The sequence below is a fragment of the Escherichia sp. WS1118 genome (genome assembly GCF_046487695.1).
Classification (GTDB): domain Bacteria; phylum Pseudomonadota; class Gammaproteobacteria; order Enterobacterales; family Enterobacteriaceae; genus Escherichia; species Escherichia coli.
In genome coordinates, this window is sequence record NZ_JBJQIZ010000004.1 from 224,543 (window position 1) to 339,885 (window position 115,343).

At 50.1% G+C, this 115,343-nt stretch carries 111 protein-coding genes, 2 tRNA genes, 1 other RNA gene, 4 pseudogenes and 1 other annotated feature (2 of these 119 running past the window's edge); of the genes and pseudogenes, 64 read left to right on the top strand and 54 right to left on the bottom strand.

Annotated features, from left to right (window positions below; genetic code table 11):
- From dauA to lolB, 4 genes are all read right to left on the bottom strand, one after another.
- Window positions 1-1,070, bottom strand: the 5' portion of a protein-coding gene (gene dauA / locus ACJHYO_RS09410) for a C4-dicarboxylic acid transporter DauA (RefSeq protein WP_001033350.1). Its footprint begins 610 nt before the window's first position; only the first 1,070 of its 1,680 coding nucleotides appear in the window; it begins with the start codon at window positions 1,068-1,070; the stop codon falls past the left edge of the window.
- A gap of 124 nt (window positions 1,071-1,194) precedes the next feature.
- Complete coding sequence (prs, locus tag ACJHYO_RS09415) at window positions 1,195-2,142, bottom strand: ribose-phosphate diphosphokinase (protein WP_001298109.1); 948 nt, start codon at window positions 2,140-2,142, stop codon at window positions 1,195-1,197.
- 150 nt (window positions 2,143-2,292) lie between these two features.
- A complete protein-coding gene (gene ispE / locus ACJHYO_RS09420; protein WP_021580702.1) occupies window positions 2,293-3,144 on the bottom strand; it encodes a 4-(cytidine 5'-diphospho)-2-C-methyl-D-erythritol kinase in 852 nt (283 codons plus the stop codon).
- Window positions 3,144-3,767, bottom strand: a complete 624-nt coding sequence (gene lolB / locus ACJHYO_RS09425; protein WP_085455485.1) for a lipoprotein insertase outer membrane protein LolB — start codon at window positions 3,765-3,767, stop codon at window positions 3,144-3,146. Before lolB ends, ispE begins: the two co-directional genes overlap by 1 nt.
- A gap of 213 nt (window positions 3,768-3,980) precedes the next feature.
- On the opposite strand from lolB, the gene hemA reads away from it, so the two are divergent.
- Genes hemA through kdsA form a run of 6 tightly spaced genes read left to right on the top strand, consistent with a single transcriptional unit; the run spans window position 3,981 to window position 9,285 of the window.
- Entirely contained in the window at window positions 3,981-5,237 is a 1,257-nt protein-coding gene (gene hemA / locus ACJHYO_RS09430) for a glutamyl-tRNA reductase (RefSeq protein WP_001682829.1), read from the top strand.
- 40 nt (window positions 5,238-5,277) lie between these two features.
- Window positions 5,278-6,360 (top strand): peptide chain release factor 1, encoded by a 1,083-nt coding sequence (gene prfA, locus ACJHYO_RS09435; protein WP_000804726.1) that lies wholly within the window; start codon window positions 5,278-5,280, stop codon window positions 6,358-6,360.
- Window positions 6,360-7,193 carry a peptide chain release factor N(5)-glutamine methyltransferase gene (prmC, locus tag ACJHYO_RS09440; protein ID WP_000456474.1) on the top strand — a complete coding sequence of 278 codons (834 nt, stop codon included), beginning with the start codon at window positions 6,360-6,362 and terminating at the stop codon, window positions 7,191-7,193. The genes prfA and prmC overlap by 1 nt, the downstream gene beginning before the upstream one ends.
- Complete coding sequence (gene sirB2 / locus ACJHYO_RS09445) at window positions 7,190-7,582, top strand: invasion regulator SirB2 (RefSeq protein WP_000200375.1); 393 nt, start codon at window positions 7,190-7,192, stop codon at window positions 7,580-7,582. Before prmC ends, sirB2 begins: the two co-directional genes overlap by 4 nt.
- A gap of 3 nt (window positions 7,583-7,585) precedes the next feature.
- Window positions 7,586-8,395, top strand: coding sequence for an invasion regulator SirB1 (gene sirB1, locus ACJHYO_RS09450; RefSeq protein ID WP_001764444.1), 810 nt, complete (start codon window positions 7,586-7,588; stop codon window positions 8,393-8,395).
- A gap of 35 nt (window positions 8,396-8,430) precedes the next feature.
- Window positions 8,431-9,285, top strand: coding sequence for a 3-deoxy-8-phosphooctulonate synthase (gene kdsA, locus ACJHYO_RS09455; protein ID WP_000811058.1), 855 nt, complete (start codon window positions 8,431-8,433; stop codon window positions 9,283-9,285).
- Between the two features lie 149 nt (window positions 9,286-9,434).
- Here kdsA and ACJHYO_RS09460 read toward each other — a convergent pair whose 3' ends face one another.
- Complete coding sequence (locus ACJHYO_RS09460) at window positions 9,435-9,542, bottom strand: type I toxin-antitoxin system toxin Ldr family protein (protein WP_016265910.1); 108 nt, start codon at window positions 9,540-9,542, stop codon at window positions 9,435-9,437.
- 409 nt (window positions 9,543-9,951) lie between these two features.
- A complete protein-coding gene (gene chaA, locus ACJHYO_RS09465) occupies window positions 9,952-11,052 on the bottom strand; it encodes a sodium-potassium/proton antiporter ChaA (protein WP_000063608.1) in 1,101 nt (366 codons plus the stop codon).
- A 269-nt stretch (window positions 11,053-11,321) separates the two neighbouring features.
- On the opposite strand from chaA, the gene chaB reads away from it, so the two are divergent.
- Window positions 11,322-11,552, top strand: a complete 231-nt coding sequence (gene chaB / locus ACJHYO_RS09470; protein ID WP_001146444.1) for a putative cation transport regulator ChaB — start codon at window positions 11,322-11,324, stop codon at window positions 11,550-11,552.
- A 157-nt stretch (window positions 11,553-11,709) separates the two neighbouring features.
- Window positions 11,710-12,405, top strand: a complete 696-nt coding sequence (chaC, locus tag ACJHYO_RS09475) for a glutathione-specific gamma-glutamylcyclotransferase (RefSeq protein WP_001295621.1) — start codon at window positions 11,710-11,712, stop codon at window positions 12,403-12,405.
- Window positions 12,406-12,448: 43 nt separating this feature from the next.
- Here the strand turns inward: chaC and ychN are convergent, their stop codons facing one another.
- Complete coding sequence (ychN, locus tag ACJHYO_RS09480; RefSeq protein ID WP_001169659.1) at window positions 12,449-12,802, bottom strand: DsrE/F sulfur relay family protein YchN; 354 nt, start codon at window positions 12,800-12,802, stop codon at window positions 12,449-12,451.
- A gap of 184 nt (window positions 12,803-12,986) precedes the next feature.
- Between ychN and ychO the strand changes: the two genes are divergently transcribed.
- On the top strand, window positions 12,987-14,381 hold the full coding sequence (gene ychO / locus ACJHYO_RS09485; RefSeq protein ID WP_000086188.1) for an inverse autotransporter invasin YchO: 1,395 nt from the start codon (window positions 12,987-12,989) through the stop codon (window positions 14,379-14,381).
- Here ychO and narL read toward each other — a convergent pair whose 3' ends face one another.
- Both narL and narX read right to left on the bottom strand, forming a co-directional pair.
- On the bottom strand, window positions 14,382-15,032 hold the full coding sequence (narL, locus tag ACJHYO_RS09490) for a two-component system response regulator NarL (RefSeq protein WP_000070491.1): 651 nt from the start codon (window positions 15,030-15,032) through the stop codon (window positions 14,382-14,384).
- Window positions 15,025-16,821, bottom strand: coding sequence for a nitrate/nitrite two-component system sensor histidine kinase NarX (narX, locus tag ACJHYO_RS09495; RefSeq protein WP_000918037.1), 1,797 nt, complete (start codon window positions 16,819-16,821; stop codon window positions 15,025-15,027). Before narX ends, narL begins: the two co-directional genes overlap by 8 nt.
- A 338-nt stretch (window positions 16,822-17,159) precedes the next feature.
- Here narX and narK point away from each other — a divergent pair, with 338 nt between their 5' ends.
- From narK to narI, 5 genes are all read left to right on the top strand, one after another.
- Window positions 17,160-18,551, top strand: a complete 1,392-nt coding sequence (narK, locus tag ACJHYO_RS09500) for a nitrate transporter NarK (protein ID WP_024222886.1) — start codon at window positions 17,160-17,162, stop codon at window positions 18,549-18,551.
- 392 nt (window positions 18,552-18,943) lie between these two features.
- Complete coding sequence (locus tag ACJHYO_RS09505) at window positions 18,944-22,687, top strand: nitrate reductase subunit alpha (RefSeq protein WP_085455323.1); 3,744 nt, start codon at window positions 18,944-18,946, stop codon at window positions 22,685-22,687.
- Entirely contained in the window at window positions 22,684-24,222 is a 1,539-nt protein-coding gene (narH, locus tag ACJHYO_RS09510; RefSeq protein WP_000702647.1) for a nitrate reductase subunit beta, read from the top strand. Before ACJHYO_RS09505 ends, narH begins: the two co-directional genes overlap by 4 nt.
- Window positions 24,219-24,929 (top strand): nitrate reductase molybdenum cofactor assembly chaperone, encoded by a 711-nt coding sequence (gene narJ / locus ACJHYO_RS09515; RefSeq protein ID WP_000571684.1) that lies wholly within the window; start codon window positions 24,219-24,221, stop codon window positions 24,927-24,929. The genes narH and narJ overlap by 4 nt, the downstream gene beginning before the upstream one ends.
- Window positions 24,929-25,606 (top strand): respiratory nitrate reductase subunit gamma, encoded by a 678-nt coding sequence (gene narI, locus ACJHYO_RS09520; protein WP_001160110.1) that lies wholly within the window; start codon window positions 24,929-24,931, stop codon window positions 25,604-25,606. Before narJ ends, narI begins: the two co-directional genes overlap by 1 nt.
- A 52-nt stretch (window positions 25,607-25,658) precedes the next feature.
- Here the strand turns inward: narI and ACJHYO_RS09525 are convergent, their stop codons facing one another.
- From ACJHYO_RS09525 to ACJHYO_RS09550, 6 genes are all read right to left on the bottom strand, one after another.
- Window positions 25,659-26,858 carry an IS4 family transposase gene (locus ACJHYO_RS09525; protein WP_016232995.1) on the bottom strand — a complete coding sequence of 400 codons (1,200 nt, stop codon included), beginning with the start codon at window positions 26,856-26,858 and terminating at the stop codon, window positions 25,659-25,661.
- A 251-nt stretch (window positions 26,859-27,109) separates the two neighbouring features.
- Window positions 27,110-27,241: non-coding RNA, RtT sRNA (locus tag ACJHYO_RS09530), on the bottom strand.
- Between the two features lie 46 nt (window positions 27,242-27,287).
- Window positions 27,288-27,372 (bottom strand) — tRNA-Tyr (locus ACJHYO_RS09535).
- Window positions 27,373-27,405: 33 nt separating this feature from the next.
- Window positions 27,406-27,490, bottom strand: a tRNA-Tyr gene (locus tag ACJHYO_RS09540).
- Between the two features lie 159 nt (window positions 27,491-27,649).
- Window positions 27,650-28,492, bottom strand: a complete 843-nt coding sequence (purU, locus tag ACJHYO_RS09545) for a formyltetrahydrofolate deformylase (protein WP_000555849.1) — start codon at window positions 28,490-28,492, stop codon at window positions 27,650-27,652.
- Window positions 28,493-28,541: 49 nt separating this feature from the next.
- Complete coding sequence (locus ACJHYO_RS09550) at window positions 28,542-29,000, bottom strand: YchJ family protein (protein WP_001362934.1); 459 nt, start codon at window positions 28,998-29,000, stop codon at window positions 28,542-28,544.
- 112 nt (window positions 29,001-29,112) lie between these two features.
- On the opposite strand from ACJHYO_RS09550, the gene rssA reads away from it, so the two are divergent.
- From rssA to galU, 3 genes are all read left to right on the top strand, one after another.
- Window positions 29,113-30,018 (top strand): patatin-like phospholipase RssA, encoded by a 906-nt coding sequence (rssA, locus tag ACJHYO_RS09555; protein WP_001226476.1) that lies wholly within the window; start codon window positions 29,113-29,115, stop codon window positions 30,016-30,018.
- Window positions 30,019-30,109: 91 nt separating this feature from the next.
- Window positions 30,110-31,123, top strand: coding sequence for a two-component system response regulator RssB (gene rssB / locus ACJHYO_RS09560; protein WP_000193451.1), 1,014 nt, complete (start codon window positions 30,110-30,112; stop codon window positions 31,121-31,123).
- 201 nt (window positions 31,124-31,324) lie between these two features.
- Window positions 31,325-32,233 (top strand): UTP--glucose-1-phosphate uridylyltransferase GalU, encoded by a 909-nt coding sequence (gene galU, locus ACJHYO_RS09565; protein ID WP_000718995.1) that lies wholly within the window; start codon window positions 31,325-31,327, stop codon window positions 32,231-32,233.
- 143 nt (window positions 32,234-32,376) lie between these two features.
- On the opposite strand, the gene hns is transcribed toward galU, so the two are convergent.
- Window positions 32,377-32,790 carry a histone-like nucleoid-structuring protein H-NS gene (hns, locus tag ACJHYO_RS09570; RefSeq protein WP_001287378.1) on the bottom strand — a complete coding sequence of 138 codons (414 nt, stop codon included), beginning with the start codon at window positions 32,788-32,790 and terminating at the stop codon, window positions 32,377-32,379.
- Between the two features lie 603 nt (window positions 32,791-33,393).
- Here hns and tdk point away from each other — a divergent pair.
- Window positions 33,394-34,011 (top strand): thymidine kinase, encoded by a 618-nt coding sequence (tdk, locus tag ACJHYO_RS09575; protein WP_001764447.1) that lies wholly within the window; start codon window positions 33,394-33,396, stop codon window positions 34,009-34,011.
- A 284-nt stretch (window positions 34,012-34,295) separates the two neighbouring features.
- Here tdk and ACJHYO_RS09580 read toward each other — a convergent pair.
- Both ACJHYO_RS09580 and adhE read right to left on the bottom strand, forming a co-directional pair.
- A pseudogene (locus tag ACJHYO_RS09580) lies at window positions 34,296-35,343 on the bottom strand (IS4 family transposase).
- Window positions 35,344-35,468: 125 nt separating this feature from the next.
- Window positions 35,469-38,144, bottom strand: coding sequence for a bifunctional acetaldehyde-CoA/alcohol dehydrogenase (gene adhE / locus ACJHYO_RS09585; RefSeq protein WP_000301660.1), 2,676 nt, complete (start codon window positions 38,142-38,144; stop codon window positions 35,469-35,471).
- A 392-nt stretch (window positions 38,145-38,536) separates the two neighbouring features.
- On the opposite strand from adhE, the gene ychE (ACJHYO_RS09590) reads away from it, so the two are divergent.
- From ychE (ACJHYO_RS09590) to oppF, 7 genes are all read left to right on the top strand, one after another.
- Complete coding sequence (gene ychE, locus ACJHYO_RS09590) at window positions 38,537-38,590, top strand: hypothetical protein (RefSeq protein ID WP_212735952.1); 54 nt, start codon at window positions 38,537-38,539, stop codon at window positions 38,588-38,590.
- A 30-nt stretch (window positions 38,591-38,620) separates the two neighbouring features.
- Window positions 38,621-39,268, top strand: coding sequence for an NAAT family transporter YchE (ychE, locus tag ACJHYO_RS09595; protein WP_000616773.1), 648 nt, complete (start codon window positions 38,621-38,623; stop codon window positions 39,266-39,268).
- A 737-nt stretch (window positions 39,269-40,005) separates the two neighbouring features.
- A complete protein-coding gene (oppA, locus tag ACJHYO_RS09600) occupies window positions 40,006-41,637 on the top strand; it encodes an oligopeptide ABC transporter substrate-binding protein OppA (protein WP_001297114.1) in 1,632 nt (543 codons plus the stop codon).
- Between the two features lie 85 nt (window positions 41,638-41,722).
- A complete protein-coding gene (gene oppB / locus ACJHYO_RS09605) occupies window positions 41,723-42,643 on the top strand; it encodes an oligopeptide ABC transporter permease OppB (protein ID WP_000911112.1) in 921 nt (306 codons plus the stop codon).
- 14 nt (window positions 42,644-42,657) lie between these two features.
- A complete protein-coding gene (gene oppC, locus ACJHYO_RS09610) occupies window positions 42,658-43,566 on the top strand; it encodes an oligopeptide ABC transporter permease OppC (protein WP_000979665.1) in 909 nt (302 codons plus the stop codon).
- Window positions 43,567-43,577: 11 nt separating this feature from the next.
- Window positions 43,578-44,591: a murein tripeptide/oligopeptide ABC transporter ATP-binding protein OppD gene (gene oppD, locus ACJHYO_RS09615; RefSeq protein ID WP_000110954.1), complete on the top strand. Its 1,014-nt coding sequence runs from the start codon at window positions 43,578-43,580 to the stop codon at window positions 44,589-44,591.
- On the top strand, window positions 44,588-45,592 hold the full coding sequence (gene oppF, locus ACJHYO_RS09620; protein ID WP_000994905.1) for a murein tripeptide/oligopeptide ABC transporter ATP-binding protein OppF: 1,005 nt from the start codon (window positions 44,588-44,590) through the stop codon (window positions 45,590-45,592). The genes oppD and oppF overlap by 4 nt, the downstream gene beginning before the upstream one ends.
- A gap of 52 nt (window positions 45,593-45,644) precedes the next feature.
- On the opposite strand, the gene ACJHYO_RS09625 is transcribed toward oppF, so the two are convergent.
- Together ACJHYO_RS09625 and cls are read right to left on the bottom strand one after the other, a co-directional pair.
- Window positions 45,645-45,974: an HI1450 family dsDNA-mimic protein gene (locus ACJHYO_RS09625; RefSeq protein ID WP_000366959.1), complete on the bottom strand. Its 330-nt coding sequence runs from the start codon at window positions 45,972-45,974 to the stop codon at window positions 45,645-45,647.
- Window positions 45,975-46,008: 34 nt separating this feature from the next.
- Window positions 46,009-47,469 (bottom strand): cardiolipin synthase, encoded by a 1,461-nt coding sequence (cls, locus tag ACJHYO_RS09630; RefSeq protein ID WP_000214516.1) that lies wholly within the window; start codon window positions 47,467-47,469, stop codon window positions 46,009-46,011.
- A gap of 142 nt (window positions 47,470-47,611) precedes the next feature.
- Here cls and ACJHYO_RS09635 point away from each other — a divergent pair, with 142 nt between their 5' ends.
- Complete coding sequence (locus ACJHYO_RS09635) at window positions 47,612-47,785, top strand: YciY family protein (RefSeq protein ID WP_001309467.1); 174 nt, start codon at window positions 47,612-47,614, stop codon at window positions 47,783-47,785.
- 54 nt (window positions 47,786-47,839) lie between these two features.
- Here the strand turns inward: ACJHYO_RS09635 and kch are convergent, their stop codons facing one another.
- Entirely contained in the window at window positions 47,840-49,093 is a 1,254-nt protein-coding gene (gene kch / locus ACJHYO_RS09640) for a voltage-gated potassium channel protein (RefSeq protein ID WP_001313775.1), read from the bottom strand.
- A 299-nt stretch (window positions 49,094-49,392) separates the two neighbouring features.
- Window positions 49,393-49,689 carry a YciI family protein gene (locus ACJHYO_RS09645; RefSeq protein WP_000967595.1) on the bottom strand — a complete coding sequence of 99 codons (297 nt, stop codon included), beginning with the start codon at window positions 49,687-49,689 and terminating at the stop codon, window positions 49,393-49,395.
- Between the two features lie 223 nt (window positions 49,690-49,912).
- On the opposite strand from ACJHYO_RS09645, the gene tonB reads away from it, so the two are divergent.
- Window positions 49,913-50,629 (top strand): TonB system transport protein TonB, encoded by a 717-nt coding sequence (gene tonB, locus ACJHYO_RS09650; RefSeq protein WP_033556094.1) that lies wholly within the window; start codon window positions 49,913-49,915, stop codon window positions 50,627-50,629.
- Between the two features lie 39 nt (window positions 50,630-50,668).
- Here tonB and yciA read toward each other — a convergent pair whose 3' ends face one another.
- The 4 genes and pseudogenes from yciA to ACJHYO_RS09670 all read right to left on the bottom strand — a co-directional run.
- Window positions 50,669-51,067, bottom strand: a complete 399-nt coding sequence (gene yciA, locus ACJHYO_RS09655; RefSeq protein WP_000108160.1) for an acyl-CoA thioester hydrolase YciA — start codon at window positions 51,065-51,067, stop codon at window positions 50,669-50,671.
- A gap of 105 nt (window positions 51,068-51,172) precedes the next feature.
- A complete protein-coding gene (locus ACJHYO_RS09660; RefSeq protein WP_000808672.1) occupies window positions 51,173-51,712 on the bottom strand; it encodes a septation protein A in 540 nt (179 codons plus the stop codon).
- Between the two features lie 29 nt (window positions 51,713-51,741).
- A complete protein-coding gene (locus ACJHYO_RS09665; protein WP_000028546.1) occupies window positions 51,742-52,485 on the bottom strand; it encodes a YciC family protein in 744 nt (247 codons plus the stop codon).
- Window positions 52,486-52,512: 27 nt separating this feature from the next.
- Window positions 52,513-52,602: pseudogene (locus ACJHYO_RS09670) on the bottom strand (YkgJ family cysteine cluster protein); the annotation flags it as partial.
- A 238-nt stretch (window positions 52,603-52,840) separates the two neighbouring features.
- Here ACJHYO_RS09670 and ompW point away from each other — a divergent pair.
- Complete coding sequence (ompW, locus tag ACJHYO_RS09675; protein WP_001298116.1) at window positions 52,841-53,479, top strand: outer membrane protein OmpW; 639 nt, start codon at window positions 52,841-52,843, stop codon at window positions 53,477-53,479.
- Window positions 53,480-53,537: 58 nt separating this feature from the next.
- Here ompW and ACJHYO_RS09680 read toward each other — a convergent pair whose 3' ends face one another.
- The 9 genes from ACJHYO_RS09680 to trpL form a co-directional block, all read right to left on the bottom strand.
- Window positions 53,538-54,044 carry a ferritin-like domain-containing protein gene (locus ACJHYO_RS09680; RefSeq protein WP_001079492.1) on the bottom strand — a complete coding sequence of 169 codons (507 nt, stop codon included), beginning with the start codon at window positions 54,042-54,044 and terminating at the stop codon, window positions 53,538-53,540.
- Between the two features lie 45 nt (window positions 54,045-54,089).
- Window positions 54,090-54,590 carry a ferritin-like domain-containing protein gene (locus ACJHYO_RS09685; protein WP_001591957.1) on the bottom strand — a complete coding sequence of 167 codons (501 nt, stop codon included), beginning with the start codon at window positions 54,588-54,590 and terminating at the stop codon, window positions 54,090-54,092.
- 85 nt (window positions 54,591-54,675) lie between these two features.
- Complete coding sequence (locus ACJHYO_RS09690; protein WP_050014665.1) at window positions 54,676-54,855, bottom strand: general stress protein; 180 nt, start codon at window positions 54,853-54,855, stop codon at window positions 54,676-54,678.
- A 380-nt stretch (window positions 54,856-55,235) separates the two neighbouring features.
- The gene (gene trpA, locus ACJHYO_RS09695) at window positions 55,236-56,042 is read right to left on the bottom strand and encodes a tryptophan synthase subunit alpha (protein ID WP_085446469.1); all 807 of its coding nucleotides are present in this window, start codon (window positions 56,040-56,042) and stop codon (window positions 55,236-55,238) included.
- Window positions 56,042-57,235 (bottom strand): tryptophan synthase subunit beta, encoded by a 1,194-nt coding sequence (gene trpB, locus ACJHYO_RS09700; protein ID WP_000209513.1) that lies wholly within the window; start codon window positions 57,233-57,235, stop codon window positions 56,042-56,044. The genes trpA and trpB overlap by 1 nt, the downstream gene beginning before the upstream one ends.
- An 11-nt stretch (window positions 57,236-57,246) precedes the next feature.
- Complete coding sequence (gene trpCF, locus ACJHYO_RS09705) at window positions 57,247-58,605, bottom strand: bifunctional indole-3-glycerol-phosphate synthase TrpC/phosphoribosylanthranilate isomerase TrpF (RefSeq protein WP_085446471.1); 1,359 nt, start codon at window positions 58,603-58,605, stop codon at window positions 57,247-57,249.
- 3 nt (window positions 58,606-58,608) lie between these two features.
- Window positions 58,609-60,204, bottom strand: a complete 1,596-nt coding sequence (gene trpD / locus ACJHYO_RS09710; RefSeq protein WP_085446473.1) for a bifunctional anthranilate synthase glutamate amidotransferase component TrpG/anthranilate phosphoribosyltransferase TrpD — start codon at window positions 60,202-60,204, stop codon at window positions 58,609-58,611.
- Window positions 60,204-61,766: an anthranilate synthase component I gene (gene trpE, locus ACJHYO_RS09715; RefSeq protein WP_085455324.1), complete on the bottom strand. Its 1,563-nt coding sequence runs from the start codon at window positions 61,764-61,766 to the stop codon at window positions 60,204-60,206. The genes trpD and trpE overlap by 1 nt, the downstream gene beginning before the upstream one ends.
- 21 nt (window positions 61,767-61,787) lie before the next feature.
- Window positions 61,788-61,881 (bottom strand) — a sequence feature (Trp leader region).
- Window positions 61,858-61,902 (bottom strand): trp operon leader peptide, encoded by a 45-nt coding sequence (gene trpL, locus ACJHYO_RS09720; RefSeq protein WP_001700591.1) that lies wholly within the window; start codon window positions 61,900-61,902, stop codon window positions 61,858-61,860. Its footprint overlaps the feature before it by 24 nt.
- 137 nt (window positions 61,903-62,039) lie before the next feature.
- Between trpL and rnm the strand changes: the two genes are divergently transcribed.
- The 4 genes from rnm (at window position 62,040) to rluB (ending at window position 66,549) form a co-directional block, all read left to right on the top strand.
- A complete protein-coding gene (gene rnm / locus ACJHYO_RS09725; RefSeq protein WP_001285667.1) occupies window positions 62,040-62,921 on the top strand; it encodes an RNase RNM in 882 nt (293 codons plus the stop codon).
- Window positions 62,918-63,538, top strand: a complete 621-nt coding sequence (locus tag ACJHYO_RS09730) for an L-threonylcarbamoyladenylate synthase (protein WP_001295575.1) — start codon at window positions 62,918-62,920, stop codon at window positions 63,536-63,538. Before rnm ends, ACJHYO_RS09730 begins: the two co-directional genes overlap by 4 nt.
- A 27-nt stretch (window positions 63,539-63,565) precedes the next feature.
- Entirely contained in the window at window positions 63,566-65,461 is a 1,896-nt protein-coding gene (locus ACJHYO_RS09735) for a DUF2207 domain-containing protein (protein ID WP_085446475.1), read from the top strand.
- A gap of 212 nt (window positions 65,462-65,673) precedes the next feature.
- Complete coding sequence (gene rluB, locus ACJHYO_RS09740) at window positions 65,674-66,549, top strand: 23S rRNA pseudouridine(2605) synthase RluB (protein ID WP_410232454.1); 876 nt, start codon at window positions 65,674-65,676, stop codon at window positions 66,547-66,549.
- 39 nt (window positions 66,550-66,588) lie between these two features.
- Here the strand turns inward: rluB and cobO are convergent, their stop codons facing one another.
- Both cobO and ACJHYO_RS09750 read right to left on the bottom strand, forming a co-directional pair.
- Window positions 66,589-67,179: a cob(I)yrinic acid a,c-diamide adenosyltransferase gene (cobO, locus tag ACJHYO_RS09745; RefSeq protein ID WP_001278894.1), complete on the bottom strand. Its 591-nt coding sequence runs from the start codon at window positions 67,177-67,179 to the stop codon at window positions 66,589-66,591.
- On the bottom strand, window positions 67,176-67,934 hold the full coding sequence (locus tag ACJHYO_RS09750) for a YciK family oxidoreductase (RefSeq protein ID WP_085446477.1): 759 nt from the start codon (window positions 67,932-67,934) through the stop codon (window positions 67,176-67,178). Before ACJHYO_RS09750 ends, cobO begins: the two co-directional genes overlap by 4 nt.
- Window positions 67,935-68,153: 219 nt before the next feature.
- Between ACJHYO_RS09750 and sohB the strand changes: the two genes are divergently transcribed.
- Window positions 68,154-69,203: a protease SohB gene (gene sohB / locus ACJHYO_RS09755; RefSeq protein WP_000422059.1), complete on the top strand. Its 1,050-nt coding sequence runs from the start codon at window positions 68,154-68,156 to the stop codon at window positions 69,201-69,203.
- Between the two features lie 35 nt (window positions 69,204-69,238).
- Here the strand turns inward: sohB and ACJHYO_RS09760 are convergent, their stop codons facing one another.
- Window positions 69,239-69,490 carry a YciN family protein gene (locus ACJHYO_RS09760; RefSeq protein WP_001031530.1) on the bottom strand — a complete coding sequence of 84 codons (252 nt, stop codon included), beginning with the start codon at window positions 69,488-69,490 and terminating at the stop codon, window positions 69,239-69,241.
- Between the two features lie 379 nt (window positions 69,491-69,869).
- On the opposite strand from ACJHYO_RS09760, the gene topA reads away from it, so the two are divergent.
- From topA to acnA, 6 genes are all read left to right on the top strand, one after another.
- Complete coding sequence (topA, locus tag ACJHYO_RS09765; RefSeq protein ID WP_001304419.1) at window positions 69,870-72,467, top strand: type I DNA topoisomerase; 2,598 nt, start codon at window positions 69,870-69,872, stop codon at window positions 72,465-72,467.
- A gap of 209 nt (window positions 72,468-72,676) precedes the next feature.
- Window positions 72,677-73,651, top strand: a complete 975-nt coding sequence (gene cysB / locus ACJHYO_RS09770; protein WP_000776253.1) for an HTH-type transcriptional regulator CysB — start codon at window positions 72,677-72,679, stop codon at window positions 73,649-73,651.
- Window positions 73,652-73,969: 318 nt separating this feature from the next.
- The gene (locus ACJHYO_RS09775; protein ID WP_001815854.1) at window positions 73,970-74,110 is read left to right on the top strand and encodes a YmiA family putative membrane protein; all 141 of its coding nucleotides are present in this window, start codon (window positions 73,970-73,972) and stop codon (window positions 74,108-74,110) included.
- 2 nt (window positions 74,111-74,112) lie between these two features.
- Window positions 74,113-74,280: a protein YciX gene (yciX, locus tag ACJHYO_RS09780; protein ID WP_001296035.1), complete on the top strand. Its 168-nt coding sequence runs from the start codon at window positions 74,113-74,115 to the stop codon at window positions 74,278-74,280.
- 113 nt (window positions 74,281-74,393) lie between these two features.
- Window positions 74,394-74,489 (top strand): small membrane protein YmiC, encoded by a 96-nt coding sequence (ymiC, locus tag ACJHYO_RS09785; RefSeq protein WP_001310756.1) that lies wholly within the window; start codon window positions 74,394-74,396, stop codon window positions 74,487-74,489.
- 149 nt (window positions 74,490-74,638) lie between these two features.
- Window positions 74,639-77,314 carry an aconitate hydratase AcnA gene (acnA, locus tag ACJHYO_RS09790; protein WP_085446479.1) on the top strand — a complete coding sequence of 892 codons (2,676 nt, stop codon included), beginning with the start codon at window positions 74,639-74,641 and terminating at the stop codon, window positions 77,312-77,314.
- 63 nt (window positions 77,315-77,377) lie between these two features.
- Here acnA and ribA read toward each other — a convergent pair whose 3' ends face one another.
- The gene (gene ribA / locus ACJHYO_RS09795; RefSeq protein ID WP_001176294.1) at window positions 77,378-77,968 is read right to left on the bottom strand and encodes a GTP cyclohydrolase II; all 591 of its coding nucleotides are present in this window, start codon (window positions 77,966-77,968) and stop codon (window positions 77,378-77,380) included.
- Between the two features lie 169 nt (window positions 77,969-78,137).
- Here ribA and pgpB point away from each other — a divergent pair, with 169 nt between their 5' ends.
- From pgpB to yciH, 5 genes are all read left to right on the top strand, one after another.
- The gene (gene pgpB / locus ACJHYO_RS09800; RefSeq protein ID WP_410232456.1) at window positions 78,138-78,902 is read left to right on the top strand and encodes a phosphatidylglycerophosphatase B; all 765 of its coding nucleotides are present in this window, start codon (window positions 78,138-78,140) and stop codon (window positions 78,900-78,902) included.
- A 148-nt stretch (window positions 78,903-79,050) separates the two neighbouring features.
- On the top strand, window positions 79,051-79,359 hold the full coding sequence (lapA, locus tag ACJHYO_RS09805; protein WP_000876285.1) for a lipopolysaccharide assembly protein LapA: 309 nt from the start codon (window positions 79,051-79,053) through the stop codon (window positions 79,357-79,359).
- 6 nt (window positions 79,360-79,365) lie between these two features.
- Window positions 79,366-80,535 carry a lipopolysaccharide assembly protein LapB gene (gene lapB, locus ACJHYO_RS09810; protein ID WP_001682842.1) on the top strand — a complete coding sequence of 390 codons (1,170 nt, stop codon included), beginning with the start codon at window positions 79,366-79,368 and terminating at the stop codon, window positions 80,533-80,535.
- Window positions 80,536-80,725: 190 nt separating this feature from the next.
- Complete coding sequence (pyrF, locus tag ACJHYO_RS09815) at window positions 80,726-81,463, top strand: orotidine-5'-phosphate decarboxylase (RefSeq protein WP_001357400.1); 738 nt, start codon at window positions 80,726-80,728, stop codon at window positions 81,461-81,463.
- Window positions 81,463-81,789, top strand: a complete 327-nt coding sequence (yciH, locus tag ACJHYO_RS09820) for a stress response translation initiation inhibitor YciH (protein WP_001295580.1) — start codon at window positions 81,463-81,465, stop codon at window positions 81,787-81,789. Before pyrF ends, yciH begins: the two co-directional genes overlap by 1 nt.
- Before the next feature lie 125 nt (window positions 81,790-81,914).
- Here yciH and osmB read toward each other — a convergent pair whose 3' ends face one another.
- The 3 genes from osmB to yciZ form a co-directional block, all read right to left on the bottom strand.
- Window positions 81,915-82,133, bottom strand: coding sequence for an osmotically-inducible lipoprotein OsmB (gene osmB, locus ACJHYO_RS09825; protein ID WP_000498253.1), 219 nt, complete (start codon window positions 82,131-82,133; stop codon window positions 81,915-81,917).
- A gap of 268 nt (window positions 82,134-82,401) precedes the next feature.
- Window positions 82,402-83,151 carry a DNA-binding transcriptional regulator YciT gene (locus ACJHYO_RS09830; RefSeq protein ID WP_001088623.1) on the bottom strand — a complete coding sequence of 250 codons (750 nt, stop codon included), beginning with the start codon at window positions 83,149-83,151 and terminating at the stop codon, window positions 82,402-82,404.
- Window positions 83,152-83,240: 89 nt separating this feature from the next.
- A complete protein-coding gene (gene yciZ, locus ACJHYO_RS09835; protein WP_001288368.1) occupies window positions 83,241-83,414 on the bottom strand; it encodes a protein YciZ in 174 nt (57 codons plus the stop codon).
- 37 nt (window positions 83,415-83,451) lie between these two features.
- Here yciZ and ymiD point away from each other — a divergent pair, with 37 nt between their 5' ends.
- A complete protein-coding gene (ymiD, locus tag ACJHYO_RS09840) occupies window positions 83,452-83,580 on the top strand; it encodes a protein YmiD (RefSeq protein ID WP_023148853.1) in 129 nt (42 codons plus the stop codon).
- Here the strand turns inward: ymiD and pdeR are convergent.
- A complete protein-coding gene (pdeR, locus tag ACJHYO_RS09845) occupies window positions 83,562-85,547 on the bottom strand; it encodes a cyclic di-GMP phosphodiesterase (protein ID WP_000859917.1) in 1,986 nt (661 codons plus the stop codon). The two genes, ymiD and pdeR, sit on opposite strands and share 19 nt — an antisense overlap.
- A gap of 53 nt (window positions 85,548-85,600) precedes the next feature.
- Here pdeR and ACJHYO_RS09850 point away from each other — a divergent pair.
- Window positions 85,601-85,704, top strand: a pseudogene (locus ACJHYO_RS09850) (hypothetical protein).
- 76 nt (window positions 85,705-85,780) lie between these two features.
- Here the strand turns inward: ACJHYO_RS09850 and rnb are convergent.
- The 3 genes from rnb to fabI form a co-directional block, all read right to left on the bottom strand.
- The gene (rnb, locus tag ACJHYO_RS09855; protein ID WP_000485012.1) at window positions 85,781-87,715 is read right to left on the bottom strand and encodes an exoribonuclease II; all 1,935 of its coding nucleotides are present in this window, start codon (window positions 87,713-87,715) and stop codon (window positions 85,781-85,783) included.
- A 67-nt stretch (window positions 87,716-87,782) separates the two neighbouring features.
- Complete coding sequence (locus tag ACJHYO_RS09860) at window positions 87,783-88,910, bottom strand: carboxymuconolactone decarboxylase family protein (RefSeq protein WP_001764454.1); 1,128 nt, start codon at window positions 88,908-88,910, stop codon at window positions 87,783-87,785.
- Between the two features lie 144 nt (window positions 88,911-89,054).
- On the bottom strand, window positions 89,055-89,843 hold the full coding sequence (gene fabI / locus ACJHYO_RS09865; protein WP_000506492.1) for an enoyl-ACP reductase FabI: 789 nt from the start codon (window positions 89,841-89,843) through the stop codon (window positions 89,055-89,057).
- Between the two features lie 477 nt (window positions 89,844-90,320).
- Between fabI and ACJHYO_RS09870 the strand changes: the two genes are divergently transcribed.
- From ACJHYO_RS09870 to ACJHYO_RS09890, 5 genes are all read left to right on the top strand, one after another.
- Window positions 90,321-90,887, top strand: a complete 567-nt coding sequence (locus ACJHYO_RS09870; protein ID WP_000202113.1) for a TetR/AcrR family transcriptional regulator — start codon at window positions 90,321-90,323, stop codon at window positions 90,885-90,887.
- Between the two features lie 148 nt (window positions 90,888-91,035).
- Window positions 91,036-92,157, top strand: a complete 1,122-nt coding sequence (locus ACJHYO_RS09875) for an efflux RND transporter periplasmic adaptor subunit (protein ID WP_085455325.1) — start codon at window positions 91,036-91,038, stop codon at window positions 92,155-92,157.
- Entirely contained in the window at window positions 92,157-95,264 is a 3,108-nt protein-coding gene (locus ACJHYO_RS09880) for an efflux RND transporter permease subunit (protein ID WP_000492807.1), read from the top strand. The genes ACJHYO_RS09875 and ACJHYO_RS09880 overlap by 1 nt, the downstream gene beginning before the upstream one ends.
- Window positions 95,265-95,267: 3 nt before the next feature.
- Window positions 95,268-96,641 (top strand): efflux transporter outer membrane subunit, encoded by a 1,374-nt coding sequence (locus ACJHYO_RS09885; protein WP_000946226.1) that lies wholly within the window; start codon window positions 95,268-95,270, stop codon window positions 96,639-96,641.
- A gap of 8 nt (window positions 96,642-96,649) precedes the next feature.
- Window positions 96,650-97,813 (top strand): multidrug effflux MFS transporter, encoded by a 1,164-nt coding sequence (locus tag ACJHYO_RS09890; RefSeq protein ID WP_000135017.1) that lies wholly within the window; start codon window positions 96,650-96,652, stop codon window positions 97,811-97,813.
- Between the two features lie 47 nt (window positions 97,814-97,860).
- Here ACJHYO_RS09890 and sapF read toward each other — a convergent pair whose 3' ends face one another.
- From sapF to pspF, 8 genes and pseudogenes are all read right to left on the bottom strand, one after another.
- Window positions 97,861-98,667: a peptide ABC transporter ATP-binding protein SapF gene (sapF, locus tag ACJHYO_RS09895; RefSeq protein WP_000573407.1), complete on the bottom strand. Its 807-nt coding sequence runs from the start codon at window positions 98,665-98,667 to the stop codon at window positions 97,861-97,863.
- A 1-nt stretch (window position 98,668) separates the two neighbouring features.
- The gene (sapD, locus tag ACJHYO_RS09900) at window positions 98,669-99,661 is read right to left on the bottom strand and encodes a peptide ABC transporter ATP-binding protein SapD (RefSeq protein ID WP_001128858.1); all 993 of its coding nucleotides are present in this window, start codon (window positions 99,659-99,661) and stop codon (window positions 98,669-98,671) included.
- Window positions 99,661-100,551 carry a peptide ABC transporter permease SapC gene (gene sapC, locus ACJHYO_RS09905; RefSeq protein WP_001146163.1) on the bottom strand — a complete coding sequence of 297 codons (891 nt, stop codon included), beginning with the start codon at window positions 100,549-100,551 and terminating at the stop codon, window positions 99,661-99,663. The genes sapD and sapC overlap by 1 nt, the downstream gene beginning before the upstream one ends.
- Window positions 100,538-101,503, bottom strand: a complete 966-nt coding sequence (gene sapB / locus ACJHYO_RS09910) for a putrescine export ABC transporter permease SapB (RefSeq protein ID WP_000583271.1) — start codon at window positions 101,501-101,503, stop codon at window positions 100,538-100,540. Before sapB ends, sapC begins: the two co-directional genes overlap by 14 nt.
- The gene (gene sapA, locus ACJHYO_RS09915) at window positions 101,500-103,143 is read right to left on the bottom strand and encodes an ABC transporter substrate-binding protein SapA (RefSeq protein WP_001250202.1); all 1,644 of its coding nucleotides are present in this window, start codon (window positions 103,141-103,143) and stop codon (window positions 101,500-101,502) included. Before sapA ends, sapB begins: the two co-directional genes overlap by 4 nt.
- Window positions 103,144-103,455: 312 nt before the next feature.
- Window positions 103,456-103,701, bottom strand: a complete 246-nt coding sequence (locus tag ACJHYO_RS09920; RefSeq protein ID WP_001015099.1) for a YmjA family protein — start codon at window positions 103,699-103,701, stop codon at window positions 103,456-103,458.
- Between the two features lie 133 nt (window positions 103,702-103,834).
- Window positions 103,835-103,942, bottom strand: a pseudogene (locus ACJHYO_RS09925) (hypothetical protein); the annotation flags it as partial.
- Between the two features lie 185 nt (window positions 103,943-104,127).
- Window positions 104,128-105,105, bottom strand: coding sequence for a phage shock protein operon transcriptional activator (gene pspF, locus ACJHYO_RS09930; RefSeq protein WP_001357394.1), 978 nt, complete (start codon window positions 105,103-105,105; stop codon window positions 104,128-104,130).
- A 166-nt stretch (window positions 105,106-105,271) separates the two neighbouring features.
- Here pspF and pspA point away from each other — a divergent pair, with 166 nt between their 5' ends.
- From pspA to ycjT, 13 genes are all read left to right on the top strand, one after another.
- Window positions 105,272-105,940 carry a phage shock protein PspA gene (gene pspA / locus ACJHYO_RS09935; protein WP_000511017.1) on the top strand — a complete coding sequence of 223 codons (669 nt, stop codon included), beginning with the start codon at window positions 105,272-105,274 and terminating at the stop codon, window positions 105,938-105,940.
- A gap of 53 nt (window positions 105,941-105,993) precedes the next feature.
- Window positions 105,994-106,218, top strand: coding sequence for an envelope stress response membrane protein PspB (gene pspB / locus ACJHYO_RS09940; protein ID WP_001274960.1), 225 nt, complete (start codon window positions 105,994-105,996; stop codon window positions 106,216-106,218).
- Window positions 106,218-106,577 carry an envelope stress response membrane protein PspC gene (gene pspC / locus ACJHYO_RS09945; RefSeq protein WP_000907387.1) on the top strand — a complete coding sequence of 120 codons (360 nt, stop codon included), beginning with the start codon at window positions 106,218-106,220 and terminating at the stop codon, window positions 106,575-106,577. The genes pspB and pspC overlap by 1 nt, the downstream gene beginning before the upstream one ends.
- A gap of 8 nt (window positions 106,578-106,585) precedes the next feature.
- A complete protein-coding gene (gene pspD / locus ACJHYO_RS09950) occupies window positions 106,586-106,807 on the top strand; it encodes a phage shock protein PspD (RefSeq protein ID WP_001295585.1) in 222 nt (73 codons plus the stop codon).
- Between the two features lie 74 nt (window positions 106,808-106,881).
- On the top strand, window positions 106,882-107,196 hold the full coding sequence (pspE, locus tag ACJHYO_RS09955) for a thiosulfate sulfurtransferase PspE (RefSeq protein WP_000473128.1): 315 nt from the start codon (window positions 106,882-106,884) through the stop codon (window positions 107,194-107,196).
- 209 nt (window positions 107,197-107,405) lie between these two features.
- Window positions 107,406-109,085 (top strand): glucosylglycerate phosphorylase, encoded by a 1,680-nt coding sequence (gene ycjM / locus ACJHYO_RS09960; protein ID WP_001351258.1) that lies wholly within the window; start codon window positions 107,406-107,408, stop codon window positions 109,083-109,085.
- A 13-nt stretch (window positions 109,086-109,098) separates the two neighbouring features.
- Window positions 109,099-110,391, top strand: a complete 1,293-nt coding sequence (locus ACJHYO_RS09965) for an ABC transporter substrate-binding protein (RefSeq protein WP_000597481.1) — start codon at window positions 109,099-109,101, stop codon at window positions 110,389-110,391.
- 20 nt (window positions 110,392-110,411) lie between these two features.
- Window positions 110,412-111,293, top strand: coding sequence for a carbohydrate ABC transporter permease (locus tag ACJHYO_RS09970; protein WP_001080777.1), 882 nt, complete (start codon window positions 110,412-110,414; stop codon window positions 111,291-111,293).
- Window positions 111,280-112,122 carry a carbohydrate ABC transporter permease gene (locus ACJHYO_RS09975; RefSeq protein ID WP_000224674.1) on the top strand — a complete coding sequence of 281 codons (843 nt, stop codon included), beginning with the start codon at window positions 111,280-111,282 and terminating at the stop codon, window positions 112,120-112,122. The genes ACJHYO_RS09970 and ACJHYO_RS09975 overlap by 14 nt, the downstream gene beginning before the upstream one ends.
- A gap of 30 nt (window positions 112,123-112,152) precedes the next feature.
- Complete coding sequence (locus ACJHYO_RS09980) at window positions 112,153-113,205, top strand: zinc-dependent alcohol dehydrogenase (protein ID WP_000737366.1); 1,053 nt, start codon at window positions 112,153-112,155, stop codon at window positions 113,203-113,205.
- A gap of 18 nt (window positions 113,206-113,223) precedes the next feature.
- Window positions 113,224-114,012, top strand: a complete 789-nt coding sequence (locus ACJHYO_RS09985; RefSeq protein ID WP_001313788.1) for a sugar phosphate isomerase/epimerase family protein — start codon at window positions 113,224-113,226, stop codon at window positions 114,010-114,012.
- 9 nt (window positions 114,013-114,021) lie between these two features.
- Entirely contained in the window at window positions 114,022-115,077 is a 1,056-nt protein-coding gene (locus tag ACJHYO_RS09990; RefSeq protein WP_000833579.1) for a Gfo/Idh/MocA family protein, read from the top strand.
- Window positions 115,074-115,343 carry the 5' end (the start) of a kojibiose phosphorylase gene (ycjT, locus tag ACJHYO_RS09995; protein ID WP_085455326.1) on the top strand. The gene runs 1,998 nt beyond the window's last position, so 270 of the gene's 2,268 nt are visible here — the first part of the coding sequence; its start codon is at window positions 115,074-115,076; the stop codon falls past the right edge of the window. Before ACJHYO_RS09990 ends, ycjT begins: the two co-directional genes overlap by 4 nt.

Here is a 115,343-nt window from a genome sequence, read left to right on the forward strand (position 1 = left end):
GAGTGGATCACCGCCGAGATAGGGGAAGTTGCCCCGGCACGGACGTTAGCGGCAGAACGCGCGATGGCAGCTGTAGCGGTAATACCACCAAAGAACGGAGCGATAATATTCCCCAATCCCTGTCCAACCAGTTCGCTGTTCGCCTTGTGTTTTGTCCCGGTCATACCATCCAGCACCACGGCGCAGAGCAGAGATTCGATTGCGCCGAGCATTGCCATTGAGAATGCCGCAGGCAGCAGTGTGCGAATAGAATCCCAGGTTAGCGTGAATTCTGAATTAGGCAGATCCCACGGCAGCACCAGTTGCGGCAGCAGTTGCGGAATACCGTTACCCTGAGAACCATCGGCCAGGACGTAGTGGAATTGCGAACCGATGGTAGCAACATGTCCGCCGAGCAGGTTAACAATCCCCATCACCGCGCAACCAGCCAGCAAGGCCGGAAGGTGGCCGGGTAAACGTATGCCCAGACGCGGCCAGAAAACCAGAATGCCAAGCGTCACAATGCCAATGGCTGCATCACCCACATTAATGGTCGGCAGCGCCATAAATAATGCGCCGACTTTTTGTAGATAATGTTCCGGGACATGGGCCATTTGCAGACCGAGAAAATCTTTAATCTGCATGGTACCGATGGTGATCCCGATACCCGAGGTGAAACCTAAGGTGACGGAAACCGGAATATACTCAATCAGGCGACCAAAGCGTGCCAGCCCCATCAGAATCAAAAAGATTCCCGACAGCAAGGTCGCAACCAGCAGTCCTGCCAGTCCAAACTGTTGCGAAACGGGATAGAGAATTACCACAAATGCCGCAGTCGGACCGGAAACGCTAAAGCGTGACCCCCCCGTCAGAGCAATGACAATCCCCGCAACAGCTGCGGTATATAAACCGTACTGGGGGGCCACACCACTACCAATAGCCAACGCCATCGCCAGCGGGATAGCAATAATCCCGACGGTTATCCCGGCAATCAGGTCACGGGTAAACCGTGCGGCAGTATATTTTTCTTTCCAGCAAGCGTCGATCAGAGCGCGGAAAGGCATCACATGTGAGGAAAATATTTTGTTCACAATAATGTTTCATCCGTGAGCGCATCATCTGTCAACTAAATGGCAGGTGAAGGAGGCATAGGTCATACAAATGGATATTACAGACAAAAAAACCCGCCGCAGCGGGTCTTTGAGCCGGGTTCGATTAGTGTTCGAACATGGCAGAGATCGATTCTTCGTTGCTGATACGACGAATCGCTTCGGCCAGCATACCTGACAGGGTCAGAGTACGCACGTTCGGCAGTGATTTGATTTCATCGCTCAGCGGAATGGTATCGCAGACAACGACTTCATCAATTACAGAGTTACGCAGGTTGTTCGCCGCGTTGCCAGAGAAGATCGGGTGAGTCGCGTACGCAAATACACGTTTAGCACCACGTTCTTTCAGAGCTTCAGCAGCTTTACACAGCGTACCGCCAGTGTCGATCATATCATCGACCAGTACGCAGTCACGACCTGCAACGTCACCGATGATATGCATCACCTGGGAAACGTTCGCACGCGGACGACGTTTGTCGATGATTGCCATATCGGTATCGTTCAGCAGCTTAGCGATAGCGCGGGCACGCACAACGCCGCCGATGTCCGGAGAAACCACAATTGGGTTATCCAGATTCAGCTGCAGCATGTCTTCCAGCAGGATCGGGCTACCAAATACGTTATCAACCGGAACGTCGAAGAAACCCTGAATCTGTTCAGCGTGCAGATCCACTGTCAGCACACGGTCAACACCGACGCTGGAGAGGAAGTCTGCAACCACTTTCGCAGTGATTGGTACACGAGCGGAACGGACGCGACGGTCCTGGCGCGCATAGCCAAAGTAGGGGATAACAGCGGTGATACGACCTGCGGAAGCACGACGCAGGGCATCAACCATAACGACTAATTCCATCAGGTTGTCGTTAGTAGGGGCACAAGTGGACTGGATGATGAAAATATCACCACCGCGTACATTTTCATTAATTTGTACACTGACTTCGCCGTCGCTAAAGCGACCTACAGCGGCGTCGCCGAGTGAAGTGTACAGGCGGTTGGCAATACGTTGTGCTAGTTCCGGGGTGGCGTTACCAGCAAAAAGCTTCATATCAGGCACGAGAAGAACCTCAGGCATGCGTCCATTGGTGGAAAGAATCTGCCGAAAACTGTGCGGGCCAGGCATGATTCTTTCCAGGCGGTGTATTAAAGAGCGCGATGCAACGTCTGGAACAAGGTGACGTTGTCACCGAAACTCAGCTTGCCCGGCTTAAAGCATGGCACTGTGCAATGGGGAAAGATTAACGCCTTTCGCCACAAAGCCATTGAGCCATTCCGGGGCTTGCTCTAGCACCTGGCGGGCTTCAGACTCTGTATCAAATTCAGCAAAGACACAGGCCCCTGTCCCAGTCAGGCGCGACGGGGCGTATTCTAACAGCCAGGAAAGCACCGCATCAACCTCGCGAAAACGTTTTCTTGCGATAACCTCGCAATCATTGCTGAATTCACATTTTAGCAACGTTTCTATTGACCTTTTTGGCGTATTGCGCGGGAGTTCAGGATCTTTAAAAATCACCGGTGTCGGAATACTTACACCAGGGTGCGCCACCAGATACCACTTCTCTGGCGGATCCACCGGCGTTAGTATTTCACCAACGCCTTCGGCAAACGCGGCATGACCACGAACAAAGACAGGAACATCTGCGCCCAGCGTCAGCCCCATTTCCGCCAGCTCATCCATGCTTAGTCCGCATTGCCAGAGATGATTTAACGCCACCAGAACCGTCGCGGCATTGGATGAACCACCGCCGAGACCGCCGCCCATCGGCAAACGCTTGTCAATGCTGATATTCGCACCGCTTCCCGTCGAAAGACGCCCGCTGTCTGCCGCAGTTTTCATCAACAACCGCGCTGCGCGAACGATCAGGTTATCTTCATGTTCCACGCCTTCAACGGGCGTTAACAGACGAATATCCCCATCGTCACGAAGCTCAATGCTGATGATGTCGCCGTAATCAAGAAACTGAAACAGCGTTTGCAGCGTGTGGTAACCATCCGCACGCTGACCGGTAATGTATAAAAACAGATTAAGTTTTGCCGGAGAGGGCCACTGTGTCCGCATTATTTCACTATCCAGTTATCCATTTTTAACTTGATGCGTTGACCACCGTCGGTGAGTTCCATATTGGCTGGCATCGCAGGTTGAGTTTTTGTGTCATAACCACCGTAAACAACTTTCCAGTTTTTGCCATTCTGGCTGTAGGTGATTTCACTCAGGCGGTACTGGTCGTCAAGTTTGTAGTCAGTCGCATCACCCGGTAAACCTAAAATCCACTGGCGCAAGCTGTTGAGCGGAATTGGCATTCCGGTCAATTTGCCAATCATCTCTTCGGCGTCATCGGCGGTATAACGCTGACCTTTATTGTCGACTAACTGCACGTTACCCGGTTGAGCATTCAGCTCCAGTTCCGTGCTGCCCAATGGGTTAGTCAGCAGCAGACGGTAGCCATCCTGGCCAGTTTGCTGCCAGAAGAAACGGGCGTACACTTTTTGTTGGTCAGAAATATAAGCGAACGCGCCGCGAGTTTGATACTGATTAAGATTGCGCACGTCTTGCTGATGCTGACGCCATTGTGGCGAATCCGGGCTTTTGCCTGGGCCTTTGGGTGTGGTAACAGAACAGGCAGTGAGCACGAGGGCTGCTAGCGGTAGCAGGCGGATAAAGCGAAAATCGGGCAGGGGCATAATAATGACAAGTCCTTGAGATACGTTGCAGTTATAACCCTTAATGCTAGCGTTACCGTTAGCCATCGTCTATGTTCACGTTGTCTTAATTGCCAGAATCTAACGGCTTTCGGCAATTACTCCAAAAGGGGGCGCTCTCTTTTATTGATCTTACGCATCCTGTATGATGCAAGCAGACTAACCCTATCAACGTTGGTATTATTTCCCGCAGACATGACCCTTTTAGCACTCGGTATCAACCATAAAACGGCACCTGTATCGCTGCGAGAACGTGTATCGTTTTCGCCGGATAAGCTCGATCAGGCGCTTGACAGTCTGCTCGCGCAGCCGATGGTGCAGGGCGGTGTGGTGCTGTCGACGTGTAACCGCACAGAACTTTATCTCAGCGTTGAAGAACGGGATGACCTGCAAGAGGCGCTCATTCGCTGGTTGTGTGATTACCATAATCTCAACGAAGACGATCTGCGTAATAGCCTCTACTGGCATCAGGATAACGATGCGGTCAGTCATTTAATGCGCGTTGCCAGTGGGCTTGATTCTCTCGTCCTTGGCGAGCCGCAGATCTTCGGTCAGGTGAAAAAAGCGTTTGCCGATTCGCAAAAAGGTCATATGAAGGCCAGCGAACTGGAACGCATGTTTCAGAAATCTTTCTCTGTGGCGAAACGCGTTCGCACTGAAACAGATATCGGTGCCAGTGCTGTGTCTGTCGCTTTTGCGGCTTGTACGCTGGCGCGGCAGATCTTTGAATCGCTCTCTACGGTGACGGTACTGCTGGTTGGCGCGGGCGAAACCATCGAGCTGGTGGCGCGTCATCTGCGCGAACACAAAGTACAGAAGATGATTATCGCCAATCGCACTCGCGAACGTGCCCAAATTCTGGCAGATGAGGTTGGCGCGGAAGTGATTGCCCTGAGCGATATCGACGAACGTCTGCGCGAAGCCGATATCATCATCAGTTCCACCGCCAGCCCGTTGCCGATTATCGGTAAAGGCATGGTGGAGCGCGCATTAAAAAGCCGTCGCAATCAACCAATGCTGCTGGTGGATATTGCCGTTCCGCGCGATGTTGAGCCGGAAGTTGGTAAACTGGCGAATGCTTATCTTTATAGCGTTGACGATCTGCAAAGCATTATTTCGCACAACCTGGCGCAACGTAAAGCCGCCGCAGTTGAGGCGGAAACTATCGTTGCTCAGGAAACTAGCGAATTTATGGCGTGGCTACGCGCACAAAGCGCCAGCGAAACCATTCGCGATTATCGCAGCCAGGCTGAACAAGTTCGCGATGAGTTAACCGCCAAAGCATTAGCCGCTCTTGAGCAGGGCGGCGACGCGCAAGCCATAATGCAAGATCTGGCATGGAAACTGACTAACCGCCTGATCCATGCGCCAACGAAATCACTTCAACAGGCCGCCCGTGACGGGGATAACGAACGCCTGAATATTCTGCGCGACAGCCTCGGGCTGGAGTAGCAGTACATCATTTTCTTTTTTACAGGGTGCATTTACGCCTATGAAGCCTTCTATCGTTGCCAAACTGGAAGCCCTGCATGAACGCCATGAAGAAGTTCAGGCACTGCTGGGTGATGCGCAAACCATCGCTGACCAGGAACGTTTTCGCGCATTATCTCGTGAATATGCGCAGTTAAGTGATGTTTCGCGCTGTTTTACCGACTGGCAACAGGTTCAGGAAGATATCGAAACCGCACAGATGATGCTCGACGATCCTGAAATGCGTGAGATGGCGCAGGATGAACTGCGCGAAGCTAAAGAAAAAAGCGAGCAACTGGAACAGCAATTACAGGTTCTGTTACTACCAAAAGATCCTGATGACGAACGTAACGCCTTCCTCGAAGTCCGTGCCGGAACCGGCGGCGACGAAGCGGCGCTGTTCGCTGGCGATCTGTTCCGTATGTACAGCCGTTACGCCGAAGCCCGCCGCTGGCGTGTAGAAATCATGAGCGCCAGCGAGGGTGAACATGGTGGTTATAAAGAGATCATCGCCAAAATTAGCGGTGACGGTGTATATGGTCGTTTGAAATTCGAATCTGGCGGTCATCGCGTGCAGCGTGTTCCTGCTACGGAATCGCAGGGTCGTATTCATACTTCTGCCTGTACCGTTGCGGTAATGCCAGAACTGCCTGACGCAGAACTGCCGGACATCAACCCAGCAGATTTACGCATAGATACTTTCCGCTCGTCAGGGGCGGGTGGTCAGCACGTTAACACCACCGATTCGGCAATTCGTATTACTCACTTGCCGACCGGGATTGTTGTTGAATGTCAGGACGAACGTTCACAACATAAAAACAAAGCTAAAGCACTTTCTGTACTCGGTGCTCGCATCCACGCTGCTGAAATGGCAAAACGGCAACAGGCCGAAGCGTCTACCCGTCGTAACCTGCTGGGGAGTGGCGATCGCAGCGACCGTAACCGTACTTACAACTTCCCACAGGGGCGCGTTACCGATCACCGCATCAACCTGACGCTCTACCGCCTGGATGAAGTGATGGAAGGTAAGCTGGATATGCTGATTGAACCGATTATCCAGGAACATCAGGCCGACCAACTGGCGGCGTTGTCCGAGCAGGAATAATGGAATATCAACACTGGTTACGTGAAGCAATAAGCCAACTTCAGGCGAGCGAAAGCCCGCGGCGTGATGCTGAAATCCTGCTGGAGCATGTTACCGGCAGAGGGCGTACTTTTATTCTCGCCTTTGGTGAAACGCAGCTGACTGACGAACAATGTCAGCAACTTGATGCGCTACTGACGCGTCGTCGCGATGGTGAACCCATTGCTCATTTAACCGGGGTGCGAGAATTCTGGTCGTTGCCGTTATTTGTTTCGCCAGCGACCTTAATTCCGCGCCCGGATACGGAGTGTCTGGTGGAGCAGGCACTGGCGCGGTTGCCTGAACAACCTTGCCGTATTCTCGATCTCGGGACGGGTACCGGGGCGATTGCGCTGGCGCTGGCCAGCGAGCGTCCGGACTGCGAAATTACCGCTGTAGATCGTATGCCAGATGCTGTCTCTCTGGCGCAACGTAATGCCCAGCATCTGGCTATCAAAAATATCCACATTCTGCAAAGCGACTGGTTTAGCGCGCTAGCCGGGCAGCAGTTTGCGATGATTGTCAGCAATCCGCCGTATATTGACGAGCAGGACCCACATCTTCAACAAGGCGATGTCCGCTTTGAGCCGCTCACTGCGCTGGTTGCGGCAGACAGTGGAATGGCAGACATCGTGCATATCATCGAACAGTCGCGTAACGCGCTGGTATCCGGCGGCTTTCTGCTTCTGGAGCATGGCTGGCAGCAGGGTGAAGCGGTGCGACAGGCATTTATCTTCGCGGGGTATCATGACGTCGAAACCTGCCGTGACTATGGGGATAACGAGCGCGTAACGCTCGGCCGCTATTATCAATGACAAGTTTTTCTACGTTGCTTAGCGTTCATCTCATTAGTATCGCGCTTTCTGTTGGGCTATTGACCTTACGTTTCTGGCTACGTTATCAGAAGCATCCACAGGCATTTGCTCGCTGGACGCGCATTGTGCCGCCGGTTGTCGATACGCTGTTATTGTTAAGCGGCATTGCGTTGATGGCTAAAGCGCACATCCAGCCATTTTCCGGGCAGGCACAGTGGCTGACTGAAAAGCTGTTTGGAGTTATCATTTATATTGTTTTGGGTTTTATTGCACTCGATTATCGTCGTATGCACAGTCAGCAGGCGCGCATTATTGCCTTCCCGCTGGCGTTGGTGGTGCTGTACATCATCATTAAACTCGCCACCACAAAAGTACCGTTACTGGGGTAAGTCATGAGATCGTTAGCTGATTTCGAATTTAATAAAGCGCCATTGTGCGAAGGCATGATCCTGGCTTGCGAAGCAATCCGCCGCGATTTTCCCTCGCAAGATGTTTACGACGAACTGGAGCGTCTCGTTAGTCTGGCGAAGGAAGAAATTAGCCAGCTTCTGCCATTAGAAGAGCAGCTAGAAAAATTAATCGCGCTGTTTTACGGCGAATGGGGGTTTAAAGCCTCACGCGGCGTTTATCGTCTTTCCGATGCATTATGGCTGGACCAGGTGTTAAAGAATCGACAGGGCAGTGCGGTATCATTAGGTGCGGTTTTATTATGGGTCGCGAATCGTCTCGATTTGCCGCTGCTGCCGGTGATTTTCCCTACGCAGCTGATATTGCGCATTGAATGTCCGGATGGCGAAATTTGGCTGATTAATCCTTTTAACGGTGAATCGTTAAGCGAACATATGCTGGATGTATGGTTAAAGGGAAATATCAGCCCGTCGGCGGAACTGTTTTATGAAGACCTTGATGAAGCTGATAACATTGAGGTAATCCGCAAATTGCTGGATACACTCAAAGCGTCGCTGATGGAAGAAAATCAGATGGAACTGGCATTACGCACCAGCGAGGCCTTATTACAATTTAACCCGGAAGATCCGTATGAAATTCGCGATCGTGGGTTGATTTACGCGCAACTGGATTGCGAACATGTTGCGTTGAATGATTTAAATTATTTCGTTGAACAGTGTCCGGAAGACCCGATCAGCGAAATGATACGTGCGCAAATTAACAACATCGCGCATAAACATATTGTGCTGCATTAATTAATCGACACTTTACTTAAGATTAAGGCGATCCTATGAAACAAAAAGTGGTTAGCATTGGCGACATCAACGTAGCAAATGACCTGCCGTTCGTGCTGTTTGGTGGTATGAACGTGCTGGAATCTCGCGATCTGGCGATGCGCATTTGCGAACACTACGTAACCGTAACCCAGAAACTGGGTATCCCTTACGTGTTCAAAGCCTCTTTTGACAAAGCCAACCGTTCCTCCATCCACTCTTATCGTGGACCAGGACTGGAAGAAGGGATGAAAATCTTCCAGGAACTGAAACAGACATTTGGCGTAAAAATTATCACTGACGTTCACGAGCCAAGCCAGGCACAGCCTGTTGCTGATGTGGTAGATGTTATTCAGTTGCCAGCGTTTCTTGCTCGCCAGACTGACCTGGTTGAAGCCATGGCGAAAACCGGTGCGGTAATTAACGTCAAGAAACCGCAGTTTGTCAGCCCGGGACAGATGGGTAATATCGTTGATAAATTCAAAGAAGGCGGCAACGATAAAGTGATTCTTTGTGACCGTGGCGCTAACTTCGGTTACGACAACCTGGTCGTTGATATGCTGGGCTTCAGCATAATGAAGAAAGTCTCTGGCAACTCCCCGGTAATTTTCGACGTTACCCACGCACTGCAATGCCGCGATCCGTTTGGTGCAGCTTCTGGTGGTCGCCGCGCCCAGGTTGCCGAACTGGCACGTGCCGGTATGGCTGTAGGTTTGGCTGGTCTGTTTATTGAAGCGCATCCAGATCCGGAACATGCGAAATGTGACGGTCCATCCGCGCTGCCGTTGGCTAAACTGGAGCCGTTCCTCAAGCAGATGAAAGCGATTGATGATCTGGTTAAAGGTTTCGAAGAGCTGGATACCAGCAAGTAATCTTTTCTGCTTTGAAAACAAAAACCTTATCGTTCTACGGTAGGGTTTTTTTCATGGTCAAAGAAGACAAAAAAGGCCGCAGGCTGTTACCCCTGCGACCGGTTTCGGGCGCATATTGCCATCACGGCAGCCTGACGCCCGTTTTCACCTTACTTCCGGCTACGCCACCAGCCAACAATCGCTGCGGTAATAATTCCCGCAAGGATCGGTGCTGCCAGGTCGTGCCAGAAAATCACGGCAAACTGCGCGAGCGTCATATAGCCGCCTTTTTGTTGTAATGACAACATTTTGCGGCTATTCTTGAATTGTTGATGGTTCAAGATTAGCCCCCGTTCTGTTGTCAGGTTTGACCTCTCAACGTGCGGGGGTTTTCTCTTTCCAGCAACCAATGCCGCCAGGGATAAAGCCCCCACAACATTGCGCCTCACCGGATAACGCCGGCTTGGTGTCGATACTACGTCTCAATTTATATTCACTTCATCCCTGAAATGTGCGCAATGCTGTACGCGTTCCGGCTTTTCATCAGCTGTTGCAGTGGTTTCGTGCAGGTTGTGGTACAGGCTCGCAAATCTGATTAACAATCTGTTCAGGTAGTATGAAGAAATACTATAAGCAGATAATTTTTATTATCTCCTCCGATTTCCGCCATCGGAGGAGATATAAATGTCAGGCAAATATTGTCATTAAATAAGCTGCAAACAGTGCCAGATGCGCCGCGCCATTGAGCACGTTAGTTCGTCCGGTGGAGAAGGAGATATGGCACAGTACTAAAGAGGCCACCATCACCACCATTTCTGGCGCACCAAGTGCAAACTGCAATTCGTTACCCGTCATAAAGGCAATTAGCGTGACGACAGGTACGGTAAGCGAAATGGTTGCCAACACTGAACCAAAGAACAGATTCATCGCGCGCTGGACCTGGTTATTCAACACTGCTTTTAACGCACCTAAACCTTCCGGCGACAGAATCAACAGAGCCACCAGGAAGCCAGTAAAGGCGACAGGCGCATTCATGCTGTCGAGCAATGTCTCCAGCGGGCTGGCGTTCATTTTGGTGACTGCAATAACGGCAATCAGATGGACAATCAACCAGATGGCATGCCACAGGCTGCTATGGGCAGACGGTTTACCGTGGTGCGGGTCGTCATCATCACTGTCATCTTCGTGCTCGTAGACAAACAAACTTTGATGCGTTTTGGTCTGGATCAGCAAAAATACGCCATACATTGCCGCAGAAATTAATGCTACCAGTAACGCCTGACCTGTTGAAAAATTCGCCGCAGGCAGCGCCATTGGAAATACCAGTACGATTATCGCAAGGGGGAACAGCGCAATTAAATACTGCTTGATACCAAACAGATTCATATATTGGGTGGCAAACTTACGTCCGCCCAACAATAATGAAAAGCCAACCAGCCCACCTGTAACAATCATAATGATTGAATAGAGCGTATCACGCATTAGCGTTGGCGCGGCGTCGCCGGTTGCCATTAAAGCTGAAATCAAACTGACTTCAAGAATAACCACTGAAAGGCTAAGAATAAGCGAACCGTAAGGTTCTCCCAGGCGATGGGCTAATACGTCCGCATGACGGACAACACTAAAGGCGCTACTTAAAATACCAATAAGCGCAAGAAGATTGATGGCAATGACCACTGGTAGTGTCTGGCTGCTTCCCCACAGGAACAGCACTACCAGCGCCAGAACCGGGAAAATAAGCGAAGTCTCCTTGTGGCGGGTTTTTACCGCCTCTTGAGCATTTGACATTATGGTTATCCCTTTGCAGATGAATTTATCGAAAATGTAAAAAATAGGTAGGAAAAATAACAGAAATTGTCTGGATATCGGTAACATTTTACGAATTTTTACCCCGCTGTCGATTTTTTACTCATTTGGGCATAAAAATAAGTAATACGTTTAGACAATGTTTGTTTTAGCACTTCTTAAGAAGAGTCTGACATGAAAATTCTTATGTTTTGGCAAGAGTAGATATTGTTGACCACACTTAATGTTCAACTTTGTAAAAGGAGTCAACGATGCCGTATAAAACGAAAAGCGATCTGCCGGAAAGCGTAAAGCACGTGCTTCCGTCTCATGCCCAGGATATCTATAAAGAAGCGTTCAACAGCGCATGGGATCAATATAAAGATAAAGAAGATCGGCGTGATGACGCCAGTCGCGAAGAAACAGCGCATAAAGTGGCCTGGGCTGCTGTGAAGCATGAATATGCCAAAGGGGATGATGATAAATGGCATAAAAAATCGTAAAACCGGTAGCTTAGTTAAAGCTATTCGTGCGGTGTTGCCTTGCAAGTGGTCCGTGGATTGCATATTGTCCCGTTAGTGGTTTCAAAATGAGCAGTAAAAATGTCCGGAAGACACCAAAAAGTTGTCGCAGGGAAGTATGCAGTGGCGGAGGTGTAAGGTGATAACGCGTGATTTCTTGATGAATGCCGATTGTAAAACGGCATTTGGTGCCATTGAAGAATCACTCTTATGGTCAGCAGAACAACGGGCGGCTTCGCTGGCGGCGACGCTGGCTTGTCGACCTGATGAGGGACCGGTGTGGATCTTCGGTTATGGATCGTTGATGTGGAATCCGGCACTGGAGTTTACCGAGTCGTGCACCGGTACACTGGTTGGATGGCATCGCGCGTTTTGCCTGCGCCTGACCGCCGGGCGCGGGACTGCGCACCAGCCGGGACGAATGCTTGCACTGAAAGAGGGCGGACGCACCACAGGCGTCGCCTATCGACTGCCAGAAGAGACGCTGGAGCAGGAACTAACCCTGCTGTGGAAGCGCGAGATGATTACCGGCTGTTATCTGCCAACCTGGTGTCAGCTTGATCTTGATGATGGACGCACAGTAAACGCCATTGTGTTTATTATGGACCCGCGACATCCAGAATATGAATCTGACACTCGCGCTCAGGTCATAGCGCCGTTGATTGCGGCGGCGAGCGGTCCGCTGGGAACCAATGCACAATACCTGTTTTCACTGGAACAGGAGCTTATCAAACTGGGAATGCAGGACGATGGGCTGAATGATTTGCTGGTATCGGTAAAAAAACTGCTGGCGGAGAATTATCCGGATGGTGTGTTACGGCCGGGATTCGCCTGAGTAAACTTCCCTCATAGTGGGGCGTCAGACGCCCCCTCAAACATTAAAATGTGAGCACTTTATCGGCTGACAGCGTCCATTGCGCCAGTTCAACAAGAGTACCGATTTCCACCCCATCAATCAGAGGAAGTGTACTAATCCCGCGCCCGTCGGTACAGGTTTTGCACAATTTCACCGGTACATTCTGAGCGGTAAGGATCTCCAGCATTTGCTGAATGTTGTAGCCTTCCCCTGGTTTTTGCCCGCGCAACCCGGCTGTGACCGCATCAGACATCAGGAACAGACGCAGATCCAGATTGTTCTCCTGCTCTCGTAACGCAATGGCCAGCCGCAAGCTGTTAAACAAGGATTCGCTCCCGTAAGGTGCGCCATTGGCAACGATCACGATTTTTTGCATTATTTACTCCTGTATTCAGGGAATTAGACACTCATCTTCTATCTTACTGCTTCTGCAGCGTCTGACCAATCGGTCACATTTTTAAGGATTTTCCTGAAAGCGCGAGAAAATACGACAAAAGGTGCCAGTAATCGTTATTCTTTAAGGCTATGGTTTTTCATTTTTACCGGAAGTTACCGACGTTTTGAGCCGTTTCGTTCCTCGCATTATTCCGTTTTATTTACTCTTGCTGGCGGCAGGCGGTACAGCTAACGCACAATCTACCTTCGAGCAAAAAGCGGCAAATCCCTTTGATAATAACAATGATGGTCTGCCGGATTTAGGCATGGCACCTGAAAATCATGATGGGGAAAAACACTTTGCTGAAATTGTGAAAGATTTCGGCGAAACCAGTATGAATGATAACGGGCTTGATACTGGCGAGCAGGCAAAAGCTTTCGCATTGGAAAAGGTCCGCGACGCGCTTAGTCAACAGGTTAATCAGCACGTAGAGTCCTGGCTATCACCGTGGGGAAATGCCAGTGTTGACGTCAAAGTGGATAACGAAGGACATTTCACCGGCAGTCGTGGAAGCTGGTTTGTGCCGTTACAAGATAATGATCGTTATCTCACCTGGAGCCAGCTTGGTCTTACTCAGCAGGATGATGGGCTGGTGAGCAATGTGGGCGTTGGGCAACGCTGGGCGCGCGGCAGCTGGCTGGTGGGTTATAACACTTTTTATGACAACTTGCTGGACGAAAATCTTCAGCGAGCGGGCTTTGGCGCTGAAGCGTGGGGCGAATATTTGCGACTATCGGCAAACTTTTATCAGCCGTTTGCTGCATGGCATGAACAGACAGCCACGCAGGAACAACGGATGGCGCGCGGGTACGACCTGACAGCCCGGATGCGCATGCCGTTCTATCAACACTTCAATACCAGTGTCAGCGTAGAACAGTATTTTGGTGATCGTGTCGATTTGTTTAACTCTGGTACGGGTTATCACAATCCCGTCGCGTTGAGTCTGGGATTAAATTACACCCCTGTGCCCTTAGTCACTGTGACGGCCCAGCATAAACAGGGTGAAAGTGGCGAGAATCAAAATAACCTCGGGCTGAATCTTAACTACCGCTTTGGTGTACCGCTCAAAAAACAACTTTCTGCGGGCGAGGTTGTCGAAAGTCAGTCGTTACGTGGTAGTCGCTATGACAATCCGCAGCGAAATAATCTTCCGACTCTTGAGTACCGACAGCGAAAAACGTTAACGGTGTTTCTGGCGACACCTCCGTGGGATCTAAAACCTGGCGAAACAGTGCCGCTGAAATTACAAATCCGCAGTCGTTACGGTATTCGGCAACTGATTTGGCAGGGCGATACGCAGATATTAAGTTTGACGCCGGGCGCACAAGCCAACAGTGAGGAGGGCTGGACGCTGATCATGCCTGACTGGCAAAACGGGGAAGGCGCAAGCAATCACTGGCGATTGTCAGTGGTGGTGGAAGATAACCAGGGGCAGCGTGTCTCCTCCAATGAGATCACGCTAACGCTTGTCGAACCGTTCGACGCATTGTCAAACGACGAACTGCGCTGGGAACCGTAATCAGAAAATGCGCTCCTGATGCACCCATACCGCAGCTTCCACGCGAGACTTTAGCTTCATTTTCTTCAGCATGTGCTTGACGTGAACTTTTACTGTGCTTTCGGTGATGTCCAGGCGGCGGGCAATCATCTTGTTCGGCAAACCCTGGGCAATTAGCTTGAGTATATCGCGCTCTCGTGGGGTTAACTGGTTAACATCGCGCTCAGTAGTGGCACGGTTAGCGCGCAAGCTGGCGGCCAGAACAGGCGTTAATGCTTCGCTTAATACCATTTCGCCAGCAGCTGCCTGATGTAACGCTTTCAGCAGATCTTCCGGTTCCATATCTTTTAACAGATAGCCATCCGCGCCCCGTTTCAGTGCGGTGACCACATCTTCTTCATGGTTAGAGACGCTGAATACCACAATGCGCCCGGAGAGGGACTTTTCGCGCAGTTTATCCAGCGTTTCCAGACCGTTCATGCCGGGCATATTGAGATCTAACAGGATCAGATCGGGATCAAGAGATTCCGCCAGTTCAATACCCTGTTCGCCATTACTCGCTTCGCCAACCACAGTGATATCTGGTGCCATACTGATAAGCTGTTTTACGCCAGTTCGCAACATCGGGTGATCGTCGATCAGCAGGATAGTAGCCGGTTCCTGATTACTCATGGGTATCTCCTTGGACGTCTGTGAAAGTTTTTTCGGGAATAAAGGTGACCACCACTTCGGTGCCACCTGATTCACGACGGCGGACGCGGCAATCGCCTCGTAAACTTTGCGCACGGTCGCGCATTATTATCATGCCGTAGTGATTGCTGCGGATGGCATTTTCAGGCACGCCGCAGCCGTTATCCTGGACGGTCAGTTTGACCTGATTATCGTTTTGCGCCACCGTCACCACGACCTCACTCGCTTGCGAATGTTTGAGGGCGTTACTTAATGCCTCACGGGCAATTTGCAACAAGTGGATTGCCTGATGCGAAGGCACCAGACGAGGCGGCAATTGATAATCCAGCTTCACCGGGAAGCCAAATTTGGCGCTGTACTCTTCGCAACTCGCCTCCAGCGCCGGACGTAATCCAGGCTCGGTGAGCTGCAAACGGAATGTGGTGAGCAATTCACGCAACTGCACCCAGGATGCATTCAGTTCGTTACGGATCTGACTTAACAGTTCGCGGCTGCTTTCTGGCAGCGCATCGCCCTGCATCTGTAAGCAACTCACCTGCATCTTCATGCAAGAGAGAGATTGGGCAATAGAATCATGCAGTTCGCGCGCAATGGTGGCACGCTCTTCCATCACGATCAACTGTTGCTGACGTTCCTGATGGCGATCCAGCGCCAGCGTGGCGGTGAGTTGTTCAACCAGGGTATCCACCAGTTGTTGTTGATCATGGCTAAGATGACGCCCCTGCGGCAGGGTCGCCAGCAAAATACCGTACTGCGTATGAGTGTCAGCCAGCCGCCACTTCAGGGTTGTGCCGCGATCGCCAACGGGTAATACGCCGCGCGGGCAGAGCTGGCAGCCTTTATCATCACAAGTCATATCTGACTGGCAGGTAAACTCCTGATGATTCTCTTCATCATCAGTGTCATACACCCGCAGTTCGATATCACGTAGCAGGGTTAAATTCTGTAAGTCGTTGAGTACAGGTGACAGGCGTTCACACAGCGGGGCGCGGGAATGCAAACGGCGGTTAGCCTGCCATAAAAAAGAGAGGATCTGATTTTTATGCTCCAGCCCGGCGGTTTTCTCCTGAACCCGCTGCTCAAGTACGGCATAACTTTCGGCCAGTTCTGCAGACATATTGTTCAACGCAGTTCCAAGCATCGCCATTTCGTTGCGCCCGCTGATGTTTGCGCGTTGGGTAAAATCGCGATGGCTGACGGCACTCGCCATTGCCAGCAGTTGCCGCCACGGTTGTAGCAATCTCGCCCGCAACCAGATAATAGTGAATACCAGTAAAAGTGCCATAAATACCGCCATTACCCGATGGACCAGCACCACTGTCTCAATGCGCATTTCCGTGGTGCGATCAAAACCAGATACCAGCTGATCAAGCCCGGCAACAAACTGGCTGACATCCGCTGACACCGTTTCGCGGTTTTGTGCACGTATCAGTGCAGGGATCAGTTCATTACGCCAGTAATCTTGTAAACCCTGTAATTGCGCCAGTTGCCCGTCTCGTTCTGCTGCTCGAGTCAACTCGGCGCTAAATGCTGTTTGTTCCATCTCTTTAATTAAGGGCTTGTCTTTCTCGCTTAATGGCACTGCTGCCAACAGACGGTAACTTTGCATGCGCAGCGATCCCGCTTTGTTGATCGCATGGGCGCTGCCCTGAACGCCTTGCACCAGCCAGCCAGAAACCGCCATCCCTGCCAGTCCAATAGCAGTAGAAAGCAACACAATAAGCGCAACCTGATTAACCAGGGTGAGCGGAGAGAGACAACGTTTAAGCATGTAAACCTCTTCCTTCAGGCTTTAAATGAGCAATAACCTTAATGAATGTGACGATACATTCTGGAATGGCAGTATTCTCGGCTATTGGCTGAAGTATACCCATACCCGGAAAGAGTTACTCCTTATTTGCCGTGTGGTTAGTCGCTTTACATCGGTAAGGGTAGGGATTTTACAGCACCGTGAAAAATCTCATAATTTTTATGAAATCACTGTACTCACTATGGATAATGATAAATATCAATGATAGATAAAGTTATCTTATCGTTTGATTTACATCAAATTGCCTTTAGCTACAGACACTAAGGTGGCAGACATCGAAACGAGTATCAGAGGTGTCTATGAGTCACTCATCCGCCCCCGAAAGGGCTACTGGAGCTGTCATTACAGATTGGCGACCGGAAGATCCTGCGTTCTGGCAACAACGCGGTCAACGTATTGCCAGCCGCAACCTGTGGATTTCCGTTCCCTGTCTGCTGCTGGCGTTTTGCGTATGGATGTTGTTCAGCGCTGTTGCGGTGAACTTACCGAAAGTCGGTTTTAATTTTACGACCGATCAGCTATTTATGTTGACTGCGCTGCCTTCGGTTTCTGGCGCGTTATTACGTGTTCCATACTCCTTTATGGTTCCTATCTTTGGTGGTCGTCGCTGGACGGCGTTCAGCACCGGTATTCTGATTATTCCTTGCGTCTGGCTGGGTTTTGCCGTGCAGGATACCTCCACGCCTTATAGCGTCTTCATCATCATTTCTCTGCTGTGCGGCTTTGCTGGCGCGAACTTCGCATCCAGTATGGCAAACATCAGCTTCTTCTTTCCGAAACAGAAGCAGGGTGGCGCGCTGGGTCTGAATGGTGGTCTGGGCAACATGGGCGTCAGCGTCATGCAGTTGGTTGCTCCGCTGGTGGTATCACTGTCGATTTTCGCAGTATTTGGTAGCCAGGGCGTCAAACAGCCGGATGGGACTGAGCTGTATCTGGCGAATGCGTCCTGGATATGGGTGCCGTTCCTTGCCATCTTCACCATTGCGGCGTGGTTTGGCATGAACGATCTTGCTACCTCGAAAGCCTCCATCAAGGAGCAATTGCCGGTACTCAAACGGGGTCATCTGTGGATTATGAGCCTGCTGTATCTGGCAACCTTCGGCTCCTTCATCGGCTTCTCCGCGGGCTTTGCGATGCTGTCAAAAACGCAGTTCCCGGATATTCAGATTCTGCAATACGCTTTCTTCGGGCCGTTTATTGGTGCGCTGGCGCGTTCTGCAGGTGGTGCATTATCTGACCGTCTGGGCGGAACTCGTGTCACTCTGGTGAACTTTATCCTGATGGCGATTTTCAGCGGCCTGCTGTTCCTGACCTTACCGACTGACGGACAGGGCGGAAGCTTCATGGCGTTCTTCGCAGTCTTCCTGGCGCTGTTCCTGACCGCTGGGCTGGGTAGTGGTTCCACTTTCCAGATGATTTCCGTGATCTTCCGTAAACTGACAATGGATCGCGTGAAAGCAGAAGGGGGTTCTGACGAACGTGCGATGCGTGAAGCGGCAACCGACACGGCGGCGGCGCTGGGTTTCATCTCTGCGATTGGCGCGATTGGTGGCTTCTTTATCCCGAAAGCGTTTGGTAGCTCGCTGGCATTAACGGGTTCGCCAGTCGGCGCAATGAAAGTATTTTTGATTTTCTATATCGCCTGCGTGGTGATTACCTGGGCGGTATATGGTCGGCATTCTAAAAAATAAATCGTAATATTTGATTATCCTTTGCGCGGCATGATGTCGCGCTTTTTTTATGCGTCATTTAGTTACAACATACTAATGTTGTATGGCTTATTTCGCTGGATTTCATTAAGAGTCATTAATATGTTACCCATGGGGAATACTCCTTAATACCCATCTGCATAAAAATCTTAATGGTTTAAATAACCACAGGTGTAAAACGTCTTAATTTACAGTCTGTTATGCTATAAATGTTAATTATCCTAAAGGGGTATTCCAGGAATTTACTTTATTTTTCATCCCCATCACTCTTGATCGTTATCAATTCCCACGCTGTTTCAGAGCGTTACCTTGCCCTTAAACATTAGCAATGTCGATTTATCAGAGGGCCGACAGGCTCCCACAGGAGAAAACCGATGAGTAAATTCCTGGACCGGTTTCGCTACTTCAAACAGAAGGGTGAAACCTTTGCCGATGGGCATGGCCAGCTTCTCAATACCAACCGTGACTGGGAGGATGGATATCGCCAGCGTTGGCAGCATGACAAAATCGTCCGCTCTACCCACGGGGTAAACTGCACCGGCTCCTGCAGCTGGAAAATCTACGTCAAAAACGGTCTGGTCACCTGGGAAACCCAGCAGACTGACTATCCGCGTACTCGCCCGGACCTGCCAAACCATGAACCTCGCGGCTGCCCGCGCGGTGCCAGCTACTCCTGGTATCTATACAGCGCTAACCGCCTGAAACACCCGATGATGCGCAAACGCCTGATGAAAATGTGGCGTGAAGCGAAGGCGCTGCATAGCGATCCGGTTGAGGCATGGGCTTCTATCATTGAAGACGCCGATAAAGCGAAAAGCTTTAAGCAGGCGCGTGGACGCGGTGGTTTTGTTCGTTCTTCCTGGCAGGAAGTGAACGAACTGATCGCCGCATCTAACGTTTACACCATCAAAAATTACGGCCCGGACCGTGTCGCTGGCTTCTCGCCAATTCCGGCAATGTCGATGGTTTCTTACGCATCGGGTGCGCGCTATCTCTCGCTGATTGGCGGTACTTGCTTAAGCTTCTACGACTGGTACTGCGACCTGCCTCCTGCGTCTCCGCAAACCTGGGGTGAGCAAACTGACGTACCGGAATCTGCTGACTGGTACAACTCCAGCTACATCATCGCTTGGGGTTCAAACGTGCCGCAGACGCGTACCCCGGATGCTCACTTCTTTACTGAAGTGCGTTACAAAGGGACCAAAACTGTTGCCGTCACACCAGACTACGCTGAAATCGCCAAACTGTGCGATCTGTGGCTGGCACCGAAACAGGGCACCGATGCGGCAATGGCGCTGGCAATGGGTCACGTAATGCTGCGTGAATTCCACCTCGACAACCCAAGCCAGTATTTCACCGACTATGTGCGCCGCTACACCGACATGCCGATGCTGGTGATGCTGGAAGAGCGCGACGGTTACTACGCTGCGGGTCGTATGCTGCGCGCTGCTGATCTGGTGGATGCACTGGGCCAGGAAAACAATCCGGAATGGAAAACTGTCGCCTTTAATACCAATGGTGAAATGGTTGCGCCGAACGGTTCTATTGGCTTCCGCTGGGGCGAGAAGGGCAAATGGAATCTTGAGCAGCGCGACGGCAAAACTGGCGAAGAAACCGAGCTGCAACTGAGCCTGCTGGGTAGCCAGGATGAGATCGCTGAGGTGGGCTTCCCGTACTTTGGTGGCGATGGCACGGAACACTTCAACAAAGTGGAACTGGAAAACGTGCTGCTGCATAAGCTGCCGGTGAAACGCCTGCAACTGGCTGATGGCAGCACCGCCCTGGTGACCACCGTTTATGATCTGACGCTGGCAAACTACGGTCTGGAACGTGGCCTGAACGACGTTAACTGTGCAACCAGCTATGACGATGTGAAAGCTTACACCCCTGCCTGGGCAGAGCAGATTACCGGCGTTTCTCGCAGCCAGATTATTCGCATCGCCCGTGAATTTGCCGATAACGCTGATAAAACGCACGGTCGTTCGATGATTATCGTCGGCGCTGGGCTGAACCACTGGTATCACCTGGACATGAACTATCGTGGTCTGATCAACATGCTGATTTTCTGCGGCTGTGTCGGTCAGAGCGGCGGTGGCTGGGCGCACTATGTAGGTCAGGAAAAACTGCGTCCGCAAACCGGCTGGCAGCCGCTGGCGTTTGCCCTCGACTGGCAGCGTCCGGCGCGTCACATGAACAGTACCTCTTATTTCTATAACCACTCCAGCCAGTGGCGTTATGAAACCGTGACTGCGGAAGAACTGCTGTCGCCGATGGCGGATAAATCTCGCTATACCGGACACTTGATCGACTTTAACGTCCGTGCAGAACGCATGGGCTGGCTGCCGTCTGCGCCGCAGTTAGGCACTAACCCGCTGACTATCGCTCGCGAAGCAGAAAAAGCCGGGATGAATCCGGTGGACTATACGGTTAAATCCCTGAAAGAGGGTTCTATCCGTTTCGCTGCGGAACAGCCGGAAAACGGTAAAAACCACCCGCGTAATCTGTTCATCTGGCGTTCTAACCTGCTCGGTTCTTCCGGTAAAGGTCATGAGTTTATGCTCAAGTACCTGCTGGGGACGGAGCACGGTATCCAGGGCAAAGACCTGGGGCAGCAGGGCGGCGTGAAGCCGGAAGAAGTGGACTGGCAGGACAACGGTCTGGAAGGCAAGCTGGATCTGGTGGTGACGCTGGACTTCCGTCTGTCGAGCACCTGTCTCTATTCCGACATCATTTTGCCGACGGCGACCTGGTACGAAAAAGACGACATGAATACTTCGGATATGCATCCGTTTATTCACCCGCTGTCTGCGGCGGTCGATCCGGCCTGGGAAGCGAAAAGCGACTGGGAAATCTACAAAGCCATCGCGAAGAAATTCTCCGAAGTGTGCGTTGGTCATCTGGGTAAAGAAACTGACATCGTCACGCTGCCTATCCAGCACGACTCTGCCGCTGAACTGGCGCAACCGCTGGATGTGAAAGACTGGAAAAAAGGCGAATGCGACCTGATCCCAGGTAAAACTGCACCGCACATTATGGTCGTAGAGCGCGATTATCCAGCAACTTACGAACGCTTTACCTCTATCGGCCCGCTGATGGAGAAAATCGGTAACGGCGGTAAAGGGATTGCCTGGAACACCCAGAGCGAGATGGATCTGCTGCGTAAGCTCAACTACACCAAAGCGGAAGGTCCGGCAAAAGGCCAGCCGATGCTCAATACCGCAATTGATGCGGCAGAGATGATCCTGACGCTGGCACCGGAAACCAATGGTCAGGTAGCTGTAAAAGCCTGGGCTGCCCTGAGCGAGTTTACCGGCCGTGACCATACGCATCTGGCGCTGAATAAAGAAGACGAGAAGATTCGCTTCCGCGATATTCAGGCACAGCCGCGCAAAATCATCTCCAGCCCGACATGGTCTGGCCTTGAAGATGAACACGTTTCTTACAACGCCGGTTACACCAACGTTCACGAGCTGATCCCGTGGCGTACGCTCTCTGGCCGTCAGCAGCTGTATCAGGATCACCAATGGATGCGTGATTTCGGTGAAAGCCTGCTGGTTTATCGTCCGCCGATCGACACCCGTTCGGTGAAAGAAGTGATGGGCCAGAAATCCAATGGCAACCCGGAAAAAGCGCTTAACTTCCTGACGCCACACCAGAAGTGGGGTATCCACTCCACCTACAGCGACAACCTGCTGATGCTGACTTTAGGTCGCGGTGGTCCGGTGGTCTGGCTGAGTGAAGCCGATGCCAAAGAGCTGGGTATCGCCGATAACGACTGGATTGAAGTCTTCAACAGCAACGGTGCACTGACTGCCCGTGCGGTTGTCAGCCAGCGTGTTCCGGCAGGGATGACCATGATGTACCACGCGCAGGAACGTATCGTTAACCTGCCTGGTTCGGAAATTACCCAACAGCGTGGTGGTATCCATAACTCGGTCACCCGTATCACGCCGAAACCGACGCATATGATTGGCGGCTATGCCCATCTGGCATATGGCTTTAACTACTACGGCACCGTAGGTTCTAACCGCGATGAGTTTGTTGTAGTGCGTAAGATGAAGAACATTGACTGGTTAGATGGCGAAGGCAATGACCAGGTACAGGAGAGCGTAAAATGAAAATTCGTTCACAAGTCGGCATGGTGCTGAATCTCGATAAGTGCATCGGCTGCCACACCTGTTCAGTGACCTGTAAAAACGTCTGGACCAGCCGTGAAGGCGTGGAATACGCGTGGTTCAACAACGTGGAAACCAAGCCGGGCCAGGGCTTCCCGACTGACTGGGAAAACCAGGAAAAATACAAAGGCGGCTGGATCCGTAAAATCAACGGCAAACTGCAGCCGCGCATGGGTAACCGTGCCATGCTGCTGGGTAAAATCTTCGCTAACCCGCATCTGCCGGGGATCGACGATTATTACGAGCCGTTCGATTTTGATTATCAGAACCTGCATACCGCGCCGGAAGGCAGCAAATCACAGCCGATTGCCCGTCCGCGTTCACTGATTACCGGCGAACGGATGGCGAAAATCGAAAAAGGGCCGAACTGGGAAGATGACCTGGGCGGTGAGTTTGACAAGCTGGCGAAAGACAAGAACTTCGACAACATCCAGAAGGCGATGTATAGCCAGTTCGAAAACACCTTCATGATGTATTTGCCGCGCCTGTGCGAACACTGTCTGAACCCGGCATGTGTGGCGACCTGCCCGAGCGGTGCGATTTACAAGCGTGAAGAAGATGGCATCGTCCTGATCGACCAGGATAAATGCCGTGGCTGGCGTATGTGCATCACCGGATGCCCGTACAAAAAAATCTACTTCAACTGGAAGAGCGGTAAGTCTGAGAAGTGCATCTTCTGCTATCCGCGTATTGAAGCCGGCCAGCCGACAATATGTTCAGAAACCTGTGTCGGTCGTATCCGTTATCTTGGCGTGCTGCTGTACGATGCCGACGCGATTGAACGTGCGGCAAGTACCGAGAACGAGAAAGATCTCTACCAGCGTCAGCTGGATGTGTTCCTCGATCCGAACGATCCGAAAGTCATCGAGCAGGCGATTAAAGACGGTATTCCGCTGAGCGTTATTGAGGCTGCGCAGCAGTCGCCAGTTTATAAAATGGCGATGGAATGGAAACTGGCGCTGCCGCTGCATCCGGAATATCGCACACTGCCGATGGTCTGGTACGTGCCGCCTCTGTCGCCGATTCAGTCTGCGGCAGACGCGGGTGAACTGGGCAGCAACGGCATTCTGCCAGACGTCGAAAGCCTGCGTATTCCGGTACAGTATCTGGCGAATCTGCTGACCGCCGGTGATACCAAACCGGTACTGCGCGCGCTGAAACGTATGCTGGCGATGCGTCATTACAAACGTGCTGAAACCGTTGACGGTAAAGTCGATACCCGTGCGCTGGAAGAGGTCGGTCTGACCGAAGCCCAGGCACAGGAGATGTATCGTTATCTGGCTATTGCCAACTACGAAGATCGCTTTGTGGTGCCGAGCAGTCATCGTGAACTGGCGCGGGAAGCCTTCCCGGAGAAAAATGGCTGCGGCTTTACCTTTGGTGATGGCTGCCACGGTTCAGATACCAAATTCAATCTGTTCAACAGCCGCCGTATCGATGCCATCGATGTAACCAGCAAAACGGAGCCGCACCCATGATCGAACTCGTGATTGTATCGCGTCTCCTTGAATATCCGGATGCTGCCTTATGGCAGCATCAACAAGAGATGTTTGAGGCGATTGCCGCGTCGAAAAATCTGCCAAAAGAGGATGCCCATGCGCTGGGCATTTTCCTGCGCGATTTAACGACGATGGATCCGCTCGATGCCCAGGCGCAGTACAGCGAACTGTTCGACCGTGGCCGCGCCACGTCACTGTTGCTATTTGAACATGTTCACGGTGAATCCCGTGACCGCGGCCAGGCGATGGTGGATCTGCTGGCGCAGTACGAGCAGCACGGCTTGCAGTTAAACAGCCGCGAATTGCCCGACCATCTGCCGCTGTATCTGGAGTACCTGGCGCAGCTGCCGCAAAGCGAAGCCGTGGAGGGTTTGAAAGATATTGCGCCGATTCTGGCATTGCTGAGCGCGCGTCTGCAACAGCGTGAAAGCCGTTATGCCGTGCTGTTTGATCTGCTGCTGAAACTGGCGAATACCGCAATCGACAGCGACAAAGTGGCGGAAAAAATTGCCGATGAAGCGCGCGACGATACGCCGCAGGCGCTGGATGCAGTCTGGGAAGAAGAGCAGGTTAAATTCTTTGCTGAAAAAGGCTGCGGTGATTCAGCAATCACTGCTCATCAGCGTCGCTTTGCCGGTGCCGTCGCGCCGCAATATCTGAATATCACCACCGGAGGACAGCACTAATGCAATTCCTGAATATGTTCTTCTTTGATATCTACCCGTACATAGCCGGGGCGGTCTTCCTGATTGGTAGCTGGCTGCGTTATGACTACGGGCAGTACACATGGCGTGCGGCGTCCAGCCAGATGCTGGATCGCAAAGGGATGAATCTGGCGTCGAACCTGTTCCATATCGGTATTCTGGGGATTTTTGTCGGTCACTTCTTCGGTATGCTGACGCCGCACTGGATGTATGAAGCCTGGCTGCCGATTGAAGTAAAACAGAAAATGGCGATGTTTGCTGGTGGTGCCAGCGGCGTACTGTGTCTGATTGGCGGCGTGCTGTTGTTGAAACGTCGTCTGTTCAGCCCACGCGTGCGTGCAACGACTACCGGAGCGGATATCCTGATCCTGTCGCTGCTCGTTATCCAGTGCGCGCTGGGCCTGCTGACCATTCCGTTCTCCGCCCAGCATATGGACGGTAGCGAGATGATGAAACTGGTTGGCTGGGCGCAGTCGGTAGTGACCTTCCACGGTGGCGCTTCTCAACATCTTGATGGCGTGGCGTTTATCTTCCGTCTGCACCTGGTGTTGGGGATGACGTTATTCCTGCTGTTCCCGTTCTCGCGTCTGGTACACATCTGGAGCGTCCCGGTGGAGTATCTGACGCGTAAGTATCAGCTGGTGCGCGCTCGTCACTAAGCGAATTTTAGTTCACATAGACCCTGCTTCGGCGCTGAGGGATCCCCATAAATCAGCGATAATAAACCAACACCATATTCTGGTAGGTTCTGGTGAGGTGGTTAAGAATGGTGCTTAGCACCGTTCGTTTTAAAATTAGCGGGGAGTGTCGTAAGACATTCTCCGCTAACGTCAGATACGAGATTACCCGCCGCGTTTTAATGCTGTTGGCCTGATATCTAAGATGTAACCCTTGATTTTCAGCGTGATAGCCAATAAGCCACAGCACTATTGTGCTCAGTGTTGCCAGCAGGCTCAGTACCAGCATTCTTCCTGCCGAACAGCTGTAACTGGCTCGCAGACCGAACCCAAAACGCTCACTTTTTTCATCCCTGAAGTTTTGCTCAATCTGCATTCGGCGGCTGTATAACTTCATGATTTCTCGCGGTTTAAAGTCATCTGTGCTGCTGAATATTAACCATGGTTCTTTTGCCGCCGACCTGGCATCTTTTATCTGTGATGGTCTGGCTATACCACAACGCGAACGTTTATTTCTCCGGCCTTTCGGCTCTTTTTTGTGCAAATAAAAATGACCATCGCAACGGGCGTATTCCGCCCGGGAAAGCGTCCCCGGCCCCAGATATTCAGGTTTGTTACTGGCCTGTAATTCCTGACGCCTGAACCAGCATTCCCCTTTTCTCGCCAGATGCAGTTGTTTATTGCCTCGTATCCGGCCAATAAAATCCCAGCCGAGTGATTTTATGTGCCGAAACCAGGCATTCTGGAACCCTGCATCCGTGACGATGATTACCCTTGCTTTTGGGTTTACCGCTTCGGAAAGAGTATTAAGAAAGGCTTGCTGTATCTTTGCATTTTGCTGTTTTTCCGAAGGAACTATCCAACTCAGCAATGGAATCGAATGTCCATCGCAAATCAGGCTGGCGCGGAGTACGTGATACTCCTGAGAGGGGTATCCACTCCAGTCAACGGCGATGACACACAGTGACAGTTTGCTCGTCAGCATGGAAATAATGTTTCTGAAAATCAGGGGGATGTCGTGATGAAGAGACTCATTACCGAGCGGACGATCAACACGTTTTATTTTATTTTTGACCTGAGCATTACCGGGTAAATAACGTCCGATGCTGGTCAGCGTCAGAGATGCGCCATTGATTAGTGCGATAGTGGCATCCAACAAAGCATTTTGTCGGTATTTGTGAAATGGTGCTAAAGCATCGCGGAAAAAATTCTGACATACTTGGCGAGCAGGCATAGAGGAGATCTCATTGAATTGGTTGCACAAGTCAGTAGATCACAAAACTCTATGCCTGTCTTTTTTTACCCGCCCATTACTGGGGATTCCTCAGTAATGGGCGGGTTTTTTTATGGGCACGGTGCGGGGGGAGTTGTCGGATGCGCTTCGCTTATCCGACCTACAGGGGAGGATATTTTAGGTCCGGTAAACGCGGTGCCATTGGGCAGAATTAGCTCGGAGTAACAGGTTTTGAGTATTTCAGGAAGAAATGGTGGTGGGGGAAGGATTACTCAGCGCTGCGCGCTTCGCCCTACGGGTCGTTGCCTGCGGCAACGCTCTCTCGCTGGCGCTCGAGTCGAACCTTGGTCGAAGCTTCTCATCCTTCCCCGCATGGGCAGAATATTCAATTGCGGATTCGTTTGAGAATTCAGGGGCTTTTGAAAGTGATGGTGGTGGGGGAAGGATTCGAACCTTCGAAGTCGATGACGGCAGATTTACAGTCTGCTCCCTTTGGCCGCTCGGGAACCCCACCAGGGGTAATTCATATTGTAGGTAATGCTTGAGATGGTGGTGGGGGAAGGATTCGAACCTTCGAAGTCGATGACGGCAGATTTACAGTCTGCTCCCTTTGGCCGCTCGGGAACCCCACCACGGGGTAATGCTTTTTACTGGCCTGCTCCCTTATCGGGAAACGGGGCGCATCATATCAAATGACGCGCCGCTGTAAAGTGTTACGTTGAGAAAAATGAACTGGTTGCGTAATTTTCATCCGTAACGGATTAAAGCTAACCAGTTATTTTTGCTGGCGATTAAAGAATAATCGTCCGATTACCGTAAACAAAGACGCGCTGCGCCAGTACTTTGTATAGCGCACGACTTAAGACGTTTTTCTCGACGTCACGACCTGCGCGCATCATATCTTCAGCTGTGTAGGTATGATCGACATGAATAACGTCCTGCATGATGATTGGGCCTTCGTCCAGATTGTCATTCACATAGTGAGCGGTTGCGCCAATAATCTTCACGCCACGCTCATAGGCCTGGTGATAAGGACGTGCGCCGATAAACGCTGGCAGGAATGAATGGTGAATATTGATGATCTTATTCGGGAAGCGTGCCACAAATTCCGGCGTTAATACCCGCATATACTTCGCCAGCACCACATAGTCAGGTTGATAAGCATCAATGGCATCCGCCATCTTTTGATCGTGCTCGTTGCGGCTTAACCCTTCATGGCTTACCAGCTCAAACGGAATATCAAACCGCTCAACCAGAGAACGTAAAGTATCGTGGTTACCAATAACTGCCGCGATTTCGACATCCAGGCCGCCGTAATTGGCTTTCATCAACAAATCGCCAAGGCAATGCGCTTCTTTAGTGACCAGAATCACTATCCGGCGACGACCGGCAGGATTCAGCTCGCGCACGGAGCCTTCTGGCAATGCGCTATCGAGATCCGCCAGCAGGGTGGAATCATTAAAAATCCCTTCCAGTTCCGTGCGCATAAAAAAGCGCCCGGTACGATGATCTACAAATTCATTGTTCTGCACGATATTTAACTCGTGCTTGTAGCAAATATTGGTAATACGTGCGATCAGACCTTTTTGGTCCGGACAAATAGTACGCAGAACTTTACGTTGGAGTGAATGCATTGCTGGAAAAACCTTGTTGAGAGTGTTTGCTAAACCGTACCGTCAACCATTATTGGCCGCAGCACTTTTTAAATTTTTTACCTGAACCACAAGGGCAGGGATCGTTGCGGCCAAACTGCGGACGTGTACCGTCAATATAGTACCATTGACCGTTTTCTTTCAAAAATCGCGAACGTTCAATTATTGCACCTGTTTTGCCACCCTCGGTAAATCGAGCAACAAAACTGACAAATCCGATATTGCCGCCGTCCTGCCAGCAATGTTCAAATACGGTCAATCCCAACCATTCAGTATGCGCAAATCCGGCAATCAATTCGGCTCGTAACGCCGCTGCTCCACAAGATGGATGCCAGGTCTTTATTAAATAATCTGCGTCTTGCATCACAAAAGCGCAGTAACGCGAACGCATGAGATGTTCTGGATCAGGTGCAACCTTTTCACCAGACACATAAGGGTGGCAACATAGGCTATACTCGACAGCACTACCACAGGGACAAAGCTGAGACACAAATAATCTCCCTGGAAACAATAACGGCGTATTAACCGCCTGAGTAGCACTATGTTAACCGAGCAGTAGCGATGTGGCTACGATTGCATTCCAGGGGAATCTTGCGGGAATAATGAGAAAGATAAAAATAGGGCTGGCGCTGGGATCTGGCGCGGCAAGAGGTTGGTCGCATATTGGCGTAATTAATGCGCTAAAAAAAGTGGGTATTGAAATTGATATCGTTGCAGGATGTTCAATTGGTTCGCTGGTGGGCGCTGCCTATGCATGCGATCGATTATCTGCGCTGGAAGATTGGGTGACCTCTTTCAGTTATTGGGATGTTTTACGCCTGATGGATCTCTCCTGGCAGCGCGGTGGGTTACTGCGCGGCGAGCGTGTCTTCAATCAATATCGCGAAATAATGCCGGAAACAGAGATCGAAAATTGTTCCCGTCGCTTCGCGGCTGTTGCCACCAATTTAAGTACTGGGCGTGAATTATGGTTTACTGAAGGCGATCTCCATCTTGCTATTCGTGCATCATGCAGTATTCCAGGACTAATGGCACCCGTTGCGCATAACGGCTACTGGCTGGTTGATGGCGCTGTAGTTAACCCAATTCCTATTTCCCTCACGCGTGCATTGGGGGCTGATATTGTGATAGCGGTCGACCTGCAGCACGATGCTCATTTGATGCAACAAGATTTGCTCTCCTTTAATGTCAGTGAAGAAAATAGCGAGAATGGTGATTCTCTGCCGTGGCATGCGCGTCTGAAAGAAAGGTTAGGCAGCATAACGACACGTCGGGCGGTGACAGCGCCAACGGCAACAGAGATTATGACCACTTCTATCCAGGTGCTGGAGAACCGCCTTAAAAGGAACCGCATGGCAGGTGATCCGCCCGATATTCTGATTCAACCTGTTTGCCCGCAAATATCTACGCTTGATTTCCATCGCGCGCACGCTGCCATTGCGGCCGGACAACTGGCAGTGGAAAAGAAAATGGACGAACTTTTGCCGTTGGTACGCACCAACATTTGACCAGAATTTTTATCTACACTTAAGTTAATTCTGACAGGCGTAGGTGGCAATAGCGTGCCACTATTGAGTAAAGCCAGTCAGGGGAGAGAACATGACGCAGCCATTGGTCGGAAAACAGATTCTCATTGTTGAAGATGAGCAGGTATTTCGCTCGCTTCTGGATTCGTGGTTTTCCTCATTGGGAGCGACAACGGTACTGGCGGCTGATGGGGTGGATGCCCTTGAGTTGCTGGGAGGTTTCACTCCAGACCTGATGATATGTGATATCGCGATGCCACGAATGAACGGGCTTAAACTGCTGGAACATATACGCAACAGAGGTGACCAGACACCAGTTCTGGTGATATCTGCCACTGAAAATATGGCAGATATTGCCAAAGCGTTACGTCTGGGTGTTGAAGATGTTTTGCTGAAACCGGTTAAAGATCTGAATCGCTTGCGCGAGATGGTTTTTGCCTGTCTCTATCCCAGCATGTTTAATTCCCGCGTTGAGGAAGAGGAAAGGCTTTTTCGCGACTGGGATGCAATGGTTGATAACCCTGCTGCAGCGGCGAAATTATTACAGGAACTACAACCGCCGGTTCAGCAGGTGATTTCCCAATGCCGGGTTAATTATCGTCAATTAGTTGCCGCGGACAAACCCGGCCTGGTGCTTGATATTGCCGCACTTTCGGAAAACGATCTGGCATTTTATTGCCTTGATGTCACCCGAGCTGGACATAATGGCGTACTTGCTGCCTTGTTATTACGCGCATTGTTTAACGGATTATTACAGGAACAGCTTGCACACCAAAATCAACGGTTGCCAGAGTTGGGCGCGTTATTGAAGCAGGTAAACCATTTACTCCGTCAGGCCAATCTGCCGGGGCAGTTTCCGCTATTAGTTGGCTATTATCATCGCGAACTGAAAAATCTCATTCTGGTTTCTGCGGGTCTGAATGCGACGTTAAATACCGGCGAACATCAGGTGCAAATCAGTAATGGTGTTCCGTTAGGCACTTTAGGTAACGCTTATTTGAATCAATTGAGCCAGCGATGCGATGCCTGGCAATGCCAAATATGGGGAACCGGTGGTCGGCTGCGCTTGATGTTGTCTGCAGAATGAGCAAACGATAACACGGGCTAAATTTGCATTACCTGCTAATGTCGGCTGGTGGTACTATCGTCGCTATTCGTATAAGTAATTGTCTTAATTATGCTAACTCGCCTCCTTTTCAGAACTTAGCCCCTTCGGGGTGCTGATATACTGGGATGCGATACAGAAATATGAACACGTTCAAAACACGAACAGTCCAGGAGAATTTAAATGGCTGCCATTAATACGAAAGTCAAAAAAGCCGTTATCCCCGTAGCGGGATTAGGAACCAGGATGTTGCCGGCGACGAAAGCCATCCCGAAAGAGATGCTGCCACTTGTCGATAAGCCATTAATTCAATACGTCGTGAATGAATGTATTGCGGCTGGCATTACTGAAATTGTGCTGGTTACTCACTCATCTAAAAACTCTATTGAAAACCACTTTGATACCAGTTTTGAACTGGAAGCAATGCTGGAAAAACGTGTAAAACGTCAACTGCTTGATGAAGTGCAGTCTATTTGTCCGCCGCACGTGACTATTATGCAAGTTCGTCAGGGGCTGGCGAAAGGCCTGGGACACGCGGTATTGTGTGCTCACCCGGTAGTGGGTGATGAACCGGTAGCTGTTATTTTGCCTGACGTTATTCTGGATGAATATGAATCCGATTTATCACAGGATAACCTGGCAGAGATGATCCGCCGCTTTGATGAAACGGGTCATAGCCAGATCATGGTTGAACCGGTTGCTGATGTGACCGCATATGGCGTTGTGGATTGCAAAGGCGTTGAATTAGCGCCGGGTGAAAGCGTACCGATGGTTGGCGTGGTTGAAAAACCAAAAGCGGATGTTGCGCCGTCTAATCTCGCTATTGTGGGTCGTTACGTACTTAGCGCGGATATTTGGCCGTTGCTGGCAAAAACCCCTCCTGGAGCTGGTGATGAAATTCAGCTCACCGACGCAATTGATATGCTGATCGAAAAAGAAACGGTTGAAGCCTATCATATGAAAGGGAAGAGCCATGACTGCGGTAATAAATTAGGTTACATGCAGGCCTTCGTTGAATACGGTATTCGTCATAACACCCTTGGCACGGAATTTAAAGCCTGGCTTGAAGAAGAGATGGGCATTAAGAAGTAACATCCGTATCGGTGTTTTCCACGAAACGGTGTTGAGCAATCGACGCCGTTTTTTTATAGCTTATTCTTATTATATTGTCTTAAACCGGACAATAAAAAATCCCGCCGATGGCGGGATTTTTAGCATGTGCAATCTACAAAAGATTATTGCTTGATCAGGAAATCGTCGAGGGATTTACCTTGCTCATCCATTGCTTTTTTGATTACAGCTGGAGTACGGCCCTGGCCAGTCCAGGTTTTAGTTTCGCCGTTTTCGTCAACGTAGCTATATTTTGCCGGACGCTGAGCACGCTTAGCTTTGGTGCCAGATTTAACGGCAGCAAGGCTATTCAGCAGTTCGTTCGGGTCAATACCGTCAGCGATCAGCATTTCGCGATATTGCTGCAGTTTACGAGTGCGCTCTTCAACTTCAGCAGCAGCCGCGCTTTCTTCTTCGCGACGTTCGTTAACAACAACTTCTAATTTTTCCAGCATTTCTTCCAGCGTTTCAAGTGTACATTCTCTTGCCTGCGCACGAAGAGTACGGATGTTGTTCAGAATTTTAAGTGCTTCGCTCATTGTAGTAATCTCAAACTTATATTGGGGTGGTTTGTTGAGGTAATAATAGAGCCTTAAATTCAGTTGTGCAATAGCCAGGAATGTAAGGAATTCAAAATTGTTCTTTATTTTGTGCCGCCAATAAATATCTTTTCATAAAATTAGCCAGAAAAGACGCGGCATATAGCCCTATTTGCACCGATGATTTCGCAGCACGTGAGGTTAAAACTTCCTGATTCATGTCACATTTTATGGGGAGATAATCGTAGGCTGACGACCTTTCAGTCTTCTGTATTAGTCGTGTTTACGAGAATTCCCTATTAAGCGAATGATGAAAAGTAGAACAGTCGCAATAAGAGCAGGGACTTAGTATTGCACTATCTCCTGGAGGTCAACAGAGGGCTATTACATGCGCAACAGGTTAAAGATTGTGAATAGTTACCGGCAGTCATTTACCCGCTTATAACAAGCGAGGCAGTTGTAATGATAGCTCAGAAGGATTATGCAAGGCTTCGTAAGGGAGAACGCATATACCACTTCTGTGCATACTGTTGAGCTGAAAAACTGACGAATTATGATAAACTCCAGCCAACTTTATTTCATATCATTGAGGGCCTGTGGCTGATGGCACAGCTATATTTCTACTATTCCGCAATGAATGCGGGTAAGTCTACAGCATTGTTGCAATCTTCATACAATTACCAGGAACGCGGCATGCGCACTGTCGTATATACGGCAGAAATTGATGATCGCTTTGGTGCCGGGAAAGTCAGTTCGCGTATAGGTTTGTCATCGCCTGCAAAATTATTTAACCAAAATTCATCATTATTTGGTGAGATTCGTGCGGAACATGAACAGCAGGCAATTCATTGCGTACTGGTTGATGAATGCCAGTTTTTAACCAGACAACAAGTATATGAATTATCGGAGGTTGTCGATCAACTCGATATACCCGTACTTTGTTATGGTTTACGTACCGATTTTCGAGGTGAATTATTTATTGGCAGTCAATACTTACTGGCGTGGTCCGACAAACTGGTTGAATTAAAAACCATCTGTTTTTGTGGCCGTAAAGCAAGCATGGTGCTGCGTCTTGATCAAGCAGGCAGACCTTATAACGAAGGTGAGCAGGTGGTTATTGGTGGTAATGAACGCTACGTTTCTGTATGCCGTAAACACTATAAAGAAGCGTTAGAAGTCGGCTCATTAACGGCTATTCAGGAAAGGCATCGCCACGATTAATAAGAATTTCTTTACTGACAGGGTGAGCAGGGCGCTTTTATCCTGTCAGTTCGTTTTACGCACTTCTTCCGGGCTATACACCCTTCTCGGCAGTTTTTTAACGCCGCTATACGCCTCACAGAGCGCTTATACACCGACATTGGCTTGTAACCTGTAAAGTACAATATCGCTGTGTGTAGGCGTTATACATCGTCGCAAATATGATGAAGGACAATGCTGCCGGTTTATGGAAAAGTTGTTTTGGGAAAACAAAAAACGGCCCCAGAAGGGGTAATGCCAGTCAGTTAAGCAACTGACTGGCTCTTTTTCGGGGCTGTGGGGTATTTCCAGGGCCTCTCCTTTACCACTCTCGGGAAGGCCCTTTCCCTTCTTGTCGGTAATTTCACTGGTTGTCCCATACTTGCAAGATCGCGCATCAGCTCCGGTATACGTCCCGGGGAAGCGTATGGCGTCCGTCATCGACGTCAGCAGATGGCAGACTTTTCCTTTGCGCGTCACGGTCAGCAGGCGGGCTGTCACCTCATTTCCCAGTCCCGGCCACTTTTTTCGTGCCTGCGGGCTGATGTTCAGCTTCACCAGATGATCGCCTTTACCCAGTTTTCTGATCTCTTCATATTGCGCTCCCTTTCTGAGAGGGATCATCCAGTGGCGGTGTTCTCCCGCCAGGCTCCAGGTATTTAACAGTCCTGGTGAGTAATAACCTTTATCCATTAACGTCAGAGTGTTATCGCCGGTTTGTTCTATAAGTTGCTCAGCAAGCTCATTTTCGCTGTTCTTCATCGTGCCGAAGGCTGCAGTCGTCAGCAGATGGCTGGTCAGTTCCATCTGGCAGACCATTTTGACCTGCGGGTAGAGCGCCGAGTTCCCGGCATGTGTCTGGCGGGGGAAGGCTGCATCGTTCTCTGGTGTATCCGGTGTGCGCCAGAACACACCATCGATGGCCAGCAGGGTCAGGCCGCACCAGTGCGGATGCGGCGTGGCGTTATGCCAGAGCTGCGCTGTTTTCGTGAACACGCGGCGGACAGCCTCAATTCCCAGACGCTGGCGGGTCTGAATAACGGCACTGGGGGCAACGAAGGGGCGATTGCCCGGCAGCATGATGTCCAGGCGATTCGCAATCTGGTGAAGAGGTTCTTTACGCTCAAGCGCCATGCCAACAATACACCAGACCATCATTTCGAGGGGAAGACGGCGCTTGTGTAGCGTTACAGTACCTGATTCGGCAAGGCAACGAGAGATGAGTTCGGGGGCGAGGTAATCCCCCAGAGAAGTCAGTGGGTTACGCAGAGAATCGTAACGGGATACCAAATCAAGGGCCTGTCCAATGAGCATAAAAAAATCCGGAAACGAGTGAGCGTTTCCGGATTCTTACACAGCCACTGGATCGGTCAACTGATCCTTAACTGACTGGCATTACCCCTTCTGGGGCCGTTTATGTTGCCAGACAGCGCTACTGATTAAGCGGATTTTTTCGCTTTTTTCTCAGCTTTAGCCGGAGCAGCTTCTTTCTTCGCTGCAGTTTCGCCTTCTACATAATCACGACCGTAGTAGGTATCCAGCAGAATCTGTTTCAGCTCGGAGATCAGCGGGTAACGCGGGTTAGCGCCGGTGCACTGGTCATCGAATGCATCTTCAGACAGTTTATCCACGTTCGCCAGGAAGTCTGCTTCCTGAACGCCAGCTTCACGGATAGATTTCGGAATACCCAGTTCAGCTTTCAGCGTTTCCAGCCATGCCAGCAGTTTCTCGATCTTAGCTGCAGTACGGTCGCCCGGTGCGCTCAGACCCAGGTGGTCAGCAATTTCAGCATAACGACGGCGAGCCTGCGGACGGTCATACTGGCTGAATGCAGTCTGCTTGGTCGGGTTGTCATTCGCGTTGTAGCGAATAACGTTACAAATCAGCAGGGCGTTTGCCAGACCGTGCGGAATATGGAACTGGGAACCCAGTTTGTGCGCCATTGAGTGACATACACCCAGGAAGGCGTTCGCAAACGCGATACCCGCGATAGTCGCTGCACTGTGAACACGTTCACGCGCTACCGGATTTTTAGACCCTTCGTGGTAGGACGCTGGCAGATATTCTTTCAGCAGTTTCAGTGCCTGCAGAGCCTGACCATCAGAGAACTCAGATGCCAGTACAGAAACATAAGCTTCCATGGCGTGAGTTACTGCGTCCAGACCACCGAAAGCACACAGGGACTTCGGCATGTCCATAACCAGGTTGGCGTCGACAATCGCCATATCCGGGGTCAGTGCATAGTCTGCCAGCGGATATTTCTGACCAGTAGTGTCGTCAGTTACAACCGCAAACGGAGTGACTTCAGAACCTGTACCAGAAGTGGTGGTGACAGCGATCATTTTCGCTTTCACACCCATTTTCGGGAACTTGTAGATACGTTTACGGATATCCATAAAGCGCAGCGCCAGTTCTTCGAAGTGAGTTTCCGGATGTTCGTACATAACCCACATGATCTTCGCAGCGTCCATCGGGGAACCACCACCCAGCGCGATAATCACGTCTGGTTTGAAGGAGTTTGCCAGTTCTGCACCTTTACGAACGATGCTCAGGGTCGGGTCAGCTTCTACTTCGAAGAAGACTTCAGTTTCAACGCCTGCTGCTTTCAATACGGAAGTGATCTGATCAGCATAGCCATTGTTGAACAGGAAGCGGTCAGTCACGATGAGCGCACGTTTGTGGCCATCAGTAATCACTTCATCCAGCGCGATTGGCAGGGAGCCACGGCGGAAGTAGATAGATTTCGGAAGTTTGTGCCACAACATGTTTTCAGCTCGCTTAGCAACGGTTTTCTTGTTGATCAGGTGTTTCGGACCAACGTTTTCAGAGATGGAGTTACCACCCCAGGAACCACAACCCAGAGTCAGGGAAGGTGCGAGTTTGAAGTTATACAGGTCACCGATACCACCCTGAGAAGCCGGGGTGTTAATCAGGATACGAGCCGTTTTCATTTTCTGACCGAAGTAAGAAACGCGAGCCGGTTGGTTATCCTGGTCAGTGTACAGGCAAGAGGTATGACCGATACCGCCCATAGCAACCAGTTTCTCTGCTTTTTCTACCGCGTCTTCGAAATCTTTAGCACGGTACATTGCCAGAGTCGGGGACAGTTTTTCATGTGCGAACGGTTCGCTTTCATCAACAACGGTCACTTCACCGATCAGAATCTTGGTGTTTTCTGGTACAGAGAAGCCTGCCAGTTCAGCAATTTTATAGGCTGGCTGACCAACGATAGCCGCGTTCAGCGCACCGTTTTTCAGGATAACGTCCTGAACAGCTTTCAGCTCTTTACCCTGCAACAGATAGCCGCCGTGGGTTGCGAAACGTTCACGTACTGCGTCATAAACAGAGTCAACAACAACAACAGACTGTTCAGAAGCACAGATTACACCGTTGTCGAAGGTTTTGGACATCAGTACAGATGCAACTGCACGTTTGATATCAGCAGTTTCATCGATAACAACCGGAGTGTTGCCCGCGCCTACGCCGATAGCTGGTTTACCGGAGCTGTATGCGGCTTTAACCATGCCCGGACCACCAGTCGCGAGGATCAGGTTGATGTCTGGGTGGTGCATCAGTGCGTTAGACAGCTCAACAGAAGGTTGATCGATCCAGCCGATCAGATCTTTCGGAGCACCGGCAGCGATAGCAGCCTGTAGAACGATATCAGCCGCTTTGTTGGTTGCATCTTTTGCACGCGGGTGCGGGGAGAAGATAATGGCGTTACGGGTCTTCAGGCTGATCAGCGATTTGAAGATAGCAGTTGAAGTCGGGTTAGTGGTCGGAACGATACCGCAAATAATACCGATGGGTTCAGCGATAGTGATGGTACCAAAAGTGTCGTCTTCAGACAGAACACCACAGGTTTTTTCATCTTTATAGGCGTTGTAAATATATTCAGAAGCAAAGTGGTTTTTGATCACTTTATCTTCGACGATACCCATGCCGGATTCGGCAACGGCCATTTTCGCGAGTGGGATTCGAGCATCTGCAGCAGCCAGAGCGGCGGCGCGGAAGATTTTGTCTACTTGCTCTTGAGTGAAACTGGCATATTCACGCTGGGCTTTTTTTACACGCTCTACGAGTGCGTTAAGTTCAGCGACATTAGTAACAGCCATAATGCTCTCCTGATAATGTTAAACTTTTTTAGTAAATCATCTGCTCGAATACGAGAGTATAGTCAGTGCGGTGATGATTTGCTTAACCGATGGAAATCAAAAGCTTACTCGCGCTCACACTCACTGTGATTTACTAAAAGAGTTTAAACATTAGAGTTATTATCTCTAATGCGTCACTTCCAGGTGGCGTAAGCAAGATTACTCACTTCTGGGTACTGATTACGTGATCCAAATCAAAATTTTGCAAAGCTGACACCTTTCAGCATGGCTTTTCGCCATTATAGCTAACAGTTAATAAATTGTAGTATGATTTGTTGGCTACATTAGCATGTTTTGCACAACTAGGTAACAATAACGAATGATAGCAATTTTAAGTAGTTAGGAGGTGAAAAATGCTGTCAAAAGGCGTATTGTCAGTGCGTCTTTTCAACCTTATTTATGGCTAACATTATCCGGCTTTTGCTTCGGAGCTAACCGTGATTCAGACCCTTTTTGATTTTCCCGTTTACTTCAAATTTTTCATCGGGTTATTTGCGCTGGTCAACCCGGTAGGGATTATTCCCGTCTTTATCAGCATGACCAGTTATCAGACAGCGGCAGCGCGAAACAAAACTAACCTTACAGCCAACCTGTCTGTGGCCATTATCTTGTGGATCTCGCTTTTTCTCGGCGACACGATTCTACAACTTTTTGGTATATCAATTGATTCATTCCGTATCGCCGGTGGCATCCTGGTGGTGACAATAGCGATGTCGATGATCAGCGGCAAGCTTGGTGAGGATAAACAGAACAAGCAAGAAAAATCAGAAACCGCGGTACGTGAAAGCATTGGTGTGGTGCCATTGGCGTTGCCGTTGATGGCGGGGCCAGGGGCGATCAGTTCTACCATCGTCTGGGGTACGCGTTATCACAGCATTAGCTATCTGTTTGGTTTCTTTGTGGCTATTGCATTGTTCGCTTTATGTTGCTGGGGATTGTTCCGCATGGCACCGTGGCTGGTACGAGTTTTACGCCAGACCGGCATCAACGTGATTACGCGTATTATGGGGCTATTGCTGATGGCGTTGGGGATTGAATTTATCGTTACTGGTATTAAGGGGATTTTCCCCGGCCTGCTTAATTAATTCCTTTCAAATGAAACGGAGCTGCCATGCTCCGTTTACTTCGTCATTATTTTTACTTTGTTCCTGCGCAGTTATCAAAAGCAAAAGGAATAGGTAAAAATATTCTTCTCAAATTACAGTTAGTTATAGGGATTTCCTTAACTGCTTCTCCTCACCATCATGTTATTTTCGCCACATCATAATCCTAGGCTTGCTGAAGAATAATTGAAATGATATTAGTAATTCCACTGCCTTTGGTAGAGGAAAGTGCTAAATAATAATCAATTGTTAAATTATTGTGCATTTCACTACTGGAACTGTAATCAGAAAAGAGAGACATGCTTAACCAACCTCTATTTGATTGAATTGAAAGATGTTTGTTAAGGCATGGATGCAAGCTATAGATTCTGATACGGTCAATAAAAGAGAATTGCTTAACAATTTTGCAAAATGTATTGGCGAGTAAGAACCGCATTTGGTACTTTCCGGGCAACCGCTAGGCGATTCTTTATTGGTAATGAGAATAATTAACAATTAAAGATCGTCGCGAAAGAATAATGTGTCTCGACAGGGGAGACACAGTACGAATCGACATAAGGTGATCGTCTGAATCACCAGAATAAATAAAGTCGGTGATAGTAATACGTAACGATAAAGTAACCTGACAGCAGAAAGTCTCCGAGCCTGTGCAGGGTCCCAATCCGGGATTACACATGCTGGTTAATACCAGTAATTATAATGAGGGAGTCCAAAAAACAATGACCAACATCACCAAGAGAAGTTTAGTAGCAGCTGGCGTTTTGGCTGCGCTTATGGCAGGGAATGTCGCGCTGGCAGCTGATGTACCCGCAGGTGTCACACTGGCGGAAAAACAAACGCTGGTACGTAACAATGGTTCAGAAGTTCAGTCATTAGATCCGCACAAAATTGAAGGTGTTCCGGAGTCTAATATCAGCCGAGACCTGTTTGAAGGCTTACTGGTCAGCGATCTTGACGGTCATCCGGCACCTGGCGTCGCTGAATCATGGGATAATAAAGACGCGAAAGTCTGGACCTTCCATTTGCGTAAAGATGCGAAATGGTCTGATGGCACGCCAGTTACAGCACAAGACTTTGTGTATAGCTGGCAACGTTCTGTTGATCCAAACACTGCTTCTCCGTATGCCAGTTATCTGCAATATGGGCATATCGCCGGTATTGATGAAATTCTTGAAGGGAAAAAACCGATTACCGATCTCGGCGTGAAAGCTATTGATGATCACACATTAGAAGTCACCTTAAGTGAACCTGTTCCGTACTTCTATAAATTACTTGTTCACCCATCAACTTCACCGGTGCCAAAAGCCGCTATCGAGAAATTCGGCGAAAAATGGACCCAGCCTGGTAATATCGTCACCAACGGTGCCTATACCTTAAAAGATTGGGTCGTAAACGAACGAATCGTTCTTGAACGCAGCCCGACCTACTGGAACAACGCGAAAACCGTTATTAACCAGGTAACCTATTTGCCTATTGCTTCTGAAGTTACCGATGTCAACCGCTACCGTAGTGGTGAAATCGACATGACTTATAACAACATGCCGATCGAATTGTTCCAGAAGCTGAAAAAAGAGATCCCGGACGAAGTTCACGTTGATCCATACCTGTGCACTTACTATTACGAAATTAACAACCAGAAACCGCCATTTAATGACGTGCGTGTGCGTACCGCACTGAAATTGGGTATGGACCGCGATATCATTGTTAATAAAGTGAAAGCGCAGGGCGACATGCCCGCCTATGGTTACACTCCACCATATACTGATGGCGCAAAATTGACTCAGCCGGAATGGTTTGGCTGGAGCCAGGAAAAACGTAACGAAGAAGCGAAAAAACTGCTGGCTGAAGCGGGTTATACCGCAGACAAACCGTTGACCATCAACCTGTTGTATAACACCTCCGATCTGCATAAAAAGCTGGCGATTGCTGCCTCTTCATTGTGGAAGAAAAACATTGGTGTAAACGTCAAACTGGTTAACCAGGAGTGGAAAACGTTCCTCGACACCCGTCACCAGGGCACTTTTGATGTGGCCCGTGCAGGCTGGTGTGCAGACTACAACGAACCAACTTCCTTCCTGAACACCATGCTGTCGAATAGCTCAATGAATACCGCGCATTATAAGAGCCCGGCCTTTGACAGCATTATGGCGGAAACGCTGAAAGTGACTGACGAGGCGCAGCGTACAGCTCTGTACACTAAAGCAGAACAACAGCTGGATAAGGATTCGGCCATTGTTCCTGTTTATTACTACGTGAATGCGCGTTTGGTGAAACCGTGGGTTGGTGGCTATACCGGCAAAGATCCGCTGGATAATACCTACACCCGGAATATGTACATTGTGAAGCACTAATGGCAATACGTGGGGCAGGAGTGTCCTGCTCCACGGTGTCTGATTTTTATCGCATTACAGAAGGCACAGGCCAGAAGGTAGGGCAATGTTAAAATTTATTCTACGTCGCTGTCTGGAAGCGATTCCGACGCTATTTATTCTTATTACTATTTCGTTCTTTATGATGCGCCTCGCTCCGGGCAGTCCTTTTACCGGCGAACGTACTTTACCACCGGAAGTGATGGCCAATATCGAAGCGAAATATCATCTTAATGATCCGATCATGACACAGTATTTCAGCTACCTGAAACAACTGGCGCATGGCGATTTCGGTCCATCGTTTAAATATAAAGATTATTCGGTCAATGACCTGGTTGCATCCAGTTTTCCCGTTTCTGCCAAACTGGGAGCCGCAGCATTTTTTCTTGCGGTAATACTGGGTGTTAGTGCTGGCGTTATTGCCGCATTAAAGCAAAACACCAAATGGGACTATACCGTGATGGGGCTGGCAATGACCGGGGTTGTTATCCCCAGTTTTGTGGTTGCGCCATTATTAGTCATGATATTTGCGATCATTTTGCATTGGCTGCCGGGCGGTGGCTGGAATGGTGGAGCGCTTAAATTCATGATATTGCCAATGGTGGCGTTATCACTCGCCTATATCGCCAGTATTGCGCGTATTACCCGTGGCTCTATGATTGAGGTTTTACACTCCAACTTTATTCGTACTGCCCGGGCGAAAGGGTTACCTATGCGGCGGATCATTTTACGCCACGCATTAAAACCTGCTCTGTTACCCGTGCTCTCCTATATGGGGCCCGCATTTGTCGGCATTATTACCGGTTCGATGGTCATCGAAACCATTTATGGTTTACCGGGGATTGGGCAATTGTTCGTTAATGGCGCATTGAACCGTGACTATTCCTTAGTGTTAAGTCTGACCATTCTGGTTGGCGCGTTAACCATTTTGTTTAATGCCATTGTCGATGTGCTATATGCGGTTATCGACCCGAAAATCCGTTACTGATACTGGAGCTCGCGATGATGTTAAGTAAGAAAAACAGCGAGACGCTGGAAAATTTCAGTGAAAAGCTGGAGGTCGAAGGGCGCAGCTTGTGGCAGGACGCACGTCGACGTTTTATGCATAACCGTGCGGCGGTTGCCAGTCTGGTAGTGCTGGTGCTGATCGCGTTATTTGTAATTCTGGCACCGATGCTTTCGCAGTTTGCCTATGACGATACTGACTGGGCGATGATGTCCAGCGCCCCGGATATGGAGTCCGGTCACTACTTTGGTACTGACTCATCCGGTCGCGACCTGCTTGTGCGCGTTGCGATTGGCGGGCGTATCTCACTCATGGTCGGTGTTGCTGCGGCACTGGTGGCAGTGGTCGTGGGGACACTTTATGGTTCGCTTTCCGGTTATCTGGGCGGTAAAGTGGATTCGGTAATGATGCGTCTGCTGGAAATCCTCAACTCCTTCCCATTCATGTTCTTCGTCATTTTGCTGGTGACCTTTTTCGGTCAAAACATCCTGCTGATTTTCGTGGCGATTGGCATGGTTTCCTGGCTGGATATGGCTCGTATTGTGCGTGGGCAAACCCTGAGTCTGAAGCGCAAAGAGTTTATTGAGGCGGCACAAGTTGGCGGTGTATCGACGCCGGGCATTGTTATTCGCCACATTGTGCCGAACGTACTCGGTGTGGTGGTGGTCTATGCGTCGCTTCTGGTGCCCAGCATGATCCTCTTTGAATCTTTCCTTAGCTTCCTGGGATTAGGTACGCAAGAGCCGTTAAGCAGCTGGGGTGCATTGCTGAGTGATGGCGCGAACTCGATGGAAGTCTCTCCATGGTTACTGTTGTTCCCTGCGGGATTCCTCGTGGTAACGCTGTTTTGTTTCAACTTTATCGGCGATGGCTTGCGTGATGCCCTCGACCCGAAAGATCGTTAAGGAGTGCAGCCATGAGCGTAATTGAAACTGCAACTGTGCCGCTCGCACAACAACAGGCTGACGCACTGCTGAACGTGAAAGATTTGCGTGTCACCTTTAGTACCCCGGATGGCGACGTCACGGCGGTCAATGATTTGAATTTTTCGCTACGTGCCGGAGAAACGCTGGGCATCGTAGGTGAGTCTGGTTCGGGCAAATCGCAAACCGCATTTGCGTTGATGGGCCTGTTGGCTGCCAACGGACGTATTGGCGGATCGGCAACCTTCAATGGGCGTGAAATCCTCAATTTGCCAGAGCGTGAACTCAATAAACTGCGAGCTGAACAAATCTCAATGATTTTTCAGGACCCAATGACTTCGTTGAATCCCTATATGCGCGTCGGTGAGCAGTTGATGGAAGTGCTGATGCTGCATAAGAACATGAGCAAAGCTGAGGCGTTTGAAGAATCGGTGCGGATGCTCGATGCGGTAAAAATGCCGGAAGCGCGTAAACGCATGAAAATGTACCCGCACGAATTTTCTGGCGGCATGCGTCAGCGAGTCATGATTGCGATGGCATTGCTATGTCGACCTAAGCTGCTGATTGCGGATGAACCCACTACTGCGCTGGACGTCACCGTACAGGCGCAGATCATGACGCTATTGAATGAACTGAAGCGGGAATTTAATACCGCCATCATTATGATTACCCACGATCTTGGCGTGGTGGCGGGGATCTGCGACAAAGTGCTGGTAATGTACGCCGGGCGCACGATGGAATATGGCAACGCGCGCGATGTCTTTTATCAACCCGTACATCCTTATTCTATCGGTTTGCTCAACGCGGTGCCGCGTCTCGATGCGGAAGGTGAAACAATGTTGACTATTCCGGGTAATCCGCCAAACCTGCTGCGATTACCGAAAGGTTGCCCGTTCCAGCCACGTTGTCCGCATGCGATGGAAATTTGTAGTAGCGCACCGCCGCTGGAAGAGTTTACGCCTGGCCGTCTGCGTGCTTGCTTTAAACCGGTGGAGGAACTGTTATGAATGCTGTAACCGAAGGAAGAAAAGTCCTCCTCGAAATCGCCGATCTGAAAGTGCACTTTGAAATCAAAGATGGCAAACAGTGGTTCTGGCAACCGCCGAAAACGCTCAAAGCCGTCGATGGTGTAACTCTTCGCCTGTATGAAGGGGAAACATTAGGTGTGGTAGGGGAATCGGGATGCGGTAAGTCCACCTTTGCTCGCGCCATCATTGGTTTGGTCAAGGCGACCGACGGTCATGTTGCCTGGTTAGGTAAAGAGTTGCTGGGCATGAAGCCCGATGAATGGCGTGCCGTACGCAGTGATATTCAGATGATTTTCCAGGATCCGTTGGCATCGCTGAACCCGCGTATGACCATCGGCGAGATCATCGCTGAACCACTGCGTACTTATCATCCGAAAATGTCACGCCAGGAAGTTCGCGAGCGCGTGAAAGCGATGATGCTGAAAGTCGGGTTATTGCCTAACCTGATTAACCGCTATCCGCATGAGTTCTCTGGTGGGCAGTGCCAGCGTATCGGGATTGCTCGTGCTCTTATTCTTGAACCGAAGCTGATTATCTGTGATGAGCCGGTGTCGGCGCTGGACGTGTCAATTCAGGCGCAGGTGGTCAACCTGCTCCAGCAGCTGCAACGCGAGATGGGATTGTCATTAATTTTTATCGCTCACGACCTGGCCGTGGTAAAACATATTTCCGATCGTGTGCTGGTGATGTATCTCGGCCATGCGGTAGAACTGGGGACCTATGATGAGGTCTACCACAATCCGCTACATCCTTACACCAGGGCATTGATGTCGGCAGTCCCCATACCTGATCCGGATCTGGAGAAGAACAAAACCATCCAGTTACTGGAAGGGGAATTACCGTCGCCGATCAACCCGCCTTCCGGTTGTGTTTTCCGTACCCGTTGTCCGATTGCCGGTCCGGAGTGCGCCAAAACACGTCCTGTGCTGGAAGGGAGTTTCAGACACGCCGTTTCTTGCCTGAAAGTCGATCCGCTTTAAAAGCAATAAGGGCTGACAGTTGTCAGCCCTTATTCACGCCAAAAGCGATTATTTATTCCCGCCAGATGATATGGCAAAGTTTGTGATCTTTTTCGCGGCATAACAGAATGCGCGCGAAAACATCGTTGATTTCACCATCTTCACTGTCCGCCAGACCAATCACCACTTCGGCAAAAAAGTCCGGGTTCAAATCGAAATCAACATGTTCCTGCCAGTCTTCCGCCGGATCGAATAACTCCGCGCCGCCGCGCTCTTCAAACTGAAGATTGAACAGCAGAACATCAGCTGGATCGAGATTGTCGGCAGCCAGTTCGAGAAAAATATCGTAGGCCTGCTCAAGCGTTTCATCTTCAGTCAGGCGATTGTTTAGATCCATATCCATAGTCACTACCTGTTTAACCTCTGTTGGCGACGTTTTACAGCAACGGGCTGAAGAAGTAAAACAGTCGCTCGGCGACACGTTGCCATAATGGACGTTTTAGCCATAAACGGGCATCGAGCAGACGAGAACGCGAAATATAATCGTCCTGAACGGCGGCGAGGTCTGCACCAAAACCTTTATCGTCGATTGCCAGGGTAATCTCGAAATTTAGCCACAGACTCCGCATATCAAGGTTAACGGTGCCAACCAGACTTAGTTCTCCATCGACCAGCACGCTCTTGGTATGCAGTAACCCGCCTTCAAACTGATAAATTTTAACCCCAGCAGCCAGCAGTTCCGTAAAGAATGCGCGACTGGCCCAGCCGACCAGCATCGAGTCATTTTTTCGCGGAAGGATAATACTGACATCCACCCCGCGCTGCGCCGCCGTGCAAATCGCATGAAGTAAATCATCGCTTGGCACAAAATAGGGCGTTGTCATGATCAAATATTCACGAGCCGAATAAGCAGCAGTCAATAATGCCTGGTGAATGAGATCTTCCGGAAAGCCGGGGCCAGAAGCAATTGTGTGAATAGTGTGACCGCTGGCCTGCTCAAACGGCATAATATTGACATCTGGTGGCGGCGGCAGAATACGTTTCCCGGTTTCAATCTCCCAGTCGCAGGAATAAATAATCCCCATCGCGGTGGCGATGGGGCCTTCCATACGCGCCATCAGATCAATCCATTGCCCTACGCCCGCATCTTGTTTGAAGTAGCGAGGGTCGACCATATTCATGCTGCCGGTGTACGCGATGTAATTATCGATCATGATCATCTTGCGATGTTGGCGCAGGTCCATACGGCGTAAAAACACACGCATCAGATTGACCTTTAAGGCTTCGACAACTTCAATACCGGCATTACGCATTAGCTCGGGCCACGGGCTGCGGAAAAAAGCCACACTCCCGGCGGAGTCGAGCATCAATCGGCAATGAATACCACGCCGTGCAGCGGCCATTAATGATTCAGCCACCTGGTCAGCCATGCCGCCGGGCTGCCAGATATAAAACACCATCTCAATATTATGGCGCGCGAGCTGGATGTCGCGGATTAACGCCTGCATCACATCATCTGACTCGGTCATCAGTTGTAGCTGATTCCCTTTGACTCCAGCGATCCCCTGACGACGCTCGCAAAGCTTGAATAATGGCGCAGCGACACTGCTATTTTCTTCGGCGAAGATATGCTTACAGGCTTTAAGGTCGTTAAGCCATTTTGCGGTGGAAGGCCACATCGCTCTGGCGCGCTCAGCGCGGCGTTTGCCTAAATGGAGCTCGCCAACGGCAAGATAGGCAATAATTCCGACTAACGGCAGAATGTAAATAATCAACAGCCAGGCCATCGCGGAGGGAACTGCGCGTCGTTTCATTAGAATGCGTAAAGTTACGCCTGCAATGAGCAACCAGTATCCCAGAATGGCCAACCAACTCACCAACGTATAAACGGTTGTCATAGATTAGAAATCCTTTTGAAAGCGCATTGTTATGAGTTTACGCATATGGATTCATCTGGCAAATAAAAACGCGGGAAAAGCACTGGTCAGCGTCAGGGGCGGGGGTATAATGACCATTCTGTTGTTGCATAGAGTAGTTAACATGAAGCGGAGTAGAACGGAAGTGGGGCGCTGGCGCATGCAGCGTCAGGCTAGCCGACGTAAATCGCGTTGGCTTGAGGGGCAGTCGCGCCGAAATATGCGTATCCACAGCATCAGGAAGTGCATTCTAAACAAACAGCGTAACTCGTTATTGTTTGCGATCTACAATATCTAAATGTACTGGGCACCATTGCGGTGCCCAATAAGTTTACTCTTCCGTCTTTAAACTCTATTTTTGCGCCGATTCTTTACTGTCAGCTTTCGTTTCTTGTTCATCGTTATCGCTGAAAATGCCATGACCGGAGTTCAACAACATTGAAACGAGCATATCATTATTAATCTCTTCACCATTTAAAACTCGCGCCAGAATTTCGCTGCCAAACAGTTGTGGTGAGAGAATGATATCCGGATGTACCATCTTAATCTTATTCAGGTTTTTGCTATCACTGACGGCGAGAACTGTTTTGACATCACTGCTCATATCTTTTGCCGAGAGTACAACAAACGCGTTATCTGCATCGTTATCACTCAGCGCCAGAATGGCCCGGCAACGATCGATTCCCGCTTTCTTTAACACTGAACTGTCATTACTGTCACCGGGGATAACATCGGCGTTATCGCCTAAGCGTTGCTCAAGTTGCTTGATATCATCTTCAGGCAAGTTGCTGATAACCGTTACGTTTTGTCCGCGTTGATTCAGTTGCAGAATCGTATTGATGGCGAGAATCGAATGTCCGCAAACAATAAAATGATCTTTACGATGCATTGTATGATTGTTTCCTTTTACAAGTTTGTTGAATCCCCCGCGGATAAGCGGACCAAAAATTGAGGTCATAGATGTGGCAAAAACGGTAATGCCGGAAATAATGACCGAAATAGTGAACAATCGTGCTGATTCAGAAACAGGGACAATATCGCCATAGCCGACGGTTGACATGGTTTCTATCGAAAAATAGAACGCGGTCATCAAACTTTCTATTCGCGGATTAAAACCTTCGCTTAAATAAAGCGCACCGTAAGTGGAGTAAAACAGTAACGTCGTGAAACTAATAAATGCGAAAATTGTCCCGGCTGCTGCGCTACTGTGGGAGAAGTCTTTGCGCAGTATCAGCAAAAACACCAGCGTAAAAATGCAAAATCCAATACTAAATTTCAGCCAGGGATAAAAATGCAGAGTGTAAATTAGCGCTATCAACAACAAAATGATACTGATTGCCCATGCGAGCTTTGCCCGGAACAGTAAGCCAATGGAGTTCAGGACAAGAAATACGCCGAGCATAAATAGTGGGGCGTTTGCCAGCAAGGAGAGATCCAGCTCTGAAAATGCTTTGATATGGAAAATATCAAGCAAATTGACCGACATACCATAGATTGTTTTAAAAATAAGCAATCCATTTAAAAAGACGGCCAGCGCGAGAATGTCGTGCCGTAGGGTCACCCATAACTTTGTTGCTGTTTGTTTGAATGTAGTCCAGTGACTCACTGATACCTCTGTAACCACAATTTTGTTTAATTATCTCAACGTGCACATTTTCTTAACATACATGCAGCGCGTGAATGTGTTAAACAATAGTAGATGACTTTATCCGCAGTAATCAAAGGTTTTGAGTGAGCAACTCTGCGTCAGGAAAGGGCATTTTCCTGAATATGTTCACATCATATAAAGAAATACAGATAAAGTTATTATCTGCTTGTGGTGGTGAATGCACTGACCGACCTGTAAGGAAAGGCCAAACAAGAACACGGTTGCAAAAACCGTGCCCTTAAATATTGAATTTCTATTCAGAACACTTTCTTAAATGGTTTCACTGAAACGTGTTCATAGACTCCTGCCGCCACGTACGGGTCAGCATCGGCCCAGGCCTGAGCTGCTTCCAGCGACTCAAATTCAGCAATAACGGTTGAGCCAGTAAATCCCGCAGCCCCTGGATCGTTACTGTCTACCGCTGGCATTGGACCGGCGGTCAACAAACGACCTTCATCATGCAGTAACTGTAAACGTGCTAAATGTGCCGGACGAACGGAAAGGCGTTTTTCGAGGCTATCAGCTTTGTCTTGAGCGTAAATAACATACAACACAGGCACAACTCCTTGTTCGGGAAAGTTGTAAAGTACGTTATTTGAAAGGGCGAAGATCTGCAACGGAAAGATGATGTCTTTGTTAAGACCATGCATAAAGTAAGGTCAATTACGCCAAAAATGACATTTTCACTGATCCTGATCGTCTTGCCTTATTGAATATGATTGCTATTTGCATTTAAAATCGGGGCCTGGTTTTTCTACTGAAATGATTATGACTTCAATGACCCTTGATTTACCTCGCCGCTTCCCATGGCCGACGTTACTTTCGGTCTGCATTCATGGTGCTGTTGTGGCGGGTCTGCTCTATACCTCGGTACATCAGGTTATTGAACTACCTGCGCCTGCGCAGCCGATTTCTGTCACGATGGTTGCGCCTGCTGATCTTGAACCGCCACAAGCCGTTCAGCCACCACCGGAGCCGGTGGTAGAGCCAGAACCGGAACCTGAGCCGATCCCTGAACCGCCAAAAGAAGCTCCGGTGGTCATTGAAAAGCCGAAGCCGAAACCTAAGCCAAAACCGAAGCCGGTGAAAAAGGTGGAGCAGCCAAAACGCGATGTCAAACCCGTAGAGTCGCGTCAGGCATCACCGTTTGAAAATACGGCACCCGCGCGCCCGACATCAAGTACGGCAACGGCTGCAACCAGCAAGCCGGTTACCAGTGTGGCTTCAGGACCACGCGCATTAAGCCGTAATCAGCCGCAGTATCCGGCACGAGCACAGGCATTGCGCATTGAAGGGCAGGTTAAAGTTAAATTTGATGTCACGCCAGATGGTCGCGTGGATAACGTACAAATCCTCTCAGCCAAGCCTGCAAACATGTTTGAGCGTGAGGTGAAAAATGCGATGCGCAGATGGCGTTATGAGCCGGGTAAGCCAGGCAGTGGGATTGTGGTGAATATCCTGTTTAAAATTAACGGCACTACCGAAATTCAGTAAGCATAAAGTCAAAAGCCTCCGACCGGAGGCTTTTGATTATTACTCAACGGGTAAGGCGCGAGGTTTTCCTTCGGGATCAACCGCGACATACTTAAATAATGCTTCTGTTGCTTTATAGCGTTGCCCGATTGGTTCAGACGCCACTTTTTTCACCCACACTTCAATATTAATGCTGACTGATGTCGTCCCTTTCTGGACACAGCGTGCATAGCAGCACACCACATCGCCGACCGCAACCGGCCGTAAGAAAGTCATTCCTTCAACCCGCACGGTCACTACACGACCATGGGCAATTTCTTTCGCCAGAATAGCGCCGCCAATATCCATTTGTGACATTAACCAACCACCAAAGATGTCACCATTGGCATTGGTATCGGCGGGCATGGCTAAAGTACGTAAAACAAGATCGCCCTGAGGGACGTTATGTGTTGTAGACATGGTAAAACCGACTTAAAAGGAAAATCACAGGCGCGATGCTACTATGATTTTCCTGAGGAGAACAGAGGAGATACAGCGCCAGCCCCTGAAGGACTGGCAGTCTGGTTAGGATTTATCTTCCTGCGGCATGTGGCGGTAGATATAGATACCGCTTAACAATGTGAAGATTAAGGTAAGGGCGGTCAGGCCAAAGACTTTAAAGTTGACCCAAATATTTTGCGGCAGCCAGAATGCGATGTAGATGTTTGCCAGACCGCAAAGGATAAAGAAAACAGCCCAGGCCAGATTCAGCTTCGACCATACCGATTGCGGCAGGGTGAGTTCTTTACCCAGCATCCGCTGAATTAGCGGCTTTTTCATCACCCATTGGCTGACTAACAGGGCACCCGCAAACAGGGCATAAATGACAGTAACCTTCCATTTAATAAACTCATCATTGTGGAAGAACAGCGTCAAGCCACCGAAGACGACCACCAGAACAAAAGTGATCAGGGCCATCTTCTCAACCTTACGAAAGCGAACCCAGCTATATATAAGCACAATCGCCGTGGCGACGATGAGCGCCGCAGTAGCCGCATAGATGTCATAAATCTTGTAAAACGCGAAAAAGACAACCAGCGGTAAAAAATCAAGAAACTGCTTCATTTTACGATTCCGTAATCAAATGCTTAAGGTTATTGGCGAATCAACATATACAGGCGGAACAGATAGATGAGCAATACGGCTGAAATCAGGTTGCTCAAGGTGTTCGCCAGTACGGCACCAATTTCCGGGGTTAATGCGGCAAAAGAAGAGGCAAAAAGCAGCAACAGTGTTTTTGCCAGCAACCAGCTCAGTACTGCGGGTGCCACCAGACGCATATTCGCCCATGTCAGCCGCATACTGCTACGCATCGAGGCAAAAACGCCCATTTTGTCCTGTACCAGCATCACCGGTGCCAGAGCCAGTAAAATGGCCATGATAATTCCCGGAACGACCACCAGCATGATGCCAATCTGTACTAAAAGGGTAGTCAGAAAAATCAGAATAAATAACTTTGGTAATATCGGCGCACTGGCACCAATAGCTCGCAGCGCACTGACTCTCTGACCCGCAGACACCAGCTGGATAATTAATATTACGCCCCCGGCGAGAATGGCGTTACCGATTAATCCTGAAAAAGTGGACGCCGCTGAAGCCTGCAGCAAAATTTGTTGCTGTTCCGGTGACATATTCTGAACCAGGTCGAACAACCCACTACTGCCGCTAACGGGTACGCCGTCATTGAGCTGCGCAAGCTGTGCATCACTGGGTGAGAAAACATGCCCTAACACCACTGTGATAAACGCACATAGCAACGATACCAACAGAATGGTCATAAATTGATTACGGAAAAAATTTCCGGTGTCACGGTATACGGACTGCGCCGTGATAGACATGCACTCTCCTTGAGTTTTATGCAGGTGTTAATTAGCGGGCAATTGTACCCTGGTTAAGCCCCGGGTGGCAGCATCAGGTCTTGTATGGAAAAGCATATCTTTGTAAAGCGGAGGTAATTGCTGGCCTTCAGGCGTGGGCAAACCGCTGCAAGTGGCGAGCGAGTTAATATTTGCGTAGCGAAATATATAAAAATTGATTTAAATCACATTAACCAGGATTTTCAATGCAACTTCTAAATTAATCCAGATCAATAAAGGGTGAATTACCATATGTAATGTGATCTGTGTAGGATCATTTGTTACCCCAATGTGGGTATATTCGTCACGTTTTTATAACCATAACGACGGAGCGGATATGAAAAAGTTAACAGTGGCGGCTTTGGCAGTAGCAACTCTTCTCTCTGGCAGTGCCTTTGCACATGAAGCCGGCGAATTTTTTATGCGTGCAGGTTCTGCAACCGTACGTCCAACAGAAGGTGCTGGTGGTACGTTAGGAAGTTTGGGTGGATTCAGCGTGACCAATAACACTCAACTGGGCCTGACGTTTACTTATATGGCGACCGACAACATTGGTGTGGAATTACTGGCAGCAACGCCGTTCCGCCATAAAATCGGCACCCGGGCGACCGGCGATATTGCAACCGTCCATCATCTGCCGCCAACACTGATGGCGCAGTGGTATTTTGGTGATGCCAGCAGCAAATTCCGTCCTTACGTTGGTGCAGGTATTAACTACACCACCTTCTTTGATAATGGATTTAACGATCATGGCAAAGAGGCGGGGCTTTCCGATCTCAGTCTGAAAGACTCCTGGGGAGCTGCCGGGCAGGTGGGGGTTGATTATCTGATTAACCGTGACTGGTTGGTTAACATGTCAGTCTGGTACATGGATATTGATACCACTGCCAATTATAAACTGGGCGGAGCACAGCAACACGATAGCGTACGCCTCGATCCGTGGGTGTTTATGTTCTCAGCAGGATATCGTTTTTAATTCCGCACAAAAATGACCCCGTAATTACGGGGTCAATAAGGACATGGTATAAAGGGTATTATTTCTTCGCTTCTACGCCATCAGTTTCAGAGCGAATTAAGAATTTCTCAGTTGTTTGCGGAATATGCTGAATTAGCCAGTCGGCCATGTGCTTTTCATCATTTAAAATCGCTTCGATAATCGGAATTGAGGCTGTATCACCGGCATTTTTTGCTGCTGCTAAGAGTGAGGTATAACAGGCGATTTCAAATTGCTCGAAGACATATCCGCTAATAGAGCCTTTGACTATTTCATCAGAAGGGAATATACCACCGATTGACTGCCCAAGTGCAGCTATTTTACTCATGGAATCTTTAATGACTGAACGTGAAATGTCATTACGATCAAGAATAGTTTCCAGTTGAACAATCTGGTTTTTGGTTTCACTAAGATGTTGTTCAATACGAGCGCGTAGTTCAGGATAATTATCTATACGACTGGCCATGGACTCAAGCATAGATTCGGCTTGCTTTTCCATTGCGTGGGCGTCACGTAACCAGTCATGATAATGTTCAATACGATTCATGAAAATGTCCTCTTTATAAAATGACTAAAAGTTAAAGTTCATATTTCAGGCTTTATTTTCGGCTTTCTTATTTACGTTATTAAGGGCCAGATCAGTCAATTTGATGTCGGTGGCCTTTTCTTCTTCCAGGGTCTCTTTCAGAAGCTTCGCTGCTTTACGATAACCTAATTGTTCAGCCAGCGTCGCTAATGTCCCGTAACTGGCAATCTCATAATGCTCGACTTTCTGTGCTGCGGCAATCAGTGCGGCATCACGCACTTCGTTTTTCTCGGTATTTTCGATGACCTCATTAGCTTCTTCAATAAGACCTTCCATTGCCACACATTTCATGCGCTTAATTTTCAGATTCGATTCTGATTCCACAACTTGATCAATACGTTCAATCTGTCCATGTGTTTCCTCGAGGTGCGCATGAAAAGCCTGACTTAATTTTTCGTTTGATGTTGCTCTTGCGAGTTTTGCCAGTGCCCGGGTTAATTGTTTTTCTGCGCTGTAGGTATCTGAAAGCAGGTGAATAAATACATCTTCAATGGTCTTCATATTCATATTTTTCTCCAGTGAAATCACTGCGAGCCATACGGCCCGCAGATGCAATTATCTTTATCAGCTGATATTAATAATTAACGGTGAATCAGGATTTTCCTGATTTATTACCACCGCTTTGTTGACCGCCTTTTTTACCTGCTTCGGATGCGCGTTGCGGATCATTTTTAAAATTACCGCCGCTATGCTGACCGCCTTTACGGCCTGCGTTGGATGCCTTCTCACGGTCTTCGGCGAAATTTCCTGAACCACCACGATGTTCGGTCATGTTATTTCTCCCGTTGCGTTGCACTGTTTCATTAATATGAGTGTTGTGTGTCGACACTCATTAAAATTAGTCGTTAATGAGAATTAGTCAAATTAAGCGTAACGAGAAGAAAGTGGAAAAATATATTTTGAGGAACGTTCTGGATGTATTAACAATTGCCTGAGGAATAAGTGACTTAGAGAAAATTATTGATTTTACTGGTGTTATGTTGCGGGATTAATTTGTTTGATTATATTACTGTTGGGCGGAAAAAAGACGTAAGTTGACGTTCGACAGGGGTAAGCGAAACGGTAAAAAGATAAATAACAAATGAATTTAGGATTTTTCCGGCTTCGTTAAAGAAAGTTAAAATGCCGCCAGCGGAACTGGCGGCTGTGGAATTAACTGCGCGTCGCCGCTTTCATCGGTTGTACAAAAGCTTTCAGTGCCGCCAGCATTTTCTCTGGCTCATTAATATGTTGCTCGATGATTTTAACGATGGCCGAACCAGAAATCGCGCCCGCAGCTCCTGCATCAATCGCTGCTTTTACCTGATCCGGGGCGGAAATACCAAATCCCTGCAATGGAGGCGCAGCGTTGTACTCTTTCAGCTTCGCAACCAGATGATTGAGGGGTAACGCGGCGCGGTTTTCTGCGCCGGTCACGCCCGCTCGCGACAGCAAATAGGTGTAACCACGACCGTAAGAGGCTATCTGGCGCAGCAAATCATCGTCGGTATTCGGCGGGCAAATAAAGATAGGTGCGACATTATGACGCAACGCGGCCTGGCGGAAGGGCGCGGACTCTTCCACGGGCACATCGGCAACCAGCACCGAATCGACGCCGACTTTCTCGCACTCGGCATAAAACTCATCAATGCCTTTGTTAAACACCAGGTTGGCATACATCAAAAGGCCGATGGGAATGGTCGGGTGCTTCTGGCGAATGAGTGCCAGCATCTCAAAGCACTGCGCCGGGGTTACTCCCGCCGAAAAAGCACGCAGTGTGGCGTTTTGAATCGTCGGGCCATCCGCCAGTGGGTCGGAGAAGGGGATGCCTAACTCCAGCGCGTCAGCACCGGCTTCAATTAGCGTATCGATAATTTTCAACGACTGCTCAATGCCCGGATCACCGAGGGTGACGAAAGGAACGAATGCGCCTTCTTTGCGCTCCTTCAACTGGGCAAACAGAGATTCGTAGCGTTCCATCAGATTTCCCCTCGTGCTTTCAAAATATCGTGAACGGTGAAGATGTCTTTATCGCCGCGACCGGAAAGGTTAACCACCAGTAGCTGCTCTTTTTCCGGGTTTTCGCGCATCATTTTCAACGCATGGGCCAGGGCGTGGGAGGATTCCAGCGCCGGGATGATCCCTTCATGCAGGCAGAGCGTTTTGAAGGCTTCCAGTGCTTCATCATCGGTAATTGACACGTAATCAGCGCGTCCAGTGCTGTTAAGATACGCGTGTTGTGGGCCGACAGACGGGAAATCCAGTCCGGCAGAAATGGAGTAAGATTCTTCAATCTGCCCGTCTTCGGTCTGCATCATCGGCGCTTTCATACCGAAATAGATGCCCACGCGGCCATGTTTTAACGGTGCGCCGTGCTCGCCAGTTTCGATACCGTGACCGCCAGGCTCCACACCAATCAGGCCGACGTCGGTTTCGTTGATGAAATCAGCAAACATGCCGATGGCATTCGAACCGCCGCCAACACAGGCGATAACCGCATCCGGCAGGCGACCTTCTCTTTCCAGAATCTGTGCTTTGGTTTCTTCGCCAATCATCCGCTGAAACTCACGGACAATGGTCGGATAAGGATGTGGGCCAGCTGCGGTGCCCAGCATATAGTGCGCGGTTTCATAACTGCCGGACCAGTCGCGTAGCGCCTCATTACAGGCATCTTTCAGCGTCGCGGAACCGCTATGCACCGGGATCACTTCCGCACCCATTAAACGCATACGAAAAACGTTAGGCGACTGGCGTTCAACGTCTTTGGCCCCCATATAAATCCGGCATTTCAGGCCGAGCAGGGCGCTGGCAAGGGCCGACGCCACGCCATGCTGACCGGCTCCGGTTTCGGCAATAATTTCAGTTTTACCCATCCGCTTCGCCAGTAAAGCCTGGCCCAGCACCTGGTTAGTTTTATGCGCGCCGCCGTGCAGCAAATCTTCGCGCTTCAGATACAGCGTGGTGTTCGTGCCAGCCGTAATGTTCTGGCATTTGGTCAGCGCGGTTGGACGCCCGGCATAGTTTTTCAGCAGGTCGTTGAACTGAGCCTGAAATTCAGGATCTTTTTGCGCACTGACAAAAGCTTCTTCCAGTTGGCGCAGAGCAGGCATCAGGATTTGTGGCACGTACATGCCGCCAAACTCACCAAAATAGGGGTTAAGTAATGTTGTCATTGTTCCTTTCCTTAATATGCGCGCAGCGTCTGGAAAACCGAGGCCAAAAGACGTGCGTCTTTGATACCCGGTTGCGACTCTACAGCAGAATTAAAATCAAGCCCGGCGCAGCCGGTTTGTGCCGCTTCCACGCAGTTATCTGCGCCTAAGCCCCCCGCCAGCAGAACGTTGCCAAGCGATTGACCATTTAATAGTGACCAGTCGAAACGTTGTCCGCTCCCGCCCTGACCGTTGTCGAATACATATTTATCGATGTGCTGAAAATCGCGCGCGGGAAGAGTTTCACCGACACTTAAAGCCTTCCAGATGGCGACGTGTGCTGGCAGAGCCTCACGCAGATTGTCGATATACAGCTGATCTTCATTACCATGCAGTTGCACTGCCGCCAGCGATAACACCTTAGCTTTGTCCACCACATCGGCAATATCGTGATTGCGGAACACGCCAACATACTGCAACGGTGCCGCAGCCATCACTTCCTGCGCCTGTTCAACGTTGACGCAACGCGGTGATGTCGCAACAAAAATCAACCCACCGTAAATCGCGCCCGCGTCATAAGCTGCTTTAGCATCTTGCCCACGTGTCAGGCCACATACTTTATTCTCACCCAGCAACACCCGACGCACGGCGGCGTTCAAATCGTCATGGGCCATCAACGCCGAACCAATCAGAAAGCCGTTAGCGAAGTGGCTTAACTCGCGCACCTGAGCGTAAGTATTGATGCCGGATTCGCTGATTACCGTCACGTTGTGCCCCAGTTTCGGCGCAAGCTCGCGGGTACGGTTGAGATCAATCGACAAATCGCGCAGATCGCGGTTGTTGATGCCAACGACCTTTGCTCCCAATGCAATGGCGCGCTCCAGTTCCTCTTCATTACTGACTTCGGTCAGCACACCCATCTCCAGACTGTGAGCGACGGTGGCAAGCTGGCGATATTGTTCGTCATCCAGTACTGAAAGCATTAATAAGCAGGCATCGGCCTGGTAATAGCGCGCCAGATAGATCTGGTAAGGATCGATAATGAAGTCTTTACATAAAATCGGCTGCGGGGCGATTTGGCTGACGATGGAGAGGAAATCAAAGCTCCCCTGAAAATATTTCTCATCAGTCAGCACTGAAATTGCCGAAGCGTAATGTTTATAAATGGCAGCAATGCGTGCCGGATCGAAATCATCACGGATCACGCCTTTTGACGGCGACGCTTTTTTGCACTCCAGAATAAACGCCGTGCGTGCACCCTGTAGCGCATCATAAAAATGTCGCGTGCTCGGCTGAATCTCATTCTGAAAACTGGCCAGCGGTTGCTGCTGTTTGCGGGCTTCTACCCAAATCGCCTTGTCTGCGACGATTTTCGCTAAAACGGTTTGCATTATTTACCCTCGTGCCGCCAGTGCGGTGACTCTGTCGTAAGCGGAACCACTGCGCAGTACCTCAAGAACGGTTTGCGCATTGGCTTGCAGATCTTCATGGCCATGCAGGCGCATTAACATGGCGACATTCGCCGCGACGGCTGCTTCGTGAGCGGCGTCGCCTTTACCTTGTAACAAGCGTGTTAAAATGTCACGGTTTTCTTCCGGTGTTCCGCCTGCCAGTTGCTCCAGGTGGTAGGGTGTCAGGCCAAAATCTTCAGCGGTCAACTGATAGCTCTTAATTTCGCCGTCATGTAGTTCGGCAACGATTGTCGGCGCGTGTAATGAAACTTCATCCATCCCGCCGCTGTGCACCACTGCCGCGCGTTGATACCCCAGCACGCGCAAGGTTTCGGCAATCGGCAGCACCAGCTCCGGGCTGTAGACACCAATTAACGCCAGCGGCGGATGCGCCGGGTTAATCAATGGCCCCAGCACATTGAACAGTGTGCGGGTTTTTAGTTGCTGGCGAACCGGCATTGCATGGCGGAATCCGGTGTGATATTTCGGTGCAAAGAGGAAACAGACGCCTAACTCATCCAGCGCCTGGCGCGATTTATCGGCGTTCATATCAAGATTAATACCGAACGCCGCCAGCAGATCCGACGAGCCGGATTTACTGGAGACGCTACGGTTGCCGTGTTTCGCCACTTTCAGCCCGCAGGCCGCGGCGACAAACGCACTGGCGGTAGAAATATTGATGCTATTACTGCCGTCACCGCCGGTGCCGACGATATCGGCAAACAGATAATCCGGGCGCGGGAACGGCGCGGCGTTTTCCAGTAGCGCGGTTGCCGCCCCGGCGATCTCGTTCGGGTGCTCACCGCGAATTTTCATGCTCACCAGCGCCGCCGCCAGTTGTTCTGGTTTCAGCTCGCCACGTACCACCGCTGAAAACAGCTGGTGGCTTTCTTGTTGGCTAAGGGTCTGCGCCTGATACAGTTTTTCCAGAATCGGTTGCAGCGTGTTGGTTGGCTCAAGTTTCTGCTGCGCCCAGGCCAGCGTTTGTTCCAGCAGGCGAGCGCCCTGGGTAGTAAGAATGGATTCCGGATGGAACTGGAATCCACAAACGCGATCCGCATCATGACGCACCGCCATCACCATGCCATTAAAATGGGCGTTGATGGTTAAACCGGCCGGAATATTACTGCCAACCAGCGAGTGATAACGCGCCACTGGCAGCGGGTTTGTTAATCCGGCAAACATCGCCTGACCGTCATGTTCAATGCTCGACGCTTTACCGTGAAGAATTTCGCCCGCCTGACCGACATAGCCCCCGTAAGCTTCGACAATCGCCTGATGACCGAGGCAAATGCCAATAATTGGCAGCTTGCCACGCAAGCGGGTGAGGAGTTCCGGCATACAACCGGCTTCGCTCGGCACACCGGGGCCAGGAGAAAGCATCAGCACCGGATTGCTCATCGTCGCCAGGCGTTCAATTAAGGTCTGCGCCGGAATATGGTTGCGGTAAATCACCACGTTATGACCATTGCTGCGCAACTGATCTGCCAGGTTGTACGTAAAAGAGTCGATATTATCGAGCAGCAGAATGTCAGCCATTAGAAGGTCTCCTGTGCATGATGCGCGGTGGCAATAGCGCGCAGTACAGCGCGGGCTTTATTACGGGTTTCGTCTGCTTCCGACTGCGGAACAGAATCAAGGACTACGCCAGCACCGGCTTGCACGGTGGCGATACCGTTTTCCACCAGCGCCGAGCGGATCACAATGCAGGTGTCGAGATCGCCATGCGCGGTAAAATAACCTACCGCGCCGCCGTAGCTGCCGCGTCGACGACCTTCTGCTTCGGCAATTAACTGCATAGCGCGTACTTTCGGTGCACCGCTTAACGTCCCCATATTCATACAGGCGCGGTAAGCGTGCAGGGCGTCGAGATCGTGGCGCAGCTCACCAACAACGCGGGAGACCAGGTGCATCACGTAAGAGTAACGGTCAACTTTGGTGAGATCGGCGACGTAGCGGCTGCCGGGTGTGCAAATGCGTGCCAGGTCATTACGGGCGAGATCCACCAGCATCAGATGTTCAGAAAGCTCTTTATGATCGGTACGCATCTCCAGTTCGATGCGGCTGTCGAGGTCTCTATCCAGTGAACCATCGGCACGACGACCGCGTGGACGTGTTCCGGCAATCGGGTAAATCTCAATCTGGCGGCTGGTGGCGTCATACTTGAGCGAACTTTCCGGCGACGCGCCAAACAGGGTGAAATCATTATCCTGCATAAAAAACATGTACGGGCTGGGATTACTCTTTTTCAGCACGTAATAGGCCGCCAGCGGTGACGGGCAGGGCAGAGAGAAACGGCGAGATGGCACCACCTGGAAAATTTCTCCGGCGCGAATCGCTTTTTGCAACAAACGCACTACGCCACCGAACTCTTCATCGCTCTGGTTACATTCACAACGCATATCCGGCACGGAAACCACCGGCAGCGGCGGCGCGGCTTCGGTCAGTTGCTGACGTAGTTCGTTCAGGCGAGCAGTGAGACGTTGTTTTTCTTCTTCATTCGGAGCAAACAGGCTGGCCTGAATACGGGTGCTTTTTTTCTGATGGTCAATCACCATCAGCGTTTCAGCGAGATAAAAACAGAAATCAGGGCAGCTATTTTCCGCTGACAGTTGCGGTAAATTTTCAAATCCCGCCACAAGGTCATAAGAGAACAGGCCGCCGAAGAACATTGCTTCTCGTTCTTCCTTCGGTACATTCAACAGATTCTGTAATAAGCGGAAAGCGTCAAAAACCGAAAGGGAGCATAAGCGGGCGTCTTCATCCAGCAGTGGATTGACAGGCGGGAAGCGCAGTACGCGGCAGTTTGGTGATTGTTCATTTTCCACACCCGCAGGCAAGGCGTTATCCAGTAGTGTCAACAGAGCTTCTCCATTGCCGGAAAGCGCCTGGATTGTGACAGTGTCACTTAATGCTGTAATGCGCAGCGCACTGTCTACCAGCAGCAGGCTTTTTAAATCATCTTTGCTGTCGATATCTGCGGATTCCAGCAGCAGCGTTGCCGGGCGATCCCCACACAACTGGTGAAAAAGCGCAGTCGGGTTGTCGCGATAAGCGCCTTTGCAGGTTAGCAGTTCGAGAGTCGGTTTTTGTGTTTGCATTGTTATTCTCTAATTTTGTTCAAAAAAAAGCCCGCTCATTAGGCGGGCTGGGTATCTGATTGCTTTACGCATGGTGAATACACTGCCCGTTTCAGGAAGTGCGCCACCAACCTTTCAGTACGAAAATTGCTTTCATTGTCGATACCCTTTTTACGTGAACTTGCGTACTAGTTAACTAGTTCGGTGATTAATTGTCAACAGCTCATTTCAGAATATTTGCCAGAACCGTTATGATGTCGGCGCAAAAAACATTATCCAGAACGGGAGTGCGCCTTGAGCGACACGAATTACGCAGTGATTTACGACCTGCACAGCCATACCACAGCTTCCGATGGCTGCCTGACGCCAGAAGCATTGGTGCACCGTGCAGTCGAGATGCGCGTCGGCACCCTGGCGATCACCGACCATGACACCACAGCTGCAATTGCACCAGCAAGAGAGGAAATTTCACGTTCGGGACTGGCGCTGAATCTTATTCCTGGTGTGGAAATTTCCACGGTCTGGGAAAATCATGAAATTCATATTGTCGGGCTGAATATTGATATTACTCATCCGCTAATGTGTGAGTTCCTCGCGCAGCAGACAGAACGGCGCAATCAGCGGGCGCAACTGATTGCCGAAAGACTTGAAAAAGCGCAAATACCTGGGGCACTGGAAGGCGCGCAACGACTGGCGCAGGGCGGTGCGGTGACGCGCGGTCATTTTGCGCGTTTCCTTGTGGAGTGCGGAAAAGCCAGTTCAATGGCGGATGTCTTTAAAAAGTATCTGGCGCGCGGGAAAACCGGATACGTTCCGCCACAGTGGTGTACAATAGAGCAATCTATTGATGTCATTCATCATTCTGGCGGTAAGGCGGTGCTAGCTCATCCTGGGCGGTACAATCTTAGTGCTAAATGGCTGAAAAGATTGGTTGCGCATTTTGCCGAACACCACGGCGACGCGATGGAAGTCGCGCAGTGCCAGCAATCGCCCAATGAACGCACCCAGCTGGCGACACTTGCGCGTCAGCATCATTTATGGGCATCACAAGGATCTGATTTTCATCAGCCATGCCCGTGGATCGAACTGGGTCGTAAACTCTGGCTGCCCGCAGGCGTTGAAGGCGTCTGGCAGCTATGGGAACAGCCGCAGAACACCACAGAGAGGGAATTATGAGCCAGTTTTTTTATATTCATCCTGATAACCCGCAGCAACGTCTGATCAACCAGGCGGTGGAGATCGTGCGTAAAGGCGGGGTGATTGTTTATCCAACTGATTCCGGCTATGCGCTCGGCTGTAAAATTGAAGATAAAAACGCGATGGAGCGTATTTGTCGTATTCGCCAGCTGCCGGACGGTCACAACTTTACCCTGATGTGTCGCGATCTTTCTGAACTCTCGACCTATTCATTTGTCGATAACGTTGCGTTTCGTTTGATGAAAAACAACACGCCAGGCAACTATACCTTCATCCTGAAGGGGACGAAGGAGGTGCCACGCCGTCTGTTGCAGGAAAAACGCAAAACCATCGGTATGCGCGTGCCGTCTAACCCGATTGCGCAGGCGCTGCTTGAAGCATTGGGCGAACCGATGCTTTCCACTTCGCTAATGCTGCCAGGCAGTGAATTTACCGAATCCGATCCGGAAGAAATTAAAGACCGTCTGGAAAAACAGGTGGATTTGATTATTCACGGCGGCTATCTCGGGCAGAAACCAACAACGGTTATTGATCTCACCGATGATACGCCGGTCGTGGTGCGTGAAGGCGTAGGTGATGTGAAGCCTTTCTTATAACAAATTGCGTTCCACGGATGGAAAATGATGGCAGGGATATATCGCTGCATTTTGCTGTTGATAGTTGGGCTTTTTTTCTCTTCGTTGAGTTATGCGAAAAACACGGAGATCCCTTCTTATGAAGAAGGGATCTCGCTCTTTGATGTTGAAGCCACTCTGCAACCGAATGGGGTGCTCGACATCAAAGAGAACATTCATTTTCAGGCGCGAAATCAGCAGATTAAGCACGGATTTTATCGTGATTTACCGCGACTCTGGATGCAGCCTGATGGGGACGCTGCACTGCTGAACTATCATATTGTTGGCGTCACCCGTGATGGTATTCCTGAACCCTGGCATCTTGACTGGCATATCGGGTTAATGAGTATTGTCGTGGGCGATAAACAACGTTTCTTGCCTCAAGGCGACTATCATTATCAAATTCATTATCAGGTTAAAAATGCTTTCCTGCGTGAGGGGGATTCTGATCTGCTAATCTGGAACGTGACCGGTAACCACTGGCCGTTTGAAATTTATAAGACCCTATTTTCACTCAAGTTGCCTGATATTGCGGGTAATCCATTTAGCGAAATCGATCTCTTTACTGGAGAAGAGGGCGACACATATCGAAATGGCCGCATCCTTGAGGACGGAAGAATTGAATCTCGCGATCCGTTTTATCGTGAAGATTTCACGGTCCTCTACCGCTGGCCTCACGCATTACTTGGTAATGCCCCGGCTCCACAAACGACGAATATTTTCAGTCATCTTCTTTTACCCTCTATGTCATCGTTGTTAATTTGCTTTCCGAGTCTGTTCCTGGCGTGTGGATGGTTATATCTCTGGAAGCGCAGGCCGCAATTTACGCCGGTAGATGTGATTGAAACCGATGTCATTCCGCCAGATTACACGCCCGGCATGTTACGTCTTGATGCGAAACTGGTTTACGACGATAAAGGTTTTTGCGCCGATATCGTAAATCTGATTGTGAAAGAAAAAATTCATCTGGAAGATCATTATGACAAGAACCAGCAAATCCTGATTCGTGTTAATGAAGGCGCGACCAGAAATAATGCGGTATTACTGCCCGCAGAGCAGTTATTACTGGAAGCGTTATTTCGTAAAGGCGATAAGGTCGTGCTTACGGGGAGGCGCAACAGCGTCTTACGCAGGGCATTTTTACGGATGCAGAAATTTTATCTGCCGCGTAAAAAGTCTTCGTTTTACCGACCTGATGCGTTTTTGCAATGGGGCGGAATGGCGATATTGGCGGTCATTCTCTACGGTAACCTGAGTCCCGTAGGCTGGGCAGGAATGAGTCTGGTAGGCGATATGTTTATTATGATCTGCTGGCTTCTTCCTTTCTTATTTTGTTCCCTTGATCTTTTGTTTGCCCGCGATGATGACAAGCCTTGCGTTAATCGTGTCATCATCACTTTGTTTTTACCACTGATTTGTTCAGGTGTGGCTTTTTACTCTCTCTACATCAATGTCGGAGATGTATTCTTTTACTGGTATATGCCAGCGGGTTATTTTAGCGCGGTTTTCCTGACCGGTTATCTCACTGGCATGGGGTATATTTTTCTGCCAAAGTTTACCCAAACTGGGCAGCAACGTTATGCCCACGGTGAAGCTATCGTTAACTATCTTGCGCGTAAAGAGGCAGCAACACACAGTGGGCGGCGGAGGAAAGGGGAAACACGGAAACTGGATTACGCGTTGTTAGGTTGGGCAGTCTCGGCAAACCTTGGCAGAGAATGGGCAGCACGTATCACCCCATCACTCACAGCGGCTGTTCGCGCCCCGGAAATTGCCCGTAGTGGCGTTTTGTTCTCATTACAGATGCATCTGAGTCTGGGGGCCAATACCAGTTTGTTGGGGCGAAGTTATTCCGGTGGTGGTGCTGGCGGCGGTGCGGGTGGCGGAGGCGGTGGTGGTTGGTAACCAAATCGACGTTAATCGAAACAAGCTTTAACCATAAAGATAGTGTAGTATGTTGCGCCTCAAAGCCAGGCAAGTTAAAACGTCGAGTCGTTGACTTAAGGCCTGAAGAGTTCAAACAGACTTTACTATCAGTGAGTCAGATGTAAGTTCTGACTCATTGTTGCACAAAAGCATATCAGACGCCTGGGAAGGCGACACCAAAAGGAAGCTCTATGAGCGAAAAGCTACAGAAAGTGCTGGCGCGTGCCGGCCACGGTTCTCGCCGTGAAATCGAATCTATTATTGAAGCCGGTCGTGTGAGTGTTGATGGCAAAATTGCTAAACTCGGCGATCGCGTTGAAATTACCCCTGGACTGAAAATCCGTATCGATGGTCACCTGATTTCGGTACGTGAGTCCGTTGAACAAATTTGTCGCGTTCTGGCCTATTACAAACCTGAAGGTGAGTTGTGTACCCGTAACGATCCGGAAGGGCGTCCAACGGTGTTTGACCGTCTGCCAAAGCTGCGTGGCGCACGCTGGATTGCCGTAGGTCGTCTGGACGTTAACACCTGTGGTCTGTTGTTGTTCACCACCGACGGTGAACTGGCAAACCGTTTAATGCATCCAAGCCGTGAAGTTGAACGTGAATATGCCGTGCGTGTATTTGGTCAGGTTGACGACGCGAAACTGCGTGATTTGAGTCGTGGCGTGCAGCTGGAAGATGGTCCGGCAGCCTTTAAAACCATCAAGTTCAGCGGCGGCGAAGGGATCAACCAGTGGTACAACGTTACTCTGACCGAAGGCCGTAACCGTGAAGTTCGTCGTCTTTGGGAAGCGGTTGGTGTGCAGGTGAGCCGCCTGATTCGTGTTCGTTACGGTGATATCCCACTGCCAAAAGGTCTGCCACGCGGTGGCTGGACGGAGCTGGACCTCGCCCAGACTAACTATCTGCGCGAACTGGTGGAACTACCGCCAGAAACCAGCTCTAAAGTCGCTGTAGAAAAAGACCGTCGTCGTATGAAGGCGAATCAGATTCGTCGTGCGGTGAAACGTCACAGTCAGGTGAGCGGCGGTCGTCGTTCTGGCGGACGTAATAATAACGGTTAATCAAAGTATGCCGGACGTCATATCCGGCATTTTTACAGATTAGTAATCAATCCCTATCTGCGCTTTTACACCGGCATCAAACGCATGTTTGACGGGGCGTAATTCACTTACCGTATCCGCCAGTTCAAGAATATCCCGATGACAACCACGACCTGTGATAATCACCGTCTGTTGATGTGGACGTTCATTTAACGCCTGCACCACTTCTTCCAGTGGCAAATAGTCATACGCCACCATATAAGTCAGCTCATCGAGCAAAACCATATCCAGTGAAGGATCGGCCAGCATTCGTTTGGCATGTTGCCAGACTTCACGGCAGGCCGCGGTATCAGATTCGCGATTTTGTGTATCCCAGGTAAAGCCCGTTGCCATTACCTGAAACTCAACGCCATGCGGCTCCAGCAGATTTCGTTCGCCATTAGGCCAGGTGCCTTTAATAAACTGCACGACGCCCACTTTTTTTCCGTGACCAACTGCGCGTGTTGCCGTACCAAATGCCGCGGTGGTTTTGCCTTTTCCATTGCCGGTAAAGACGATGATAATACCGCGTTCATCCTGGGCCTGGGCCACACGAGCATCGACTTTTTCTTTCACTCGCTGCTGACGCTGTTGGTAGCGTTCATCACTCATTGGGAAATTCCTGGTTTACGGCCCGGTTGGGCGTCAAAGGTCATGCCGGTTTTACGGCGGCTGTCATCGCCCATCAGCCAGAGGTAGAGCGGCATGATATCAGCGGGTGTTTTAAGTTTCTGTGGATCTTCGGTCGGGAAGGCGCTGGCACGCATTGCGGTGCGCGTACCGCCTGGGTTAATGCAGTTGACGCGCAGGCGCTGCTGATATTCATCGGCCAGTACCTGCATCATCCCTTCGGTGGCAAATTTCGACGCTGCATAAGCGCCCCAGTTTGCACGCCCCTGACGTCCAACGCTTGATGAAGTAAAGACCAGTGAACCGGCATCCGATTTGAGTAATAAAGGAAGCAGTGCCTGGGTGAGCATAAAGGTGGCATTAACGTTGACCTGCATGACGTCCTGCCAGACCTGCGGATTTTGTTCGCTCATTGGGCAAACATCGCCGAGCAATCCGGCATTATGCAAAACACCATCCAGACGCGGATAATTAACGGCAATGCGCTGTGCCAGTTGTTGGCAATCTTCGGACGTGCAGGTCAGCAAATCGAGAATAAACCACTGTGGCTGACGCCCAGTGTCTTCGTTTATGTGGCTGGCTACCTGACGTAATTTTTCTTCATTACGGCCCAACAGAATCACTGTCGCACCATAGCGTGCATACGTCATCGCGGCTTCACGACCAATACCATCACTGGCTCCCGTCACCAGGATAATGCGATCATTGAGTAAATCTTGTTTTGGCTGGTAATGCATGGCTACTCCTCAACGACGTTGTCTGTCGCGCTGCCAGTGTACTTTATGACTTTGGGGCTTTATGCCTGAAACAGAAGGGCATTTCAATCAGCCTGGGGCGATAACACCGCAAAATGGATACTTTGTCATACTTTCGCTGCAATAACATCTCTGCGAGACGGCTAAACATGCCTGTTGTAAACTGTGAGCCAAAGCGTTGTTTAACCAAGGTGGGGACTCGTGGAATTGTTGTCTGAATATGGTTTGTTTTTGGCGAAAATCGTTACCGTTGTGCTAGCGATTGCGGCGATTGCCGCCATTATTGTCAATGTTGCTCAACGTAATAAACGCCAGCGTGGCGAGTTACGAGTCAACAATCTCAGCGAACAGTATAAGGAGATGAAAGAAGAGCTGGCCGCGGCGCTGATGGACACTCATCAGCAAAAACAGTGGCACAAAGCGCAGAAGAAAAAGCACAAGCAAGAAGCGAAAGCCGCAAAAGCGAAAGCCAAACTGGGCGAGGTGGCAACTGACAGTAAACCCCGCGTCTGGGTGCTGGATTTTAAAGGCAGCATGGACGCCCATGAAGTGAACTCGCTACGTGAAGAGATAACGGCGGTACTCGCAGCATTCAAACCGCAGGATCAGGTTGTGCTCCGTCTGGAAAGCCCTGGTGGCATGGTGCATGGTTACGGGTTGGCGGCTTCGCAGCTGCAGCGTCTGCGTGATAAAAACATTCCTTTAACTGTTACGGTAGACAAAGTCGCTGCCAGCGGCGGTTACATGATGGCCTGTGTGGCGGACAAAATTGTTTCCGCACCGTTTGCTATTGTGGGTTCCATTGGCGTGGTGGCACAAATGCCCAACTTTAACCGCTTCCTGAAAAGCAAAGATATTGATATCGAACTGCACACCGCCGGGCAGTATAAGCGTACGCTGACCTTGCTGGGTGAAAACACCGAAGAAGGGCGGGAGAAATTCCGCGAAGAGCTGAACGAAACGCATCAGTTATTTAAAGATTTTGTGAAGCGTATGCGTCCGTCTCTGGATATTGAACAGGTGGCAACGGGTGAACACTGGTACGGACAACAGGCGGTAGAGAAAGGCCTGGTTGATGAAATCAACACCAGTGATGAAGTTATTCTTAGCCTGATGGAAGGCCGTGAAGTGGTCAATGTACGCTATATGCAACGTAAACGACTCATTGACCGATTCACCGGCAGCGCGGCAGAGAGCGCCGATCGATTGTTGTTACGCTGGTGGCAGCGAGGGCAGAAGCCATTGATGTAAAAGACAAACGCGAGGCTAAGACCTCGCGTTTTGCTTTAATCAACCAGATGATATTTTTCTGAAAGCACATGGGCCAGGTGTTTGAACATATTAAACACCGCGGTGCTTTTGGCAGTTGGTAATCCTTGTTCATCTAAAAAGTAGTCGCCGGTAAATACCAGCACGCCATTACGCTGCGTGACGCCGGTGGCTTCAATCCCTGCGAGCGTATCCTCATGCTCACGAATGATTTTGTTGGCCTCTTTCAACAGCGTCTCGCGGTCGATGGGTTGTGTCTCTTTGTTCATTATTTACTCCTTAAACAAGGACATTAGTCTACGCCAGGCATGGCTTGCAGACAAATATACCACGCTGGTGGCAAGAGCGCCTTACTGGCAACTTTGGATTTTGCATGCTAATAAAGTTGCGTATCGGATTTTATCAGGTACAGTGTGACGCTTTCGTCAATCTGGCAATAGATTTGCTTGACATTCGACCAAAATTCCGTCGTGCTATAGCGCCTGTAGGCCAAGACCTGTTAACTCAGTCACCTGAATTTTCGTGAACAGAGTCACGACAAGGGGTTGATATCCGCAGAGAGCGAGTCCATATCGGTAACTCGTTGCCAGTGGAAGGTTTATCAACGTGCGACGCATTCCTGGAAGAATCAAATTAGGTAAGGTGAATATGGGTAAAGCTCTTGTCATCGTTGAGTCCCCGGCAAAAGCCAAAACGATCAACAAGTATCTGGGTAGTGACTACGTGGTGAAATCCAGCGTCGGTCACATCCGCGATTTGCCGACCAGTGGCTCAACTGCCAAAAAGAGTGCCGACTCTACCTCCACCAAGACGGCTAAAAAGCCTAAAAAGGATGAACGTGGCGCTCTCGTCAACCGTATGGGGGTTGACCCGTGGCACAATTGGGAGGCGCACTATGAAGTGTTGCCTGGTAAAGAGAAGGTCGTCTCTGAACTGAAACAACTGGCTGAAAAAGCCGACCACATCTATCTCGCAACCGACCTTGACCGCGAAGGGGAAGCCATTGCATGGCACCTGCGGGAAGTGATTGGTGGTGATGATGCGCGCTATAGCCGAGTGGTGTTTAACGAAATTACTAAAAACGCGATCCGCCAGGCATTTAACAAACCGGGTGAGCTGAATATTGATCGTGTTAATGCCCAGCAGGCGCGTCGCTTTATGGACCGCGTGGTGGGGTATATGGTTTCGCCGCTTCTATGGAAAAAGATCGCTCGTGGTCTGTCTGCCGGTCGTGTGCAGTCGGTGGCGGTCCGCCTGGTGGTCGAGCGTGAGCGTGAAATTAAAGCGTTCGTACCGGAAGAGTTCTGGGAAGTCGATGCCAGCACGACCACGCCATCTGGTGAAGCGTTGGCGTTGCAGGTGACTCATCAGAACGACAAACCGTTCCGTCCGGTCAACAAAGAACAAACTCAAGCTGCGGTAAGTCTGCTGGAAAAAGCGCGCTACAGCGTGCTGGAACGTGAAGACAAACCGACAACCAGTAAACCTGGCGCTCCTTTTATTACCTCTACGCTGCAACAAGCTGCCAGCACCCGTCTTGGTTTTGGCGTGAAAAAAACCATGATGATGGCGCAGCGTTTGTATGAAGCAGGCTATATCACTTACATGCGTACCGACTCCACCAACCTGAGTCAGGACGCGGTAAATATGGTTCGCGGTTATATCAGCGATAATTTTGGTAAGAAATATCTGCCGGAAAGTCCGAATCAGTACGCCAGCAAAGAAAACTCACAGGAAGCGCACGAAGCGATTCGTCCTTCTGACGTCAATGTGATGGCGGAATCGTTGAAGGATATGGAAGCAGATGCGCAGAAACTGTACCAGTTAATCTGGCGTCAGTTCGTAGCCTGCCAGATGACCCCAGCGAAATATGACTCCACGACGCTGACCGTTGGTGCGGGCGATTTCCGCCTGAAAGCACGCGGTCGTATTTTGCGCTTTGATGGCTGGACGAAAGTGATGCCTGCACTGCGTAAAGGCGATGAAGATCGTATCTTACCGGCAGTCGATAAAGGCGATGCTCTGACGCTCGTTGAACTGACACCAGCCCAGCACTTTACCAAGCCTCCAGCCCGTTTCAGTGAAGCATCGCTGGTCAAAGAGCTGGAAAAACGCGGTATCGGTCGTCCTTCTACCTATGCGTCGATCATTTCGACTATTCAGGATCGTGGCTATGTGCGAGTAGAAAATCGTCGTTTCTATGCGGAAAAAATGGGCGAAATCGTCACCGATCGCCTGGAAGAGAATTTCCGCGAGTTAATGAACTACGACTTCACCGCGCAGATGGAAAACAGCCTCGACCAGGTGGCAAATCACGAAGCAGAGTGGAAAGCTGTACTGGATCACTTCTTCTCGGATTTCACCCAGCAGTTAGATAAAGCTGAAAAAGATCCGGAAGAGGGTGGTATGCGCCCGAACCAGATGGTTCTGACCAGCATTGACTGCCCGACTTGTGGTCGTAAAATGGGGATTCGCACAGCGAGCACCGGGGTATTCCTTGGCTGTTCTGGCTATGCGCTGCCGCCGAAAGAGCGTTGCAAAACCACCATTAACCTGGTGCCGGAAAACGAAGTGCTGAACGTGCTGGAAGGCGAAGACGCTGAAACCAATGCGTTGCGCGCAAAACGTCGTTGCCCGAAATGCGGTACGGCGATGGACAGCTATCTCATCGATCCGAAACGTAAGTTGCATGTCTGTGGTAATAACCCAACCTGCGACGGTTACGAGATCGAAGAGGGTGAATTCCGCATTAAAGGTTATGACGGCCCGATCGTTGAGTGTGAAAAATGTGGCTCTGAAATGCACCTGAAAATGGGGCGTTTCGGTAAATACATGGCCTGCACCAACGAAGAGTGTAAAAACACACGTAAGATTTTACGTAACGGCGAAGTGGCACCACCGAAAGAAGATCCGGTGCCATTACCGGAGCTGCCGTGCGAAAAATCAGATGCCTATTTCGTGTTGCGTGACGGTGCTGCCGGTGTGTTCCTGGCGGCCAATACCTTCCCGAAATCGCGTGAAACGCGTGCGCCGCTGGTGGAGGAGCTTTATCGCTTCCGCGACCGTCTGCCGGAAAAACTGCGTTATCTGGCCGATGCGCCACAGCAGGATCCGGAAGGTAATAAGACCATGGTTCGCTTTAGCCGTAAAACCAAACAGCAATATGTCTCTTCGGAAAAAGACGGAAAGGCGACTGGCTGGTCAGCATTTTATGTTGATGGCAAATGGGTTGAAGGGAAAAAATAACCTTTAATTCTGTCGGGTTTTTATAAACAAAGGGCCGCGAAAGCGGCCCTTTTTTATTGCATATTATTTTTTCTTCACACCTATACACTAAGGCTATAAATGATATAGTGGTTATAGTTAGCACCTTTTTTATTATTAAATCGTATTAGTCACCCGCCTGGTGTGGCGAAAAAACGATGTTCTGATGGCGTCTAAGTGGATGGTTTAACATGAAATTACAACAACTTCGCTATATTGTTGAGGTGGTCAATCATAACCTGAATGTCTCATCAACGGCGGAAGGACTTTACACATCACAACCCGGGATCAGTAAACAAGTCAGAATGCTGGAAGACGAGCTGGGCATTCAAATTTTTTCCCGAAGCGGCAAGCACCTGACGCAGGTAACGCCAGCAGGACAAGAAATAATTCGTATCGCTCGTGAAGTTCTGTCGAAAGTCGATGCCATAAAATCGGTCGCCGGAGAGCACACCTGGCCGGATAAAGGCTCGCTGTATATCGCCACCACGCATACTCAGGCACGCTATGCGTTACCAAACGTTATCAAAGGCTTTATTGAGCGTTATCCTCGCGTTTCTTTGCATATGCACCAGGGCTCGCCGACACAAATTGCTGATGCCGTCTCTAAAGGCAATGCCGATTTCGCTATCGCCACGGAAGCGCTGCATCTGTATGAAGATTTAGTGATGCTACCGTGCTACCACTGGAATCGGGCTATAGTAGTCACTCCGGATCACCCGCTGGCAGGTAAAAAAGCCATTACCATTGAAGAACTGGCGCAATATCCGTTGGTGACATATACCTTCGGCTTTACCGGACGTTCAGAACTGGATACTGCCTTTAACCGCGCAGGGTTAACGCCGCGTATCGTCTTCACGGCAACGGATGCTGACGTCATTAAAACTTACGTCCGGTTAGGGCTGGGGGTAGGGGTCATTGCCAGCATGGCGGTGGATCCGGTCGCCGATCCCGACCTTGTGCGTGTTGATGCTCACGACATCTTCAGCCACAGTACAACCAAAATTGGTTTTCGCCGTAGTACTTTTTTGCGTAGTTATATGTATGATTTCATTCAGCGTTTTGCACCGCATTTAACGCGTGATGTCGTTGATGCGGCTGTCGCATTGCGCTCTAATGAAGAAATTGAGGTCATGTTTAAAGATATAAAACTGCCGGAAAAATAATTTCTTGCGTTATTTTCGGCACCTTTTATGTAGCGAAGGTGCCGGAATATATTCTCCTTTGTTACTTATTTGTATCCGGTGCACAATATTTTTATCCCTCATGTTTATAGGGTAAATTACCTGTAAAGTAGTGTCTAATTACACACCTCGCAAACTCCAGTTTTCAAATATCTATTTCAGGTCAAAAGATTGAATTATTCACTGGAGACGATTCGTAAATTCGCTGGATTTTTGACTAAAGTTTCTTTAGGATTTGTCTCATCGTATGATTAATTACACCAATCGTTCAACGTCTTGCTGATAAGTGATGGCGATTATATGAGGTTAGCAATGCCTTCTGGAAATCAGGAACCCCGCCGCAATCCTGAATTAAAACGTAAAGCCTGGCTGGCGGTTTTTCTTGGTTCTGCACTTTTCTGGGTGGTTGTCGCACTGCTTATTTGGAAATTGTGGGGATAACTATGGTCGGTCAGGAGCAACTGGAGTCGTCACCATTATGTCAGCATAGTGACAATGAACCAGAAGCAAAACGGGAATGTTCCGTCGTTATTCCAGACGACTGGCAACTAACATCGCAGCAACAAGCCTTTATAGAACTGTTTGCTGAAGATGATCAGCCGAAACAATAATTATCATCATTCTTATTACCCATTTTTAATGAATTACAGGGCTTTTAATACACCGCAGCAATAACAGGTTGAGTTATCTCAACACAAAGTAATAACCGTTAAGGGTGTAGCCTATGATCAACACAAATATGAAATATTGGTCCTGGATGGGCGCATTTTCTCTGTCGATGCTCTTCTGGGCTGAACTCCTCTGGATCATTACTCACTGATCCCTGCCCCCGCTGTTTGCTTTGCCTCAAGGTTTCTCCTCTTTTATCAATTTGGGTTGTTATCAAATCGTTACGCGATGTTTGTGTTATCTTTAATATTCACCCTGAAGAGAATCAGGGCTTCGCAACCCTGTCATTAAGGAGGAGCTATGTCGTCAACCCTACGAGAAGCCAGTAAGGACACGTTGCAGGCCAAAGATAAAACTTACCACTACTACAGCCTGCCGCTTGCTGCCAAATCACTGGGCAATATCACCCGTCTGCCTAAGTCACTCAAAGTTTTGCTCGAAAACCTGCTGCGCTGGCAGGATGGTAACTCGGTTACCGAAGAGGATATCCACGCGCTGGCGGGATGGCTGAAAAATGCCCATGCTGACCGTGAAATTGCCTACCGCCCGGCAAGGGTGCTGATGCAGGACTTTACCGGCGTACCTGCCGTTGTTGATCTGGCGGCAATGCGCGAAGCGGTTAAACGTCTCGGCGGCGATACTGCAAAGGTTAACCCGCTCTCACCGGTCGACCTGGTCATTGACCACTCGGTGACCGTCGATCGTTTTGGTGATGATGAGGCATTTGAAGAAAACGTACGCCTGGAAATGGAGCGCAACCACGAACGTTATGTGTTCCTGAAATGGGGAAAGCAGGCGTTCAGTCGGTTTAGCGTCGTGCCGCCAGGCACAGGCATTTGCCATCAGGTTAACCTCGAATATCTCGGCAAAGCAGTGTGGAGCGAATTGCAGGACGGTGAATGGATTGCTTATCCGGATACACTCGTTGGTACTGACTCGCACACCACCATGATCAACGGCCTTGGCGTGCTGGGGTGGGGCGTTGGTGGCATCGAAGCAGAAGCCGCAATGTTAGGCCAGCCGGTTTCCATGCTTATCCCGGACGTAGTGGGCTTTAAACTTACCGGAAAATTACGTGAAGGTATTACCGCCACAGACCTGGTTCTCACTGTTACCCAAATGTTGCGCAAACATGGCGTGGTGGGGAAATTCGTCGAATTTTATGGTGATGGACTGGATTCACTACCGCTGGCGGATCGCGCCACCATTGCCAATATGTCGCCAGAATATGGTGCCACCTGTGGCTTCTTCCCAATCGATGCTGTCACCCTCGATTACATGCGTTTAAGCGGGCGCAGTGAAGATCAGGTCGAGTTGGTCGAAAAATATGCCAAAGCGCAGGGCATGTGGCGTAATCCGGGCGATGAACCAATTTTTACCAGTGTGTTAGAACTGGATATGAATGACGTTGAAGCGAGCCTTGCAGGGCCAAAACGCCCGCAGGATCGCGTTGCACTGCCCGATGTACCAAAAGCATTTGCTGCCAGTAGCGAACTGGAAGTGAATGCCACGCATAAAGATCGCCTGCCGGTCGATTATGTTATGAACGGACATCAGTATCAGTTACCTGATGGCGCTGTGGTCATTGCTGCGATAACGTCGTGCACCAACACCTCTAACCCAAGTGTGTTGATGGCCGCAGGCTTGCTGGCGAAAAAAGCCGTAACTCTGGGCCTCAAGCGGCAACCGTGGGTCAAAGCGTCGCTGGCACCGGGTTCGAAAGTCGTTTCTGATTATCTGGCAAAAGCGAAACTGACACCGTATCTCGATGAACTGGGATTTAACCTTGTGGGATACGGTTGTACCACCTGTATTGGTAACTCTGGACCGTTGCCCGATCCTATCGAAACGGCAATCAAAAAAGGCGATTTAACCGTCGGTGCAGTGCTGTCCGGCAACCGTAACTTTGAAGGCCGTATCCATCCGCTGGTTAAAACCAACTGGCTGGCCTCGCCGCCGCTGGTGGTTGCCTATGCGCTGGCGGGAAATATGAATATCAACCTGGCTTCTGAGCCTATCGGCCATGATCGCAAAGGCGAGCCGGTATTTCTGAAAGATATCTGGCCATCGGCACAAGAAATTGCCCGTGCGGTAGACCAAGTCTCCACAGAAATGTTCCGCAAAGAGTACGCAGAAGTTTTTGAAGGCACAGCCGAGTGGAAGGAAATTAACGTCACACGATCCGATACCTACGGTTGGCAGGAGGATTCAACCTATATTCGCTTATCGCCTTTCTTTGATGAAATGCAGGCAACACCAGCACCTGTGGAAGATATTCACGGTGCGCGGATCCTCGCAATGCTGGGGGATTCAGTCACCACTGACCATATCTCTCCGGCGGGCAGTATTAAGCCCGACAGCCCGGCGGGTCGATATCTACAAGGTCGGGGTGTTGAGCGGAAAGACTTTAACTCCTATGGTTCGCGGCGTGGTAACCATGAAGTGATGATGCGCGGCACCTTCGCCAATATTCGCATCCGTAATGAAATGGTGCCTGGCGTTGAAGGGGGGATGACGCGCCATTTACCTGACAGCGATGTCGTCTCTATTTATGATGCCGCAATGCGCTATAAGCAGGAGCAAACGCCGCTGGCGGTGATTGCCGGGAAAGAGTATGGATCAGGCTCCAGCCGTGACTGGGCGGCAAAAGGTCCGCGTCTGCTTGGTATTCGTGTTGTCATTGCCGAATCGTTTGAACGAATTCACCGTTCGAATTTAATTGGCATGGGCATCCTGCCGCTGGAATTTCCACAAGGTGTGACGCGTAAAACGTTAGAGCTTACCGGGGAAGAGAAGATTGATATTGGTGATCTGCAAAATCTACAACCCGGCGCGACGGTTCCGGTGACGCTTACGCGCGCGGATGGTAGCCAGGAAGTCGTACCCTGCCGTTGTCGTATCGACACCGCGACGGAGTTGACCTACTACCAGAACGACGGCATTTTGCATTATGTCATTCGTAATATGTTGAAGTAACGAGTATTTGCTTGCCGGTTATTTTGCTTCCGGCAAGCAAATTAATTACACAATGCAAGAGGGTTATTTGTTCAGCAAATGACCCATTTTCTCGGCTTTGGTATCGAGATAATGTTCGTTATTGGGGTTACGACCTACAATCAACGGTACGCGTTCAATAATATTAATCCCTGCTTCGGTCAGAATTTCGACTTTTTTCGGGTTATTGGTTAACAAGCGGACTTCATTGACGCCAAGGAGTTTGAACATATCAGCGCAAAGAGTGAAGTCGCGCTCATCAGCGGCGAAGCCTAACTGGTGGTTAGCCTCTACAGTATCGTAACCTTGATCCTGCAGTGCGTAAGCGCGGATTTTATTCAGCAGACCAATGTTACGACCTTCCTGACGGTGATACAGCAAAATACCACGGCCTTCCTCGGCAATTTGCGTCAATGCCGCTTCGAGCTGGAAGCCACAATCGCAGCGCAAGCTGAACAGGGCGTCACCGGTCAGACATTCGGAATGGACGCGCGCAAGTACCGGGGTATGCCCGGAAATATCGCCATAGACTAGCGCGACATGATCGTGTCCGGTTGCCAGTTCTTCAAATCCCACCATCAGGAAATCGCCCCATGGGGTTGGCAGTTTGGCTTCTGCCACACGTTTAAGCTGCATGAAATTCTCCAGATAATGCTGGTTCTGTATTGGCTTATTTTGCCATAACGAGAAGGGGTTCACCTAATCACGACGCGTCGATCGTTCACGGAATGGCACAAATCTGTCAATTTTTCCTGGAACTGGCATTTTCAGTTATGATTGTGGGACTTATCAAAAAGGAGAGGCCATGCGTTCGATTGCCAGACGTACCGCAGTGGGAGCTGCACTATTGCTTGTCATGCCAGTAACCGTATGGCTTTCTGGCTGGCGTTGGCAACCTGGAGAACAAAGTTGGTTACTAAAAGCGGCTTTTTGGGTTACTGAAACTGTCACCCAGCCTTGGGGCGTCATTACACATTTGATTTTATTCGGCTGGTTTCTCTGGTGTCTGCGTTTTCGCATTAAGGCTGCCATTATGTTATTTGCCATTCTGGCGGCGGCAATCCTTATGGGACAAGGCGTTAAATCCTGGATCAAAGACAAAGTCCAGGAACCACGACCTTTTGTTATCTGGCTGGAAAAAACACATCATATTCCGGTTGATGAGTTCTACACTTTAAAGCGAGCAGAACGCGGAAATCTGGTGAAAGAACAGTTGGCTGAAGAGAAAAATATCCCACAATATTTGCGTTCACACTGGCAGAAAGAGACGGGGTTTGCCTTTCCTTCCGGTCACACGATGTTTGCTGCCAGTTGGGCACTGCTGGCCGTTGGTTTGCTGTGGCCGCGTCGGCGAACGTTAACCATTGCTATCTTGTTGGTCTGGGCAACGGGAGTCATGGGAAGCCGCCTGCTGCTCGGAATGCATTGGCCACGCGATCTGGTTGTAGCTACGTTGATTTCCTGGGCGCTGGTGGCGGTGGCAACGTGGCTTGCGCAACGAATTTGTGGGCCATTAACACCACCTGCGGAAGAAAATCGCGAAATTGCACAACGAGAACAAGAAAGTTAACGCTGGTTGATTTTCCGAATTTAGCCCTTAAATCATCAACAATGCGCGTGGATGCCATTTCGCAGACGGCGCGAAAATGGTACTTTAAAGGGCTATTGCGGTAAGTTGACCATAATTTATTCGCCCTAACCACATAACGGGAAGTAATGTGAAATATTTACTCATTTTCTTACTGGTGTTAGCGATCTTCGTGATTTCGGTCACGTTGGGTGCGCAGAACGATCAACAGGTGACGTTTAATTATCTGTTAGCGCAAGGGGAGTACCGTATTTCCACATTGCTGGCGGTATTGTTTGCTGCGGGGTTTGCTATCGGTTGGTTGATTTGTGGCCTGTTCTGGCTGCGAGTTCGTGTTTCCCTGGCGCGCGCTGAACGTAAAATAAAGCGACTGGAAAACCAGCTTTCACCTGCGACTGACGTGGCTGTAGCGCCGCACTCGTCTGCGTCGAAGGAATAACTTTCTATGCTGGAGTTGTTGTTTCTGCTTTTGCCTGTAGCCGCTGCCTATGGCTGGTATATGGGCCGCAGAAGTGCGCAACAAAACAAGCAAGATGAAGCCAACCGCTTGTCGCGTGATTACGTAGCGGGGGTTAACTTCCTGCTTAGTAATCAACAGGATAAAGCGGTAGACCTGTTTCTCGATATGCTTAAAGAGGATACAGGTACCGTTGAAGCCCACCTTACGCTCGGAAACCTGTTCCGTTCGCGTGGCGAAGTTGATCGCGCTATTCGCATCCATCAGACCCTAATGGAAAGCGCCTCGCTGACCTATGAACAGCGGCTTTTGGCGATTCAACAACTGGGGCGTGATTACATGGCTGCCGGGTTATACGACCGCGCGGAAGACATGTTCAATCAGCTGACCGATGAAACTGACTTCCGCATTGGCGCGCTGCAACAACTGCTACAAATTTACCAGGCTACCAGCGAGTGGCAGAAAGCAATTGATGTTGCCGAACGCCTGGTGAAGCTGGGTAAAGATAAACAGCGCGTCGAAATTGCCCATTTCTACTGTGAGTTAGCTCTGCAGCATATGGCCAGCGACGATCTCGATCGTGCCATGACTTTGCTAAAAAAAGGTGCGGCGGCAGATAAAAACAGCGCCCGCGTATCCATCATGATGGGACGCGTGTTTATGGCGAAAGGAGAATACGCCAAAGCCGTCGAAAGTTTGCAACGTGTCATATCCCAGGACAGAGAACTGGTCAGCGAAACGCTGGAAATGCTGCAAACATGCTATCAGCAGTTGGGTAAAACTGCCGAATGGGCAGAATTCCTGCAGCGCGCGGTGGAAGAGAGCACCGGTGCCGATGCTGAATTGATGCTTGCGGATATCATCGAAGCGCGCGACGGTAGTGAGGCCGCACAGGTCTATATTACACGCCAGCTTCAGCGTCATCCGACCATGCGTGTGTTCCATAAGTTAATGGATTACCACTTAAATGAAGCAGAAGAAGGGCGTGCCAAAGAGAGTCTGATGGTGCTGCGTGACATGGTTGGCGAGAAGGTACGTAGTAAGCCCCGTTATCGCTGCCAGAAATGTGGTTTTACCGCATACACCCTCTACTGGCATTGTCCGTCTTGTCGGGCCTGGTCAACCATTAAACCAATTCGCGGTCTTGATGGCCTGTAATTTTAAAAAAATCCGACTTTAGTTACAACATACTAATTATTGATGTTCTATTGTGCTCCGGCACCGACGGCGCGGAAAAGCCTGCCAGAGGAGAAATCGCAACTGTTAATTTTTTATTTCCACGGGTAGAATGCTCGCCGTTTACCTGTTTCGCGCCACTTCCGGTGCCCATCATCAAGAAGGTCTGGTCATGACGTTAACTGCTTCATCTTCTTCCCGCGCTGTTACGAATTCTCCTGTAGTTGTTGCCCTTGATTATCATAATCGCGATGCCGCGATGGCCTTTGTCGACAAGATCGACCCACGCGATTGTCGTCTGAAGGTCGGCAAAGAGATGTTTACATTGTTTGGGCCACAGTTTGTGAGCGAACTTCAACAGCGTGGTTTTGATATCTTTCTTGACCTGAAATTCCACGATATTCCCAACACTGCAGCGCACGCTGTCGCTGCTGCGGCTGACTTAGGCGTGTGGATGGTGAATGTTCATGCCTCCGGTGGGGCGCGTATGATGGCCGCAGCGCGTGAGGCACTGGTTCCGTTTGGCAAAGATGCACCGCTTTTGATTGCTGTGACAGTGTTGACCAGCATGGAAGCCAGCGACCTGGCCGATCTTGGCGTGACACTGTCACCTGCAGATTATGCAGAACGTCTGGCGGCACTGACGCAAAAATGTGGCCTTGATGGTGTGGTGTGTTCTGCTCAGGAAGCTGTGCGCTTTAAACAGGTATTCGGTCAGGAGTTCAAACTGGTTACGCCGGGCATTCGTCCGCAGGGGAGTGATGCTGGTGACCAGCGCCGCATTATGACGCCAGAACAGGCGTTGTCGGCTGGTGTTGATTATATGGTGATTGGTCGCCCGGTAACGCAATCGGTAGATCCAGCGCAGACGCTGAAAGCGATCAACGCCTCTTTACAGCGGAGTGCATGATGAGTGATTCCAACAGCCGTCTGGTCTACTCAACGGAAACCGGACGTATTGATGAGCCAAAAGCGGCCCCTGTACGCCCTAAAGGCGACGGTGTGGTGCGTATTCAGCGTCAGACCAGTGGACGTAAAGGTAAGGGCGTTTGCCTGATTACCGGTGTCGATCTCGATGATGCCGAACTGACAAAACTGGCAGCGGAACTGAAGAAAAAATGCGGCTGCGGCGGAGCAGTTAAAGATGGAGTTATTGAAATCCAGGGCGATAAGCGTGATTTATTAAAATCACTACTTGAAGCGAAAGGGATGAAGGTAAAACTCGCAGGCGGCTAACATAAAAAGCCACGGATATATCCGTGGCTTTCGAATATTTTACTGTGTGTATTATTCAGTTATTTCGTACTGAACAGAATCAAGCGTATTATAATTGCGAGTCGATAATCGACATTTATTTACGATTATTTACCGACCTGGTGACCAATAACACCACCGACGGCTGCACCACCTAATGTACCCAACGTACTGCCATCGGTCAGTACTGCACCGCCTAATGCCCCTGCACCTGCACCGATTGCGGTGTTGCGGTCCCGTTTAGACCAGTTAGAACAGGCACTCAGAGACATTGCCAGGGTAATTGCCAGAACAGCCGCGGTCATTTTTTTGCTCGTTACAAACATAATACTCTCTCCTGAATTTATGATTCACGGAAGTAAGCTCTCTATAACTATAATAGCTAAGAATAAGCCAGGTGAAATTATTCCGTGAAATCCGCCCGAGCGCAGGGTTATATCACGCAGGTGATAATGACTTCCTGTTATATCGCTGATAATAATTTTATATCTTGAGAGTGTTAATAACAGGTAAATAGTCTTAATTATCAACCAGGAATCATCTTAGAGCGGATGATTTGCCAAACTGCAAATCATCCGTAGAGAAGGGAAATGGTTAAATGTCAACGACGTGAACGGTGAGTTTACTTTGTTCAAGATGCATCAGATCGCTGGCGCGTATTTTCGAATCGGTAATCACGCGATTGAATCGCTCAACGGGGCCGATGGAGTATGAATGTACAGCACCAAATTTCGAGCTGTCAGTCAGGACTATCGCCTCGCACTCTTTTTCCAGCACGGCATTGACCACATCGGTACGCATCATATCGCGACCGGTAAACCCAGTTTCAGGTTGCCAGCCATCAATACCAATAAATGCTTTGCTGAAATGCACTTGTTGGATGCACTGGCGTGTCAAAGGGCCAACCATACTTTCGCTTTTTTTCTGGTACACGCCACCGAGCAAAATGACTTCACAAGGCGCGTCTTTCAGCAAATGCGCGATGTAGCTGCTGACCGTGATGATAGTGACATTTTTCTTCTGCTCGCCCAGAGTCCTGGCGAGCAGGGCATTGCTGCTACCATTTTCGATAAAGATGGTTTCGCCCGGTTGAACCAGTGACGCGGCAAACTCGGCGAGTTCACGCTTCAGCGTATAGTTGCTCATCATACGGGTTTCGACGTCATCACTATCAAGCGAAACTGCAAAACCATGTGCACGTCGGAGGTAACTCAGTTTTTCGAGGGTGTTGAGATCCTGGCGAATGGTAACTTCAGAAACTCCAGTGGCTTTTGCCAGATCGGTTACGCTAACCTGACCCTGGTCAATGACCATCTGTAGAATAGTTTGTTGTCGGGAATTCATCGCTGTAATTCTTATAACGTTATAATACTAAATAAAAAAATACTGACGCGCCGGGCATCCTCAAATAGGAAAACCTGAAGGCACGATTGTTAGATCTCCCACGGTGCCTTCGGGATGTCTGGCGTAGATTCAGCAACCTGGCGCAAGAGTTCTGCTTTAAGTATCTCGAGATTATGGATCGCAGAGTGGTAATCGCCTGCCACAAGGATATCTAACACAATATCAATACGTTCGGCAACGCGCTGGGCATCAAATTCAGACATCAAGGACATCCTTATAGCAAAAGGGGGAAAATGAATAATGCAAAAATTGCCGCTAAAAGAGAAGTGTTTAACAGCAACGGCTAATTATCATCCGGGAATACGATATATAATGACGGAATATAGTGCTAAGTATATATATTCATCTACTTATGCGCGCTTCAGATAGCGTTTATACCAGCGTTCGAAGGCAACGGCGGGCATCGGTTTGGCAAACAAAAATCCTTGTCGCTCATTGATCCCGTTCTTGGTTAAAAAAGCATCTTCCTTTGCACTTTCTACACCTTCGGCGATCACCTGAAGATTCAATGCCTGGGCCACAGCGACGATCGCCCGGACCAGTGATTGCGAGACAGGCTGTTTGTGAATATCCCGAACAAAAACCTGGTCAAGTTTGATGGCATCGATCGGAAAGCGCGCCAGTTGCGAAAGTGAAGAGTAGCCGGTACCAAAATCGTCCAGATGAACTTGCGCACCTAATCGGCTAAATTGTTGAATAACAGACAGTGCCAGTTCATCATTCTCAATCAGGCAGCTCTCCGTCAGTTCAACATCTATAGGGCAGTATTCAAAATTGAGTTCCTGGAGAACCTGTTTCAGGGCGGTGAAAATGGTTTGATCGGCGAGCTGACGTGCAGAAATATTTACCGCCACTCGCAGGTTAATGCCTTTATCCCGCCACTTCGCTACCTGGCGTACGACATCGAGAATCACCCAACGGCCTAAAGGCACAATTAGCCCTGATTCTTCGGCGTAGGAAATGAAGTCCAACGGTGGAATCAACCCACGTTCAGGTGACTGCCAACGTACTAGTGCTTCCAGACTGCGCACTTCGCCACGCCAGGTGATTTTCGGTTGATAGTGAATAACCAACTGATCGTTTTCCAGTGCTTTACGCAAGTTGGTATCCAGCCAGAGATATTCAAATACCCGCTGATTCATTTCTGGGGTAAAAACGCAAAATTGTCCTCGTCCGCCTTCCTTCGCTGTGTACATTGCTGTGTCGGCGTGACGAATAATAGCCGCGCTGTCCGAACCATGTTCGGGAGAGAGTGAAATACCTACTGAACAGCTGGTATAAACTTCAATTAAACCAATGCGAAAGGGGAGTCGTAAGCGGGTCAAAATTCGTGATGCCAATGCTTCCAGCGCGCTTTGTGAGGTATTGGATGCCAGTACCAGAAACTCATCGCCACCTGGACGCGCCAATACCTGGTCATGTTCGAGACAGCTTAAAATAGCCAATGACACGTCGCGTAATAACTGGTCACCAAACAAATGCCCATAGGCGTCGTTGACCTTTTTAAAATTATCCAAATCAAGATACACAACCCCAACTTTATTGTTATCTGCCTGATTAATAGCGTGATCGATTAACTCCTGCATCGCGTTACGATTCGGCAGTCCGGTGATACTGTCGGTATTTGCCAGAATACGCAGTCGCTCCTGAGCGCGGCGCTCTTCGGTAATGTCGGTGCCGGAACAGATTAAAAAAATCTCGTTTTTGCCACTGCCGCTGTGGACAAATTTATTGCGAAACAGAAACAGCCGCTGGCCTTTACGTGTTGGTATCCATAGTTCGACTTCATATGCATTGCCGCTTCGAAAAAATACACGGTTATTGCGCCTGGATGCCGCAGCTTCACGACGACTCATAAACAGTTTAAACACGCTTTGCCCAATGACGTCGTGTTCTTTCAACCCCGTGTAATCTTCACATAACCGATTGAAGCGCTGGATATTCCCCCGGCTGTCGAGAATCACTATTGCGGAATGTGCTTCAGAAACTACCTGCTCAGCAAAGGAAAGCCCATGTGATAAATCACGAGCAACCGCCGGTGTGTCATGCCATGCAGACGCGTTGCCTCCCCATTCTCGTTTATTGATTTTTCGTCCTACCAGATGCACAGAAAGATCGCTTTCATCGACGGTCAGACTCATCATCAGGCTGGAGGTGATGACCGTCATTTCCCTGATGCGAGCAGCCTGTTCGGCAGATAGTTGCAAAATACGATCGGGTTCTGTGATTTCGGTGGTAGAAAAGCGCAAAACATCGCTGCTTTCCGTCAACCGCCAGTATGGATTGTGCGATCCGAGAAAGTTGTACAACGTTGCGGACTCCCTAACGGTTTTCATGATGCATATCCTCCGGTTAACAGCGGAGTCCGCAGTTAAATAAAAGGAACAACATGACTTACATGAAATTAACGGCGGCTAAACACATTGTTTTTTTATATATTTATTTGTAATCCAGTTTTGGAAAAACGCCAGTTTTCAAACGAAAGTCAGTTAAAAATCTGCCGGGATATGAGGAAGGTTGAGCGGGGAAATAAACGGCCCATCCATGAGGAATGGGCCGTGAAAGGAGATTACGCGACTGGGCGCGCAATAATGCTGCGGGTTTCCATGCGGACTTCGGCAATGGTGACGTCAATAACGTCAGTCACTTTGTAAGCCGTTTCACCTTTAATTTGTACAGTGCCGTTTTCCTGGCTGCAAACCAGTTCATCGCGCACAGCGTGTAAGAAAGGTGCTGGAATAAAGGCGATAGCGCCGTTATCAACCAAACGAACACGCATGCCGCCACGGCTGATATCGACAATTTCCGCCGCGAAACGGGTGTCGGTCCCGGCTTTGTCTTTCAGGAAGCGTGCGTATAACCAGTCGCCAACATCACGTTCTGCCATCCGGTTGAGACGGCGACGCTCGGCCATTTGGACAGTGATTTCATCCTGTGGACGCGTCGCAGTTTCGCCTTTGATAACCGCTTTCAGCAGACGGTGGTTGATCATGTCGCCATATTTACGGATCGGCGAAGTCCAGGTGGCGTATGCTTCCAGACCGAGGCCAAAGTGAGGACCGGGTTCAGTGCTAATTTCAGCAAATGACTGGAAGCGACGAATGCGGCTGTCGAGGAAACCAGTTGGTTGCGCATCCAGTTCACGACGCAGTTTGCAGAAACCGTCCAGCGTGAGCACTTCTTCAGCATCGACATGCAGACCGTGCGTTTTCAGCAACGCTGCCAACGCGTCGGCATTCGCCGGATCAAAGCCCATATGCACGTTATAGATGCCAAAACCGAGCTTATCGCGCAGTACGCGGGCCGCACAAATGTTAGCGGCAATCATCGCTTCTTCGACGATACGGTTGGCAATGCGACGAGGCTCGGCGACGATATCCAGCACTTCACCTTTTTCACCGAGAATAAAGCGGTAATCCGGGCGATCTTTAAACACCAGTGCGTGGTTATGACGCCACTCGCCGCGGCGTTGGCATATTTGCGCTAGCAAACGGACTTGTTCGGCAATTGCTTCGCTTTCAGGCTGCCAGTCACCGGTATTTTCCAGCCAGTCAGAAACCTGGTCATACACCAGCTTCGCTTTGGATTCGATGGTGGCGGCAAAGAATTCGATATTATCTTCAATGGTGCCATCAGTGGAGAGCGTCATGCGGCATGCCAGTACCGGGCGGACTTCATTGGCGCGCAGTGAGCAGAGATCGTCAGAAAGCTCGCGAGGCAGCATAGGGATGTTGAAGCCAGGCAGATAGTTGGTGAATGCGCGAATTTTCGCGGCTTTGTCCAGCTTGCTGCCTTCAGCAATCCACGCGGTTGGATCGGCAATCGCCACAATCAGCTGAAGTTTGCCATCCGGTAACGCCTTGGCGAAAAGGGCGTCATCCATATCTTCTGTGCTGGCACTGTCGATGGTGACAAAATCCAGCGCAGTCAGATCTTCACGAACCAGACCTTCATCGAGCATTTCGGTAGCGACGCCGTCTGGTGCTTCTTTTTCCAGGTTATGACGCGCAAGGGTAACCCACCACGGTACAAAGTGATCGTCACCAAAAGTGATGTATTGTGTCAGTTCAGCATAGAAAGAACGATCGCCTTTCAGCGGATGACGGCGCATTTCGGCAACCGCCCAGTCGCCTTCTTTAAACTCGTGGTTCAGGCCACGGGCTGCGCGGCAAGGAATGGCGTCTTTTAAGAGTGGATGATCAGGAACGATGGCCAGACGGTCATTTTTGCCCTGAACTTTACCCACGAAACGAGTCAGGAACGGTTCAACCAGTTCTTCTGGCTCTGCGGATTCACGTTCTTTTTCACTGTGGATCACCGCGATAATTCGGTCGCCATGCATGACTTTTTTCATCTGCGGCGGCGGAATGAAATAACTTTTTTGCGCGTCGACTTCCAGGAAGCCAAAGCCTTTTTCTGTGGCTTTTACCACCCCTTCAGCGCGTGGCGTCTGGGAATGCAGTTGCTGTTTAAGCTGCGCTAGCAGCGGGTTGTCCTGAAACATAATTGTCTATTTTGGTGGCCATTAGAGCGGCTGACAGTTTTACGCGAATCTGTCTGACGCGGCAAGGTTAATATGTCTCACCCAACGCGATTTTTAAGCGATTTATCCAGCCACACAGCCCGCTCCATACCAGCAGATTAATAATCTGCGTTGATGATTTTTCGTGTTCGAGTAATGGGCTGAACTGGGCGGCGCTAAAGCGATCGGGTGCTCGGGTCAGCCATTGTATCGCCTGAACGGTAGCGCGCTCAACAGAATGACGGTCAGCCCATCGGTTAATTTCATTTTCGCCCTTGCGCAGAAGGGGGCTGATTTTTTTATATTCATTTGATGAATTCATACAGGCGGCAAAACAAGCAGGACTGCCATTTATCCGCGCGCATAACAACGCCGCAAGCTGATTATCCGGCTGTGTATTGACCCGTGTGCTGTTTAACAACTTTTCGAGAAGGGAAAGTGAAATAGGGTGGAGAGAGAGTGTGTTGGCCAGTTGGCAAAGTTCTGCAGTTGAACTTTTTGTGTGCTCTTCAGGGAGTTTTTCCACCTCATAGCTGCTTCGCCAGCGTATTGATTCATCAGCAAACAGTGACGCGTCGGCGTAGTTTTGTATCTCCAGACCGGGTAACCAGCGTACCGGATGCCCGAGATAAGCCTGAAATGTCGCAATTGTCCGCGCCTGAAAGCCAATAAAACCAATGATTTGGTTAATGATCACACAGTCACAGACAGTAAGACCAACGTCATTCAGATGCTGGCGCGATCGGTTGTCGATAATAGAAGGCGAGCTAGCCAGTTGGCGGGCATATTGCGTGATTTGTGCCAACCGATGATTACTTTCTCTGGAGGAATCAGGCCCGGGGAGCGGCGTAAGTCGCGCCGAATAGTAGTTACATAACCGTTGGACGCCGCAAACCTGAGCAACCGTCAGGGCCGTCGACAAGCGTTCATAAGCGGTGAAGGTCTGTGAACGGGTCACGGTAAGCGGGTCAGGGAACAACTCTACTGCAAGAACGCGCGCAGGGACCAGCCATGAAAGGAAGGGTGCCAGCGTTTCTTCATCAAGGATCACGTCGAGCAGAAAGGGATCGCTGACCTTTGCGGCTTCCGGGACCAGAGGCAGAACGTCATACTCCGCAGTACTGGATTGCGTTTCATGATACCAGTGGCTTTTGCCGGTGATGTGGCGTTGTTCCATGGGCGCTCCTTGGTCGTAAAGGAAATCGTTATCCTGACGCAAGGCGGGAAGGGGAGAAAGACGGATCGGCGATAACAAATATCAGAAAGGTATAACAGAGATAACGGGCGGCAGAACGCCGCCCAATATTTACCAACAGAACGATTATTTCAGTTCGAGTTCGTTCATTGCAGCGATGCTGAAACCGCCGTCAACGTGGACCACTTCACCGGAGATACCGGCAGAGAGATCGGAGCACAGGAATGCCGCGGAGTTACCCACATCTTCAATAGTAACGGTACGGCGAATCGGGGTAACGGCTTCGCAATGAGCCAGCATTTTGCGGAAGTCTTTGATACCGGAAGCCGCCAGAGTACGGATCGGACCAGCAGAGATGGCGTTAACACGCACACCTTCCGGACCCATCGCGTTCGCCATATAGCGCACGTTCGCTTCCAGAGACGCTTTTGCCAGACCCATAACGTTGTAATTCGGGATAGCGCGCTCAGCGCCAAGGTAGGAAAGGGTCAGCAGGGCAGAACCCGGATTCAGCATAGAGCGGCAAGCTTTTGCCATTGCAACGAAGCTGTAGGAGCTGATGTCGTGGGCAATTTTGAAGCCTTCACGAGTAACGGCGTTAACATAGTCACCATCCAGCTGATCGCCAGGTGCAAAACCAATAGAGTGTACGAAACCGTCAAATTTCGGCCAAACTTTCCCCAGTTCAGCGAACATGGTGTCGATGCTGGTATCTTCGGCAACATCGCACTGCAGAACGATGTCAGAACCCAATTGAGCGGCAAATTCTTCTACGCGGCCTTTCAGTTTGTCGTTCTGGTAGGTGAATGCCAGTTCAGCTCCTTCGCGGTGCATCGCCTGAGCGATACCGTAGGCGATGGACAGTTTGCTGGCAACACCGGTTACCAGAATGCGCTTACCGGAAAGAAAACCCATAGCTTTAATCCTTATTGTTGATGCTTGTTGTGCCTGAAAATCAGGCGATTCGTCGTTTTAGTAAACAGTACGAACAGATAAACGGTTATTATAATCAACCTGGCTGTGGGTGGCTATAGTTGCGCTTTCTGTAGCGGAGAGAAGCTGCGGTACAGAGCATTTTGCGTTATCTACTCCTGACGCCTGCAAGGGGGAGGTTGGGGAAATATCTTATAGAATCTGACTTTGAAACTATTCGTATTAGCTCCTATAAGTTTGATGATGAAAACAGAACTGGCGACAACAAGTCGCTGTCTTTCTGATGAATTGACCCCAACTTAATATTGTCAACTATCTTCACAGAATCTCCACAATCTCTTCATTATCAGAATATGCATCATGAATAAGATAAAAATACTTTCCATTACTTTGGAGAAACGTATAATCAGCAAAAATGAGAACGATCATTCTCACCAAGTGATAGGCCAGGAGACAGAAATGACCAGCAAGCTGGAGATACGCCACAAACAGCGTCAGGATGAAATCATTAACGCCGCCCGTCGGTGTTTTCGTCGCTGCGGATTTCATGCCGCCAGTATGTCGCAAATTGCCAGCGAAGCTCAGCTTAGCGTGGGTCAGATATATCGTTACTTCGCCAACAAAGACGCCATTATTGAAGAGATGGTTCGCCGTATCATCGACTTTCGTATTGCCCAAATGGACATTGACGCGCGTACCGATCACTTCCCGGAAGTCCTTGCCTTGCGTAAATCCTTAAATGAGGACGACGACGCGCTGATGCTGGAAGTGGCTGCAGAAGCCACACGCAACCCGCGGGTTATGGCAATGCTTGAAGAAGCTGACGCCAGAATGTTCGCTAACGGTTGTGCACATATGAAAAGAATGCATCCCCATCTTAGCGACGAGCACATTCGTTGCTGCGTTGAAGTGTTTGCTACCATGATGGAAGGTACGGTTTATCGTCGTTTAACACCGCAAAAAAGCGATCCACAACATCTGCAGGAAATATATCAGGATATTGTTAGTATGTTGATAAATAAATAAGAACAGAATTAACCAATAGCGGGGGATATTAATCCCCCTTATTTCATTGCGAAATTCATTTCGCGATGCGGGTTCGTTATAACTGAATATCCCTGACATATCCTCATTAATTTCAATGAGGAGGGTATTTCTCACCCTGGAGAAAATAATGAAGTATATAGCAACATCTGTAGTGGCAATGCTGCTCTTATCGGGTTGTGATAATACGCAAAGTAACAATACATCCCCGTCAGAAACAGAAGTCGGCGTTGTTACGCTCAAATCTCAACCGGTTTCGGTAGTCAGTGAATTAACCGGACGCACCAGTGCTGCGCTCAGTGCTGAAGTACGTCCGCAGGTTGGGGGAATTATCCAGAAACGCTTATTTAAGGAAGGTGATCTGGTCAAGGCTGGACAGCCTCTCTACCAGATTGATGCGGCCAGTTATCAGGCTGCATGGAATGAAGCCCGGGCAGCATTACAACAAGCACAGGCACTGGTAAAAGCCGATTGCCAGAAAGCGCAGCGTTATACCCGACTGGTGAAAGAGAACGGTGTTTCACAACAGGATGCTGATGATGCTCAGTCTACCTGTGCACAAGATAAAGCCAGTGTAGAGGCGAAAAAAGCCGCACTGGAAACTGCGCGCATTAATCTTGACTGGACCACGGTAACCGCACCGATTTCGGGGCGTATTGGCATTTCGTCGGTAACCCCTGGCGCACTGGTGACCGCGTCGCAGGATACAGCGTTAACGACTATTCGTGGTCTGGATACAATGTATGTCGACCTCACTCGCTCCAGTGTCGATTTATTACGTCTGCGTAAACAGTCACTGGCGACCAACAGTGACACCATGAGCGTCTCACTTATTCTGGAAGATGGCACAACCTACAGCGAAAAAGGGCGTCTGGAACTCACCGAAGTCGCGGTGGATGAGTCTACCGGTTCGGTGACATTACGGGCAATTTTCCCCAATCCACAACAGCAGTTATTACCGGGAATGTTTGTTCGCGCTCGTGTCGATGAAGGCGTGATGGAAGACGCTATTCTCGCGCCTCAACAGGGCGTTACGCGCGATGCTAAAGGCAATGCAACTGCGCTGGTGGTGAATAAAGACAATAAAGTAGAGCAGCGAACGCTCGAAACGGGAGAAACGTATGGTGATAAATGGCTGGTGCTGAACGGCCTGCACAACGGCGACCGACTGATTGTTGAAGGTTCTGCCAAAGTCACTTCAGGGCAGACCGTCAAGGCTGTTGAAGTTCAGGCTAATGGAGGCAACGCCTGATGTTTTCGCGCTTTTTTGTTCGCCGCCCGGTCTTTGCCTGGGTTATCGCCATTTTGATTATGTTGGCGGGGATTCTGGCTATTCGCACATTGCCCGTCGCGCAATATCCTGACGTTGCACCGCCGACCATTAAAATTTCAGCCACTTATACTGGTGCTTCTGCCGAAACGCTGGAGAACAGCGTGACTCAGGTTATCGAGCAACAACTCACTGGGCTTGATAATTTACTCTATTTCAGCTCAACCAGTAGCTCTGATGGTTCGGTCAGTATTAATGTGACCTTTGAACAAGGTACCGATCCAGATACTGCACAGGTTCAGGTGCAGAATAAAATTCAGCAGGCGGAGTCGCGCCTACCCAGCGAAGTGCAGCAAACGGGTGTTACGGTGGAGAAATCACAAAGCAACTTTTTGCTGATTGCTGCCGTGTATGACACCACTGACAAAGCCTCCAGTTCGGATATCGCCGACTGGCTGGTCAGTAACGTTCAGGACCCCCTGGCGCGTGTTGAAGGTGTGGGGAGTCTGCAAGTCTTTGGCGCGGAATACGCTATGCGCATCTGGCTTGACCCGGCCAAACTGGCGTCTTACTCGCTGATGCCTTCAGACGTGCAAAGTGCTATTGAAGCGCAAAACGTGCAGGTTACTGCCGGGAAAATAGGGGCATTGCCTTCACCGGATACTCAGCAACTGACCGCAACGGTACGTGCGCAGTCTCGTTTGCAGACGGTGGATCAGTTCAAAAATATTATCGTGAAAAGCCAGTCAGACGGCGCAGTTGTTCGTATAAAAGATGTGGCTCGCGTTGAGATGGGCAGTGAAGATTATACCGCTATCGGCAAACTTAACGGTCACCCGTCTGCCGGGGTTGCTGTAATGCTTTCGCCCGGTGCGAATGCGCTGAATACGGCGACGCTGGTCAAGGATAAGATTGCCGAATTCCAGCGGAACATGCCGCAGGGATACGACATCGCATACCCGAAAGACAGCACTGAATTTATTAAAATCTCCGTAGAGGACGTAATTCAGACGCTGTTTGAAGCCATCGTATTGGTGGTTTGCGTGATGTATTTATTCCTGCAAAACCTGCGTGCCACACTGATTCCGGCGTTAGCTGTCCCCGTCGTTTTGCTGGGCACATTCGGCGTTCTTGCGTTGTTTGGCTATTCGATTAATACCCTGACGTTGTTTGCAATGGTGCTGGCGATCGGCTTGCTGGTGGACGATGCCATTGTGGTGGTAGAGAACGTCGAACGCATTATGCGTGACGAAGGGTTGCCCGCGCGTGAAGCCACGGAAAAATCAATGGGCGAGATTTCTGGCGCACTGGTTGCCATTGCGCTGGTGTTGTCAGCCGTATTCCTGCCGATGGCCTTCTTTGGGGGATCTACGGGCGTAATTTATCGTCAGTTCTCCATCACCATCATCTCCGCAATGCTGCTTTCCGTGGTGGTGGCATTGACCTTGACTCCCGCCCTGTGCGGTTCCGTCCTCCAGCATGTTCCGCCACATAAAAAAGGCTTTTTCGGCGCATTTAACCGCTTTTACCGCCGTACTGAAGATAAATATCAGCGAGGCGTAATTTATGTCCTGCGCCGTGCAGCCCGAACGATGGGGCTTTATGTCGTGCTGGGTGGTGGAATGGCCCTGATGATGTGGAAGCTGCCGGGCAGTTTCTTACCCACTGAAGACCAGGGCGAAATCATGGTGCAGTACACGCTGCCGGCCGGGGCGACCGCTGCCCGTACAGCAGAAGTGAATCGCCAGATTGTTGACTGGTTCCTGATTAACGAGAAAGCAAATACCGATGTCATCTTTACCGTTGATGGTTTCAGTTTTAGCGGCAGCGGACAGAACACCGGGATGGCGTTTGTTTCGTTGAAAAACTGGTCTCAACGTAAAGGGGCAGAAAACACCGCCCAGGCTATCGCCCTACGGGCTACCAAAGAGCTGGGCACAATTCGTGATGCCACGGTATTTGCGATGACGCCGCCAGCCGTTGATGGGCTGGGGCAAAGCAATGGTTTTACGTTTGAATTGTTAGCTAACGGTGGAACCGATCGTGAAACACTGCTGCAAATGCGTAATCAGTTGATAGAAAAAGCGAATCAAAGTCCGGAGTTACATTCTGTACGCGCCAATGATTTGCCACAAATGCCGCAATTGCAGGTAGATATTGATAGTAATAAAGCGGTGTCATTAGGGTTGAGTTTGAATGATGTCACCGACACCCTGTCCAGTGCGTGGGGCGGTACTTATGTGAATGACTTTATTGACCGTGGTCGTGTGAAAAAAGTCTACATTCAGGGCGACAGCGAATTTCGTTCCGCGCCGTCAGACTTAGGTAAATGGTTTGTGCGCGGTAGCGATAACGCCATGACACCATTCTCTGCTTTTGCGACCACCCGCTGGCTGTATGGACCGGAAAGACTGGTGCGCTACAACGGCTCGGCAGCCTATGAAATTCAGGGCGAAAACGCGACTGGCTTTAGTTCCGGCGATGCAATGACAAAAATGGAGGAACTGGCAAACAGTCTTCCTGCGGGAACAACCTGGGCCTGGAGTGGTTTGTCATTGCAGGAGAAACTGGCCAGCGGTCAGGCATTAAGTCTGTATGCAGTTTCTATTCTGGTGGTTTTCCTCTGCCTTGCAGCACTGTACGAAAGCTGGTCAGTCCCGTTCTCGGTCATTCTGGTGATCCCTCTGGGGCTTCTTGGCGCGGCGCTGGCGGCCTGGATGCGTGATTTAAACAACGACGTTTACTTCCAGGTAGCGCTATTAACTACTATCGGCTTGTCATCGAAAAACGCCATTCTGATTGTGGAATTTGCTGAAGCGGCGGTTGCAGAGGGCTATTCCTTGAGTCGTGCGGCATTACGCGCGGCGCAGACTCGTTTACGCCCAATAATCATGACCTCGCTGGCGTTTATTGCGGGGGTAATGCCGCTGGCGATAGCAACCGGCGCAGGGGCGAACAGCCGCATCGCCATTGGTACGGGCATTATTGGCGGCACGCTGACCGCTACATTACTGGCCATTTTCTTCGTTCCTCTGTTTTTTGTACTGGTGAAACGTTTGTTTGCCGGTAAACCGCGCCGTCAGGAGTAAGTTATGTTGCGTCGTTCTCTTATTTTTCTGGTGTTGTTGAGTGCGGGATGTGTCTCGCTCGATCCTCACTACAGTACGCCTGAATCCCCAATCCCGGCGACCTTGCCGGGAGCACAGGGCCAGGGGAAGGCAATCAGCCATGACTGGCAGCAGGTGATCCACGATCCCCGATTGCAGCAGGTAGTAACCATTGCACTGAATAGTAACCGCGATGTGCAAAAAGCGATTGCTGATATTGACTCAGCACGGGCGCTCTATGGGCAAACTAATGCGTCGTTATTTCCGACGGTGAATGCGGCCTTAAGTTCGACTCGCAGTCGTTCGCTGGCGAATGGTACGGGAACAACTGCCGAGGCTGACGGCACGGTGTCCAGTTATACGCTAGATCTGTTTGGTCGTAATCAGAGTTTATCTCGGGCGGCGCGGGAAACCTGGCTTGCCAGTGAATTTACAGCCCAGAACACTCGTTTAACGCTGATTGCTGAAATCAGCACCGCCTGGCTGACACTGGCGGCCGATAACAGCAACCTGGCCCTGGCAAAAGAAACGATGGCCAGTGCAGAAAACTCATTGAAAATTATCCAGCGCCAGCAACAGGTTGGCACGGCGGCAGCGACAGATGTCAGTGAGGCGATGAGTGTTTATCAGCAAGCGCGCGCCAGCGTTGCCAGCTATCAGACACAAGTGATGCAGGATAAAAATGCGCTGAACTTACTGGCAGGTACAACGCTTGCGGAAAATCTGCTACCGGGAACACTGGAAAGCCTGCCGGAACAAATGATAAGTCTGGTTCCTGCGGGAGTATCATCTGATGTTCTGCTGCGTCGCCCGGATATCCAGGAAGCTGAACATAATTTGAAGAGCGCCAATGCAGATATTGGCGCGGCGCGGGCTAACTTTTTCCCGACGATTTCGCTGACTGCCAGTGCCGGTGTTGGCAGTGACGCATTGTCGTCGTTGTTCAGCCACGGAATGCAGATCTGGTCATTTGCGCCATCGGTCACATTACCGCTGTTCACTGGCGGAAGTAATCTGGCGCAGCTTCGTTACGCAGAAGCACAAAAGCGTGGGCTCATTGCCACCTATGAAAAAACCGTTCAGAGCGCATTTAAAGATGTCGCTAACGCACTGGCGCGGCGGACCACGCTTGAAGAGCAACTGGATGCACAGCGCCAGTATGTTAAAGCTGAGCAACAAACGGTCGATGTTGGCTTGCGTCGCTATCAGGCGGGTGTTGGTGATTACCTGACCGTGTTGACGGCGCAGCGCAGCTTGTGGAGTGCACAGCAGGAGCTGCTGGCACTGCAACTGACTGATTTTACAAACCGAATCACGCTCTGGCAGTCGCTGGGCGGCGGCATGTCATCACTCAAGTAAGGAATAATATGGCTAGAGTCTCTCTTTCATGGGCATTGATTCTTGGTCTTTTAGCCGGTATCGGCCCGATGTGTACCGATCTTTATTTGCCGGCTTTGCCGGAGATGTCTGAGCAACTGGCGGCAACCACGACCATAACGCAATTAACCCTGACTGCATCACTGATTGGTCTTGGCGTCGGACAACTGTTATTTGGCCCTCTGAGCGACAAAATAGGGCGTAAACGTCCGTTAATCTTGTCGTTGCTATTGTTTATTGTTTCTTCCATTTTGTGCGCGACAACGAACAATATTTACTGGCTGGTGGTCTGGCGTTTTATTCAAGGGATCGCGGGGGCGGGTGGTTCGGTGCTCTCTCGTTCTATTGCTCGTGACAAATATCAGGGAGTAACGTTGACCCAGTTTTTTGCGCTGTTAATGACGGTGAATGGCCTGGCACCGGTGTTGTCGCCAGTGCTGGGCGGGTACATTGTTAGCACTTTTGACTGGCGCACTTTATTCTGGGTAATGGCTGAAATTAGCACCGTACTGTTGCTGGGCTGCCTGTTATTTATTAATGAGACCTTGCCAGAAAATAAAAGGGGCTCATCATTGCTATTAACCGGACGAAGCGTGGTGCAGAACCGCCGTTTTATGCGCTTTTGCCTGATTCAAAGTTTTATGCTGGCTGGTTTGTTTGCATATATCGGCTCTTCGTCGTTCGTGTTGCAGAAGGAATTTGGCTTTAGTCCAATGCAATTTAGCCTGGTGTTTGGCCTTAACGGCATCGGACTTATCATTGCTTCATGGATCTTCTCGCGCCTGGCGCGACGGATTAACGCGATGATATTGTTGCGAGGTGGCCTGATAGCGGCAATTTTGTGTGCATTGCTCACGGTCTTATGCGCATGGGTACAATTGCCCATTCCGGCACTGGTGGCATTATTTTTCACCATCGCATTTTGTAGCGGCATCGGCACTGTTGGCGGGGCAGAGGCTATGAGTGCAGTAGGGACGCAGGAATCTGGAACGGCGTCTGCGTTGATGGGGATGAGCATGTTTGTCTTCGGCGGTATAGCCGCGCCATTGTCGGGAATTGGCGGAGAAACACTGTTAAAAATGAGTCTGGCAATTACGGTGTGTTATACGCTGGCATTGTTGGTTGCTCTCACCAGAATCGACAATCAAAAGTAATGAACACCTCATCCTGAGGGGGGCCTGTCAGGATGAGGTGCAAAACACTAACGGTCCTTACGCCACGCATCCGCCGTCAATGCTTCGCCAAAATGACCGGCGATCAGCCGTTTGGTGAGTTCATGCAGCGGCGATGCCAGCACATCTGCGGTGCTGCCTCGCTCGACAACCTCGCCCTGATGCATCACCAGCACCTGGTCGCTAATGTGCTTCATCATTCCGATATGCTGGGTAACATAAATATACGAAATGCCCTGTTTTTCCTGTAACTCCAGCATCAGATTAATCAACTGCGAACGCATCGACATATCCAGTGAGGCGAGGGCTTCATCGGCAATAATGACTTTTGGGCGCAATATCAGCGCGCGCGCCAGACCCAGACGCTGTTTTTGCCCGGGTGCTAACATATGCGGATAGTAACTGACGTGATCCGGTAGCAGCCCAACCATACGCATCGTTTCAATAATCTGTTTGCGACGCTGTTCCGGTTCCAGGTCGGTGTTCAGGCGCAGTGGAAAATCCAGAATTTGCGAGATACGTTGACGGGGATTCAACGAGGTCGAAGGATCCTGAAAAATCATGCGAATACGCTGACTGCGGAAGGAATAATCGCCAAAATGCAGCGGATGATCGTCAATCAATAACTCGCCGCTGGTCGGTTCTATCATTCCCGCCAGCATTTTTGCCAGCGTGGATTTACCCGAACCATTCTCGCCGATAATCGCCAGTGTCTGGCCTTCACGTAGCGTAAAGCTCAAGGGTTTTACCGCTTCTACGGTCTGACGACGAAACCAGCCGGTCCGGTAGCGGAACGTTTTACTTAAATTGCGCACTTCAAGTAGCGTTTCGATCATCTCACTCTTTCTCCATGTTCAGCGGGAAATGACAGGCATAGAGATGATTTTTCGCCCCCGTCAAACGTGGCGTCACAATGCATTCTCGTTGTGCATACGGGCAACGTGGCCCCAGACGACAACCAATCGGTAACTGTTCCAGCAGCGGGATAGCGCCGGGCAGCGTATTGAGGCGACTTTTATGCGGCATCGCGCTGCCGAAGTCTGGTATCGCGCGGATCAGCGCCTGGGTATAAGGATGGTGTGGCATCGTCACCAACTCCTTACTCGGCGCGGTTTCCACCGTTTGACCGCAGTAAAGCACGTTAATTTTATCCGCCCATTGGCTAAGCATTTGTAAGTCATGGCTGATAAGCAAAATAGTGGTATTGCTGTTTTGGTTGAGACGCGTCAGCAGGCGAAAGATTTGCGCCTGGGTTGTTGGCTCCATTGAGTTGGTCGGTTCGTCAGCAATTAGCAGACGCGGTTGATTCGCCAGTGCAATGGCTATCATCACTTTCTGACATTCACCTTCGGTCAACTCATAGGGAAAACTGCGCATCGCATCTTTGTGATCTTTAATCCCCACGCGGTGCAGCAGTTCAATGGCACGGCGTTTGCGCCAGCCAAAACGCTGCCACCAACGGCCTTTATAGGTCCAGGCAGGGATGTTTTGCATCAACTGGCGACCCACACGTTCTGAAGGGTCAAGACACGACTGTGGTTCCTGGAAAATCATCGACACGTTGTGACCAACCAGCTTGCGCCGTTCGCGTGCGGAGAGACGCAGCAAATCGATATCATCAAAACGCATACGGTCAGCAGTAACACGCCAGTTATCTTTATTCACCCCACAAATCGCTTTAGCAATCAAACTTTTGCCGGAACCGGATTCGCCAACAAGACCGCGGATTTCACCTTCGGTTAAGGTCATACTTACGCGGTCGACGGCTTTAACCCACTCATCACCGGTTTTAAATTCAATGGTCAGGTTACGAATATCGAGTAATGGCATTATTCCACCCCCGCAATAATTGCACGACGGACACCGTCGCCAAGGAGGTTAACCAACAGCACGCTAATCATAATTGCCGCACCTGGCAGCATGACAGTCCATGGGGCGACATAAATCAGTTCCAGCGCATCACCGAGCATCGCGCCCCATTCAGGCGAGGGGAGTTGTGCGCCGAGGTCAAGAAAGCCCAGCGCGGCGATATCGAGAATTGCCATCGACAGTGCGCGGGTGATCTCGGTGACCAGCCCGGCGGTGATGTTAGGCATCACAGCAAACCAGAGAATATTCAGCGTTGATGCGCCATCCAGACGGGCGGCGATAACGTACTCTTTTTCCAGTTCGTCATGCACCATGCTGTAAATCGAACGTACCATACGCGGCAGCAGCGCCAGCCAGACAGCAAACATGGCGTGAGACAAACTCGGTCCGGCAAACGCTACAACGATAATTGCCAGCAGCAGCGAAGGGATCGCCAGTAAGGTATCCAGAATATGGTTAAGCACCGCTGAGCGTAGGCCGTGGGTCGCCCCGGCGAAGGTGCCCAGTACCAGGCCACAGATCGTCGCGGCGAGCGTCACCACAAATGCGCCACCTACGGTTGGCGCAGCTCCGCTCAGTAAACGGCTTAAAACATCGCGTCCGAGGTCGTCAGTCCCCAGGAAGAAAGAAACTTCGCCATAGCGCGACCATGACGGCGGCAATAATTGATAACCGAGAAATTGCTGGTCGATGCCGTAAGGCGCAAACCAGCCGCCAAAAATACACAGTACAGCCAGCCCCGCGCAGCCGTACAGGCCGACCATCGCAGAGGCGTCACTATAAAATTTGCGCCAGGCGGTACGCAGCGTGCCCGGCGGGCGCTTTTCGCTGTATACGCTATCGTAAGGCATACCATTCCTTATGTTTCAGAGGGTTAGCCATGGCACCCAAAATATCAGAAATCACGTTAACAATAATGACCAGTGAGCCACACACCATCACTCCGGCGGAAATGGCTGCGTAATCCTGCTGGCGGATGGCGTTAATTAACCAGCGCCCTAAACCCGGCCAGCTAAAAACCATTTCGGTGATCATCGCCAGCGTCAGCATGGTAGAAAACTGTAAGCCCAGGCGAGGAATAACCGGAGGTAACGCGTTATGCAGAACGTGGCGACGCAAAATAGTAAAGCGCGACAAACCGCGGGTCGCCGCTGCTTTAACATAGTTCTGGTCATACACTTCGATAGTGCTGATACGCATCAGTCGGATCACTTCAGTTGTTGGCGCAACCGACAGGGTGATCACGGGCAATACCATATGACGGATTGCGCTAATGATCATTTCATCCCGCCACGGTGAGTCCGAAAGCCAGGCATCAATCAACGCAAAACCGGTAATCGGTTTCACTTCGTAGAGCAAATCGAAACGCCCAGAAACGGGCAACCAACCTAGTGTGAGTGAACAAAACAGCGTCAGCAGAAGCGCCAGCCAGAACACCGGGATTGAAAAGCCCAGTAAGGCGATGGCGTTGATCAAGTTATCCTGCCACTTATGGCGCGTAATCCCGGCAATCATTCCTACGGGGATGCCAACAATCAGCGCAAAACCGAAGGCGAGGATGCACAGTTCCATCGTCGCCGGGAAGACCTCTTTTAACTGTTCGGCAATCGGTTGACCGTTAATGCTGGAAACACCAAAATCCCAGTGGATCAGGCCGTTAAACCAGAACACCCAGGCATTCCACAGTGACGCGCCTTGTAACGGCGCATGTGGGGTGAAATAGCTCAAGCTGAAGCCAACGAAGGTCAGCAGGAACAAGGTCACAATCAATAACAAAATACGGCGCAAGGTGAAGATAATCATGGCTTTTTCACCTCATCCTGTTTCTCGCGATACACCCCAGCAAAGGAGGCGTTACCAAACGGGCTAAGTACCAGACCTTTGATATCGTACCGATAGGCCTGCAAACGCAATGACGACGCCAGCGGCAGAATAGGTAATTCCTGCGCCAGAATACTTTGCGCTTCGTCATAGGCTTCAATACGCGCCGCCAGCTGCTGCGAGGAGAGCGCCTTACGCAACACGCTGTCGAATTTCGGATCGCACCAGTGGGCGAGGTTGGTCTGCGAATGAATTGCTGCGCAGCTCAGTAACGGACGGAAGAAACTGTCCGGGTCGTTACTGTCCGTCGCCCAACCGGATAACGTCAGATCATGGCTCATATCCATCAACCGCGCCTCCTGAAAACGACCTTCTACCGGCACAATCACCACTTTTACGCCAACCTGTGCCATATCCGCCTGAATCAGTTCGGCGGTTTTCAGTGGACTGGGGTTCCACGCCTGCGAACGTGTGGGCACCCACAGTTTGAGCGTTAAGTTTTCCAGCCCCAACGCCTTCAACTGTTCGCGCGATTTTGCCGGATTGTATTCAGTAATTTTAGCCTCGTTGTCATAGGCCCACGAGGCTCGCGGTAAAATAGAGGCCGCCGTTTCAGCCGTACCATAATAGATGGATTGCATCAGGCGCTGGTTATTAATTGCCAGTGCCAGCGCATGGCGGACAGCGGGATTATTTAGCGGCGGTTTAGCGGTGTTAAACGCCAGATAGGCGACGTTCATCCCCGGGCGCAGCGTTAAACGCAAGCGTGGGTCGTCACGCAAAATGGATAGCTGACTGGCAGCAGGCCAGGCCAGAACGTCGCACTCCCCGGTCAGGAGTTTCGACAATCGTCCTGTACCGCCAGAGCCTAAATCCACCACCACTTGTGGCATCAACGGCTTACCACGCCAGAAATCATCATGACGTTGTAAGCGAATATATTGCCCGGCGCGGTATTCCGACAACTGATACGGACCGGTGCCGACCGGTTGACGGTCGAGTTGCTCCTGGCGATCTTCTTTCTCTAACTTCCCTGCATATTCTGCCGACATGACCGAAGCATAATGGGTCGCCAGGTGCCACAAAAAAGAAGCATCCGGCTGAGCCAGACGGAACTCAACGGTATGATTATCCAGCTTGCGGACGCTTTTCACGTTATCGGCAAATTGCAGACTGTCGAAATAGGGGAAGTTACTGCCGTTGACGTTATGCCACGGGTTGTTGCGGTCAAAAATCCGTTGGAAGGTAAACACCACATCATCGGCATTCATTTTACGAGTGGGAGTAAACCAGTCGGTTTTTTGAAACGGAACATCGCGACGCAGGTGGAAGCGATAGGTCGCGCCGTTGTCGAGCACTTCCCAGCTTTCGGCAAGTTCCGGCATCAGGCGATAGGTATAGGGATCGACATCCAGCAGTCGATCATAAAACTGGGCGGCAAGGGTATCGACAATTAACCCACTGCTCGCTTTGGATGGGTTAAAGGTGTTGACTTGCCCGCTGACGCAATAGACAAAACCGCTGTCACGGATATCAGCATGCGGGGGGGATTCAGGCGCGGCGATTGCCTGACCACTCACAAGTCCAGCAATCACCAAAAGAGACGATAATACCTGGCGCATAATATTAAGGGATTTTATGTAAAGAGGCTATCTTACTAATATTTAATGACATTTGCCATTACCGTTTGTTTTCAGAGGTCGTAATGAGGGCCGTGTGGTTGGTCATTGAACAGGTGGCGTCGCCATCAGTTCAACATTCGTACCCGTGATTTCTTTATAACTATAACTCACAGAACAACTTAGCGAGGAGCAGAGCGGTACGATCGTGAGAAACCCATTAAAGCATGCTGTAGTGCGTGTCATTTTTAGCCGGATGCGGCGCGAACGCTTTATCCGGGCAACGATACTGACCGATAGTCTGCAATTAAATAATTACTCATTACCCCATTGATTCAAAAACTCTGCGATCTCATCAATGCGTACGGGATTAATCCCCGCTTCAGCAGCCATTTCATGTTGGGCTTCTTCACTGATCTCTTCATTGTTCATCAAACGGGTGAGCAGTAACTGGAAGTAGTGGGCCAGTGGTGTGCGTTCAGCGTCTGCGACAGGCTCTGCGCATTCGGTCGCGTACTCATCGGCAATATCAAAATATTTTAGCGGGATATCGTGGTTCATTATTTGCCCCTGGGGTTAATGCGCTAAGCATAAAGGCGGATGATAGCACTCGTGATCCGGGTCATACATATTTTTATAGTTAATGGCGCGGTGCATTACCCTCAGGCAGGATAATGCGCCACGCATTCGACTATTACGTTTCGTTCACCGGCGTTCTGTCGCCATCATACAACGGCACTTTGCGATAGCGGCAGATCAAATACCACAAATATGCGCCGCCTAACGAAGCCCATACCATCCCGGTTGCGCAATTCGATGCGGCAATGCAAATTTTGCAGGATGCGCTGAGAGATTAATACGCAGAAGCAGGGTTAACGCAATAATGCCTGATGCGCAGCGCTTATCAGGCCTGCAAACGACGTATTGATTATGTATGCCGGATAAAGCGTTCACGCTGCATCCGGCAAGTTGTATTGCCCAACTTCGCTAAATCTGGTGCTTTTTCAACAACGCGCGGAACTGATGATAGGTTAACCCCAGCAATTCAGCGGCGCGCTTCTGGTTATATTTCCCCTGTTGCAAACTGAGTTGCAGCAACTCTTTTTCCTGCTGCATCTGAAACTCGCGTAAATCCAGTGGCAGCGTCGGAAGCGAGGTGTTTTCTGAAACGGCGATGGCTTCTTCAGATGGACGGCGTTTAAAGGGATCAATAATGATGTCATCAAGCGGATAATCGCTGGTGCCGTGACGATACACTGAACGTTCCACCACGTTTTTCAATTCACGTATATTTCCCGGCCAGCGATAATTCAGCAATGTTTCTCTGGCGTGCTCGGTAAAACCCGGGAACAGAGGCAGCTTGATTTCCCGACACATCTGGATGGCAAAGTGTTCTGCCATCAACATAATGTCGCTTTTACGTTCGCGTAGTGGCGGCAGTTGCACAACATCGAACGCTAGTCGGTCGAGCAGGTCAGCGCGAAAAGTACCTTCATTGACCATCGCCGGGAGATCGGCATTCGTCGCGCATACCAACCGCACATTCACCTGCAATGGCTGGCTGCCGCCGACGCGCTCCAGTTCACCGTACTCAATCACACGCAATAATTTTTCCTGCACCATCATCGGTGCCGTAGCGAGTTCATCAAGAAATAGCGTACCGCCGTCGGCACGTTCAAATCTCCCTGGATGACGTTTTTGCGCACCGGTAAACGCCCCCGCTTCATGACCAAACAGTTCGGAATCCAGCAAATTTTCATTTAACGCCGCGCAGTTAAGGGAAATAAACGGCCCTTGCCAACGGGAGGAGAGATAATGCAGGCGGCTGGCGATCAGCTCTTTACCGGTGCCGCGCTCGCCGATGATGAGCACCGGTTTGTCCAGCGGTGCGAGATGCGAAACCTGTTCCAGCACTTCGAGAAAGCTGTTCGCCTCACCGAGTAAATTATCTTTGTATTCTGCCATGATGAAATTCGCCACTTGTTAGTGTAATTCGCTAATTCATCCTGGCATGTTGCTGTTGATTCTTCAATCAGATCTTTATAAATCAAAAAGATAAAAAATTGGCACGCAAATTGTATTAACAGTTCAGCAGGACAATCCTGAACGCAGAAATCAAGAGGACAACATTATGGGTATTTTTTCTCGCTTTGCCGACATCGTGAATGCCAACATCAACGCTCTGTTAGAGAAAGCGGAAGATCCACAGAAACTGGTGCGTCTGATGATCCAGGAGATGGAAGATACATTGGTTGAAGTACGTTCTACTTCGGCGCGTGCGCTGGCAGAAAAGAAACAGCTGACTCGCCGTATTGAACAAGCGTCGGCGCGTGAAATTGAATGGCAGGAAAAAGCGGAACTGGCACTGCTGAAAGAGAGAGAAGATCTGGCGCGTGCGGCGTTAATTGAAAAACAGAAACTGACCGATCTGATTAAGAGCCTGGAACATGAAGTGACGCTGGTGGACGATACGCTAGTGCGTATGAAGAAAGAGATCGGCGAGCTGGAAAACAAATTGAGCGAAACACGCGCTCGCCAGCAGGCATTGATGTTACGCCATCAGGCGGCAAACTCGTCGCGCGATGTGCGTCGTCAGCTGGACAGTGGCAAACTGGATGAAGCAATGGCTCGTTTCGAATCTTTCGAACGCCGTATCGACCAGATGGAAGCGGAAGCAGAAAGCCACAGCTTCGGTAAACAAAAATCGCTGGACGATCAGTTTGCCGAACTGAAAGCCGATGATGCAATTAGCGAGCAACTGGCACAATTAAAAGCCAAAATGAAGCAAGACAATCAATAATAACATCCAGGCGGCGTCCGAACGCGCCGCCGCTCATCGTCTAAGGAGTACTTATGAGCGCGCTATTTCTGGCTATTCCGTTAACCATTTTTGTGCTGTTTGTTTTACCGATCTGGTTATGGCTGCATTACAGCAATCGTTCCGGTCGCAGTGAATTGCCGCAAAGTGAGCAGCAGCGATTAGCGCAACTGGCTGATGAAGCAAAACGGATGCGCGAACGTATTCAGGCGCTGGAATCCATTCTTGATGCAGAACATCCGAACTGGAGGGATCGCTAATGGCGGGCATTAATCTCAATAAAAAATTATGGCGTATTCCGCAGCAGGGCATGGTCCGTGGCGTCTGCGCCGGGATTGCCAACTATTTTGATGTACCAGTAAAACTGGTGCGTATCCTGGTGGTGCTGTCGATTTTCTTCGGTCTGGCGCTGTTTACCCTGGTTGCTTACATCATTTTGTCATTTGCGCTTGATCCAATGCCGGACAACATGGCCTTTGGTGAGCAGCTACCTTCCAGCAGCGAATTGCTGGATGAAGTCGACCGTGAACTGGCGGCAAGTGAAACGCGTTTACGCGAGATGGAACGTTATGTCACTTCCGACACTTTCACGCTGCGTAGCCGTTTCCGTCAACTGTGAGGAAAGTTATGAATACTCGCTGGCAACAGGCCGGGCAAAAGGTGAAGCCTGGGTTCAAATTAGCAGGCAAGCTGGTACTTCTTACCGCACTGCGCTATGGCCCGGCGGGTGTGGCGGGCTGGGCGATAAAATCAGTTGCTCGCCGACCGCTGAAAATGTTGCTGGCTGTGGCGCTGGAACCGCTGTTAAGTCGGGCTGCCAATAAACTGGCGCAGCGTTATAAAAGGTGAGGGGAGTTTCGCAAAAATGGTTAAATCTCAGGCGTATAATGGATAGCAATTTTCATCCATAGAAGGACGCTTACATGTTTAAAAAAGGCTTACTTGCTCTGACACTGGTGTTTTCACTGCCCGTTTTCGCCGCTGAACACTGGATCGATGTTCGTGTTCCAGAGCAGTATCAGCAAGAACACGTTCAGGGGGCCATCAATATTCCCTTGAAGGAAGTGAAAGAGCGCATTGCCACCGCCGTTCCGGATAAAAACGACACCGTGAAAGTGTATTGCAATGCCGGACGCCAGTCAGGGCAGGCAAAAGAGATCCTTAGCGAGATGGGATATACCCACGTTGAGAACGCCGGTGGCCTGAAAGACATCGCAATGCCGAAGGTCAAAGGTTAAAAGAATTCACCATGAGCGGCGCTTATGCGCCGTTTTTTCTGTCACACCCTATTTACATCCCCATAGATTATTTGCGTTAGCTCACAAATACGCTTTTTCCCAGGTAAAAAAAGATTTCCTGCGTGACTAAACCCCTTGAGCTCAATTGACAGTTTATTTTATGCGGAGTAGTCTCTCGTTTCATGGGACCGCTACCACGGAAAGGCAACATGAAACAGAAAATTACGGATTACCTGGACGAAATCTACGGTGGAACATTTACCGCGACTCATTTACAGAAACTTGTAACGCGTCTTGAGAGTGCGAAACGATTAATTACACAGCGACGTAAAAAACACTGGGATGAAAGTGATGTCGTGTTAATTACCTATGCCGATCAATTTCACAGTAATGATTTAAAGCCACTACCCACATTTAATCAGTTTTACCCTCAATGGCTGCAAAGAATTTTTTCACATGTTCATTTATTACCTTTTTATCCATGGTCATCTGATGATGGATTTTCGGTAATTGATTATCATCAGGTCGCCAGTGAAGCGGGGGAGTGGCAGGATATTCAGCAACTCGGTGAATGCAGCCATTTAATGTTTGATTTTGTCTGCAACCATATGTCGGCAAAAAGTGAATGGTTTAAAAACTATTTACAACAGCAGCCAGGTTTTGAAGATTTTTTTATTGCCGTTGATCCGAAAACCGATCTCAGCGCCGTCACTCGCCCGCGTGCGTTACCGTTATTAACGCCATTCCAGATGCGCGATCATTCAATGCGCCATTTATGGACCACCTTTAGCGACGATCAAATTGACCTCAATTACCGTAGCCCTGAAGTGTTGCTGGCGATGGTGGATGTATTGCTGTGCTACCTGGAAAAGGGCGCAGAGTATGTCCGTCTGGATGCCGTTGGCTTTATGTGGAAAGAGCCGGGAACAAACTGCATCCATCTGGAAAAAACACATCTGATTATCAAACTGTTACGGTCGATTATTGATAACGTCGCGCCAGGCACAGTGATCATTACCGAGACCAATGTTCCGCATAAAGACAACATTGCTTACTTTGGCGAAGGCGATGACGAAGCGCATATGGTGTACCAGTTCTCGCTGCCGCCGCTGGTGCTGCATGCGGTGCAAAAACAGAACGTTGAGGCACTTTGTGCGTGGGCGCAAAACCTGACACTACCTTCCAGCAACACCACCTGGTTTAACTTCCTTGCCTCTCACGATGGCATCGGGCTTAACCCACTGCGGGGGTTGTTGCCCGAAAACGAAATATTAGCGCTGGTCGAGGTGTTACAGCAGGAAGGAGCATTAGTAAACTGGAAAAATAATCCCGACGGTACGCGTAGCCCCTATGAAATGAATGTCACCTATATGGATGCGTTGAGCCGCCGTGAGTGTAGCGACGAAGAACGGTGTGCCAGGTTTATTCTCGCCCATGCGATTTTGTTAAGTTTCCCCGGTGTGCCAGCGATATATATTCAAAGCATTCTGGGGTCGCGTAATGATTACGCAGGTGTCGAAAAACTTGGATATAATCGTGCGATTAACCGTAAAAAATACTCTAGTAAAGAGATAACGACAGAACTGAACAATAAAGCGACATTAAGTTATTCGGTATATTATAAGTTGTCGCATTTAATTACACTTCGTCGCAGTCATAAAGAGTTTCATCCGGATAATAATTTCACCATTGATGCGATTAATTCATTTGTAATGCGAATTCAAAGAAGCAATGCGGATGGCGATTGCCTGACGGGATTGTTTAATGTCAGTGAAAATATTCAGCATATAAATATTACTGACCTGCACGGTCGGGATCTGATTAGTGAAGTTGATATATTGGGTAATGAAATAACACTGCATCCCTGGCAGGTTATGTGGATTAAATAAAAAGGAACATTTCATGATTAAATCAAAAATCGTGCTGTTATCAGCACTGGTTTCCTGCACCCTGATTTCAGGCTGTAAAGAAGAAAATAAAAATAATGTATCCATCGAATTTATGCATTCTTCGGTGGAGCAGGAGCGCCAGGCCGTCATCAGCAAATTGATTGCCCGTTTTGAAAAAGAAAACCCAGGTATCACCGTAAAACAAGTGCCCGTGGAAGAAGACGCCTATAACACCAAAGTCATTACCCTTTCACGTAGCGGTTCGCTGCCGGAAGTGATCGAAACCAGCCATGACTACGCCAAAGTGATGGACAAAGAGCAGCTTATCGATCGCCAGGCGGTTGCCACGGTCATCAGCAACGTCGGTGAAGGCGCGTTCTACGATGGCGTTCTGCGGATTGTGCGCACCGAAGATGGTAGCGCCTGGACCGGTGTTCCTGTCAGCGCATGGATTGGCGGTATCTGGTATCGCAAAGATGTGCTGGCAAAAGCCGGGCTGGAGGAGCCGAAAAACTGGCAGCAATTGCTGGATGTCGCGCAGAAACTGAATGACCCGGCGAATAAAAAATATGGCATTGCGCTGCCTACGGCAGAAAGTGTGCTGACGGAACAATCCTTCTCCCAGTTTGCCTTATCCAACCAGGCCAACGTCTTTAACGCAGAAGGCAAAATCACCCTTGATACCCCAGAGATGATGCAGGCGCTGACCTATTACCGCGACCTTGCTGCCAACACCATGCCGGGTTCTAACGACATCATGGAAGTGAAAGACGCTTTTATGAACGGCACCGCGCCGATGGCGATTTACTCCACCTATATCCTTCCGGCTGTGATTAAAGAAGGCGACCCGAAAAATGTCGGTTTCGTTGTACCCACCGAGAAAAACTCTGCGGTCTACGGCATGTTGACCTCGCTGACCATTACCGCCGGGCAAAAGACCGAAGAGACCGAAGCGGCTGAAAAATTTGTCACCTTTATGGAGCAGGCAGACAACATTGCCGACTGGGTGATGATGTCGCCAGGCGCGGCGCTGCCGGTGAACAAAGCGGTTGTCACTACCGCCACCTGGAAAGACAACGACGTTATTAAGGCGCTGGGAGAATTGCCAAATCAGTTAATCAGCGAACTGCCAAATATTCAGGTCTTTGGCGCAGTAGGGGATAAAAATTTTACCCGCATGGGCGATGTGACGGGTTCTGGCGTGGTGAGCTCCATGGTGCATAACGTCACCGTGGGTAAAGCCGACCTCTCTACCACGCTGCAAACGAGCCAGAAAAAGCTGGATGAGTTGGTTGAACAGCGCTAAACCCAGGACAGGAATCCGCAATGAACAGGCTTTTTTCAGGTCGTTCCGATATGCCCTTTGCGCTGCTGCTTCTCGCGCCCAGCTTATTACTGCTGGGCGGTCTGGTGGCGTGGCCAATGGTGTCGAATATCGAAATCAGTTTTTTACGTCTGCCGCTCAATCCCAACATCGAGGCAACATTTGTTGGGGTGAGCAACTATGTGCGTATTCTCTCCGATCCGGGCTTCTGGCATTCGCTGTGGATGACGGTCTGGTATACCGCGCTTGTGGTGGCGGGCAGCACCGTGCTCGGGCTGGCCGTGGCGATGTTTTTCAACCGCGAGTTCCGCCTGCGCAAAACCGCGCGTTCGCTGGTGATCCTTTCCTACGTAACGCCGTCTATTTCGCTGGTGTTCGCCTGGAAATACATGTTCAACAACGGTTACGGCATTGTGAACTACCTCGGCGTCGATCTTCTGCATCTCTATGAGCAGGCACCGCTGTGGTTCGATAACCCGGGCAGTAGTTTTGTGCTGGTGGTGCTGTTCGCTATCTGGCGCTACTTCCCGTATGCCTTTATCTCGTTTCTGGCGATTTTGCAGACCATCGACAAATCGCTGTACGAAGCGGCAGAGATGGATGGCGCGAATGCCTGGCAGCGGTTTCGCATCGTCACGCTGCCCGCGATTATGCCGGTCCTGGCGACGGTGGTGACCCTGCGCACTATCTGGATGTTCTACATGTTCGCGGATGTTTATCTGCTGACGACCAAGGTCGATATTCTCGGTGTCTATCTCTACAAAACCGCCTTTGCCTTTAATGACTTAGGGAAAGCGGCGGCGATCTCGGTGGTGCTTTTCATCATTATTTTCGCTGTCATTCTGCTGACCAGGAAACGGGTGAACCTCAATGGCAACAAATAAACGCACACTCAGTCGAATCGGTTTTTACTGCGGGCTGGCGCTGTTTCTCATCATCACGCTGTTTCCATTTTTTGTGATGCTGATGACCTCGTTCAAGAGCGCAAAAGAGGCGATCTCGCTGCATCCTACGCTGCTGCCACAGCAGTGGACGCTGGAGCATTACGTCGACATTTTTAATCCGGTGATTTTCCCGTTTGTCGACTACTTCCGTAACAGCATGGTGGTGTCGGTGGTTTCATCCGTGGTGGCGGTATTTCTCGGCATTCTCGGGGCTTACGCGCTTTCCCGCCTGCGCTTTAAAGGGCGGATGACCATCAACGCCAGCTTTTACACGGTGTACATGTTCTCCGGCATTTTGCTGGTGGTGCCGCTGTTCAAAATCATCACCGCACTTGGCATTTACGACACCGAGATGGCGCTGATCATTACCATGGTGACGCAAACCCTGCCCACCGCCGTGTTTATGCTGAAAAGCTACTTCGACACCATCCCTGATGAGATCGAAGAAGCGGCGATGATGGATGGCCTCAATCGTCTGCAAATTATCTTCCGTATCACCGTGCCCCTGGCGATGTCCGGGCTGATATCGGTGTTTGTCTACTGCTTTATGGTGGCGTGGAACGACTATCTGTTTGCGTCGATTTTCCTCTCCAGCGCCAGCAATTTCACCTTACCAGTGGGCCTGAACGCGCTGTTCAGTACGCCTGATTACATCTGGGGACGGATGATGGCGGCCTCGCTGGTGACCGCATTGCCAGTGGTGATTATGTATGCGCTTTCGGAACATTTTATTAAGAGTGGTTTGACCGCCGGTGGCGTGAAGGGCTAAAGCGGCCAGTTTCTTGACAAGGAGTTTTACATGAAAAAGTTAGTAGCCACAGCACCGCGCGTTGCTGCGCTGGTTGAGTATGAAGATCGGGCGATTTCAGCCAATGAAGTGAAGATCCGCGTGCGATTCGGCGCACCGAAGCATGGGACGGAAGTGGTCGATTTCCGCGCTGCCAGTCCGTTTATCGATGAAGACTTTAACGGCGAATGGCAGATGTTCACCCCGCGTCCAGCAGATGCGCCGCGCGGCATTGAGTTTGGCAAATTCCAGCTTGGCAACATGGTGGTTGGCGACATTATCGAGTGCGGCAGCGACGTTACCGACTACGCGGTGGGCGACAGCGTATGCGGCTACGGCCCGCTTTCCGAGACGGTCATCATTAACGCAGTGAATAACTACAAGCTGCGCAAAATGCCGCAAGGCAGCTCCTGGAAAAACGCCGTCTGCTACGACCCGGCGCAGTTTGCCATGAGCGGCGTGCGCGATGCCAATGTACGCGTAGGGGATTTTGTCGTGGTGGTCGGGCTTGGCGCGATCGGTCAAATTGCCATCCAACTGGCAAAACGCGCTGGAGCGTCGGTGGTAATTGGAGTCGATCCTATTACCCGTCGTTGTGATATTGCCCGTCGCCACGGTGCGGATTTCTGTCTTAACCCCATTGGCGCTGACGTAGGTAAAGAGATCAAAACGCTGACCGGCAAGCAGGGTGCCGATGTGATTATCGAAACCAGTGGCTATGCCGACGCGCTGCAATCGGCACTCCGCGGTCTGGCCTATGGCGGCACCATCTCCTATGTCGCGTTTGCCAAACCGTTTGCCGAAGGTTTTAACCTCGGACGCGAAGCCCATTTCAATAACGCCAAAATTGTTTTCTCCCGTGCGTGCAGCGAGCCGAACCCGGATTATCCGCGCTGGAGCCGTAAGCGTATTGAAGAAACCTGCTGGGAACTGCTGATGAATGGTTATCTCAATTGCGAAGATTTAATCGATCCGGTGGTGACCTTTGCCAACAGCCCGGAAAGCTACATGCAGTATGTCGACCAGCATCCGGAACAGAGCATCAAAATGGGCGTCACGTTTTAATTCAAAGGAATGATAAAAATGAAAATCGGCACACAGAATCAGGCGTTCTTTCCGGAAAACATTCTGGAGAAATTTCGTTATATCAAAGAGATGGGTTTCGATGGTTTTGAGATCGACGGCAAACTGCTGGTCAACAATCTCGAAGAAGTCAAAGCAGCAATCAAAGAAACCGGTTTACCGGTGACCACCGCCTGCGGTGGCTATGACGGTTGGATTGGCGACTTTATCGAAGAGCGTCGACTTAATGGCTTAAAGCAGATCGAACGCATTCTTGAAGCTCTGGCAGAAGTGGGCGGTAAAGGTATCGTCGTTCCGGCTGCGTGGGGCATGTTTACCTTCCGCTTACCGCCGATGACCTCGCCGCGTAGCCTGGACGGCGACCGCAAAATGGTGAGTGATTCCCTGCGCGTACTGGAGCAGGTGGCAGCGCGTACCGGAACCGTGGTGTACCTCGAACCGTTAAACCGCTATCAGGATCACATGATCAACACCCTCGCCGATGCTCGTCGTTACATCGTCGAAAACGATCTTAAACATGTACAGATTATCGGCGATTTCTATCACATGAATATCGAAGAAGATAACCTGGCGCAGGCGTTGCACGACAACCGCGACTTGCTCGGTCATGTGCATATTGCCGATAACCATCGCTACCAGCCGGGCAGCGGCACCCTCGATTTCCACGCGCTGTTTGAACAGCTGCGCGCCGATAACTATCAGGGCTATGTGGTGTATGAAGGGCGTATCCGGGCAGAAAATCCTGCCCAGGCGTACCGTGATTCTTTGGCTTGGTTGCGTACCTGCTAAGAGGTCTTTGTGAAAAGTGCAATGACAAGCTCTCCACTGCGGGTCGCGATAATCGGCGCAGGCCAGGTGGCGGATAAGGTTCATGCTTCGTACTACTGCACCCGCAATGATCTGGAACTGGTGGCTGTCTGTGACAGCCGCCTTTCCCAGGCGCAGGCGCTGGCAGAAAAATACGGGAATGCATCCGTGTGGGACGATCCGCAGGCCATGCTGCTGGCGGTGAAACCTGATGTGGTTAGCGTCTGCTCACCTAACCGTTTTCATTACGAACATACCCTGATGGCGCTGGAAGCGGGCTGCCATGTGATGTGCGAAAAACCGCCCGCCATGACGCCAGAACAGGCGCGGGAAATGTGCGATACCGCGCGCAAACAGGGCAAGGTGCTGGCCTACGACTTTCACCATCGTTTTGCACTCGATACGCAACAGCTGCGTGAACAGGTGACCAACGGCGTTTTGGGAGAGATTTACGTTACCACCGCCCGCGCCCTGCGTCGCTGCGGTGTTCCCGGCTGGGGTGTCTTTACTAATAAAGAATTGCAGGGCGGCGGCCCGCTGATCGACATCGGCATTCATATGCTGGATGCGGCGATGTATGTGCTGGGTTTTCCAGCGGTGAAAAGCGTGACTGCGCATAGCTTTCAAAAGATCGGCACGCAAAAGAGCTGCGGTCAATTTGGCGAGTGGGACCCGGCAACCTACAGCGTCGAAGATTCGCTGTTTGGCACCATTGAATTTCATAACGGCGGCATTCTGTGGCTTGAGACCTCATTTGCACTCAACATCCGCGAACAGTCGATTATGAACGTCAGCTTTTGTGGTGATAAAGCCGGGGCGACGCTGTTTCCAGCACATATCTACACCGATAACAACGGTGAGTTAATGACGCTGATGCAACGGGAAATGGCAGACGACAACCGTCATCTGCGCAGTATGGAAGCCTTTATCAACCACGTACAAGGTAAGCCCGTGATGATAGCCGACGCCGAGCAGGGATACATCATCCAGCAACTGGTGGCGGCGCTTTATCAATCCGCAGAAACAGGGACGCGTGTGGAATTATGATCAGGCCAGTAACGTTAACGGAACCCCATTTCAGCCAGCATACCCTGAACAAGTATGCTTCGCTGATGGCGCAGGGGAACGGCTATCTTGGGCTTCGCGCCAGCCATGAAGAAGATTACACGCGCCAGACGCGCGGCATGTATCTGGCAGGGCTTTATCATCGGGCGGGTAAAGGTGAAATCAACGAACTGGTGAACCTGCCTGATGTCGTGGGGATGGAGATTGCCATAAATGGTGAGATTTTCTCGTTATCCCGCGAAGCATGG

Excerpts from the sequence above, each read along its gene's own strand:
- ispE (WP_021580702.1), bottom strand. The coding sequence starts at position 3,144 with ATGCGGACACAGTGGCCCTCTCCGGCAAAACTTAATCTGTTTTTATAC.
- lolB (WP_085455485.1), bottom strand. The coding sequence starts at position 3,767 with ATGCCCCTGCCCGATTTTCGCTTTATCCGCCTGCTACCGCTAGCAGCC.
- hemA (WP_001682829.1), top strand. The coding sequence starts at position 3,981 with ATGACCCTTTTAGCACTCGGTATCAACCATAAAACGGCACCTGTATCG.
- prfA (WP_000804726.1), top strand. The coding sequence starts at position 5,278 with ATGAAGCCTTCTATCGTTGCCAAACTGGAAGCCCTGCATGAACGCCAT.
- prmC (WP_000456474.1), top strand. The coding sequence starts at position 6,360 with ATGGAATATCAACACTGGTTACGTGAAGCAATAAGCCAACTTCAGGCG.
- sirB2 (WP_000200375.1), top strand. The coding sequence starts at position 7,190 with ATGACAAGTTTTTCTACGTTGCTTAGCGTTCATCTCATTAGTATCGCG.
- sirB1 (WP_001764444.1), top strand. The coding sequence starts at position 7,586 with ATGAGATCGTTAGCTGATTTCGAATTTAATAAAGCGCCATTGTGCGAA.
- kdsA (WP_000811058.1), top strand. The coding sequence starts at position 8,431 with ATGAAACAAAAAGTGGTTAGCATTGGCGACATCAACGTAGCAAATGAC.
- ACJHYO_RS09460 (WP_016265910.1), bottom strand. The coding sequence starts at position 9,542 with ATGACGCTCGCGCAGTTTGCCGTGATTTTCTGGCACGACCTGGCAGCA.
- chaA (WP_000063608.1), bottom strand. The coding sequence starts at position 11,052 with ATGTCAAATGCTCAAGAGGCGGTAAAAACCCGCCACAAGGAGACTTCG.
- chaB (WP_001146444.1), top strand. The coding sequence starts at position 11,322 with ATGCCGTATAAAACGAAAAGCGATCTGCCGGAAAGCGTAAAGCACGTG.
- ychN (WP_001169659.1), bottom strand. The coding sequence starts at position 12,802 with ATGCAAAAAATCGTGATCGTTGCCAATGGCGCACCTTACGGGAGCGAA.
- narL (WP_000070491.1), bottom strand. The coding sequence starts at position 15,032 with ATGAGTAATCAGGAACCGGCTACTATCCTGCTGATCGACGATCACCCG.
- narX (WP_000918037.1), bottom strand. The coding sequence starts at position 16,821 with ATGCTTAAACGTTGTCTCTCTCCGCTCACCCTGGTTAATCAGGTTGCG.
- narK (WP_024222886.1), top strand. The coding sequence starts at position 17,160 with ATGAGTCACTCATCCGCCCCCGAAAGGGCTACTGGAGCTGTCATTACA.
- ACJHYO_RS09505 (WP_085455323.1), top strand. The coding sequence starts at position 18,944 with ATGAGTAAATTCCTGGACCGGTTTCGCTACTTCAAACAGAAGGGTGAA.
- narH (WP_000702647.1), top strand. The coding sequence starts at position 22,684 with ATGAAAATTCGTTCACAAGTCGGCATGGTGCTGAATCTCGATAAGTGC.
- narJ (WP_000571684.1), top strand. The coding sequence starts at position 24,219 with ATGATCGAACTCGTGATTGTATCGCGTCTCCTTGAATATCCGGATGCT.
- narI (WP_001160110.1), top strand. The coding sequence starts at position 24,929 with ATGCAATTCCTGAATATGTTCTTCTTTGATATCTACCCGTACATAGCC.
- ACJHYO_RS09525 (WP_016232995.1), bottom strand. The coding sequence starts at position 26,858 with ATGCCTGCTCGCCAAGTATGTCAGAATTTTTTCCGCGATGCTTTAGCA.
- purU (WP_000555849.1), bottom strand. The coding sequence starts at position 28,492 with ATGCATTCACTCCAACGTAAAGTTCTGCGTACTATTTGTCCGGACCAA.
- rssA (WP_001226476.1), top strand. The coding sequence starts at position 29,113 with ATGAGAAAGATAAAAATAGGGCTGGCGCTGGGATCTGGCGCGGCAAGA.
- rssB (WP_000193451.1), top strand. The coding sequence starts at position 30,110 with ATGACGCAGCCATTGGTCGGAAAACAGATTCTCATTGTTGAAGATGAG.
- galU (WP_000718995.1), top strand. The coding sequence starts at position 31,325 with ATGGCTGCCATTAATACGAAAGTCAAAAAAGCCGTTATCCCCGTAGCG.
- hns (WP_001287378.1), bottom strand. The coding sequence starts at position 32,790 with ATGAGCGAAGCACTTAAAATTCTGAACAACATCCGTACTCTTCGTGCG.
- tdk (WP_001764447.1), top strand. The coding sequence starts at position 33,394 with ATGGCACAGCTATATTTCTACTATTCCGCAATGAATGCGGGTAAGTCT.
- adhE (WP_000301660.1), bottom strand. The coding sequence starts at position 38,144 with ATGGCTGTTACTAATGTCGCTGAACTTAACGCACTCGTAGAGCGTGTA.
- oppA (WP_001297114.1), top strand. The coding sequence starts at position 40,006 with ATGACCAACATCACCAAGAGAAGTTTAGTAGCAGCTGGCGTTTTGGCT.
- oppB (WP_000911112.1), top strand. The coding sequence starts at position 41,723 with ATGTTAAAATTTATTCTACGTCGCTGTCTGGAAGCGATTCCGACGCTA.
- oppC (WP_000979665.1), top strand. The coding sequence starts at position 42,658 with ATGATGTTAAGTAAGAAAAACAGCGAGACGCTGGAAAATTTCAGTGAA.
- oppD (WP_000110954.1), top strand. The coding sequence starts at position 43,578 with ATGAGCGTAATTGAAACTGCAACTGTGCCGCTCGCACAACAACAGGCT.
- oppF (WP_000994905.1), top strand. The coding sequence starts at position 44,588 with ATGAATGCTGTAACCGAAGGAAGAAAAGTCCTCCTCGAAATCGCCGAT.
- ACJHYO_RS09625 (WP_000366959.1), bottom strand. The coding sequence starts at position 45,974 with ATGGATATGGATCTAAACAATCGCCTGACTGAAGATGAAACGCTTGAG.
- cls (WP_000214516.1), bottom strand. The coding sequence starts at position 47,469 with ATGACAACCGTTTATACGTTGGTGAGTTGGTTGGCCATTCTGGGATAC.
- ACJHYO_RS09635 (WP_001309467.1), top strand. The coding sequence starts at position 47,612 with ATGAAGCGGAGTAGAACGGAAGTGGGGCGCTGGCGCATGCAGCGTCAG.
- tonB (WP_033556094.1), top strand. The coding sequence starts at position 49,913 with ATGACCCTTGATTTACCTCGCCGCTTCCCATGGCCGACGTTACTTTCG.
- yciA (WP_000108160.1), bottom strand. The coding sequence starts at position 51,067 with ATGTCTACAACACATAACGTCCCTCAGGGCGATCTTGTTTTACGTACT.
- ACJHYO_RS09660 (WP_000808672.1), bottom strand. The coding sequence starts at position 51,712 with ATGAAGCAGTTTCTTGATTTTTTACCGCTGGTTGTCTTTTTCGCGTTT.
- ACJHYO_RS09665 (WP_000028546.1), bottom strand. The coding sequence starts at position 52,485 with ATGTCTATCACGGCGCAGTCCGTATACCGTGACACCGGAAATTTTTTC.
- ompW (WP_001298116.1), top strand. The coding sequence starts at position 52,841 with ATGAAAAAGTTAACAGTGGCGGCTTTGGCAGTAGCAACTCTTCTCTCT.
- ACJHYO_RS09680 (WP_001079492.1), bottom strand. The coding sequence starts at position 54,044 with ATGAATCGTATTGAACATTATCATGACTGGTTACGTGACGCCCACGCA.
- ACJHYO_RS09685 (WP_001591957.1), bottom strand. The coding sequence starts at position 54,590 with ATGAATATGAAGACCATTGAAGATGTATTTATTCACCTGCTTTCAGAT.
- ACJHYO_RS09690 (WP_050014665.1), bottom strand. The coding sequence starts at position 54,855 with ATGACCGAACATCGTGGTGGTTCAGGAAATTTCGCCGAAGACCGTGAG.
- trpA (WP_085446469.1), bottom strand. The coding sequence starts at position 56,042 with ATGGAACGCTACGAATCTCTGTTTGCCCAGTTGAAGGAGCGCAAAGAA.
- trpB (WP_000209513.1), bottom strand. The coding sequence starts at position 57,235 with ATGACAACATTACTTAACCCCTATTTTGGTGAGTTTGGCGGCATGTAC.
- trpCF (WP_085446471.1), bottom strand. The coding sequence starts at position 58,605 with ATGCAAACCGTTTTAGCGAAAATCGTCGCAGACAAGGCGATTTGGGTA.
- trpD (WP_085446473.1), bottom strand. The coding sequence starts at position 60,204 with ATGGCTGACATTCTGCTGCTCGATAATATCGACTCTTTTACGTACAAC.
- trpE (WP_085455324.1), bottom strand. The coding sequence starts at position 61,766 with ATGCAAACACAAAAACCGACTCTCGAACTGCTAACCTGCAAAGGCGCT.
- ACJHYO_RS09730 (WP_001295575.1), top strand. The coding sequence starts at position 62,918 with ATGAGCCAGTTTTTTTATATTCATCCTGATAACCCGCAGCAACGTCTG.
- ACJHYO_RS09735 (WP_085446475.1), top strand. The coding sequence starts at position 63,566 with ATGGCAGGGATATATCGCTGCATTTTGCTGTTGATAGTTGGGCTTTTT.
- rluB (WP_410232454.1), top strand. The coding sequence starts at position 65,674 with ATGAGCGAAAAGCTACAGAAAGTGCTGGCGCGTGCCGGCCACGGTTCT.
- cobO (WP_001278894.1), bottom strand. The coding sequence starts at position 67,179 with ATGAGTGATGAACGCTACCAACAGCGTCAGCAGCGAGTGAAAGAAAAA.
- ACJHYO_RS09750 (WP_085446477.1), bottom strand. The coding sequence starts at position 67,934 with ATGCATTACCAGCCAAAACAAGATTTACTCAATGATCGCATTATCCTG.
- ACJHYO_RS09760 (WP_001031530.1), bottom strand. The coding sequence starts at position 69,490 with ATGAACAAAGAGACACAACCCATCGACCGCGAGACGCTGTTGAAAGAG.
- topA (WP_001304419.1), top strand. The coding sequence starts at position 69,870 with ATGGGTAAAGCTCTTGTCATCGTTGAGTCCCCGGCAAAAGCCAAAACG.
- cysB (WP_000776253.1), top strand. The coding sequence starts at position 72,677 with ATGAAATTACAACAACTTCGCTATATTGTTGAGGTGGTCAATCATAAC.
- ACJHYO_RS09775 (WP_001815854.1), top strand. The coding sequence starts at position 73,970 with ATGAGGTTAGCAATGCCTTCTGGAAATCAGGAACCCCGCCGCAATCCT.
- yciX (WP_001296035.1), top strand. The coding sequence starts at position 74,113 with ATGGTCGGTCAGGAGCAACTGGAGTCGTCACCATTATGTCAGCATAGT.
- ymiC (WP_001310756.1), top strand. The coding sequence starts at position 74,394 with ATGATCAACACAAATATGAAATATTGGTCCTGGATGGGCGCATTTTCT.
- acnA (WP_085446479.1), top strand. The coding sequence starts at position 74,639 with ATGTCGTCAACCCTACGAGAAGCCAGTAAGGACACGTTGCAGGCCAAA.
- ribA (WP_001176294.1), bottom strand. The coding sequence starts at position 77,968 with ATGCAGCTTAAACGTGTGGCAGAAGCCAAACTGCCAACCCCATGGGGC.
- pgpB (WP_410232456.1), top strand. The coding sequence starts at position 78,138 with ATGCGTTCGATTGCCAGACGTACCGCAGTGGGAGCTGCACTATTGCTT.
- lapB (WP_001682842.1), top strand. The coding sequence starts at position 79,366 with ATGCTGGAGTTGTTGTTTCTGCTTTTGCCTGTAGCCGCTGCCTATGGC.
- pyrF (WP_001357400.1), top strand. The coding sequence starts at position 80,726 with ATGACGTTAACTGCTTCATCTTCTTCCCGCGCTGTTACGAATTCTCCT.
- yciH (WP_001295580.1), top strand. The coding sequence starts at position 81,463 with ATGAGTGATTCCAACAGCCGTCTGGTCTACTCAACGGAAACCGGACGT.
- osmB (WP_000498253.1), bottom strand. The coding sequence starts at position 82,133 with ATGTTTGTAACGAGCAAAAAAATGACCGCGGCTGTTCTGGCAATTACC.
- ACJHYO_RS09830 (WP_001088623.1), bottom strand. The coding sequence starts at position 83,151 with ATGAATTCCCGACAACAAACTATTCTACAGATGGTCATTGACCAGGGT.
- yciZ (WP_001288368.1), bottom strand. The coding sequence starts at position 83,414 with ATGTCTGAATTTGATGCCCAGCGCGTTGCCGAACGTATTGATATTGTG.
- ymiD (WP_023148853.1), top strand. The coding sequence starts at position 83,452 with ATGCAAAAATTGCCGCTAAAAGAGAAGTGTTTAACAGCAACGGCTAAT.
- pdeR (WP_000859917.1), bottom strand. The coding sequence starts at position 85,547 with ATGAAAACCGTTAGGGAGTCCGCAACGTTGTACAACTTTCTCGGATCG.
- rnb (WP_000485012.1), bottom strand. The coding sequence starts at position 87,715 with ATGTTTCAGGACAACCCGCTGCTAGCGCAGCTTAAACAGCAACTGCAT.
- ACJHYO_RS09860 (WP_001764454.1), bottom strand. The coding sequence starts at position 88,910 with ATGGAACAACGCCACATCACCGGCAAAAGCCACTGGTATCATGAAACG.
- fabI (WP_000506492.1), bottom strand. The coding sequence starts at position 89,843 with ATGGGTTTTCTTTCCGGTAAGCGCATTCTGGTAACCGGTGTTGCCAGC.
- ACJHYO_RS09870 (WP_000202113.1), top strand. The coding sequence starts at position 90,321 with ATGACCAGCAAGCTGGAGATACGCCACAAACAGCGTCAGGATGAAATC.
- ACJHYO_RS09875 (WP_085455325.1), top strand. The coding sequence starts at position 91,036 with ATGAAGTATATAGCAACATCTGTAGTGGCAATGCTGCTCTTATCGGGT.
- ACJHYO_RS09880 (WP_000492807.1), top strand. The coding sequence starts at position 92,157 with ATGTTTTCGCGCTTTTTTGTTCGCCGCCCGGTCTTTGCCTGGGTTATC.
- ACJHYO_RS09885 (WP_000946226.1), top strand. The coding sequence starts at position 95,268 with ATGTTGCGTCGTTCTCTTATTTTTCTGGTGTTGTTGAGTGCGGGATGT.
- ACJHYO_RS09890 (WP_000135017.1), top strand. The coding sequence starts at position 96,650 with ATGGCTAGAGTCTCTCTTTCATGGGCATTGATTCTTGGTCTTTTAGCC.
- sapF (WP_000573407.1), bottom strand. The coding sequence starts at position 98,667 with ATGATCGAAACGCTACTTGAAGTGCGCAATTTAAGTAAAACGTTCCGC.
- sapD (WP_001128858.1), bottom strand. The coding sequence starts at position 99,661 with ATGCCATTACTCGATATTCGTAACCTGACCATTGAATTTAAAACCGGT.
- sapC (WP_001146163.1), bottom strand. The coding sequence starts at position 100,551 with ATGCCTTACGATAGCGTATACAGCGAAAAGCGCCCGCCGGGCACGCTG.
- sapB (WP_000583271.1), bottom strand. The coding sequence starts at position 101,503 with ATGATTATCTTCACCTTGCGCCGTATTTTGTTATTGATTGTGACCTTG.
- sapA (WP_001250202.1), bottom strand. The coding sequence starts at position 103,143 with ATGCGCCAGGTATTATCGTCTCTTTTGGTGATTGCTGGACTTGTGAGT.
- ACJHYO_RS09920 (WP_001015099.1), bottom strand. The coding sequence starts at position 103,701 with ATGAACCACGATATCCCGCTAAAATATTTTGATATTGCCGATGAGTAC.
- pspF (WP_001357394.1), bottom strand. The coding sequence starts at position 105,105 with ATGGCAGAATACAAAGATAATTTACTCGGTGAGGCGAACAGCTTTCTC.
- pspA (WP_000511017.1), top strand. The coding sequence starts at position 105,272 with ATGGGTATTTTTTCTCGCTTTGCCGACATCGTGAATGCCAACATCAAC.
- pspB (WP_001274960.1), top strand. The coding sequence starts at position 105,994 with ATGAGCGCGCTATTTCTGGCTATTCCGTTAACCATTTTTGTGCTGTTT.
- pspC (WP_000907387.1), top strand. The coding sequence starts at position 106,218 with ATGGCGGGCATTAATCTCAATAAAAAATTATGGCGTATTCCGCAGCAG.
- pspD (WP_001295585.1), top strand. The coding sequence starts at position 106,586 with ATGAATACTCGCTGGCAACAGGCCGGGCAAAAGGTGAAGCCTGGGTTC.
- pspE (WP_000473128.1), top strand. The coding sequence starts at position 106,882 with ATGTTTAAAAAAGGCTTACTTGCTCTGACACTGGTGTTTTCACTGCCC.
- ycjM (WP_001351258.1), top strand. The coding sequence starts at position 107,406 with ATGAAACAGAAAATTACGGATTACCTGGACGAAATCTACGGTGGAACA.
- ACJHYO_RS09965 (WP_000597481.1), top strand. The coding sequence starts at position 109,099 with ATGATTAAATCAAAAATCGTGCTGTTATCAGCACTGGTTTCCTGCACC.
- ACJHYO_RS09970 (WP_001080777.1), top strand. The coding sequence starts at position 110,412 with ATGAACAGGCTTTTTTCAGGTCGTTCCGATATGCCCTTTGCGCTGCTG.
- ACJHYO_RS09975 (WP_000224674.1), top strand. The coding sequence starts at position 111,280 with ATGGCAACAAATAAACGCACACTCAGTCGAATCGGTTTTTACTGCGGG.
- ACJHYO_RS09980 (WP_000737366.1), top strand. The coding sequence starts at position 112,153 with ATGAAAAAGTTAGTAGCCACAGCACCGCGCGTTGCTGCGCTGGTTGAG.
- ACJHYO_RS09985 (WP_001313788.1), top strand. The coding sequence starts at position 113,224 with ATGAAAATCGGCACACAGAATCAGGCGTTCTTTCCGGAAAACATTCTG.